Here is a 115343-nt window from a genome sequence, read left to right on the forward strand (position 1 = left end):
AGTATATATAATAAAATCTTTCTTTAATAAAATATTATTTGGATATGATATTTTAAATTTACAGTAGATATTTTATGAAATTGTTTGCGATAATTGTAATTTATAGTTCATTAAAAGTAAAAATAAATAAAGTAGGGAGCAAAAGTATGGATATATTAAGGTTAACGCCTATAGAATTTATATTTATAACAATTCCAGAAAGCTTTTTATTAGTTTTTTCACTCTATGTTTTGACTAAAGCTAAATTTGATTTTAAAAGATATTTTACATCAGCTGTTTTATTATCCTTGTCCGTTTACTTAATAAGATTACTTCCAATAAGTTATGGAATACATACTATTTTAAATATAATAATTTTAGTTGGATTAGGAATAGAAATAAATAAAATAGATATGATTGATACCGTTAGAGCAGCTATTATAGCAGCAGTAGTTCTTTTCTTAAGCGAGGGCTTAGATTTAGGAATAATGAAAGTGTTTGCAGAAAACATAAATTATATATTTAATAATGAAATTTTAAAAATAGTATGGGGATTCCCATCATTAATAATATTTATAATATTAATTTTATTAATAAAAAAATTAGGAGATAAATTTATAAATGCTAAGTGTAGAAAAAATATCGAATAAAATAGCTATAAAGTTAGCTAAAGAGACTAATGGAAATGATCAAAAGAGACAAGTTATACAATATGGAGTATTTGCAATAATTCAAATAGCTATATCTATAGGATTAGTTATTATATTTGGATTAATATTTAATGTACTAGTACCAGCTTTAATAATGTCTTTTACTATAAGTATACTTAGAAAATATTCAGGTGGAGTTCATGCAAGTACGCCAGGAATATGTTCATTTATTGGAACAATTATATGCATAATAGTACCAATAATATTAAAATATATAAACTTAAAATTTACAGCGGTATTAATAATAGGAATAATATTATTTATAATTTCTTATTATTTAATTTATAAATTAGCACCTAGAGATAGTGAAAAAAAGAGAATCAAAAAAGAAGAAAAAAGAAAAAGATTAAAGAGAAAATCTATATATATATTAACTGTATATCTATTAATAACAGTAATTCTATTACTGATTTATAGTAATTTTAATAGACAATATATTTTAGTATATATTATAAGTATATATGCGGGAATATGTTGGCAGGTTTTTTCTATTACTAAACTTGGGTATATAGTTCTTGGAAAAATAGATTTTCTTTTAAATAAATTATTTAGCTTAGGAGGAAATTAAAATGGTAAAAACTATTAATTCAAAAATTTTATTTGCGGCTGCTGCTGTAGCAACAGTTTTCGCTGGGCTAGTTGCTTCTTCAGCTTGCTTATGGAGCTTTTATCAACCAGAAGAACCAGAATGCTTAAGTGATAAATAGAAGTAAGGTTAATACGAAAGTTTGTCTTTTATAAAGGCAAACTTTCTTGTTAAATAGAGGAATATAATATGGAAAAGAAAACAACTAATATAATGGAAATAAATGATATTGTAGCATTAGTAAAATTAGCATCATTATTATTTGCTGGAACAATAATGTTACAATGTTTCTTTGCAAAAGCAAGCGTTCAAAACAATAAATTATATGAAGAATGTAGCATAATAGGTATTGGATTTTTTATATTTTTACTTTTATTTATATATGTGATTTGGTCTTTTTCAACTTCTAAAAGACATCTAACTAAAACAAAAAATAATATTCAGATAATAGAAAATATAATATTTATGTCTATATTTTTTATTGTGATATTAATATCAGGAGGAAACACTAGTCAATATAAAGTGTTATTTCTTTTTATAATAACTACTACAACAATTCAATCAGGAATGAAAAGAGGAATAATAACTGCATTAATATCTTCTTTGATAATACTTGGGATAGATATTGTAGCTATGCCTAGAGCAGAAGTTAACATTTATTTTGAAAACGACTTAATTCTTTGTGGTGTTTTCATATTAACAGCGTGGCCACTTGGATATTATGTAAAATTAGCAAATAAATCTATAAATAAACTTACTAGCTTAGCAAATGAAGATGGACTTACAGGACTATACAATCATAGATATTTTTATGACGCATTAATAAATTCAATAAAAGATGTTGATAAAAAGAAAGGTAAATTATCAGTAATATTTTTAGATATAGATTATTTTAAACAATATAATGACCTTTATGGACATCAAGAAGGAGATAATATATTAAGAGAAATAGGAAATATATTAAGTGAATATAAAAAATTAAACTTTATTCCTGCAAGATATGGAGGAGAAGAGTTTGCAGTTATAATGCCTTTTACAGATGAAAAAAAAGCAACAGATATAGCAGAGAGCATAAGAAAAAAAATTGAAAAAAAATATTTTAAAGGTCAAGAAAATCAACCTAATGGAAATTTAACAGCTTCTATTGGTATTTCTGTTTATCCTGATAGAGCAGCAAATGAAGTTGAACTTATAAAATCAGCAGATGATGCCTTATATAAAGCTAAATTTTTTAATAAAAATAGAGTAGAAACATATACATCAATATTAGATGAAATAAAAGGGGATATTGATGAAAAAGATATTGAATTAGTAACATCTATAAAAACACTTATAAGTGTTATAAATGCAAAAGATAGATACACTTATGGGCATTCAGAAAGAGTTGTTTTTTATAGTAAAATTTTAGGTGAAGCTCTGAATTTAACTGAAGATGAAAAAAGAGAATTAAAATATGGTGCTTATATGCATGACATAGGAAAAATAAATATTCCAAAAGAAATATTAATTAAAAAGATGCCTTTAAATGATAAAGAATGGAATATGTTAAAAGAGCATCCTCAAAATGGTGTTGATATAATAGAACCAGTTAAGTCATTAAGCAGAGTAAAACCTATAATTTTGTATCATCATGAAAAATTTGATGGAACTGGATATCCAGAAGGATTAAAAGGAAATAAGATTCCTTATTTAGCAAGAATTTTAACTGTAGTTGATAGTTTCGATGCAATGACATCAAATAGACCTTATAATAAGAGAAAGACTTATTCAGAAGGAATAGAAGAGCTGAGAAAATGGAGTGGAAAACAATTTGATCCTAAAATAGTAGATGCATTTATAAAGACATTAAAAGAAAATGTTAATGAATTAAATTCATTAAGGTAATTTATTTATCTCTATATTTTTTTTGAAATTAGTGATAAAATATGATTTTAAAGATAAAAATATGGAGGTAAAAAATATGGGATTTTTATCTATAGTTCTAATAGGTGTTGGGCTTGCAATGGATGCATTTGCAGTAGCACTAGCTAAAGGAATAACATTTAAAAAATTTAATGTTAGTGAAACAGTTAGTATGGCATTAACTTTTGGAATTTTCCAGGGGGCAATGATTTTAATAGGAAGATTTATTGGAGGATATTTTTATTCATTTATAGATAAATATAATAAAATAATAGTATTTTTAGTTTTTATTATATTAGGAATAAAAATGTTAATAGATTGCTTTAAGAATGATGAAAATGAAGAAGAAAAAGTACAACAATTAAATTTTAAAGAATTATTAGCCTTAGGATTAGCTACAAGTATTGATGCCTTAGCTGTAGGAATTACGTTTGCTACATATAAAGGTAATATTATTTCTCCCCCTTTAATAATAGGAGTAGTAACTTTTATATTATCAGTAATTGCATCTATATTAGGTTACATAATGGGCAAAAAAATAGATGGTCAATGGGCTGAAATAATAGGAGCTGTAATACTAATACTTTTAGGAATAAAAGTATTGTTTTAGTAAAAAGGAGATAGTAAAAACTATCTCCTTTTTATAATATTAATATATAAGTTTGTGAAAAATAAAAAAATATTTGTTATACAGATAGTTTTATTTTACACTTCTTCCAAGAGAACTTTCTAGGATATAATACCAATCTTCATGAGAAAGATTAATATTTAAAGCTGATGTAGCTTGTTTAACTCTTGAAATTTTAGAGCTTCCTACTATCGGCATTATTTTGGCAGGATGTTTTAAAATCCAAGCATAAGCTATTTGATCTATAGAAGAAGCAGAATATTTTTCTTTTAATTCATTTAGTGATGCACGAACTCTCATAGCTTGTTCACAATCATCTTTAAATAATTTTCCTCCAGATAATGGAGACCAAGCCATTAAAGAAGAGTGGTTAATCATAGCATTATCAATAGAACCATCTTCAAAAGCATTAACAGTTAGTGGAGAAATTTCTATTTGATTAGTAACAAGTTTTCCATCATAATAGGAAGCTAAAAGATTAAATTGAGAAGGAGTAAAATTTGAAACTCCAAATTCGCGAACTTTTCCAGCTTTTTTTATTTCATTAAAAGCCTCTGCAACTTCACTTGGATCCATTAAATAATCTGGTCTATGAATTAAAACTACATCAATATTATCAACACCAAGTCTAATTAAAGAATTATCTACAGAGTTTATTATATGATCTTTAGTTGAATTATAGTGGGGTGTTTTTACATCTTTAAATAAAGCTTCAATAGGAGGCTTTATACCACATTTAGTTACAATTTCTATTTTATTTCTAATAGTTTTATCTAATTTCATTGCTTCTCTTTGATAAGTTTCAGACATATATATGTCTGCTGTATCAAAAGTAGTTATTCCTAATTCTATACAATTATTCATAAATTTTAAAGTTTCAGAAGGGGTTTGTCCCCAATTACTAAGTCTCCAAAAACCTTGAATTATTCTTGAGAAGGATAAATCATCTGTTAGTTTTATTCTTTCCATTAGCAAAGCACCTCATTTCAAAATTTTACTAATTATAGTGTAACATTTTTATGTATACATTTTCAAATAGCTTTGAATTTTAAGTAGTTAAAAAAACTTATTTAATGTAAAATAAAAGATAAATAATAAAAGTATAATTAATAAAGGAATAAATAATGAATATTAGAGAATTAAAAGAAAATGAAGTAGAGTACATAATGAATTTATGGTATAAAGAAACTATAAATTGTCATTCTTTTATAAAAAAAGAATATTGGGATAAAGTATATGAAGTAGTTAAAAAAGAATATATAAGTACTGCAGAAACTTATGTTTATGAGCTAAATGGAGAAATAATAGGATTTATAAGTCTTATAGAAAAAGAATTTCTTGGAGCAATCTTTATTAAGTATGAATATCAAAATAAAGGATATGGAAAAGCTTTAATTAATTTTGTGAAAGAAAAGAGAAATAAAATTATTCTTAGAGTATATGAAAAAAATAAGAAAGCAGTAGAATTTTATAGTAGAAATAAATTTATAATTATAAATATGAAAGAAAATATTAAAATTAGTGAAAAAGAATATTTAATGCTTTGGAAGAACTAATTTTATAGAAAGTAGGAATTATGAAAGAATTTAAAAAGTATTTATACATAGTTAATTATCCAGTTTTTGAAGCAGAATTATGTATGATGGAAATGAGAGAATTATTTAATAAAGAACCAAATAATAAGATATTAATATCAGAAAGAAAATTTAATCCATCTAATAGTCCATTTATAAAAAATAGATTAGATGTAATATATGAAGAAGATTCGTTAGAGAAGATTTTAGAAAATATAAAAACTGATAATGTTTCTTTTGAAAAGTTTAAAGTTGAATATTTAAGATTAGAAGCTGGAAATGTGCCTTATGAAGAAAGATTAAGGAGTGTAAGAGAAATTGGGCTTGTAGTAAATGGATTTCCTGATATACATAATCCAGAAATATCACTTGGTATAACAAAATTTAATGAAAAATGGATGTTTGGAATAAATGTTAGAAATGATTATGAGTGGCATATACATGATAGAAAACCTTGCTCATATTCAAATTCATTAAGTACAAGAGTGGCCAAGGCTATTGTAAATATAGGAACTAAGGGATATAAAGATGTAAAAGTTATTGATCCTTGCTGTGGAGTAGGTACTACAATTATAGAAGGATTATCAATGGGACTTGATATATGTGGATGTGAAATAAATCCTCAAATTGCGGCTAATGCAAAAAGAAATTTAGAATTTTTTGGGTTAGAAAAAAGAGTTACTAAAGGAAGTATGCATGATTTAGAAAGTCATTATGATGTTTCTATAATAGATATTCCTTATGGACTTTTTACAAAAACAACCGAAAAAGAACAAAGAGATATAATAAATACTGCTAGAAGAATAAGTGATAAAATGATAATAATAACATTTGAAGATATGGATGATATGATAAAAGAAGCAGGATTTAAAATATTAGATGCTTGCAAAGTTTGCAAAGGTAAATTCACAAGATATGTTTCTATATGTAAATAGAAATATTAATATAATTAAATAAAAAGTGTCTACCTTAAATTTAAGAGTAGACACTTTTTATTAATTTTCCATTCCTTTAAAAGCTCTTTTTAGAGGTTTTAATAAGAATAATACTCCAAATAGTGTACATAATGTTGATCCTAAATCAGTTTCAAAGCCTAATACAAGCCTTACAACTAAAGCATGACCTCCAAGTCCAGTTGAAATTATAAAAGGTAAATCTATTAATGTTCCACAAATGAAAGTTAAAAAAGCACCTACAAAAGCTAAAACATATTCAGATTTACATCTTTTATATAAGGCTGAATATATAAGTATGTATTGAGGAAATAAAACAAAATACATTATAACCCACATTCCAAATCCATATAAAAGCATAACTAAAAAACAAAATACTACAATTGTAATATAAGCATTTTTTCTTTTAACATATACTCCATAAAGAAGCATTACAAAATTAGTTATACTAACATACATAAGCGTAGAACCCAAATAATACACTATAAAAAGTATTGCAGATAAAACTGCTATTCTAGTTATATCTTTAGCTGACAATTTAAATTACCCCGCATTATTAGTAAATACAAATTCTATTTTATCACCATTAGCAAGATTTATTTTATCAGCAGCTGGTGCTGCACCAACTTTTAAATTTAAGTTTTGTGATGGAGAGTCATATGAATACATCCACCAAGGACCTTTATCCATATTTGTACTGTCAACACCCATTAATCCAGTTATAAATGGACCCCATTTAGTTTGTTCAAAAGTAACTTTTAAGTCTTTTTGATTTGCCTTTAAGAAATCAGCAAGTGTTTTTGAATCTGTTTCAAATTTCTTATCTTTCATTAGATATTTATGATCTATTTGATTTTCTATAGTTATAGTTATAGTTTTTTCTCCTTTTTGACCTTTGATAAGGTTACGTGAAGCAAAAACTATACCGATAACTACTAATATAGCAATTATAGCTATAATTATCTTTGGTAAAATTGATTTTTTCATTATATAACTCCTTTAATATGATTTTGATATAAAAACTTTTTCTTGGATGTTGTTTAATCTATTAACTTCCAAAGAAAAAAGAAATAGCAAATTAGTCATTAAATTAGAAAAATCTAATAAAATTTCAGGAACTTCAGTTCCACTTTTTTTTAGTAAGTATAAATTTCTACAAACTCTTTTAGCAATTCCTCTTGCAACATGATATTCACAAGCTATAGGATGGCCAATTGGATAAACAAACCCAGAAATTCTATCTTTATTATAAGATTTTAATTTTGAAATTAAGTTTAATCCATATTGTATATCAGAATCAAATATAGCAAGTTTTCCTCTAATTGAGCCATTTAAATGAAGAACTTTATCCATAAGCCAAAATGTTTCTTCTTTTAAAGGTGTATCTAAAGAATAAATTCTTCCAAGTATAGAAGAGAGATAATCTGTTAAAACCTCATGGTCTACAGGACCAAAATCTTCATTAAGAAATGGATAAGAAATTAAATCTATATTCTTTTTCATAAATCCTCCTTTAATTATAACTGATATAATTTATTAATTGACAATAAGTCTTTTTTATTATAATAAAAATACAATAAAAAAGTAAAATAAAAAAATATTAATATTATAATAACAAACTAATTATCCTATACTATTATAATGAGAAAAGGAGGCGATATTATGAAGAATTTTCATTATTCAATTAAAACAGATATACATTTTGGTAAAGGAGCTATAGAAAACTTACCAAATGAAATAAAAAAATATGGTGAAAAAGTTCTATTAGTATATGGTGGAGGAAGTATACGAAAAATAGGGTTATATGATAAAGTCTTAGATTTATTAAATGAAAATAATATAAAATGTATAGAAATTTCAGGAGTAGAACCAAATCCAAGAATAGATACAGTAAGACGCGGAGTTAGATTTGTAAAAAGTGATAAAATAGATGTTATTCTTCCAATAGGTGGAGGAAGTACAATAGATTGTGCTAAAGCTATATCAGCAGGAAGCTTTTATGATGGAGATCCATGGGATTTAATAGTAGATCCTTCAAAAATAAAAAAAGTTCTTCCTATAATATCAGTTTTAACATTAGCAGCAACAGGATCAGAAATGGATGCAGGAGCAGTAATAAGTAATTTAGAAACACGAGAAAAATTAGGATTTGGTCATCCAGATTTGAGACCAAAAGCATCTATATTAGATCCAGAATATACTTATACAGTTCCTAAAAATCAAACAGCAGCTGGAACAGCAGATATAATGAGTCATATATTAGAAGTTTATTTTAGTAAAAATGAAGGAGCTTATTTACAAGATAGAATGTGCGAAGCACTTTTAAAAACTTGTATACATTATGGACCAATTGCTTATAGAGATGGAGAAAATTATGAAGCTAGAGCAAATTTAATGTGGGCATCTAGTCTTGCAATAAATGGGTTACTTTCAAATGGTAAATCAGGAGCTTGGAGTGTTCATCCAATAGAGCATGAATTAAGTGCCTATTATGATATAACTCATGGAGTTGGGCTTGCAATATTAACTCCAAATTGGATGGAATACGTATTAGATAATACAACTATAGAAAAATTTGTTCAGTATGGAATTAATGTATGGGATATAGATAAGAGTTTAGATAAAGAAGAGATAGCTAAAAAATCTATAGAAAAAACTAGAGAATTTTTTAAATCATTAGAAATACCAAGTTCTTTACAAGAAATAAATATAAATGATGAGCATTTTGAAGATATGGCAGAGCATTGTGTTAGAAAAGGAATAATAGATGGTTATAAACCATTAGATAAAGACTCAATAATACAAATATTTAAATCTTCTCTATAAATAAATTAAGAAAACAGTATCTTTTAGATAATTTGAAATATCTAGAAGATACTGTTTTTATTTTCTATAAATGCCTAAAAACCCTTAGAAATGAAAAAACATTTATGTGAACACTTAAGGTAAACGTTACATAACTACATAAAAAAATAAGTCTAACAATTAATAGAATGATTAAAAAAAATGGAAGAAAAAGTATTATTAAGCCTTATAATATTAATAAATAATTAAAAATATTTCTAATTAGTGTCCTAAATATAAAAATTACGAAATATGTAATAATTTATATATTAATAAATTTATACTAATATGAACAAATAATTAATAAAAAGTGTATGTTTTTTTGGAATTTGAACAAATTTATTTGACAAAAAAATTAAAAGGAATATTATAAGTGTATAAGGTTCGTCCAACAAATGAACTTAAAAAGTTTTAAAAATAATTGAATATTATCTACGGGCTATAGAGAATAAGAAATTATTTTTAATAAATAGTGAAGAAAATTAATTATTGAGTAAAAGAAAACTTTTGAAATTAAAACATTTAATTGAAAAAGAAAATTTATTTACTAGGAATTATTTAAAGATTTATTAATCTAAAATTTTTATTCTTATAAATTTGTTTTATAAGGACTATATAAGATAAATTTATAAGAATCAGGTTAACATTATGAAGTATTAATACAAGCTATAATTTGTAGTGAAGTTAAGCTTTGTATTAATACGAAATGTTAGCAAGCAAATCAGATAAAAATTAATTTGTAGCTAATGCTTAAATTAATTTATATATATAATATTTAAAATTGGATATATGGTAATTTAAAATGGAGTTTTGAAGTTGTTGTAGGCTTAATAAAAACTATTTTAAATGGTCATATTATAGAAGTTTAAGGAGATGTACTAACGATGAGTGAGAGAGATGTAAACTTAAAAGCCTTATTCTTAGGGCCAAAATCAGAAAATAAAGATGTTTATACAAAACACCTTAACAGATTATTTGAAGATCACAGTGAGTGGAGAAAGAACTATCACCCAGAAGATCAACCAATAATAAAAAGAGATGATTTCAAAGCAGAAGATTTTGCTATGACTTCAGAAAAAGTTGAGGATGTATTAACTCAATTATCAATAAAATTAAGATCAAAATCATTACCATGGCATTCACCAAGATTCTTAGGACACATGAACTCAGAAACTTTAATGCCAGCAATATTAGGATACTTTGCTGCAATGTTATACAATGGAAATAACGTTGCTTATGAATCATCACCAGGTACTTCAGAAATGGAAGAAGAAGTAGGAGCTGATTTTGCTCAATTAATGGGATACAAAAATGGTTGGGGACATATCTGTGCAGACGGATCAATTGCTAACTTAGAAGCTATTTGGTATGCTAGAAACATAAAATCATTACCACTTGCAATGCAAGAAGTTGCTCCAGAATTAGTTGAAGGAAAAACTGAATGGGAATTATTAAATATGTCAACAGAAGAAATCTTAGACTTAGCTGACAAAGCTAAAGATTTCGATTTAATAAAAGAAAAATCAGCAAGAGGATGCGGACAAAAAATTGCTAAATTAGGTAAATGGTTTGTACCAAGAACTAAACACTACTCATGGTTAAAAGCTGCTGATATAATCGGTTTAGGAACTGAAAATGTTGAAGAAGTAGATGTTAATGAATTATTCAGAATGGATGTTGAGCTTTTAGAAGCTAAAATCAGAGCTAATGCTGAACAAGGAATTCCTACTTTAGGGGTTGTTGGTGTTGTTGGATCAACTGAAGAAGGTGCTGTTGACGATATACACAAAATCATAGCTTTAAGAGATAAATTAGCTAAAGAAGGAATATACTTCTATGTACACATTGATGCTGCATACGGGGGATATGCTAGATCAATATTCTTAGATGAAAACTATGATTTCATACCTCAAGATAAATTACATGCTAAATACATGGAACATGGAGTATTCTTAAATGAAGAAACTCAATGGCCATCAGATGATACTTACCAAGCTTTCAAAGCTATAAGTGAAGCTGAAACTGTAACTATTGACCCACACAAAATGGGATACATCCCTTACTCAGCTGGTGGAATAGTTATAAAAGATACAAGAATGAGAGAAGTAATTTCATACTTCGCTACTTACGTATTTGAAAAAGGAATGGATATTCCTGCATTACTTGGAGCATTCATGCTTGAAGGATCAAAAGCTGGAGCTACTGCTGCATCAGTTTGGACAGCTCACAGAACAGTTCCACTAAACATTACTGGATACGGAAAATTAATAGGAGCTGGTATCGAAGGTGCTTGGAACTTACACAAACACTTCGAAAACAAAGAATTCATGGTTAATGGTAAGAAAGTTATACTTCACACATTAGTTCAACCAGACTTCAACATGTTAGACTTCTCATTCAATGAAGAAGGAAACACTGACTTAAAAGTTATGAATAAATTAAACCATGACTTCTATGAAGAAGCTTCATATGTAAATGGTGGATTATATGATAATGACTTCATAACTTCACACACTGACTTTGCAGTTCCTGAGTATGGAAATAGCCCATTCTCATATGTTGAAAGACTTGGATTCTCAAGAGCTGAATGGGATAAAGAACAAAAAGTTACTGTATTAAGAGCTTGTGTACTTTCACCATTCATAAACGATTTAGCTACATTTGATGAATACATGGAAAAAGTAGATGCAGCTATTCAAAGAAAATTAGAAAGAATATACAACAGAAAATAATTTCTGAATGATATAAATTGCTAGTACTTATGTACTAGCAATTTTTTTTATGCTTTTATTCCTTTATTGTAAAAATTAGTCTTGTATAAATAAGGTTTGAAAAGAGAATACTTTTAATGAAGTAAATCTACAATAATCGACAAAGTAGATTAATTTATTACTTAAGAAAGGAAGGATCTTTATGGGAAGTGAAGAAAAGAAGCTTAGCTTGGTTCAATTAGTAGGAATTACAATGGCTTTTTTTGGAACTGTAAGAAGTGTTCCTACCTTAGCAATAACAGGTTGGTCACAGATTTCTTATTTAATTGGAGCAGTTATTTTATTCGCCATCCCAATAGCTTTAATTGCAGCTGAACTTGCAACTGCATATCCAAAAGAGGGAGGACCTCAAGTTTGGGTTAAGGAAGCTTTTGGAGAAAAATTTGGATTTGTAACATCATGGCTTTTATGGGTTCAAATGTTTTTCGGAATGGTTATGATTTCATCAACAATAGGAGTTATGTTAGGATATGCTATAGGAATGCCATCACTTTCACAAAATAATTTATTTGTATTTATTTGTATTCTAATTGCATATTGGCTAGTTACTCTTCTTAACTTAAGATATGACATGGTTAAAGTTGTTGGTAATTGGGGAGCAATAATAGGAGTATATATTCCTTTTATTCTTCTTATAATTTTAGGGTTAGCTTATTTAGCTAAATTCGGAATAAACCCAAGAGGATACTTAGCTGGAGGATTTGAATTTAGAAAAATGTTCCCGGATTTTAATAGTGCAGGAACATTAACTTATTTCTCAGGAGTTATATTCATATTTGCAGGAATAGAAATTTCTTCAGTTCATGCAAATAATATTGATAATCCAAAGAGAAATTATCCTATAGCAGTTATATTTACATTAGTAATAATCATTATATTAAATTTAGTAACAGGTTTAACAATGTCAAATGCTGTTCCAAATGGAGAAATGCAATTATCTAACATATTACAACCTTTCGCAATTTATTTTGAGGGATTAGGTATGCCATCAATTTTTGTAAATATAATTGGATGGATGATAACAATAGGAATACTTGCACAATTAAGTGCTTGGGTACTTGGACCTTCAAAAGCAATGATTAAAGTTGCAGAAGAAGGATTATTACCACCAGTATTCCAAAAGAGGAATAGAAAAGGAGTTCCTATTACATTTGTAATTTTACAAGCAATAATAATTTCAATTATAGCTTTTGTATATGTAGTAGTACCAAATGTTAATAGCGCATTCCTAATAATCACAATCACAACAACAATACTTTATTGTTTGGCATATGTATTAATGATATTCTCAATAATAAAATTAAGATATAGTAAGCCTGAATTAGAAAGACCATTTAGATTAGGTGGAATGGGAACAATGTGGTTTGTAGCTATTCTTGCTTTAGTTGGTATTTTATTAACTATAATTGCAAGTTTAATACCACCATCAATATTAGGACCAGGTGAAGGTCCAGGATATATTGCATTCCAAGTAATTGCATCAGTTGTATTCTTTATAATACCATTTATAATTTATGCTGTTAAAAAAGAAAGCTGGAAAAAGAATGATCATCATAGACATTAAAAATTTGATTAATTTATTCTAAAAAAATATTAAATATAGAAGTTAATAAATTTTAGTTTTGAATTAAAGATAATTTGTTATAAATAAAGGAGTAAAAATATGAATGATAAAACAAATGAGGATTTAAATCTTAAAGCAGTCTTTTTAGGACCTAAATCTGAAAATAAAAATACATTTGAAAAATATCTTAAAATGATGTTTGAAGATCATAGTGAATGGAGAAAAAATTATCATCCAGAAGATAAAGAAATAATAAATAGAAGAGAAAAAAGAACAGAAGATTTCCAAGAATCTGTTGATAGAATGGAAGATGTTCTTAAAGAATTATCTATAAGACTTAGATCACAATCACTTCCATGGCATTCCCCAAGATTCTTAGGTCATATGAACTCAGAAACACTTATGCCAGCAATATTAGGATATTTTGGGGCTATGTTATATAATGGAAATAACGTTGCATATGAATCTTCACCAGGAACTTCACAAATGGAAGAAGAAGTTGGAGAAGATTTTGCAAAATTAATGGGATATCAAGATGATATTGGTTGGGGACATATTTGTGCAGATGGTTCAATTGCTAACCTTGAAGCGATTTGGTATGCAAGAAATATTAAATCATTACCACTTGCTATGAAAGAAGTTGCTCCTGAATTAGTAGAAGGAAAAGATGAATGGCAACTTTTAAATATGTCAGTTAAAGAAATATTAGATTTAGTTGAAAAAGTGCCTGATAAACTTGATGAATTAAAAGAACATTCAGCAAGAGAAGGTGTTGAAAAAATAGCTAAATTAGGTAAGTGGATAATTCCACAAACTAAACATTATTCATGGCTTAAAGCAGCTGATATTATTGGAGTTGGTCTTGAAAATGTAGAAGCTATAGAAGTAAATGAAAAATTCAGAATGGATACTGAGCTTCTAGAAAAGAAAATAAGAGAATTTGCAGCACAAAAAATTCCTGTATTTGGAGTTGTAGGAGTTGTTGGTTCAACAGAAGAAGGTGCTGTTGATGATATTCATAAAATAATTGAAGTTAGAGATAGACTTGCAAAAGAAGGAATTCATTTCTATGTACATATAGATGCTGCTTATGGAGGATATGCAAGATCAATATTCTTAGATGAAGACTTTAGTTTTATTCCAAAAGATAAACTTCAAGAAAAATATAAAGAGCATGGAGTTATTTTAGATCCAAATACAAAATGGCCTGAAGATGACACTTATGAAGCATTTAAAGCTATAAGTGAAGCGGATACAGTTACTATTGACCCTCATAAGATGGGATATATTCCATATTCAGCAGGTGGAATAGTAATTAAAGATAAGAGAATGAGAGATTCAATTTCTTATTTTGCAACATATGTATTTGAAAAAGGAATGGATATTCCAGCATTACTTGGAGCATTTATGCTTGAAGGATCAAAAGCTGGAGCAACTGCAGCTGGAGTTTGGGCAGCACATAGAACTTTACCACTTAATATTACAGGATATGGTAGACTTATAGGAGCTTCTATTGAAGGAGCAATGAATTTATATGAATATTTAAGTGATAAGAAGTTTGTTGTTGATGGCAAAGAAATAATATTACATACTCTTATAAGACCAGACTTTAATATGGTTGATTTTGCATTTAATGAAGTAGGAAACACAGACTTAGAAAAAATGAATGAATTAAATCATGATTTCTATGAAGAAGCATCATATGTTAGAGGTGGATTATACAGCAATGATTTTATTACTTCTCATACAGATTTTGCTGTTCCAGATTATGGTGATAGTCCATTTGGATATGTTAATAATATAGGAATTTCAAGAGAAGAGTGGGATAAAGTACAAAAAGTAACAGTGCTAAGAGCTTGTGTACTTTCACCTTTCTTAAATGATAAAAAAGTATTTGCAGAGTATATGGAAAAAATAGAAAAAGCAATTCAAGATAAATTACAAAAGATATATAATGACAAAAAAATAAATAAATAAAATAAAAAGGTATCAAGATTTTCTTGATACCTTTTTATACTATATTCATTATTATAGGTATTGTTATAATAGAAAAAATAGTTGTAATAAAAACACATTGAGCAGCAAATTCAGGTTTTACTTTAAAACTACTTGCAAAAACTGAACATACAACTGCAACAGGTAATGCTTCTAATAATACACATATACTTCTTATAAATGGTGTTGCACCTAAAATTGTAGTTAAAAAGAAAATTAGTATTGGTATTAATATAAGTTTTGTAAAACTTATATAATATAGAAGCTTTTCTTTAAACATTTCCTTTAAATTTATAGAACTTAACATAGCTCCAACAATTATCATTGATAGTGGAGTAGTCATATTTCCTATGTAACTAAGAGTTAATTGTATAGGTGAAGGAAGTTCTAAATTGAAAATGATAAGAATAATTCCTATTAAAGTAGCAATAATACCTGGACTAAAAACTATGTTTTTAATAATTTTTAATTTATTATTTTCTTCTTTATTAAATAATATTATTCCAATACTAAATAGGAATATACAATAAGGGATTCCATAAATCGCAGTATAAAAAACACCTAATTTTCCATAAAGTCCAGCCATTATAGGATATCCCATAAAACCAGAGTTTGAAAATAAATTGGAGAATACACAAATTGCTTTATTTTCTTTAGGTAATTTTAATGCTAAAAGTTTACTTAATATATAAAGGAAAATGTGTATTATAGTTGAGAAAATAAATATTAATATTGCATTATGAATAACTGAATGTGTTATTTTATAATTAAATGAAGATAGTATTAAAAAGGGAAGTGAAACTTTAATTAAAAAGTTTGACATAGATCCAATGCTTTCTTCAGAAATTATATTTTTTTTTCTAACAAAAATTCCTACAAGCATAATTAAAAATAATATAAAAACTTCTTTTATAATAGTAAAATTCAATATAAATCACCTCTTTTACTTATACAATTATATATGGAAGATATGAATTAACTTTAAATAAATAAAAAACCTATCTAATTTAATAGATAGGTTTTAATTCGTATATTTGTAGTAGTATAGATTATAATTTTAAAAGTCATTATATTAATTAACAAGATTTCTAATTTGGTTGATTAAATTTGTTTTGGTTGATTAATTTTAATTTGATTGATTAATTTTAATTTGGTTGATTAATTTTAATTTGGTTGATTAATTTTAATTTGGTTAATTAATTTTAATTTGGTTAATTAATTTATTTTAATTATTTTATAACAACTTTTGTAAATCCTTTTTTACCTTTTTTGATCATTGCAAATCCTTCTGCAAAATGTTCTTTATTTAAAGTAGCTGAAACATCAGTAACTTTTTCATTGTTTAATGATAAACCGTTTTGTTGTAGTAATCTTCTAGCTTCGGATTTTGAAGGAAGAACTTTAAATTCTACTAATAAATCTATTAAGCTAGTTCCAAGTTTATCTTCTGAAAGCTCAATAGTTGGAACATTTTCTAAATCAACTCCACCATTGAATAGAGCTTCAGCAGCTTTAGCAGCTTTTTGTGCTTCTTCTTCACCGTGAACTAATTTAGTAACTTCAAATGCTAATCTTTGTTTAGCTTTATTTATTTCTGCACCTTCAACATCACATAATGCTCTGATTTCATCCATTTCAACGAATGTTAATAATTTTAAGCATTTTTCAACGTCAGCATCATCAATGTTTCTCCAGTATTGGAAGAATTCAAAAGGAGATACTTTTTCAGGGTCAAGCCATAAAGCTCCACCAACTGTTTTACCCATTTTTTCACCTTCGCTGTTTGTTAAAAGACTACAAGTCATAGCGTATACACTCTTAGATTTTTTCTTTCTAACTAAGTCAACACCAGCAATCATATTTGACCATTGGTCGTCTCCACCTAATTCCATTTTACATCCGAACTTTTCATTTAAAACTAAGAAATCATAAGCTTGCATTAACATGTAGTTAAATTCTAAGAATGATAGACCTCTATCAGCTTCAAATCTTCTTTTAAAACATTCAGCAGCTAACATTTTATTTACTGTAAAATGTCCACCAACTTCTCTTAAGAAATCAATGTAGTTTAATCCTCTAAGCCAATCGGCATTATTTACTAATATTGCTTTATCATCTGAGAAATCAATAAATCTTGACATTTGTGATTTTATTGATTCAACATTGTGATGAATTTGTTCATCAGTAAGCATTTTTCTCATATCAGTTTTTCCACTTGGATCTCCAATAGTAACAGTACCACCACCTATTAATACAATAGGTCTATGACCAGCTTTTTGCATATGAGCCATAAACATTAATGCTATGAAATGACCAACATGTAAGCTATCAGCAGTTGGATCAAATCCAATGTAGAATGTTATTTTCTCTTTACCCAATAATTCTCTAGTTTCATTTTCATGTGTGAATTGTTTAATGTATCCACGTTCTTTTAGTGTGTCTAATACGTTTGTCATAATTTTTCCTCCATTATAATTTAAATAAAATTTTAATTTTAGTCCTATCTTACTTAATATAGTTGACCTTGTTTAAATAAAGAAATATAATAGAGTTATATAAAAATGTTATTAAATTTCTTCATTTAGAATTAGTATTTGCAATGTTGTAGGAATTCTTGCAAATATTTTTCTATACTAGGTTGGGTGATTTGATTTATATACAAATATTAAGGACTAATTTAAGCAAAATCTTAATGAAGAAAATATGTTCAACTAACCTGAGTGAGAAAGATGTTATTCACGAATAATTTCCGAGGTTATTCCTGAATGATTAGTTTTATTTGAAAGGTCTTCAAAAAGTTATTTTTGTAGGCTTTTTTTGCTTTACACCCAACCATGTATAAAATTTAATTAAATGAGTAAGATTTACAAAAAATAATTATAATAAGAGTTTTTGCGTATAAAAAAAACTCATCCTATAACAAAGGACGAGATTATATCACGCGGTACCACCTTAATTTATTACATAAAATTTATATGTAACCTTAATAGCTTTAACGAAGCTTATCCGATAACACCTACTAATTAAAAATTAACTTTCAATGCATGACTCCAAGACGTATTCAAAGTAAATGTCCTTGCGCCTCTCATCATCCGGCAACTTTCTGTTAAGCTTAGATACTTCTACTTGCTCTTATCATTGTCTTTATTAATTATCTTTTGCAACTGCAGTAATTGTACTGCATGTGCTTATTATATATCTGAAAAAAATAATAGTCAATACTAAAAATTTTGAATGTATATTAATAAATTTAAAATATTAAAAAAGAAAAATACTTCTAAAATATTACAAATACAGGGTTTCCAAAGAGTTTTTTAAAATTTATTATTTCTTAATAAAAAGGTTCACATAGAATAAAAATTAATAAAAAAAAGAATACTAAATAATATATTTTTAAATATATGAGCGTAAAAGTAAAAAAATTTTTAGTTAAAATAAATTAAAACTTAAAATATAATAAATAATTTATTTGCTTTAAAAATAAATATATTTTTATTCGATTATGGAAAAGAGGTATGATAATGAAATTTTTAAGAGTTCTATTAATATTTGTTCCAATAAGTATAATAGCTAAGTTTTTTAATTTTAATGAAACTGTAATATTTATTTTAGCAGCTTTGGCAATAATTCCATTAGCAGGACTTATGGGAGAGGCTACAGAAGCTATTTCAATTTATACAGGGCCAAAATTAGGAGGATTTATAAATGCAACTTTTGGAAATGCTACAGAGCTTATAATATCATTTTTTGCACTTAAAAAAGGATTATTTGAAGTTGTAAAATCTTCTATAGCAGGTTCAGTTATAGGAAATGTTTTGCTTGTATTAGGTCTTAGTATTCTCGCTGGTGGAATAAAACATAAAACTCAAAAGTTTAATAAAAATATTATTGAAGTTAGCTCCAGTATGTTGTTATTTTCTGTAATTGGATTAACAATTCCTGCAATATTCACACATACTATGGATATAAATCTTTTAAATACAAGGTATGAAGGATTAAGTATTTTAGTTGGAATAATAATGATTGTAATATACATATTAAGTTTGATTTTTTCATTTTTTACACATAAAGATATATATGCGATAGAAGAAATTGGAGGTAATTCTAATCATAAAGTAGAAAAAGGATGGAGTATGTGGAAATCTATTTTTGTTTTGCTTTTAGCCACAGTTGTTATTGCAGTAGAATCAGAAATTTTAGTAGGTGCTGTAGAACCTATGACGCATGCTTTAGGTCTTAGTGAATTCTTTGTAGGAATAATAATAATTCCTATAATAGGTAATGCAGCAGAACATAGTACAGCAGTTATTATGGCAATAAAAAATAAAATGGATGTTGCGGTAGAAATTGCAATAGGATCAAGTTTACAAATAGTACTTTTTGTTGCACCAATTTTAATATTTTTAAGTTTACTATTTTCTCCTATGAGTATAATATTTAATGAATTTGAATTAGTGGCACTTATAGCATCAGTTTTTATAGCTAATAGAGTGGCAAGTGATGGAGAATCAAATTGGCTTGAAGGAGTACAACTTTTAGCTGTATATATAATAGTTGCAGCAGCATTTTTTATAGTGTAATAAGAGAAATAAAGGAATTATATAAAAAGCTAATGCTTTTTTATATAATTCCTTTTTGTTATACTTTTTATAAAAGATTAAAGAAAGTGACGTGATTAAATGGAAAAATTATATTATATTGATGGCTATATAAAAGATTTCTTTGCAGAAGTGACTGGTATAGAAAAAAAAGAAGATAAATATCATATAACATTAGATAAGACAGCATTTTTCCCAGGTGGAGGAGGGCAACCACATGATATAGGAACTATAGAAGGTGTTGAAGTATTAGAAGTATATGAAAAAGATGGAGAGATATATCACGTAGTAGAAAAAGAAATATTAAAAAAACATAGACTAAAATGTGAAATTAATTGGGATAGAAGATTTGACTATATGCAGCAACACTTAGCTCAGCATCTTTTGTCAGGATGCTTTTTTAAGTTATTTAATCAAAATACTGCTGGTATACATTTAGGAAAAGAGATTAGTACTATAGATATAGTAGGAAAATTAACAGAAGAACAAATAAGAAAAGCAGAAGCTTATGCAAATGAAAATATTTTTAAGAATCTAAAAGTTGAATTTTTATTTCCAGAAAAAAGAGAATTAAAGAAGTTAGGACTTAGAAGAGATTTACCTAAAACAGATGAAAAAATAAGAGTTGTAAAAATAGAAGATTTGGATATAAATGCATGTTGTGGAGTTCATCCTAGTAGAACAATAGAGCTTCAATGTATAAAGCTAAAGAGAGCTGAAGGTCATAAAGGGAATACTAGAATTGAATATTTAGCAGGAAGAAGAGCTATAAATGATTATATAATCAAAGACAATTTTTCAAAAAAAGTTTGTAATTATTTAAGTTGCAGTGAGGACGAAGTTATAAAAGGAATTGAAAATTTAAAAGAAGATATAAAAAATCTAAATAATCAAAATAGAGAACTTTTAGAAAAAACAAGTGATTATGAAGTAAAAGAAATTTTAAGTAAATGTGAATTAATAAATGGGATAAAAGTATTTAAAAAAGTATATGAAAACGGAAATATTAAAAATATAAATAAAGTTATAGAAAAAATATGTTCTATAGAAAAAACAATATCATTAGTTGGGATAACTAATGGAGAGAAGGCAAATCTTATATTTGCATCCTCTAAAGATAATGATATTGATATGGGAAGTTTATTAAAAGATTCTATAACTCTAATTGATGGTAGAGGCGGAGGAAGTAAATTTCTAGCTCAAGGCGGAGGAAAGAACAATAATAATATAGAAAATGCCTTAGAATATGCAATTAAAAAAATAAAAAATAATTAAAAAGGTCTTTAGTTTTACTAAAGACCTTTTTAATTACATTAATATCATTTTTCTATTTTTAAAATAGACTGGTTTCAAAGAAAGTTTTTTGCAAATTTCTAAAGCAATATTAAAGTCTGCGCCAATAGCATCATCAGTATGAGCATCAGATCCTAATGTAACATATTTTCCACCACATTTAGCATAAAGCTCATAAATATCTAAAGTAGCTTTATAAACATCCTCTAAATGTAATCTTCTAGTGTTTATTTCTAAAGCTTGTCCGTTTTTAATTAAAATAGAAAAAATTTGTTTTAAATATTCTCCATGTTCAGATACACTTAAATTATTATTTTCATAATTACAATAACGACAAGGATAGTCAATATGGCCTAAAGAATCAAAATTATTAAACTCAGTAATATATTGAATAACTGCATTTAAATAATTTTTAAAATAATCTTCTCTATTTAATCCTTTTTTAGAATAAGTTAAATAGATATCTTCATCATCAACAGAATGAACAGAACCTATAATATAATCAAATGGATATTTATTTGTTTTTTCAGTATTTTCTTTTACAATACTTGAACTTAATCCAATTTCAACACCTAGAAGTAAATTATCATTTCTATAGCTTGAGTATTTTTCAAAGAATTTATCTAAATCAACTCTAAATTCATTTTTTATATGGTAGTTTAAGTCTAAATGATCAGTCAATATTACTCCAATTTTTAATTCTTTAGATTTTTCTATTATAGAAGAAAGTTTCATTTGGCTATCAGATGATAATTCAGTATGAATATGAGTATCAAAAATCATTGTTTGTCTCCTTAAATAAAAATTGTTTTTTATATTATAGCATAGTATTATATGAATATATTAAGTAAAGATAAAGTATACTTATACTGGAGGAAAGAATATGAAAGAACTTTTTAAAATTAAAGATCTTGTTTTTTATGAAGAAGATTTTATAGATAACATTGAAGATTATGAGGATATTATTTATATAATTCAAGATTTCGCAAGTTATTTAGAATACGAAAAAATAGTTACAGCAGATGATAATGAATGTTGTAATAAAAGCAGAAATAACTATTTTATACAAATTCATGGATATATAGATGAAAATGATGAGTTTGTGACTAAAGAAGAAGTTGATAAATATAAAAATGTATTAGCAGAAAATAAATTAGATCTATTTGTAATAAGAATATTTAAATGTGTAGACTGTGGAAAATGGCTAATTGACATATTAGAGTAATAAATTAATGGGTATGATTTTATCATACCCATTATTAAAATATATATAAATTCAAAGTTATTAAGAAAAGATTAAAAATATTGATTTTAAATTAATAATTAATATATTATATTAATAAAAGGTTGTGTATAAAATGAAAAAAAATGTGGATTTAGATAAATTGAGAGATAAAACTGCTGAATATACAAAACTTTTGAAATATCCTAATAAATTAAAATTATTAGAATTTGGAAGTAAATATAAGAAGATTTTAATTCCAATAGTATTGATTTTATGTTTATGTTTTGGATATTTTTTAGGAACACCTAAAAATAATAGTCAACAAGTTTTAAATAAACTTCAAGTAGGTTTAGAAGATGGAAATGTTAGAACTTTAAATAGCATAATAAAAGTTAATGGTAAAAAAGCAACAGGAAATGAATTAAAGCCACTAGCAAAATATTTTCAAAATAGAAGTGATAAAGTAAGTGAATTTGTAGACTTAGTAAAAAATAATGGTACATCAAAAATTATGGAGCTTAAAAAAGAAAAAGGATTTTTAGGAGATAACTACTATATAGATCTTAAGACTTTTGATTTAAAAGTAAATTCTAATTTAAGTAACACAAATATAACTTTAGATGGACAACAAATTGAACAAGGAAAAGTAGTTAAAAATTTAATTCCAGGTGAATATACTTTAGAAGGTACTGTTGATAGCAAATATGGCTTAATAAAGGAAACTGGAGAAATAGCAGTAGTAGACAATACAAATATAAATTTAGATTTAAGAGGAGATACAGTAACAGTAAAATCTCCATATAAAGACGCCACTGTATTAATAAATGGAGTTAGTTCAGGTAAAACTGTAGAACAATTTAAAGATATTGGACCTATGCCAGTAGATGGAAGTGTATCTTTAAGTATAGAAAAACAATTTCCTTGGGGAAAAGTTGAAGGACCTAAAGTCCAATTAGAAAATAATTCAGAGGTAAACTTAACTCTTAATATGGCAAATGATGCTCTGTGGTCTGAAGTAGATAGTGTTATACAAGGGTTTTATTCAAGTGTTTTTACAGCATTAAATAATGAAAGTAAAGATAGTATCACAGGGGCTTCAGATGATGCAAAAAATAAAATTTACTCTATATTAGAAAAAAATTATGTATTCTTAAAAAATGATTATAAATTAGATAATTTAACTATTGACAAAGAAAAAAGTAATTTTACTTATGAGAATGGTATGTATAAAGGAACTGTAGTATGTGATGTAAATTATACTATAAGTAAAAATATATTTGGAATAATAGGGATTTCAAATACAAAAGAAAATAAAAAGTTTTTTACAAATGTAATTTATAAAGATGGAAAATGGATTGTTAACAATGTAGAAAATTTTTCACTTTAGAAATTAATTTAAGGGGGATTTAAATTTATGAATAAAAAAAGGCTTTGTACTATGTTATTAGCTGTTGCTATTACTACACCACTTATAGGTGATGTAGTGGCATCTGCTGATACAAAATCACAAAACCAAATTAATGCTAATAAAGAAAAAATTAATGAGCTTGAAAAGGAAAAAGAAGATTTAAAGAATGAAAAAGATGAAGAAGTTCAAAAACTTTCAAAAGTTATGAAAGAAATTGAAGAAATGACTAAAAATCTTGACAAATATCAAAGTGTTGTAGATGAATATCAAAAAAAGATAGACTCAATAACAAGTGAAATAAATGCTTTAGAAAATAGAATGGCAGAAATGCAAAGACAAATAGATAAAACAGAAGCTGATATACAGCAGAATGAAGAAGAAAAAGCGAAAAGAGAACAAATTTTAGGAGAAAGATTAAGTAGTTATTATAAAATGGACTTCCAAGCACAATTTTTACATATGCTTTTCTCAAGTGAAAGTATTGGAGATTTCTTCTCAACATTGTTTAACATAGATAAAATATTAAAAACAGACAAACAACTTATAACAGAAATACAAGAATTAAATGTTCAATTAGAAAATGAAAAAAAGTCAATTATAGAAAATAGAACAAAGGTTGAAGAAGATAAAAATAGAGTTGAAGAAAGCAGAGCAGAAGAACAAAAGCTTCAAGATAAGGCTATAGTTGAAAGAAATAAATGGCAAGCGCAAGTAGAGGACTTAGAAAAGATAGAAAATGAAAAAAGAGATATTTTAAGTAAATTGGAAAATAAAGAAAAGTCAATTGAAAATCAAATAGGAGATTTAATGGACTTTAATAAAGAGCTTCAACAAAAAATTGATGGGATATTTGATAATATAGGAAATCAAGGCGGAATTGCTCCATCTTCTAGTGGATTTATTAGACCAAGTGGATATGATATATCAAGTAATTATGGTCCGAGAAAACATCCTGTTACAGGAAATCCAAATGGATTTCATACTGGAACTGATTTTGCAGCACCTTATGGAGCAACTACAATGGCAGCTAATAGTGGAACTGTAGTATATTCAGGATGGATGAGTGGTTATGGACAAACTATTGTAATTGATCATGGTGGAGGAGTTCAAACTCTTTATGCACATTCAAGTAGTTTACTTGTGTCAAATGGACAGAAAGTACAAAGAGGACAAGCTATTGCTAAAGTTGGAAGTACTGGTATGAGTACAGGGCCTCACTTACATTTTGAAGTTAGAATAAATGGAAGACATACTAATCCTATGAACTATATTAGTTAAAACATATAACATATAATTATATTGCTTGAATTGTGATATAGTTATATGTTAATTTTATTTATAAGAGAAAAACCTATACTTAAAAAGTACAGGTTTTAAAATTTATACAAATAATGTATAAAGGTTAGATTTTTGTTAAATTCTATTTAGTGGATAAAAAATAGAATTTTATATCTAATTAAAATTATACATTATGTAAATGAAGTTTAAAAGATTATAAATAAATATTAACTGCATGTTCAAAAATAAACAAAATTTATTTGAAAATAAAAATATGGTAAGATTAAAGGAGAAATTATTATGATACATTTAGAAAAAGATACACTTTTAAAAGATACAATGGAATATGAAGAATATACAAAAAATGAAGCTAAGTTAACAGATGAAGAAAAAAGAGCTTTAGGAATTAAAGTATGTTCTGGATGTTGCAAAAATAGAAAATAAATATTAATTGGGAGGGAACAAATTTGGCTAAGCCGAGTATATTTAGTAAAGACTACGAGAAAAAAATGAAAAAAAGAAGATTGAAAATTTTAATAAGCATAATAGTAGTCATATTTATTGCTTTAGGTCTATTTTATCAGTTTAAGCTAAAAGGTATGGATTTTAACCAAATTGTCAATAATCTTCAAGCATGGGCTAATAATGATTCTGTTTCAAATGAACATCAACCAGTTAAAAATAATCAAACTCAAAAAGAAGAAGCTAAAAACACTGTAGAAGAACAAAAACCGTCTGCTCCAGTAGATTCAAATTTAGAGTTTAAGCTTTTAGATAATGAGGTTGTTAAATTTAAAGTTCAAGAACAAGACGGAAATAAAACATTTTTAAATATAGAAACAAAAGGTTTTTATAGTAATATATCTCCAAATAAAAAAGAAGCTGTAGTAGAAGATGAAAATCAAAATATGTTTTTAGTAAATATAAATGGTGAAGTTAAGAATATAACTAAGGCAGAATATGTTTCAAGAAGAGGAGATAAATATCCAAAGGATGCTATGATACAAAAAGAAAAAAACTCTGGAGTTAATTATTTATGGGGAGTAAATCCAACTTTCATAGATGATGATACTATAGTATATATAAGCAATCTTCCTTATTTTGGTGCATCAGCGAAGAATAAATATTTATGGATATATAATATAAAAAATTCTACTTATAAAGCTATATGGAATTCAGCATCTAATGACTTAGAAATACTAGGTGCTAATGAAGGTAAAAATAATATTAATGTAAAAGTTGGAAATGTGGAATATATTTTAGATAATCAGGGAAAGCTTTTTAAAGAATAAAATAGGAAGTAAGTAACAATAAAGTTTGATAATAGGGTCTAAACTGTGTTATAATATCCTAGTTAATAAATGTGAATAAGAACTATTTTAGGAGGAATAAATAAGATGGAAGCTAAAATGGAAAAAATAGAAGCTAACGTTGTAAAATTTGAAGTAAGAGTAGAGGCAGAAAAATTTACTGCTGCTTTAAATAAAGCATTCAATAAAAACAGAAATAAATTTAACATACCAGGATTCAGAAAAGGAAAAGTATCTATGGCAATGGTTAAGAAATTCTACGGATTAGAAGTTCTTTTTGACGATGCTGTAAATACAGTAATAAGTGAAACATACCCATCAGTAATAGATGAAAATAATATAAGACCAGTTGACTTCCCATCAATAGATGTATTAGAAGTTGGTGAAGGAAAAGAATTAGTTTATACAGCTACAGTAACTGTATATCCTGAAATAGAATTAGGAGAATACAAGGGATTAGATATTAAAAAACCTGTATACGAAGTTTCAGAAGAAGAAATAGAAAACCAACTTAAAGGAATGCAAGAAAAGAGCGCTAGAGTAGAAGTTAAAGCAGAAGGATCTGTTGTTGAAAACGGAGATATAGCTGTTATAGACTTCAAAGGATTTATCGGAGATGTTGCATTTGAAGGTGGAGAAGGACATGATTATCCATTAGAAATTGGTTCAGGATCATTCATTGGAAACTTTGAAGAACAATTAGTTGGAATGAAAGTTAATGATAGCAAAGATGTTGTTGTTACTTTCCCAGAAAACTATGGAAAAGAAGAATTAAATGGAAAAGAAGCTAAATTCGAAGTAACTGTAAAAGAAATTAAAGTTAAAGAATTACCAGCTATAGATGATGAATTTGCATCAGAAGTTTCAGAATTTGAAACTTTAGAAGCTTTAAAAGCAGATATGAGAGAAAAATTAACTGCAGCTAATGAAGAAAAAGCAAAAAGAGAATTTGAAGATGCTTTAGTAACAGCTGTTATTGAAAATTCAAAAATGGATGTTCCAGCTGTAATGATAGAAAAAGAAATAGATGCTATGGTAGCAGATCTAGAAAATAGATTAAAATATCAAGGATTAACTCTTGATCAATATATGCAATTCACTGGAAATGATACAGAAAAAATGAGATCATACATGAAAGAAAATGCTGAAAAGAAAGTTAAAGGTGAATTAGTAATCGAAGCTTTAGCTAAAGCTGAAGATATAAAAGCAACAGAAGAAGAAGTTAATGAAAAAGCTTTAGAATTAGCTAAAATGTATACTTCAGAAGACAAAGTAGAAGATATGGCTAAAATGTTAGCTACAGCTCAAAAAGCTATGATTGAAAAAGAAGTTGTAGTTGTAAAAGTAATTAAATTATTAGAAGATAACTGCAAATAATTATAAAATATAAATAAATATGTAACTTATATAATTGCCAGAGAAATTTTATTTTCTGGCAATTATTTAAAATAAAAATTAATAAGATACTTAAGATTAATATTCAAATATTTTGTTAATACTAATAAATGTTACATTTTAAGGAGGGGAAAAATATGAGTTTAGTACCAATGGTCGTAGAACAAACTAATAGAGGTGAAAGAAGTTACGACATTTTTTCAAGATTATTAAAAGATAGAATAATAATGATAAATGGAGAAATAAATGATGTTACTTCAAATTTAGTAGTAGCACAACTTTTATTCTTAGAAAGTGAAGATCCAGATAAAGACATATATATATATATAAATAGTCCAGGTGGATCAATAACTTCAGGAATGGCTATATATGATACAATGAATTATATTAAGCCAGATGTTTGCACTATATGTATAGGGATGGCTGCTTCAATGGGAGCATTCTTACTTACTTCAGGAAAAAAAGGAAAGAGATTTGCTCTTCCAAATGCTGAAATAATGATTCATCAACCTTTAGGTGGATTCCAAGGGCAAGCAACAGATATAGATATACACGCTAAAAGAATATTAAAAATAAAAGATAAATTAAATAAGATTTTAAGCGAAAATACAAATCAACCTTTAGAAAAAATAAAGGCTGATGTTGAAAGAGATTACTTCCTAGAAGCTGATGAAGCTATGGAATATGGATTAATTGACAAGGTAATTCAAAACAATGAAATTGAAAAATAGTAGTATACTTTAGTGAGGTGAATTTATGGCTAAGTATGAAGATAAAAAACAACTAAAGTGTTCTTTCTGTGGTAAAAGTCAAGAGCAGGTTAAAAGACTAATTGCTGGGCCTGGAGTGTACATTTGTGATGAATGTATAGAGTTATGTTCAGAAATCATAGAAGAAGAAATAGTGGAAAAGAAATCAGGTGTAGTACTTGAAAAATTACCAAAACCTGCTGAAATAAAGAAATATTTAGATGATTATGTTGTAGGTCAAGATAGCGCAAAGAAATCTTTATCTGTAGCAGTTTATAATCATTATAAAAGAATAAATTCAAAACAAGGTATAGATAATGAGGTAGAACTTCAAAAAAGTAATGTTTTATTATTAGGTCCAACTGGTTCTGGTAAGACACTTTTAGCTCAAACCTTAGCAAAAATATTAAATGTACCTTTTGCTATGGCTGATGCTACTACATTAACAGAAGCAGGATATGTTGGAGAAGATGTTGAAAATATACTTTTAAAACTTATACAAAATGCAGATTATGATATTGAAAAAGCCGAAAGAGGTATAATATATATTGATGAGATTGATAAGATTACTAGAAAATCAGAAAATCCATCAATAACTAGAGATGTATCAGGTGAAGGAGTTCAACAAGCTTTATTAAAAATTCTTGAAGGAACAGTAGCTTCAGTTCCACCACAAGGTGGAAGAAAACATCCACATCAAGAGCTTTTACAAATTAATACAACAAATATCCTATTTATCTGTGGAGGAGCTTTTGATGGTATAGATAAGATCATCGAAAAAAGAACAGAGAAAAGTGGAATTGGGTTTGGAGCAACTATACAATCTAAACAAGAAAAAGATTTAGGTGTATTATTAAAAGATATAATGCCTGGAGATTTACTTAAATTCGGATTAATTCCTGAATTTGTAGGAAGACTTCCAATAGTAGTTACTCTTGAATCATTAGATGAAGAGGCATTAGTTAAAATATTATCTGAACCTAAAAATGCTCTCGTAAAACAATACAAAAAGTTATTTGATTTAGACAATATTAACTTAGTATTTAAAGATGAATCTTTAAGAGCTATTGCTAAAGAAGCAATTAAGAGAAAAACTGGAGCAAGAGGATTAAGAGCCATAATAGAAGAAGTTATGATGGAAATTATGTTTGAAGTTCCATCTGATGAAACTGTTAGTGAAGTTATAATAAATGAAGAATGTATAACTTCTAAAAAAGATCCAGAAATAATTAGAGGAAATTCTAACGAAAATTTATTAGAAAGTCCTAAAATAGAAGAATAATAAAAACTCATCTTTGTAATTCAAAGATGAGTTTTTTTAATATTTAAATATTGGATTTTTATAAAGATTGAAAAATAAGTTACTTATGTTATACTAAATAAGTATAAATATAATTTAGAAGAAGTTCGGAGGAAGATGAAAATGGAAAATAATAGAGTACTTCCTTTAATTCCTCTTAGAGGATTAACTATTTTTCCTAATATGGTTATTCATTTTGATGTGGGGAGAGAAAAATCAAAAGAAGCTATTGAAGTGGCAATGAAAGCAGATGGAGATATATTTTTAGCACCACAAAAAGATTTAGAAATAGATGAACCTAAGAAGAGCGATGTAAATAAAATAGGAACAATAGCAAATATAAAGCAAATTGTTAAATTACCAAATGATGTTTTTAGAGTTCTTATTGAGGGAAAAGAAAAAGGAAAAATATTAAAATTTAAGAATAAAAAAAGTTATTTAGAAGTAGAAGTAGAGAGAATTAAAGAAGAAGTAATAGATGATGTAGAAATAGATGCGTATTTAAGAAGCCTTAAAAAATCTTTTATATCATATATGAAAGTTATAGGTGATACAAACCCAGAAATGATTAAAGGAGTAGAAATGGACAATGATCCTTGGAGACTATCAGATATAATTTCTGGAATTGTTGCTACAAAAGAAGCAGATAGATTAAGTCTTTTAGAAATAACTGACTTAAAAAAGAAGATAAAAAAATTATTATTTATAATAGATGAAGAAATATCTATTATAAAACTTCAAAAGAAAATAGGAAAAACTGTTAAAGATAAAGCTGATAAAAGTCAAAAAGAGTATTTTTTAAGAGAGCAAATAAAAGCTATACAAGAAGAGCTTGGTGAAGATGATGAAGAATCAGAAATATCTAAATTAGAAGAGCAAATACAAAATAGAAATTTACCAAAAGAAGTTAAAGAAAAAGCTTTATATGAAGTTAAGAGATTAAAATCAATGAGCTCAAATTCTTCAGAAAGTAATGTAGCTAAAACATATATTGAATGGATTTTAGATATTCCTTGGGAAATATCTACAGAAGAGAATATAGACATTAATTTTGCAGAAGAAATTATTAATAGAGATCATTTTGGACTTAAAGATGTAAAAGATAGAATAATAGAATTTTTAGCAGTAAAACAAATAAGTGGAGATATGAAAGGACCTATATTATGTCTTGTAGGACCTCCTGGAGTTGGTAAGACATCTATTGTTAAGTCGATTGCAGAATCTATGAATAGAAAATATTCAAGAATTGCATTAGGTGGTATGAGAGATGAATCTGAAATAAGAGGTCATAGAAAGACTTATGTTGGAGCAATGCCAGGAAGAATAGCATATGCACTTAAAGGTGCTAAAAGCATGAATCCAGTAATACTTTTAGATGAAATAGATAAGATAAGTTCAAGTTATAAAGGTGAGCCATCTGATGCTTTACTAGAAGTTTTAGATTCAGAGCAAAATAATACATTTAGAGATAACTATTTAGAAGTTCCTATGGATCTTTCAAAAGTATTATTTATAGCTACAGCAAATAGCTTAGATACTATACCAAGACCACTACTAGATAGAATGGAGATAATAGAGGTATCTGGATATACTTATGAAGAAAAATTCAATATAGCTAAAAAGTATTTAGTTAATAAGCAATTAAAAGAACATAATGTAACAAATAAAATAGTTAAAATATCTGATGATGCTATAAGATTAGTTATAGAAGGATATACTAGAGAATCAGGTGTCAGAGGATTAAATAGAGCATTAGGTTCATTAATTAGAAAAGCATTAACAGAAATGCTTAAGAAAGGCAATAAGTCTATAACAGTAAATAGTAAAAAAGCAGAAGAACTTTTAGGAAAAAGATTTTATTCATTAGAAACAATGGATAAAGAGGATAAAGTTGGGGTAGTTACTGGAATGGCTTGGACTGCTTATGGTGGAGATACTTTACCTGTAGAAGCTATGGTTATGGAAGGTACAGGTAAGCTTCAGCTAACAGGAAAACTTGGAGATGTTATGCAAGAATCTGCAAAAGCTGCATTTACTTATGTTAGAGCAAATGCTAAAAAGTATGGAATAGATGTAGAATTCTATAAAAAGAAAGATGTTCATATTCATGTTCCAGAAGGAGCAGTGCCAAAAGATGGTCCTTCAGCTGGAGTAACAATGGTAACAGCATTAGTATCAGCACTTTCAGAAAAAAAAGTTAAACATAATATAGCTATGACAGGAGAAGTAACTTTAACAGGTAGAGTTTTACCAATAGGTGGACTTAAAGAGAAAGCTCTTGCAGCTTCTAGATTTGGAATAGACACTATAATAATTCCTAAAGAAAATGAAAAAGATATAGATAAGATACCTGATTCAGTTAAAGACAGCTTAAACATAATAACTGCAAGTCATGTTGATACTGTTTTAGAAAATTCGATAATTGGAGTGAATAAATAATGAGAATAAAACAATCAGAATTTATAATATCAGCTGTTAGGAAACCTCAATATCCTACTGATGAAAGAGTTGAAATTGCTTTTGTAGGTAGATCAAATGTTGGTAAAAGTTCTATAATAAATGCTCTTACTAATAGAAAAAAATTAGCAAAGGTTAGTCAGACACCAGGAAAAACAAAATTAATTAACTTCTTTTTAATTAATAATGATTTTTATCTTGTAGATTTACCTGGATATGGATACGCTAAAGTGTCTAAAGCTGAAAAAGAAAGTTGGGGAAAAACAATAGAGGATTATCTTGCAGGTAGAGAAGAGCTTAAGAGAGTTGTTCTTTTAGTAGATTCAAGACATAAGCCAACTGCTGATGATATAATGATGCATGAATGGATTCTTCATTATGGATATGATGTTATTGTTGTTGCAACTAAAAGCGATAAGCTTTCAAATAACCAATTAAGAAAAAGTGAAAAAGTTATAAGAGAAACCTTAAAGCTACAAAAAGAAGATAAATTATATTTCTTCTCATCTTTAAATAAAAAAGGAAAAGATGAATTAATAAATAATTTATTTGAAGATTTAGCAACGGATTTAGATTAAATTTATATTGGACTGAGAAATTAAAAATTTCTCAGTCCTTTTTATTTAGTTTTGTGTCAAAAATAATAGCAGTTCATACAATATAGTATAAACAACAAAAAAACAAAAAAAACTTAAAAATGTAGGAGGATTTTGTTTATGGAAATTAATGATATTTTAAATGGATTTAACGAATCAGATTGTGATGATTCAAATTCATGTGATTGCAATAATAATCATCATAATAATGATGGATGTAATGATGGTTGCAATAACGGATGTAATAACTTTGGTAATAATGGATGCAATAACAACTTTATTTGGTTTATATTGATAATATTATTATGGGGTTGTAACGGAAATAATAGAGGTGGACGTAGAAATAATTGTTGTTGTGATTGCTGCTGTTGCTGTGATTGTTGCTGCGAAAAACCTAAATTTAAAAAATGTAAAGAAACATTCTATGTTCCAGTAGATCCTTGCTTTGGAATGATGAATAATGGAATGATGAATAACAACTGGGGCTGGGGTGGCTTCGGAGATGGATTTGGCTGCGGAAATAGCTGGTTTGTATGGATAATATTAATATTAATATGTTGCTGTGGATCTGGTTTCAATGGAAATTCATGTAATTCATTTTGCTAATAAATAGTATGGAGGAATAAATTATGTCAAGAAGAAGAAGAAGAAGATGCTGCTGCTCAAGCGGAAGTACAGTTATAATGCCTAATTGGAATAATGGTGGAAGTTGTCAAAATGATAACTGGGGAATTTGGATAATATTAGTCTTAATAATTGCTTGCTGTGGATGCGGAAACAATGGATTTGGAAATAATTCAAATTGCTGTAATAATGGAAACAACAACTGGTTTTGCTGGTTATTTTTAATAATAATCGCTTGTGGTTGCGGAGGAAATGGATGGGGATGGTAATCTCTTAATTCCTTTATTTGATGAAATCTAAACAAATTAATCAATTTAATATATGAATTGATAGTTGTTGGAGGGCTTTTATAGCCCTCCAAAAAAAATGCATAAAAATAATAACAAAAATATATTTTATACATATAATGTAAAGAGAAATTATAATTGGAGGTTAATATGGGCAGTAAGAGAAAGCATAGAAATAGAAATGAAGATGATTATTTAGAAGATTCACAAGGGCAAATGAATAATCCTTTTGGCTTGGACATGAATAGTTTAATGGGAATGCTGGGAAATATAGATAAGAATAAATTTAATACTATGATGAATTCGTTTAATCAAAATGGTATAAACATGGATAACTTTAATGGAAATATTCATAATGGAATGGATAATAATATTAATAACCAAAATAATTTTGGAAATATGGATCCAATGAAATTATTAAATAATTTAATGAATAATAATATGAATAACACTGTAAATAATAATATGAATAATAACACTAACATTAATAATGAAGGATTTAGTGGAGCAAATAATGAAAATAATATTAAACATAATGAAAAGAAGGATTATAATGTAGATGAAGATGATCCTAATATCCAAATGTTATTATCATTAAGAAAGATAGTTAGTAAAGAGAGAATTAAATTTATAGATAAAGCTATTTATTTATATGTAAATGGGGCATTTGGGGATTTAAATTAAAATGAATAAAAATAATATTAATGGTAAATAATATTATTGTAAAAGAAAAAATCTTTTATAAACTATATTATTAAGTTAGTATAGTTATCCCCCATCCCCCTTTTAAGGCCGCAAAAGCGGCCTTTTTATTTTTTATTAAAAATGAAATTCATGTTTGAGATTCTTAGATTATTATAATAATCTTTATTTAAAGTAACTTCTACATTAAAAGGTTCTATAGTGTTATCTTTTAAATTTTTTCTATTAAAATATAGAGTATAATTACATTCTGTTATGTCTCCATTATCATCTATTTCAGTATCAAAGAAAAAGCAATCAATTAGTTTATAAGAAAAATTGCTTTTATCAAGCTTCCAAAGATTAGATAAATCCTTAGAAGAAATTGAATCAGTAAATACATCAGGGTGACTTTCTACTTCAACATCAAGGTTTATATAGTTTATAAGAGGAATAATACTATCAATTCCAGGGACTACTAATGAATCTCTAGTAGAATTAATTAATTCATTATTTATAATCATATTAGATCTTAGATTTTCTTTATTTTTATTATAATTTAGTGAAATAAATTGAGGTGTTTTATTTAAATTAGAATCAATAACACCGCAAACATTATTGGAGTTTTGTAATGTTAATTCAAAATTATTGTTATAAGAAAAAAGATAATTAATAGTTGAATTATTTTTGATACCTTGAATTAATATTTCAGGTTTATTATCTCTAGAGATATTTATAAATCTAAGTTTAAATATATTACCTTCTCCATTAGAGCAAAGGAAATTGTCATCTAAAAGAGAGCTTAGAAGAATTGTTGATTTTTGAGTTGTTATTTTAACGTCATAAGAATTATCAGCTTGGATTACTTCTATAGTTTCATTTACTCCATCACCAGTTAAATCAATTAAATGTTTTTTGTTAATATCTACTGAAGAATAAGTACTAATAGTTTTTTTTGAGTTAATAAAAAAAATAAAAAGAGTAAAACAAAGAATTACTACTAATAATATAAGTAAGTATTTAAAATATTTTAATTTATTAAATTTCATTAATATCCCTCCCATAATAAAGTATATGAAAAAGAATAGAATAAATGATTAGATATTATTTGTAAAAGGAGAAAAAGATGAGATACAGAAAAAGAAAAAGAATCTATTGTGCCTTATTATTAATTATTTCATTATTTAATTTTATATCATGTAGTCGTAATGAAGAAGAAAGCCATAATATTAAAATTTATTACAATAAAAATACAGTTAAAGAGATAAATGTAGTAGAAGAGATTATAAAAGAATATAAAAAGAAAGTTGGCAAAGAAGTTACTTTAGTTGGAGTTGAAAAAGAAGAGGATATGATAAAATTTATAGGAGAAGATAAAGAATCTAATATAGTAATTTTAGATGGTTATTCTTTTGTAGATTTTGCTAATAAAGATTATTTAAGGGATATAAGTTATCTTTATAAAGATAAGAAGACAAGAGAAAAATTTTCACTTATAAATAATGTTTATGGAAGGTTATTAGGAAGTTATTATGGAATAGGATTTATGCCATTTTCATTAGATTTAGTATGTAATGATAAATTATTGAAAAGTATGGGATTAGATATAAAAGAAGATAATTTATTTAAAGCTATATCAATTTTAACTAGCAAAGGAATAAAAATACCAACATACATAAAAAGTGAGTATACAAAAGAGTTGCTTTTAAGTGCTGTTGTTGCAAATGATACTATAATATATGATATGAATCAAGAATATGTAAAAGGAAAATTAGAAAATGATATATATACTATAAAAGATGGTCAAAAGATATTTAATGTAATAAATGATTATTATAAGCAAGGAATTTTAAAAGAAAGCAATTTCATAGAAGGTGGAGAGGAATTAATAGAAAAATTTAATAAAGGAGAAATTCCTGTTGTACTTACAACTACTCTTTCTTCAGATAAATTTGATAGCTCAATAAATGCAACTCTAATTAATAAGCAACCTATAGAGAATAAATATGTAAATGCTGCAACTGGAGTAGATATAATAATTTGTGCAACAGTTGGAAATCATCAAGAAAATGATGTAGAAAGCTTTCTAAGATTTTTGCTTCAAGGAGGAGCTATGGAAAATTTAAACAAAATGAAAGTAGTAACAGGAAATAAAATGGGAGATAGTTCTTTAATAGGAGTTCAAGGAGATATGGCAAGTAGTATTCAATCTATAGCAGAAGTAAATAGATTTTATTTTAATAGAATATCAAATAAAGATATATTAAGTATTAGTGATGAAGTTAAAAATGTAATGGAAGGAAAATATGATGGGAAAGAGTGGGAAAGAGTGTTAAATAAAAAAACAACGCAATAATTGCGTTGTTTTATTGACAATCTTTACAGATGCCATAGAAATATAGTTGATTTGAAAGAACCTTATAATCTGAAACTTTTTGTGCATCAGTGTTTATATTTTCAAATACTTCATTAGATAAATCATCAACTCTACTACATTTGATACATTGAATATGTGGATGAGTTTCGCATTTACCGTCATATCTAAAATTTCCTTCTCCAACATTTAATTCTTTTACTAAACCTACTTCTACTAGAGTTTTTAAAGCTTTATATACTGTAGCTAAACTCATAGTTGGGTATTCTGGTTGAATAGCTTTGTATATAACTTCTGCAGATGGATGTTCTTTTGTACTCATAAGATACTTGTAAACTGCAAGTCTTTGAGGAGTAAGCTTAAGTTTTTTTTCTTTAAAAATTGTTGTTATATTCTCCATATTAAATACTCCTTATCCTATATATAAGGTTATTATATATGCTAAACAAAAAAAAATCAATGATTATTCAATAAATATCTATCTTAATTAATAAATATTATTATCTAATATATGAAAAAATAATATAAAATATTATAAAATGGTTGAATTAGAAAAAGTTTTATGTTAAAATATAAACAAAGTTGTTAAAAAAATAACGATTCCGTGTTTATTTATTTTTATTTTTATAGAACAGTTCTCTGTTCTTTTTTTTTAAATAATTTATTAAATTTAAATCAAAATATACACAAATGGAAAAGATTAGTTGCAAGAAAAGATGCAAGGTGATAAAATCGAGATATAGAATAGGATAAATTTAGGAGGAAAGTCACATGGCTAAATACAAAGTTGGAGATAAATTAATAATAATAAACGACCCTACAAAAGAAAAAGAAAAATTAAAAGAACTTACAAAATTAGAAGTTGAAGACCAATATGCTCAAATTTCTTGGGGAATAAAAATTGTAAAGGTTGAATATGATAAGCCAAATGTTACATTAACATATAGAAATATAAAGGGTGAATTAAATAAAGTTTTTGCTGAATGCAGAGATATTGAAAATTTTGATCAAGAAAAAGTTTTAGAAAAAGCTTTATTAAAGGCATTCCAAAATGAAATAATAGACCTTTCAGTAGGAAAAAATATTGGATTCTTTAAATAAACATTATATTACCGTATGCTATTAATTTAGTATACGGTAATTATTCTAATGTTAGGGTTTATCAGGAGGAAGTTTGATGAATATATTTTTGGCAAAGCAAGGTATATATAATCGCCAAAATGAAATTGTTGCTTATGAACTATTATATAGAAATTCTTATAAAAATTATTATGATGAAAATGTAGATGGGAATTATGCAACTCTACAAGTAGTTTCAAATATTTTAAATATAGGAAAAGAAAACTTAATAGAAGATAAAAGAGCATTTATAAACTTTTCAAAGAAATGTTTAATAAATGGATTAGTTAATACTTTGTCAAAAGATAATATAGTAGTAGAAATATTAGAAAATATAGATCCTACAGAAGAAGTTAAAAGAAAAATTAAAGAACTAAAAGATGAAGGCTACATAATTGCATTAGATGATGTTACCTTAAATATAAAATATATTGAATTCGTAGAATTAGTAGATATATATAAAATAGACTTTATAGATACAACTAAAAAAGATAGAAATATAATTCTATCTAAAATTAGAAGTATAAACCCAAAAGCAAAATTTTTAGCAGAGAAAATAGAGTGTAAAGAAGATTATGAAGAAGCTTTTTGCGAAGGGTATGATTATTTTCAGGGGTATTATTTAAGCAAACCTATAGTTGTTCAAGAATAAAAAGAGAAAAATAGGAAAATTTACAAAATACTTTATTTTTTGAGGAAAGTATTATATAATATTTATAAAATGGTTTCGTTTACAAGATGGAGGAGAATTTATGAGAAAATGCCCGTTTTGGTCATCAGATGAAAATTATACTGAATGCTTTTCAGAATGTGTCATGAATAAAGATGTAGAAAATGGAGATGAATGCGTTTTTATAAGTTATTTAGATTTAGATGATGGCTTTGGAAAACTAAGAATTGAAGATGTATTAAAAGAGGTAGTATTAGATATTGCTGAATAAAAAATATTAAAAAGAGACGTTAAAACGTCTCTTTTTAATATGCATTATTAGCAGCATGAAGTAATGTGTGTTTTAATGACCAAAGTTTGTGAGAAAGGTCAATATAATAAGTATGTGGATTTTCAAATCTAAGGATTTCAGACCAAAATCTATTTAACTCATTTTTAGCTCTATCCTTTGCTTCTAAAACTGTAGGGCATTCATAAACAAGATTACCTTTATCAAAAATTTTAACTGCTAAATCTTCGTAGTAGAAATTAGTTATAGTCTTATTCTTCCATGTATCACTTGGGTGAAAAATAGTAAGAGGTTTATTAATATCTATTTCTTCATCATTAAGAAGAATTAAATCAGCAATAGCCTTTTGTGAATTATTATCAAATAATCTGACAGTTCTTTTAAATCCTGGATTAGTTATCTTTTCATTATTTTCACTTATTTTAATTTTAGGAATTATTTCATTATCATTTTCTACAGCAACTAATTTATAAACTCCACCAAATACAGGTTCAGATTTAGCTGTTATAAGTCTTTCACCAACACCAAATGAATCTATTTGAGCTCCTTGAGCTAAAACATCACGTATTATATGCTCATCAAGAGAGTTAGAAACTACTATCTTACAATCAGGATATCCAGCTTCATCTAACATTTGTCTACATTTAGTTGTAAGATAAGTTATATCTCCAGAATCAATTCTTATACCAGTTGGTCTTTTACCTAAAGGTTTTAAAATTTCATCAAAAACTTTTATTGCATTAGGAATACCAGATTTTAATACATTGTATGTGTCAACAAGTAAAAGACAATTATCTGGATAAACTTCTGCCCATGCTTTAAAAGCTTCATATTCTGTGTCAAAAAGTTGAACCCAACTATGAGCCATAGTACCAATTGCAGGAATATTAAATTTTTGGTCAGCTATTGTACAAGCAGTTGAATCACAACCACCTATAATTGAAGCTCTAGCTCCATAAATAGCACCATCATATCCTTGAGCTCTTCTAGAACCAAATTCCATTACAGTTCTTCCTTTAGCAGCACGACAAATTCTATTAGCTTTTGTTGCTATTAAAGTTTGATGATTAATTGTAAGTAGAATCATAGTTTCTACAAATTGTGCTTGAACTATTGGCCCTCTAACAGTTACAAGAGGTTCATTTGGAAATACTGGTGTTCCTTCAGGAACTGCCCAAACATCACATTCAAATTTGAAGTTTCTTAAATATTCTAAAAAATCTTTAGAAAATATATTTTTACTTTCTAAATATTCTATGTCATCATTAGTAAAATTTAAAGATTGTAAATATTCTACAAGCTGCTCAACTCCAGCCATTATACAATATCCACCACCATCAGGGACACGTCTAAAGTACATATCAAAATATGCTATTTTATTTTGAAGATTTTTTGAAAAATAGCCGTTTCCCATTGTAAGTTCATAAAAGTCAGTTAACATGGTTAAATTTCTTTCATCTTTAATGTCGAAAATTTTATTATTATTCATGTCTATCTCCTTATAAAAATATTTAAAACTATTGTACATCTTTAAAAGAATTATTACAATATAGTTATTTGAATGAAATAATGGATATAATTTTAAAAGGAAGGTGATATTTTGATATTAGATAAAAACCAAAAAGAAGCAGTCTACGGAAAAGAAAAAAATATACTTGTAGTTGCAGCTCCAGGTTCGGGAAAAACTACAGTTATAATAAATAGAATAAATTACTTAATAAATAACTTAAATGTAGAAAATAAAAACATAGTTGTTATCACATTTACAAAGTCTGCAGCCTTAAATATGAAGGAAAGATATAAAAAGGTTTTTATGCGAAATTCAGCACCATTCTTTGGAACATTTCATGGATTATTTTATAAAATTCTATTGAGAGAAGGAATGAAAATATCTATAGTAGAAGAATATAAAACAAACAAATTAATTCAAGGAATTTTAAAAAATTATTTTGATGAAATAAATGATGATAAAGTAAAAGAAGTAAAAAATAATATTTCTCTTTTCAAAACTTCTAGAGTAGATATAAAAGAGTTTAAGCCAACTATAACAAAAAATATATTTGAAGAATGTTTATATACATATGAAAATTTCAAAAAAGAAAATGGACTTTTAGATTTTGATGATTTAGCAATAAAGACATTAGAATTGTTAGAAAATAATAGCAAGCTTTTAAATGGATATAGAGGATTATTTAAATATATGTTAGTTGATGAATTTCAAGATTGCGATAATTTGCAAGTTGAATTTTTAAAACTTATAAATAGTGGGGAAAACAATAATCTTTTTTGTGTTGGAGATGAAGATCAATGTATATATTCTTTTAGAGGATCAAAACCAGAATATATGGTAATCTTTAACCAGATATTTAAAGAGGGGAAAAAATACTTTTTAGAAACTAATTATCGAAGTGTTAAAAATATAATTGAAGGATCTAAAAATTTAATCTCTTCTAATATAAGTAGAAATGAAAAGAAAATACAAGCTTTTAATAAAGAAGAGGGAGAAGTTGAAATTTTATTTCCTTCTGATGAAAAAGAACAAAGTGATTTAGTTGTAAAAAAGATAAAAGAAAATGTTTGGAATAAGGATTATAAATTCGAAGATAACATAATTTTATATAGAACTAATGCAGAGGGAATGAGTTTTGTAGATGCTCTTACAAGAAGTAAGATACCTTTTAATATATTAGATAAAGAATATAATTTTTATGATCATTTTATATGTAAGGATATAATTGCTTATTTAAATTTAGCTTTAAATAGTAATAGTAAAACAGATTTTTTAAGAATAATAAATAGACCTTTTAGATATGTAAGTAAGGCAAATGTTGAATATGTTAGAAGTTATAGAGAAGAGAAAAATCCTTTTGACGTTTTAATTGAAAAAAAAGATATTCATTCATTTCAAAAAGGAAAATTAGAAGATTTAAAAAAAGATATAAACTATCTTTCTAAATTATCTCTCGGAAGTGCAATACAATTTATAATAAGTGATTTAGAATATATAGAATATTTAAAAGAATATGCAGAAAAATTTAGCCAAAGCTTAGATGATTTAGAAGAGATATTAGAAGAGTTTAAAATATTAGCAAGTGATTTTACAAATATATTAGATTTTTTTAATCATATAGAAGAAGTTAAAGAAGAAATAAAAAGTTCTAAAAACAAAGAGGAAAATGAAGATAGGGTTATATTAAGTACTATTCATAGAGTAAAAGGAATGGAATTTAAAAACGTATTTATAGCTAACTGTGTAGAAGATTCAATTCCTCATAGTTCTGCAAAGGAAAATATAGAGGAAGAAAGAAGAATTTTTTATGTTGGTATGACTAGAGCTATAGATAATCTTTATATGTTTTCTCCTAAAACTAAAGGTGGAAAAGTTAGAGATAGATCTAGATTTTTAGATGAAACAAAATTTGCTTTAAAAGAATTAGAGAATAAGGGATATGTAGTAGGAGCAAAAGTCTTCCATAAAGGTCGTGGAGAAAAAGGAATAATAAGAAAAATAGATGGAGATAGAATAACTATTTTACTTATGGATAGTGGTGAAAAAACTTTCAAATTAAGTATTCTTTTAGAGAAAAATCTTTTAAGATTAGAATAATTCATAAGTTGAAGCCTTAGAAAATATACTATATAATTTAAAATAAAGACTTATATTCAATATGAATATAAGTCTTTATTTACATTTCTTTAATAAGAATGAACCAAAATAGCAAAAGAATTATATCTTACTAAAGAATAAATAAAATTTAGGAGAAAAATAATGATAGATTTTTTAAATGAAGCAAAAGCTTTTAAAGATGAATTAATAGATATACGTAGAGATTTTCATATGCATCCTGAGTTAGGATTTGAACTTCCTAGAACTTTAGGAAAAATAAAAGAATTCTTAGATAATGAAGGAATAGAATACAAAGAATTTGGAATAAGTGGACTTTGTGGAATAATAAAAGGAGAAAAAGACGATAATGGAAAGGTAATAGGAATAAGAGCAGATATGGATGCACTTCCTATAGAAGATAGAAAAGCTTGTCCATATTCTTCAAAAGAAAAAGGAAAAATGCATGCATGTGGACATGATGCACATTCAACTATACTTCTTGGAGTAGCTAGAATTCTTAACAAAAATAAAGACAAATTTGGAGGAACAGTTAAGCTTTTATTTGAACCTGCTGAAGAAACAACTGGAGGAGCACCTCACATGATAAAAGATGGTGTTTTAGAAAATCCAAGAGTTCAAAAAATAATAGGTCTTCACGTAGAAGAAAAATTAGAAGTAGGAAAAATAATGATAAAAAATGGAATGGTAAATGCAGCTTCTAATCCTTATAAAATAACAGTTAAAGGACATGGGGGTCATGGAGCTAGACCAAACACAACTGTTGACCCTATAGTTATAGGAGCTAATATTGTCAGTACATTACAAACAATAATAAGTAGAGAATTATCTCCATTAAATCCTGGAGTTATAACAGTTGGAAGCTTCCATTCTGGTACAGCTCAAAATATTATTCCAGAAGAAGCACAAATAGAAGGAATTATAAGAACTACTACTCCAGAAGATAGAAAATATGTAACTGAAAGAGTTGTTCAAATTGCAGAAGGAATAGCAAAAGCATCAAGAGGAGAAGTAGAAGTATTAATAGAAGAAAGTTATCCTTGTTTAATAAATGAAGATAGTGTAGTTTCTCTTATAAAAAATAGTGCTAAGGATATAATAGGAGAAAAAAATGTATTAGAACAACCAAATCCAAGTATGGGAGTAGAAAGTTTTGCATATTTTGCAATGGAAAGAGACTCAGCTTTTTATTTCTTAGGAACTGGAAGTGTAGCTAAAGATAGCTTTAAACCAGCACATAGTAGTCTTTTTGATATAGATGAAGAGGCTTTACCAATAGGTGTTGCAATTCAATGTAAAGCAGCATTTGATTATTTGACATTATAGTAAATAAATATTAATCTATTTAGATGAGGAAAATGTTCACTAAAGAAGTAAAATAGGAGTTGATTAAGTAGTGAGAATTGAAATTGGTGCTAATGAGGCAGGCCAAAGATTAGATAAGTTCTTAAGAAAATTATTAAAAGATGTACCTTTAAGTGCAATTTTTAAGGCATTAAGAAAAGGTGACATAAGAGTTAATGGGAAAAAACAAAAAGAAAAGTATTCACTAGAATTAAATGATGTAGTGGAAATAAGATATATTCAAAGTAAAAAGGCAAAAGAAACTAACGATAATTTTATAAAAGTTGATGCAAAAAGAATGAAAATTTCTTATGAAGATGAAAATATGTTAGTTGTTGAAAAATGGCCAGGAATATTAGTTCATCCTGATAGCAACAAAAAAATACCAACACTTACAGACTATGTACTTTCATATTTAAATGAAAAAGGTGCATATCTTCCAGAAAAAGAGATAACTTTTACTCCAGCACCATGTAATAGATTAGATAGAAATACTTCAGGTATGGTTGTGTTTGGTAAAAGTTTTGAAGGATTAAAGGAATTAAATGAAATAATAAGAGAAGGTAAAGTTAAAAAATACTATAATACTATAGTAAAAGGAAGAATAAAAGATGGTCTTTATAAAGGATATATTTTAAAGAATGAAGATACTAATATATCAAGAATATTTGATAAAAAAGTTCCAGATTCAAAAGAGATTTCTATGGAAGTTAAAACAATACAATCAAATGGAGCATTTTCATTTTTAGAAATTGATCTAATTACAGGAAGAAGTCATCAAATTAGGGCACATCTTTCACATTTAGGATGTCCAATAATAGGTGATGAAAAATATGGAGATAAAAAGACCAATTCATTCTTCAGAAGTAAGTTTGGATTAGAATTCCAATTCTTATATGCCTATAAATTAAATTTCAAAAAAATTGATGGTAAAATGAACTACTTAACAGATAAAATAATAGTAGAAACATTACCACCTATATTTAAGAAAATCAAAAAGGATGTATTTAAATTTAATATTTAAATCAGGAGAAAGAAAATGAAGGAACAATCATCGGTTACAAAAGGATTTATGATACTTTCTTTTGCAGGGATAATATCTAAAGTATTATCAGCATTTTATGTTCCATTATTAACCAGAATAATTGGTACAACTGGAATGGGGATATATGGAAAGGGTTATGATGTGTTCATGTTTGTTTATGCAGTAACAACTATGGGATGTCAACCTGCCGTTGCAAAAGTAATTTCAGAATTAAAAGCCACTGGAAATGAGAAAGATTCAGAAAGAGCTCTTAAGATTTCAAGAAAGATGTTTGGATTAATTGGGGGAATAGCAGCAGTTTTAGTTATTATATTAGCTTATCCTGTTGCTAAATTTACAAATACAGAGCCAGCGGTTTTTTCTATTATGTTTTTAGGGCCAAGTGTATTTTTAACAGCTGTATTAGCTGCATATAGAGGATATTTCCAAGGTAGAGATATGATGCATGGAATTGCAATATCTCAAGTGTTAGAGCAAATCTTAAATGTGATAATAAGTTTATTATGTGCATTTTTATTTATGAAAATAAGCTTACCTTTAGGGGCTGCAGGAGGTACTGTTGGTACTTCAGTAGGAGCTTTAATTGCAGTAATCTATTTAATCTCTATTTATGAAAGAAAAATAAAAAGAAAAAAATTAAATACAGATGAAAATATAGGTAAGGATATTAGTGATCATGCTATTAAAAGAAAAATATTTGCATATGCACTTCCAATAACACTTATAGCAGGTATTCAAAACTTTGGTGGAATGGTAGATATGTTCAATGTAAATGATAGACTTTTACATGCAGGATTTAACTTAGATCAAGCAAATGCTCTATATGGATTATTTGTACAGTATAGAGTTTTAATTGGACTACCATTAATAATAATAACTTCACTAACAACAATTATACTACCTAGTATTGCAAAAAATTATGCTTTAAGAAATAGAAAAGCAATAATAAAAGAGATTAATTTTGGATTTAGATTAACTTTTGCTATAACAATACCAGCAGCAGTTGGAATGTCTTTGTTAAGTAAAGAAATCTATATGCTTCTTTTCAATACAGATAAAGGGTCATATATAATGATGTTAGGTTCCTTTATATTAATATTTATGTCAATTGCTCAAGTTCAATCATCTATTCTTCAAGGGATGAGTAAGTTTAGACCTTTAATAACAGCATTCTTTATAGGTGTAATATTTAAAGTTCTTGGAAACTATATATTCGTTGGAATACCTAAATTAAATATTATAGGTGTTTTAATTGGTAATTTCTTTTATTTTGCAGTTCCATCATTCTTATGTTATAAAACATTAAGGAGAACAGTTAAATATAGAATTCCTGTACTTAGAGTATGTATAAAACCTATTATTGCATCAATTGTTATGGGAATAGTTATTTTTGGATTAAAATTCCCATTAGAAAGTATAACTCTTATGGTAAGTTCAAGAATGATAAAATGGATATTTATTCTAGTATATACAATAATTCTTACGGGAATAGGAGCATTTGTTTATTTTATTGTTATGATAAAAATAGGTGGTTTAAGAAAATCAGACTTAGAATCAATGTCACCTAAAATATATAGACTAATACCAGGATTTTTAAGAAATCAAATGAGATAAATAACTTAAAAAAGGAGTAAATCAGAAATGATTTACTCCTTTTTTATATTAATCAGAACCAAATCTTGATAAATAAGTATAAATTGCAAATACTATAGCTACTATAGAAAGTGTTGTAAAAGTATTTAGAGTTATTTTAGTTACATTAATAAAAAGATTTATTAATAAGTAAATCAAAATACTTATTAAAGCGAATATAATTACATCAACAATAGAAATATTTATTTTTAAACATTTATCTACTTCGTATAAATTGATAGTTAAGCAAACTATTGAACTTATAAATAAAGTTATACTAAAACCATATACATTTACTTGTGGAATTGAAGTAAAGATAAATAATGATATAAGTTCTATTGAAGCTACTATAAGCGAATTCCTAACAATTATTCCTTGTTTATTCAATCCGTTTAATATTCCAAACATAGTTACTGATGAAAAATAAATTGGTGCTGATAATGAAGCCATTTTTATATATCCACCTAAATCATTTCTAGAATAAAAAATTTCTCCTAGATTTTGTGGGACAAGATTACAGATAACTGTAGTAGCAAGTCCTAATAAAAATGCAATTTTTAAAACTTTTTTTATCCTCATAGCAGCATCATAATTTCTACCTTGACTTAAAGTTTGAGAAAGGTCAGGAATTAGTAATGTATTTATAGTTCCTACGACTATAAGAGGAATTCCTATTAATGTCATAGCCATTCCAGTATATTTACCTATCATTCCAAGAGCTTGATTATAATCAAATCCTGCTACCATAAGTCTACGAGGAACAACCCAAGTAGACAAAGTAGAAAATATACCATTTAAAAATCCGTTTACGCAAAGTGGAAATGATATAACTAATACATTAAATAATAATTGCATTCTACTTTCTGTTTTAATATTAGGTCTATAAGGAAGTTTGTTTGTACATTTTTTATAATAGAAAAATAAAAATATTAGACTTTGTAACTCTCCAATAGCAAGAGAAACATAAGCAAGAGTAACTAACATAGCTAAATTATTTGTTTTAAAAGTATATAAAAGCAAAAATATAGTTACTAATCTCATAGCTTTTTCAAAAATATCAATTAGAGCAGGAATTTTTATTTTTGATGTTCCTAAAAAGTATCCTTTTAATATATTTGATAAAGAAATGAAAACCATAGCCGGACAGGCAACTCTTATAGCATTTATTGTTCTAATATCATGAACTCCAAATTTTGCAATTATAGGTGCAAAGAAAAATACAAAAATTCCTATTATAATAGCCCAAATGATATTGAATACAGAAACAGTCTTAATTGTTTTTGTTAAATTTTCATGTTCACCAGAATTATGATATACTGCAGCAACTTTAGAAATAGCTGCAACAATTCCTGATGTCATAAGACAAATAACAAGATGGTATATTGGTAGGACAAGATTGTACAATCCCATTCCTTCAGCCCCTAATACTTTAGATAAATAAATTGAAAATATAAATCCAAGAATACCAGTGGCAATATTTGATGCTGTTAATAAGAAAGAATTTCTAAAAAAATTATCCTGTTTCAAATATAATCACTCCTTTAACTACAATACATACTATTCTTAAAAAGTAAGAATTATACTGTAAATTAGAAAAAGATTATCTAAATAATTAGAATTAAGTTAATTTAGGAATATTTATAAAGCTAATTTAAATATAAATTAAAGAGGAAATTATAGGAGAGATGTTATGAAGAAATTTTTTAAGTATTCTTTGGCGAGTATTTGCATTGTTTTAATAGCTTTTGGAATTTATATTTATACTAGTGGATATAGAATAGAAGTACAGCAAAAAGGAATAAATAGTGATGTATTTTTGAAGGGATTTGAAAATGCTATTGAATTAGAAACAGATGAAAATGGAAATTATTTTGTATGTTATGAAAAAGAGATAGTTAAAATTAATTCTGATAATAAAACAGAAAAAATTTACACTAATAATAGTTTGGAAATTGAAGATGTACTTTATATGAAAGAAAATCTTCTTATATTATCAAAAGGAGACTTATTGAAATTTGATTTATCTAATGGGCATGTAGAGAGAATACTTAAAGATATTCCGTATGGTGGTGAAAATATAAAAAGAAAATTACTTGAAAAAGACGGAAAATTACTGTTATCAATAGGAACATATACTAACACAGGGATAGCTGAAGAAGGAGATATATTTACTAAAAGCTTTTGGGATAAAAGTCCTATAAATTTAACTCTAAATGGAGAAAATTATGGAAATGATAAAACAGGCGCTTTTAGAGAATATGGAAAAGAGAGCAAAGAAAATGAAGAGGTTAAAGCAGCTGCATTAGGTAATGGAGCAGTATATGAAGTCGATATAAATAGTAAGAAATCAGTTCTTTATTCAAGTGGAATAAAAAATATAACTAGTTGGGATTTAAATAGTAAAAATGAAGTTGTGTGTGCAGTTGAAGGATTAGAAGCTGAAGGAGTGAGAGGAGCTTTAAGAGACTCAGATTATATTTATAAAATAAATAAAGGGTCTTGGTATGGATGGCCAGACTATAGTGGAGGAGATAAAATAAGTTCACCTAAATTTTCAGATTCTAAAGAAATAGCACCTTTAATAAAATATCCTCCAGAAAAAAATGTTAAAGGTCCGTATTATGAGCATAATAAACTGAAAAGTATATCAGAGCTTGCAATAGATAAAAAGGGAATTTTATTAGAAAAAGATACAATAGTTTTCTTTGATAATTTAGAAAAGAAATTATATTCTATAGATAATAATAAAGTTGTAAAAGAAATTTTAAGTTTTGATAAGAATAGTAAAATAGAAAAAATAATTTTTTTAGATACAAAGTGTTTGTTATTAGATAGTAATTCAGGATATATATATAGTATACAAAAGGATAAAATGGCATTTATTAATGAAATACCTAAAAGTATAATAGTAATAATAATAACATTAGGATTAGTTATTATGTTAATTCTTGTAAATAAGGCTTTAAAAAGAAAAAATATAAAATAATTTAATTAAAGTATCTTCCTTTATTTAAAGAGAAGGTACTTTTTCTTTTAAAAAATGTAAAATAATGGTAAAATTAAATTATTTAAAAGGGGGAGAGTTTATGAAAAAAACAATTTTATTAAATTTAAGCAATTTAAAAATAGAAGGAGATGTTATAGATTATTCATTAGAAGATTTTTCTCTAATACAAAATGAAAATAATTCAGCTATAGATGAATTAGCAATTACTACAGAAGCTTCTAAATTTATAAATCAATATGATTCAGGGATTTTATTTTTTAACCTTAATAATATTTGGACAAAAAGCAAAAGAGAAGAAATAATAGATGATATTACGGATTATATAAAGAAAGATGGATATATATATATATGGGATTTAAATAAAAGTTTTGGAGAAATTGTAGATGTAGAACTTAAAGTTTTATGTCCTGATGATAATTTTAAAAAAGTAAGTGTAAAAAATAACAACATATTTGCATGTTTAAATATAGAGGAAATAGAAAAAATTCTTGAAAAAAATTGTAAAATAGAAGAAACTAAAGTTTGGGAGGATATGTTTTTTATAAAAGCCCAAAAAATTTAAAACGAAAAGAGGAATTATTTTAATGAAAATATTATTTACAGCAGTTAATTCAAAATTTGTACACAGTAATTTAGCAGTGAGATATTTAAAAGCATTTACTAAAGATATGGATTATGAAGGAAAGATAAGAGAATTTTCAATAAATGATAGAGAAGAAAAGATATTAGAAGAAATAATTAAAGAAAAACCAGATGTTGTAGCTTTTTCTACTTATATATGGAATGTTGAAATGGTAGGGAGATTAGCAGATTTAATAAAAAGAGTTGATGAAAATATAGAAATATTATACGGAGGACCAGAAGTTTCATATGATAGTACTATATTTTTAAAAGAACATATTGGTGATTATGTAATAGTAGGGGAAGGAGAAAAGACATTAAGAGAGTTTATAGAATATAAGTTAGGTAAAAGAGAAATAACTTCTATAAGAGGATTAGTTTATAGAGAAGATAAAGAAGTTAATTTTAATGGGAATAGACCTCTTATGTCATTAGATGAAATTGTATTTCCTTATGAAGAAGATGAAGATCTAAGTAATAAGATTGTTTACTATGAAGCATCAAGAGGATGTCCTTTTAATTGTAAATATTGTCTTTCATCAACAGTTCATGGAGTTAGATTTCAAGATATAGATAGAGTTTTAAAAGAACTTAAGTATTTTGTAGATAAAAAAGTAAGATTAGTTAAATTTGTTGACAGAACTTTTAACTGTAATCATAAATTTGCAATGGCTATATGGGATTTTTTAATAAAGCAAGATACAGAAACTCAATTCCATTTTGAAATATCAGCAGACATATTAAAAAATGAAGAAATAGAACTTTTAAGAAATGCACCAGATGGAAGATTCCAATTTGAAGTTGGTGTACAAACAACAAATGATGAAATTCTTCATAATATAAATAGATTTGTTAATTTTAGTGACATAAAAGAAAAAGTAGTAGAGCTTCTTTCATTAAGAAATATAAAACAACATTTAGATCTTATAGCAGGATTACCAGGAGAAGATTTTCAATCATTTAAAAAATCATTTAATGATGTTCATTCAATAAAACCAGAGGAAATACAATTAGGATTTTTAAAACTTCTAAAAGGATCATCAATGAGAGAAGAAAGTGAAAAATGGGGAATGAGATTTTCACAATACCCTCCTTATGAAATATTAAGTACAAATAATATAAGTTATTTTGAGTTATTAGAACTTAAAAAAGTTGAACACATGGTAGATAAATATTATAACAGTGGAAAATTTAATTATACTTTAGAATACTTCTATCCAAAATTTGAAACTCCATTTGATTTCTTTTATTCATTAGGAAAATTCTATGAAAGTAAAGGGTATTTTGATAGAAGTATAGGAAATAATGAATATTATAAATTATTTTTAGATTTTACAAATGAGATATTAAAAGAAGATAACACAAGATTAAAAGAAATAATAAGATATGAATATTTACTTCATAATAAAAAAAGAGGAATACCTGAATTTTTAAAGGGTAACATAACTAAAGATGAAGAAAGAGAGATAAAAGAAAGATTAAGAGAAGAATATTCTTTTAGAGAATATTTCATAGAAAAATTTACAATAGATATTGAAAGCTATACAAAATGTGGCGAAATATACGATAAAGATACATATTCGTTACTAAATAATAATAATAAATTCATATTTTTATAATTAAATAATATAAATTCGTTAAAATTTTGGAATGTTAATCCTATATTAATAAAATTCTATAAAAATTAAGAAATTTATTGAAATTATTCTTAAAAAGTGTATAATGTAATTAAAGAGTAATTAATACTATATAAAGTATTAATTTATATATTTTTTTTAATTACTAGTAAAGGTGGTGAGATTTTGGCATTAGAGGCAATTAAAGAAGTTAAAAAAGCAGAAAGTACAGCAGAAGAGTTAATTAGAGATGCAAATACAAAAGCAAAAGAGATGATTCAAATAGCTGATAAAGAGGCTTTAAACGAATATAATGAAGTCTTAAATGAAGCAAAAAAGGAATGCGAAAATATTATTAATAATGCAATCCAAGAAGGCAATAAAGAGGCAGAGCCTATTATTGCTAAAGGGGAATCAGAGGCAAAAGAGATTTTAAATGTATCCAATGATAAAAAAAAGGATGCAATGAAATTAGTGATTGAGAGGATAGTGAAGACAAATGGCAATAGTTAAGATGAATAAATTCACCTTACTAACCTTTGAGTCTAAAAAAGATGCTCTATTAGAAAAATTACAAGGGTTTTCAGAAGTAGAATTTATAGATTTACAAAATGAAGATTACTTAGAAGAAAATAAAGAGTTAAGAGAGCTTTCTAAGGATACTGTTGATGAAGAGTTTAGTAATTGTGAAGAAGAATTATCCAAAGCAAAATTTGCTCTTGACTTCTTAAAGGGTTATGTGCCTCAAAAATCAGGATTGAAAGCAATGAAAGAAGGAAAAAAATCCTTAAGCCAAAAAGAGCTTCAAGATAAAGTTTTAAATAGTAACTGGCATGAAGTTTATGATAAGGTAAAGGAAAAAGAACTTCAATTAATAGAATTAGATAATGAAATTACAAAGTTAGAAACTGAATGTGCATTATTAAAGCCATGGGAAGGCTTAGATGCATCCTTTAGTGACATAAATAGTTTAAAAACTCCACATTTCATAGGAAGTGTAGCTAAAAATTATGAAGAAGCTTTAGTAAGTGAATTATCAAATTGCTACCTTGAAATAATATGCAGAAATAATCAAGACATTTTCTTTTTCGCATTATCTAATGAAGATAACAAAGAAAAAGTTGAAGAAGTTTTAAGAGGATTTGGATTTAGTCAATTCAAAATGGATACTGGCGAAATTCCAATGAATACAATACACACAGACATGGATAGAATTGAAAAAATCAAGTCTGAGAAGTTTTTTATAAAAGAAGAATTAGCAGCACTTGAAGAAGGGTTAAATAAGCTAGAGCTAGTTTATGAATACTATCATAATATTTACACAAGAAAGCTTGCTAAAAATAACTTCTTAAAAACTAACAATACTGTAGTAATACAGGGATGGATACCTGTAGAAAAAAATGAAGAATTATCTAATATAGGCAAAAAAGTACTTGGGGAAGATTATTACTTAACTTATGAAGAAGTTAAAGAAGAAGAAATACCAAATGTACCAATAAAACTTAAGAATAATTCTTTAAATAAATCATTTGAAAATATTACAGAGATGTATAGTTTACCAAGATATGATGATATTGACCCAACACCACTTTTAGCACCGTTCTTCTTATTATTCTTTGGAATGATGGTTGCGGATATTGGGTATGGATTATTAGTGCTTATAGGTTCTTTAATAGCATTAAAAGCTTTTAAATTAGAGGAAAAGCAAAGACAATTTGCTAAATTTTTCTTCTGGTTGAGTTTCCCAACAATTGCATTTGGAGCAATATATGGGGCATTCTTTGGTGATTTAATACCACTTCCAGCACTTATAAATACAAAAACAGATGTAACTACTATTTTGGTTATGTCAGTAGTATTTGGTGTAATTCAAATATTCTTTGGATTAGGAATTAAAGCTTATGTTTTAGTAAGATCAGGAAAACCACTAGATGCATTTTTTGATGTTGGTTCATGGGTAATAACTCTTGTATCAATAGGAGTTTTTGCTTTTGGAAAAATGAATGGAAATGGATTAGTTGGAAATATTGGAATGTGGTGTATGATCTTTGGTATGGTGCTTATCGTACTTACACAAGGAAGACAAATGAAATCAAAAGGTGGAAAGATAGGTCAAGGGTTATACGAATTATATGGAATAACAGGGTATATCGGAGACTTAGTTTCTTATACAAGACTTATGGCTTTAGGGCTAGCAGGTGGTTCAATAGCAGGAGCATTAAATCTTATTATAGGGATGTTCCCAGGAGTAGCATTAGTAATTTTTGGTCCTATTGTATTTATTTTAGGACATGTATTTAACTTAGGTTTATCATTACTAGGTGCTTATGTTCACACATGTAGATTAGAGTATGTTGAATACTTCTCAAAATTCTATGATGGTGGAGGAAGACCATTCAAGCCATTTAAGACATTAGACAAGTTTATAGACATTAAAAAAGAAAGTTAGTTTTTATTAATTAGGAGGATTTAAAATGGAAAATACATTTACAACATGGATTGAGTTTTTTGGAGCAAATGGAGGAATTATATTTGCTGCATTAGGAGTAGCATTAGCAGTAGGATTATCAGGAATAGGTTCAGCTAAAGGAGTTGGTCTAGTAGGGGAAGCAGCTTCAGGATTAATGACAGAAGAACCAGAGAAATTTGGTAAAGCGTTAGTTCTTCAATTATTACCAGGTACTCAAGGGTTATATGGATTCGTTATCGGATTATTAGTTTACTTAAAAATCGGTGCTGGTATGGACTTTAAAACTGGTTTATTCTTATTCTTCGCTTGTTTACCAATAGCAATTGCTGGTTTATTCTCAGGTATAGCTCAAGGTAAAGTTGCAGCATCAGGTATTCAAATATTAGCTAAAAAGCCAGAGCAAACTACAAAAGGAATCATATTTGCGGCAATGGTTGAAACTTACGCATTATTAGGATTCGTTGTATCAATCTTATTAGTATTCAGCGTTAAATAGTTAGGGATGTGAAGATATGTCAAATGTTAATAATCTAACTTCTAAAATCTTAAAGGATGCAGAAGAAAGAAAAAGTAGCATATTAGCTAAGGCAGAAGAAGAAAAAAATAAGATAATTACTAAAAAAAGAGATGAAGCTAATAGGCTAAAAACTTCAATGATAGAAAAAGCAAAATTAGAAAGCGCTACAAGAAAAGAAAGAATACTTTCAAGTGCTGAATTAAAGGTTAGAAATGAAAAGTTACTTTCAAAGGGGAAGGTTATTGACGAAGTATTTAATATGAGCGTGGAAAACCTATGCCAAATGAATGAAAATGACTTTAGAAATTTCGTTAAAAGTTCTATATTAAGTTTAAATATAGAAGGAGACGAAAATATAATTTTAAATGTAAATGGAAAGAAAGCAATAAATGAAGCTTTCGTTAAAGAAATAAATAATGAGCTTAAAGATAAAGGAAATCTTAAATTAAGTCAAAGTGAAGGAAAATTTAGAGGTGGCTTTATCTTAGAAAAAAATGGAATAGAGATAAATTATACATTTGAAGCTCTAGTTCAATCACTAAGAGAAGAGCTTGAATTTGAAGTAGCAAACATACTTTTTAATTAAGGAGGATTAATATGGATTCAATGAAATTTACTCAAGTTATACCAAGACTTAGAGTATTAGAAACAAGACTCCTTGATAAATCAAAACTTGATAGAATGATAGATGGTAATTCAGCAAATGAAGCTCTAAAAGTTCTACAAGAATCAGAATATGCCAACGTAATGACAGGTATAAAAAGAGCAGAAGACTATGAAGAAATATTAAGCAGTGAGCTTAAGAGAGTGTATGCACTAATGTATAGTGCATCACCTTCAAAATCTTTAATAGATATAATGAGTTTAAAATATGACTACCATAATATAAAAGTTATTTTAAAAGGAATAATCTTAAGAAAAGATTTTAGCAATATGTTAATTCCAGTTGGAAAAATGGAATTAAGCAAGCTTAAATACATGGTAGAGAATAATAACTTAAGAGATTTACCTATTAGAATGAAGGAAGCTGTAATAAAAGCTAATGAGGATTTTGAAGTAAATAAAGATCCTCAAAGAATAGATATTATATTAGATAGATTTATGTTCTTAGAACTTCATGATATAGCTAAAGAGATAAATGATAAATTTGTAGATAAATACCTTAGAGTATTAGTGGATTCTACTAATTTAAAAACGCTTTTAAGAGTTAAGAAACAAAATAAAGGAAGAGATTTCTTAGAAGAAGTTATTATAAAAGGCGGTTCAATAGACAAAGAGGTTTTAAAAGGGCTTCTTACAGATTCAATTGAAAATATAGTTTCAAAATTATCACATACTGATTATGCAGAAATGTTAAGAGAAGGAATTGATGAATTTACAAAAACGAATTCAGCAAGTCTATTAGAAAAACTTGTAGATAACTATATAATGAAACTTATGAAAGAAGCAAAATTTATACCATTTGGACCAGAACCAGTACTTGCTTATATCTATGCAAAGGAAACAGAAATAAAAGTTGTTAGAATAATAATGGTTGGTAAATTAAATAATATTGCATCTGAAGTAATAAGAGAAAGGTTGCGTGATATTTATGTCTAAGAAAATCGGAGTTGTTGGAGATAAAGATTCAGTTTTAGCATTTAAAGCTTTAGGAATAGATGTATTTCCAGTAGTTGAAGATGATGAAGCTAGAAAAACAATAGATAAATTAGCAATGAGTGATTACGCAATAATATTTGTAACTGAACAAGTTGCACAAAATATAGAAGAGACTATTGAAAGATACAATAGAGTAACTCTTCCAGCTGTAATATTAATTCCAAGCAATCAAGGATCATTAAATATAGGAATGCAAAGAATTAGCGACAATGTGGAAAAAGCCGTTGGTGTTAATATCTTATAGGAAGGTAGGTCGGTAAGGTGAAAATCGGAAAGATAATTAAAGTTTCAGGACCATTAGTAGTTGCTGAAGGTATGGATGAAGCTAATATATATGATGTATGTAAAGTAGGAGAAAAAGGTCTTATCGGTGAAATCATCGAAATGAGAGGAGATAAGGCTTCAATACAGGTTTATGAAGAAACTTCAGGTATAGGTCCTGGAGATCCAGTTCAAACTACTGGAGAACCATTGAGTGTTGAACTTGGACCAGGTCTTATTGAATCAATGTTTGATGGAATACAAAGACCACTAGATGCATTTATGGAGGCTGCTCAGTCGCCATTTTTAACAAAAGGTGTCTCAGTTAAATCATTAAATAGATCAAGAATATGGAAGTTTGTTCCTACAGTAAAAGAGGGGGACGAAGTTGAAGCTGGAGATATAATTGGAACAGTTCAAGAAACAGCAGTTGTTCTTCATAAGATTATGGTGCCATTTGGTGTTAAAGGTACTATTAAAAGTATAAAAGCTGGAGAGTTCAATGTTGAAGAAACTGTATGTATAGTAAACACAGAAAAAGGTGATAAAGAACTGTCAATGATGCAAAAATGGCCAGTAAGAAAAGGTAGACCATATGCAAGTAAAATGAATCCAGTAGCTCCAATGGTTACAGGACAAAGAGTTATAGATACTTTCTTCCCAGTTGCTAAAGGTGGAGCAGCAGCAGTTCCAGGTCCTTTCGGAGCAGGAAAAACAGTTGTTCAGCACCAAGTTGCTAAATGGGGAGATACTGAAATAGTTGTTTATGTTGGATGTGGAGAGCGTGGAAATGAGATGACAGACGTTCTTAATGAGTTCCCAGAACTTAAAGATCCAAAGACTGGTGAAAGCTTAATGAAGAGAACAGTTCTTATAGCTAACACTTCAAATATGCCAGTTGCTGCCAGAGAAGCTTCAATTTATACTGGTATAACAATAGCAGAATATTTTAGAGATATGGGTTATTCAGTTTCAATAATGGCTGACTCTACATCAAGATGGGCAGAAGCATTAAGAGAAATGTCAGGAAGACTTGAAGAAATGCCTGGAGATGAAGGATATCCAGCATATCTTGGTTCAAGACTTGCAGATTATTATGAAAGAGCTGGAAAAGTTATTTGTCTTGGAAAAGATGGAAGGGAAGGAGCTGTTACAGCAATTGGAGCAGTTTCACCTCCTGGAGGAGATATTTCAGAGCCAGTAACGCAATCAACTTTAAGAATAGTTAAAGTATTCTGGGGATTAGATGCAAATCTTGCATATCAAAGACACTTCCCATCAATTAACTGGTTAAACTCATATTCATTATATGCAGATAACATAGATGCTTGGATGGATGAAGAAGTTGCAAGCGATTGGTCATCACTTAGAACAAAAGCTATGTCATTACTTCAAGAAGAATCAAACCTTCAAGAAATTGTTAGACTTGTTGGTATAGATGCTCTTTCAGAAGGAGATAGATTAAAATTAGAGGTTGCTAAGTCATTAAGAGAGGATTATTTACAACAAAATGCTTTCCATGAAATTGACACATATGCTTCTTTAAATAAGCAACACAAAATGTTAAAACTTATACTTCAATTCCAAGTTGAAGCTGAAAGAGCTTTAAAAGCAGGAGTTTATTTAGATAAAATCCTTAAAATGGATGAAATAAGAGATAAGATTGCGAGATCTAAATATATATCAGAAGAAAACATTAATAAGATAGATGAAATAGGCGTTGAATTAACTGCTGAAATGGATAAATTAATCAGTGAGGGAGGGGTTCTAGATGCTTAAAGAATATAGAACAGTAACAGAAGTTGTAGGACCTTTAATGGCGGTTGAAGGCGTTGAAGGAGTTAAATACGACGAGTTAGTTGAAATAGAATTACAAAATGGAGAAATGAGAAAAGGTAAAGTACTTGAAGTTAATGGTTCAAAAGCTATGGTACAGATTTTCGAAGGTTCTTCAGGAATTAACTTAAAAGGAACTAAGGCAAGATTTTTAGGAAGACCTCTTGAATTAGGTGTTTCAGAAGATATGCTTGGAAGAGTCTTTGATGGAATGGGAAGACCTAATGATAATGGGCCAAAAATAATTCCAGAAAAAAGACTTGATATAAATGGAGAAGCTATAAATCCAGTTGCTAGAGATTATCCATCAGAATTTATTCAAACTGGTATATCAGCAATTGATGGATTAAATACTCTAGTAAGAGGACAAAAATTACCAGTTTTCTCAGCTGCGGGACTTCCACATGCTCAACTTGCAGCTCAAATTGCAAGACAAGCAAAGGTTTTAAATTCAGATTCTAAATTTGCTGTTGTATTTGGTGCAATTGGAATAACTTTCGAAGAAGCACAATTTTTCGTAGATGAATTTAAAAAGACTGGAGCTATAGATAGATCAGTTTTATTTATGAACTTAGCTTCTGATCCAGCTATTGAAAGAATAGCTACTCCAAGAATGGCATTAACAACTGCTGAATTCCTTGCTTATGAAAAAGGAATGCACGTACTTGTTATCTTAACTGATATAACTAACTATGCTGAAGCATTAAGAGAAGTATCAGCTGCAAGAAAAGAAGTTCCAGGAAGAAGAGGATATCCAGGATACTTATACACTGACCTTTCAACATTATATGAAAGAGCAGGAAGACTTAGAGGTAAAGAAGGATCAATCACTCAAATTCCAATTCTTACAATGCCAGAAGAAGATAAAACTCACCCAATTCCAGACCTAACTGGATATATTACAGAAGGACAAATAATTCTTTCAAGAGAATTATATAAGAGAGGAATTATGCCTCCAATAGATGTTTTACCATCACTTTCAAGACTTAAAGATAAAGGAATTGGAAAAGGTAAGACAAGAGAAGATCATGCTGATACAATGAACCAATTATTCTCAGCTTATGCACAAGGTAAGCAAGCGAAAGAATTATCAGCTATCTTAGGTGAATCTGCATTATCAGATACAGATAAAGCATTTGCTAAATTTGCAGAGGCTTTTGAAAATGAATATGTTTCACAAGGATTTACTGCAAACAGAACTATAGAAGAAACATTAAATACAGGTTGGAAATTACTTAAGCTTCTTCCAAAAACTGAGCTTAAGAGAATTAGAGATGAATATTTAGAAAAATATATGCCAAGAGAGGAAGAATAATCTATGGCAAGATTAAATGTTAATCCTACAAGAATGGAGCTTTCTAAGCTGAAGAAAAGATTAACTACAGCTACAAGAGGGCATAAGCTTCTAAAGGATAAGCAAGATGAGTTAATGAGACAATTCATCAATCTAGTTAAATATAACAATACAATAAGACAAGAAGTTGAAAAAGAACTTCAAGGTTCTTTAAAAGATTTTGTTATGGCTAGAGCTGTTATGAGTTCAGAGTTTCTAGAGGAAGCAATTGCTTACCCAAAAGAAAATATCACAGTAGATGTTGGAAGTAAAAACATAATGAGTGTTAATGTACCTGTTATGAATTTTAAAAGACAACTAGAAGGTGATGAAGGAAGCATATTCCCTTATGGATTTGCCAATACATCATCAGAATTAGATGATGCGTTAACAAAACTTTATGGAATAGTTCCAAAACTTTTAGAATTAGCAGAAGTAGAAAAGTCATGTCAGTTAATGGCTGATGAAATTGAGAAAACAAGGAGAAGAGTTAACGCCCTTGAATATATGACAATACCTCAATTACAAGAAACTATCAAGTATATTAGAATGAAGCTTGATGAAAATGAAAGAAGTGCTTTAACAAGACTTATGAAAGTTAAGAGCATGATAGAGCAAAGAGGTTAATGTTTTTAATTAAAAGAAAAATATTCATATTTTTTAAAATACTCTAGATTTTTCTAGAGTATTTTTAATTAAAAGAAAAATATTCATTATAATATTACAAGTAAATTAAAATTATGATAAATAATTGCGAATAAAAGATAATAATAGTATAATCGAGGGTAGTAGTTAATAATCTATATACAATACATGAATGTTAAGGAGAAAATTATGGATTATTTAATAGAGTTTGTATGTGCTTTAATTATAACAGTAATAGCCATACCTATACTTATGAAATTATCATATAAATTTAAATTTACAGATAAACCAACAAAAAGAAAGCAGCATAAAAAAATAACACCTCTTTGTGGTGGAGTTGCAATGTACATAGGATTTTTTTCAGTGTACTTTTTTACTGGAGATGTAGATAAAAGGAAGATTTTTATATTCATAGGGTCTACAATGATACTTTTAATAGGTCTTGTAGACGATTTTTATAAATCAAAGGGAAAAGAATTTAAGATAGCTCCAAGATTAATTGTACAAATACTGTCAGCAGTATTAGTATATAATGCAGGAGTAGCTTTTAGAGGTTTTACAAATCCTTTTAGTGGAGAGTATATTGTGTTAAATCACACACTTCAATTTATATTAAGTATAACTTGGATTTTTGGAGTTACAACAGTTATAAATTGGTCTGATGGGATGGATGGACTAGCGGGAGGAATATCTCTTGTTTCATCAATAACATTTTTTATTGCAGCAATTATATTAGGTCAAGTTGACTCTGCAAATGTTTCAATAGTAATAGCTGGAACATTAATTGGATTTTTAATATTCAATGTACATCCTGCTAAAATATTTATGGGAGATTCTGGAGCAAACTTTTTAGGATTCATTTTGAGTATAATAGCTTTAGATGGAGCTTTCAAACAAGCTACTGTTTTAAGTATACTACTACCAATATTAGCTTTAGCTGTACCTATATTTGATAATATTTTTGTTATAATAAAAAGATATAGTGAAGGAAAAGCAGTTTATGAAGCAGATAGAAGTCAAATACACTTTAGATTAGAAGCTAAAGGTTTTACTCCAAAACAAACTGTGAGTTGTATAGTTGGAATAAGTATAATGTGTAGTATTATATCAATATTATTATTATTTTATAATCATTTTTAAGCAAAATTTTTGAGAAGGCAATAGCCTTCTTTTTAATTTATATAAAAAGATATATTTACAAAAAAAGGAATATAATATATAATAATAAAAAATAAACTTATCAAGAGTGGTGGAGGGACTGGCCCTATGAAACCCGGCAACCTACATTTAATTTATGTGTGGTGCTAAATCCAAGAAGATAAGGAATTTTATTTAAGATTATAAAAAGTCTTAGGGAAATATCCTTAAGACTTTTTTTATATAAAAAGGGGGTAAAATATTGAGAATTAGAGATTTATTTAATGAAAAAAAGTTGGTTTTTTCTTTTGAGGTCTTTCCACCTAAAAATACGTCTCCAGTAAAAAGTATATATAATGCTTTAAATGAGTTAAGTGAATTAAATCCAGATTTTATAAGTGTAACATATGGTGCAGGAGGGACAAGTGTAAATAATAAAACTACAGAAATATCATCACTTATAAAAAATGTTTATAAAATAGAAGCTTTAGCACATCTTACTAGCATGGGAGCAAAAAAAGAAAATATAGATTTTATAAAGGAAAGATTGGCTCTTGAAGGAGTAGAAAATATACTTGCACTTAGAGGGGATAAAAAAGAAGAATGTAATAGTGGAGATTTTTTATATGCAAGTAATCTGATGAATCATTTAAGAGAAGATTTTAATATAATAGGTGCTTGTTATCCAGAAGGTCATATAGAAAATAAATCTATAGATTTAGAGATAGATAATATGAAGAGAAAAGAAGAAAATGGATGTAGCAGTTTTATAAGTCAATTATTTTTTTCAAATGAAACATATTATGAATTCTTAGAAAAAGCTAGAAATAGTGGTGTTAAAGCCCCTATTCAAGCAGGTATAATGCCAGTTATAAATAAAAAGCAAATTCAAAGGATAGGAAATCTTTGTGGAGCCTATATTCCATTAAAATTTAAAAAAATAATGAATAGATATGAGTATAATCCAGAAGCGTTAAGAGAAGCTGGGATAGCATATGCTGTAGAACAAATAATTGATCTTTCATCAAGTTCAGTAGATGGAATTCATCTTTATACAATGAATAATCCATATGTAGCGAAAAAAATAAAAGAAAATATAAAAACAGTATTAAAAGCAGTTAATGAGTAAAGGGGATAGAATTATGAATAAAGTAGAAAGTTTTGAATTAGATCACAGAAAAGTAAAAGCACCATATATAAGAAAGTGTTGTGCTCTTGTTGGAGAAAAAGGAGATACAGTAAGTAAATTTGATATAAGATTTCTTCAACCAAATAAAGAAAGTTTTGGAACAGCAGCAATGCATGGGTTAGAACATTTATTAGCTCATTTTTTAAGAGAAAATTTAGAAGGTATAATTGATTTTTCACCTATGGGATGTAGAACAGGATTTTATTTGAGTATTTGGGGAAATCGAGAGTGTGAAGAAATAAAGAAAGCTTTAGAAATTGGATTACAAAAAGTATTAAAAGCTACGGTTATTCCTGCTAATAATGAGATTCAATGTGGAAATTATAAGGATTTATCTTTATTTGGAGCACAAGAATATGCAAAAGAAGCTTTAAACAAAGGATTTTCATTAAATATATATGGATAAGTTGAAAATTCCAAAAGAAGAAGTTTTAAGATATTTAGGGTATAGAAATCAAGATATAGATGAAGAGTTAATAATAAAAATAGATAAAATAAGAAGAGAAAGTATTTTAGTATTTAGACCTAAAAATGTTTTTTCACTTCATAAGATAGAAATAAAAGATAAAAAGATATTTGTAGATAAAACAAATCTTGTAATACAAAGTAATGATATGTTTAATTTACTTAAGGATTCAGATAGAATATATTTATTAGCGGTAACACTTGGAAATGATATAGAGCGTTTAACAAGAAAATATGAAAAAATTAGTATGATGGATGCAATTATTTTAGATGCTTGTGCAACGACTGCAATTGAAGAATATTGTGATAACTTAGAAAAATACTTAGAGAAAGAGTTAAAAGAAGGGGAGAGTTTTACCTTTAGATATAGTCCTGGTTATGGAGATTTATCTTTAGATATTCAAAATGATTTAGTAAATATATTAAATTGTGAAAGAACTATAGGTCTTAAAGTATCAGAGCATAAACTATTATTTCCTAGGAAATCAGTAACAGCAATATTGGGAATTACTAAAGGCGAGAAAAAGAGAAAATCCTGTTTAAATTGCTCAAATTATGATAATTGTATTTACAAAAGGGAAGGTGATATTTGTGGATGTTATTAAATATATAGAAGAAAATATATTAGTATTTGATGGTGCTATGGGAACAATACTTCAAAAGAAAGGTTTAAAGCTTGGAGAAAATCCAGAAACTTTAAATATAGAAAATAGAGAAATAATTCTAGACATACACAAAGAGTATATTAAAAATGGAGCAAATGTTATAACAACAAATACATTTGGAAGTAATGAATTAAAGTTAAAAAGGACAAATTATTCTGTTGAAGATATAATTTATGCTGGTGTTGATATAGCAAAAGAAGCAGTAAAGGGAACTGATACTTTAATTGCATTAGATATAGGACCTATAGGAGAACTTTTAGCTCCTATGGGAACTCTTAAATTTGAAAGAGCCATTGAAATATTTAAGAGGGAAATTGAGGCAGGAGTAAAATCAGGAGTAGATTTAATATTAATTGAAACAATGACAGATCTTTATGAAGTAAAAGCTGCTATAATTGCTGCCAAAGAAACTTGCAATTTACCTATTTTTTGTACTATGACTTTTGAAGAGGATGGAAGAACTTTTACTGGCTGTTTACCAGAAAGTATGTGCATAACTTTAGAGTCTTTGGGAGTTAATGCTGTTGGAATAAATTGTTCTTTAGGACCAAAAGAATTAAAAGATATAGTTGAAAGAGTTATAAATACTACTAATTTACCAGTAATAATACAACCAAATGCGGGACTTCCTAAAATAATAAATGGACAAACAGTTTTTACTATAGATGAAAAAGAATTTAGTAGATATGTAGAAGAATATGTAAAGTTAGGAGTATCAATAATAGGTGGATGTTGTGGAACAAATCCTAAGTTTATAAAAGAATTAGCTTCTATAAGAGAAAAATATAAAAGAGTAAAAAGAGATTATATAAAGCAATATGCTGTATGTTCACCATCAAAAGTTGTTTTTATAGATGAGCCGAAGATTATAGGAGAAAGAATAAATCCTACTGGGAAAAAGAAATTTAAAGAGGCTTTAATAAAAGGTGATATAGATTATATTTTAAATCAAGGATTAGAACAAGTTGAAGGTGGAGCAGACATTCTTGATGTAAATGTAGGACTTCCTGAAATAAATGAAAAGGAAGTTATGAAAAAAGCAATTGAAGAATTACAATGTATTATAGATTTACCTTTGCAAATAGATTCAAATAAAAAAGATGTAATAGAAGCTGGACTTAGAACTTATAATGGAAAACCAATAGTAAATTCTGTTAATGGAGATATGGAGTGTTTAGAAGAGATACTTCCTTTAGTTAAAAAATATGGAGGAGCAGTAGTTGGTTTAACCTTAGATAAGGAAGGAATAAAAAATAAGGCAGAAGAGAGATTAGAAATCGCAGATAGAATAATAAAAAAAGCTTTAGAATTTGGAATAAAAATAGAAGATATTTATATAGACTGTCTTTGTTTAACAGCTTCAGCACAACAAGAAGAAGTTATGGAAACTCTTAAAGGAATAAAATTAGTAAAAGAAAAATATGGAGTTAAAACTCTTTTAGGAGTATCTAATATATCTTTTGGATTGCCAAATAGACAACTTATAAATGAAACTTTTTTAGCATTGGCATTAGGAGCAGGATTAGATTTACCTATTATGAATCCAAATTCACAGGGAATGATGGATGTAATAAATTCTTTTAAGGTTTTAAATAATAATGATAAAAAAGCTCAAAATTATATAGAGAAATATGGGAACTTAAAAATAGAAAGAAAAATATCTAGTGGAAATGAAACAAAAAAGAAAATTGAAGAAGAAATTTCTTTAGAAAATGCTATTTTAAAAGGACTTAAGGGAAAAACTAAAACAATAACAGAAGACCTTTTAAAAGAAAAAACAGAATTAGATATTGTAAATGAATATCTAATTCCTTCATTAGATAAAGTGGGAGAAAAATTTGAAAAAGGAATAATATTTCTTCCACAACTTATTCAAGCTGCTGAAACAGTTAAAATATCTTTTGATATTATAAAGGATAGATTATCTGTAAATAACCATAAAAATGTTTCAAAAGGAAAAATAATTCTTGCTACAGTTAAAGGAGATATTCATGATATAGGAAAAAATATAGTTAAAGTTATTTTAGAAAACTATGGATATGAAATATTAGATTTAGGAAAAGATGTTCCAATTGAAATTATAGTAGAAAAAGCTTTAAATGAAAAAGTTAAATTAGTAGGATTAAGTGCATTAATGACTACTACAGTAAAATCAATGGAGGATACAATAATAGCATTAAAAGAAAATGGCTATAAAGGAAGTATAATGGTTGGAGGAGCAGTTCTTACGAAAGATTATGCAGAAAAAATAGGGGCAACATATTATGCTAAAGATGCAAAAGAATCAGTAAATATAGCAAAGAAAGTTTTTGAATAAAATAAAGATATTAAATATTACTAATAATTAATAAAAATCCCTCAGCTTAAAGCTGGGGGATTAATTTTTTATTTTTAAGTAATTTTCTAAAAAATAAATATATATTAAGATTAAAATAAAGAGGATATCTAATATTAGATATCCTCTTTATTTTAATCTTAATATATATTTATTTTTTAGAAAATTACTTAAAAATAAAAAATTAATCCCCCAGCTTTAAGCTGAGGGATTTTTATTAATTATTAGTAATATTTAATATCTTTATTTTATTCAAAAACTTTCTTTGCTATATTTACTGATTCTTTTGCATCTTTAGCATAATATGTTGCCCCTATTTTTTCTGCATAATCTTTCGTAAGAACTGCTCCTCCAACCATTATACTTCCTTTATAGCCATTTTCTTTTAATGCTATTATTGTATCCTCCATTGATTTTACTGTAGTAGTCATTAATGCACTTAATCCTACTAATTTAACTTTTTCATTTAAAGCTTTTTCTACTATAATTTCAATTGGAACATCTTTTCCTAAATCTAATATTTCATATCCATAGTTTTCTAAAATAACTTTAACTATATTTTTTCCTATATCATGAATATCTCCTTTAACTGTAGCAAGAATTATTTTTCCTTTTGAAACATTTTTATGGTTATTTACAGATAATCTATCCTTTATAATATCAAAAGATATTTTAACTGTTTCAGCAGCTTGAATAAGTTGTGGAAGAAATATTATTCCTTTTTCAAATTTTTCTCCCACTTTATCTAATGAAGGAATTAGATATTCATTTACAATATCTAATTCTGTTTTTTCTTTTAAAAGGTCTTCTGTTATTGTTTTAGTTTTTCCCTTAAGTCCTTTTAAAATAGCATTTTCTAAAGAAATTTCTTCTTCAATTTTCTTTTTTGTTTCATTTCCACTAGATATTTTTCTTTCTATTTTTAAGTTCCCATATTTCTCTATATAATTTTGAGCTTTTTTATCATTATTATTTAAAACCTTAAAAGAATTTATTACATCCATCATTCCCTGTGAATTTGGATTCATAATAGGTAAATCTAATCCTGCTCCTAATGCCAATGCTAAAAAAGTTTCATTTATAAGTTGTCTATTTGGCAATCCAAAAGATATATTAGATACTCCTAAAAGAGTTTTAACTCCATATTTTTCTTTTACTAATTTTATTCCTTTAAGAGTTTCCATAACTTCTTCTTGTTGTGCTGAAGCTGTTAAACAAAGACAGTCTATATAAATATCTTCTATTTTTATTCCAAATTCTAAAGCTTTTTTTATTATTCTATCTGCGATTTCTAATCTCTCTTCTGCCTTATTTTTTATTCCTTCCTTATCTAAGGTTAAACCAACTACTGCTCCTCCATATTTTTTAACTAAAGGAAGTATCTCTTCTAAACACTCCATATCTCCATTAACAGAATTTACTATTGGTTTTCCATTATAAGTTCTAAGTCCAGCTTCTATTACATCTTTTTTATTTGAATCTATTTGCAAAGGTAAATCTATAATACATTGTAATTCTTCAATTGCTTTTTTCATAACTTCCTTTTCATTTATTTCAGGAAGTCCTACATTTACATCAAGAATGTCTGCTCCACCTTCAACTTGTTCTAATCCTTGATTTAAAATATAATCTATATCACCTTTTATTAAAGCCTCTTTAAATTTCTTTTTCCCAGTAGGATTTATTCTTTCTCCTATAATCTTCGGCTCATCTATAAAAACAACTTTTGATGGTGAACATACAGCATATTGCTTTATATAATCTCTTTTTACTCTTTTATATTTTTCTCTTATAGAAGCTAATTCTTTTATAAACTTAGGATTTGTTCCACAACATCCACCTATTATTGATACTCCTAACTTTACATATTCTTCTACATATCTACTAAATTCTTTTTCATCTATAGTAAAAACTGTTTGTCCATTTATTATTTTAGGAAGTCCCGCATTTGGTTGTATTATTACTGGTAAATTAGTAGTATTTATAACTCTTTCAACTATATCTTTTAATTCTTTTGGTCCTAAAGAACAATTTATTCCAACAGCATTAACTCCCAAAGACTCTAAAGTTATGCACATACTTTCTGGTAAACAGCCAGTAAAAGTTCTTCCATCCTCTTCAAAAGTCATAGTACAAAAAATAGGTAAATTGCAAGTTTCTTTGGCAGCAATTATAGCAGCTTTTACTTCATAAAGATCTGTCATTGTTTCAATTAATATTAAATCTACTCCTGATTTTACTCCTGCCTCAATTTCCCTCTTAAATATTTCAATGGCTCTTTCAAATTTAAGAGTTCCCATAGGAGCTAAAAGTTCTCCTATAGGTCCTATATCTAATGCAATTAAAGTATCAGTTCCCTTTACTGCTTCTTTTGCTATATCAACACCAGCATAAATTATATCTTCAACAGAATAATTTGTCCTTTTTAACTTTAATTCATTACTTCCAAATGTATTTGTTGTTATAACATTTGCTCCATTTTTAATATACTCTTTGTGTATGTCTAGAATTATTTCTCTATTTTCTATATTTAAAGTTTCTGGATTTTCTCCAAGCTTTAAACCTTTCTTTTGAAGTATTGTTCCCATAGCACCATCAAATACTAATATATTTTCTTCTATATATTTAATAACATCCACAAATATCACCTTCCCTTTTGTAAATACAATTATCATAATTTGAGCAATTTAAACAGGATTTTCTCTTTTTCTCGCCTTTAGTAATTCCCAATATTGCTGTTACTGATTTCCTAGGAAATAATAGTTTATGCTCTGATACTTTAAGACCTATAGTTCTTTCACAATTTAATATATTTACTAAATCATTTTGAATATCTAAAGATAAATCTCCATAACCAGGACTATATCTAAAGGTAAAACTCTCCCCTTCTTTTAACTCTTTCTCTAAGTATTTTTCTAAGTTATCACAATATTCTTCAATTGCAGTCGTTGCACAAGCATCTAAAATAATTGCATCCATCATACTAATTTTTTCATATTTTCTTGTTAAACGCTCTATATCATTTCCAAGTGTTACCGCTAATAAATATATTCTATCTGAATCCTTAAGTAAATTAAACATATCATTACTTTGTATTACAAGATTTGTTTTATCTACAAATATCTTTTTATCTTTTATTTCTATCTTATGAAGTGAAAAAACATTTTTAGGTCTAAATACTAAAATACTTTCTCTTCTTATTTTATCTATTTTTATTATTAACTCTTCATCTATATCTTGATTTCTATACCCTAAATATCTTAAAACTTCTTCTTTTGGAATTTTCAACTTATCCATATATATTTAATGAAAATCCTTTGTTTAAAGCTTCTTTTGCATATTCTTGTGCTCCAAATAAAGATAAATCCTTATAATTTCCACATTGAATCTCATTATTAGCAGGAATAACCGTAGCTTTTAATACTTTTTGTAATCCAATTTCTAAAGCTTTCTTTATTTCTTCACACTCTCGATTTCCCCAAATACTCAAATAAAATCCTGTTCTACATCCCATAGGTGAAAAATCAATTATACCTTCTAAATTTTCTCTTAAAAAATGAGCTAATAAATGTTCTAACCCATGCATTGCTGCTGTTCCAAAACTTTCTTTATTTGGTTGAAGAAATCTTATATCAAATTTACTTACTGTATCTCCTTTTTCTCCAACAAGAGCACAACACTTTCTTATATATGGTGCTTTTACTTTTCTGTGATCTAATTCAAAACTTTCTACTTTATTCATAATTCTATCCCCTTTACTCATTAACTGCTTTTAATACTGTTTTTATATTTTCTTTTATTTTTTTCGCTACATATGGATTATTCATTGTATAAAGATGAATTCCATCTACTGAACTTGATGAAAGATCAATTATTTGTTCTACAGCATATGCTATCCCAGCTTCTCTTAACGCTTCTGGATTATACTCATATCTATTCATTATTTTTTTAAATTTTAATGGAATATAGGCTCCACAAAGATTTCCTATCCTTTGAATTTGCTTTTTATTTATAACTGGCATTATACCTGCTTGAATAGGGGCTTTAACACCACTATTTCTAGCTTTTTCTAAGAATTCATAATATGTTTCATTTGAAAAAAATAATTGACTTATAAAACTGCTACATCCATTTTCTTCTTTTCTCTTCATATTATCTATCTCTAAATCTATAGATTTATTTTCTATATGACCTTCTGGATAACAAGCACCTATTATATTAAAATCTTCTCTTAAATGATTCATCAGATTACTTGCATATAAAAAATCTCCACTATTACATTCTTCTTTTTTATCCCCTCTAAGTGCAAGTATATTTTCTACTCCTTCAAGAGCCAATCTTTCCTTTATAAAATCTATATTTTCTTTTTTTGCTCCCATGCTAGTAAGATGTGCTAAAGCTTCTATTTTATAAACATTTTTTATAAGTGATGATATTTCTGTAGTTTTATTATTTACACTTGTCCCTCCTGCACCATATGTTACACTTATAAAATCTGGATTTAATTCACTTAACTCATTTAAAGCATTATATATACTTTTTACTGGAGACGTATTTTTAGGTGGAAAGACCTCAAAAGAAAAAACCAACTTTTTTTCATTAAATAAATCTCTAATTCTCAATATTTTACCCCCTTTTTATATAAAAAAAGTCTTAAGGATATTTCCCTAAGACTTTTTATAATCTTAAATAAAATTCCTTATCTTCTTGGATTTAGCACCACACATAAATTAAATGTAGGTTGCCGGGTTTCATAGGGCCAGTCCCTCCACCACTCTTGATAAGTTTATTTTTTATTATTATATATTATATTCCTTTTTTTGTAAATATATCTTTTTATATAAATTAAAAAGAAGGCTATTGCCTTCTCAAAAATTTTGCTTAAAAATGATTATAAAATAATAATAATATTGATATAATACTACACATTATACTTATTCCAACTATACAACTCACAGTTTGTTTTGGAGTAAAACCTTTAGCTTCTAATCTAAAGTGTATTTGACTTCTATCTGCTTCATAAACTGCTTTTCCTTCACTATATCTTTTTATTATAACAAAAATATTATCAAATATAGGTACAGCTAAAGCTAATATTGGTAGTAGTATACTTAAAACAGTAGCTTGTTTGAAAGCTCCATCTAAAGCTATTATACTCAAAATGAATCCTAAAAAGTTTGCTCCAGAATCTCCCATAAATATTTTAGCAGGATGTACATTGAATATTAAAAATCCAATTAATGTTCCAGCTATTACTATTGAAACATTTGCAGAGTCAACTTGACCTAATATAATTGCTGCAATAAAAAATGTTATTGATGAAACAAGAGATATTCCTCCCGCTAGTCCATCCATCCCATCAGACCAATTTATAACTGTTGTAACTCCAAAAATCCAAGTTATACTTAATATAAATTGAAGTGTGTGATTTAACACAATATACTCTCCACTAAAAGGATTTGTAAAACCTCTAAAAGCTACTCCTGCATTATATACTAATACTGCTGACAGTATTTGTACAATTAATCTTGGAGCTATCTTAAATTCTTTTCCCTTTGATTTATAAAAATCGTCTACAAGACCTATTAAAAGTATCATTGTAGACCCTATGAATATAAAAATCTTCCTTTTATCTACATCTCCAGTAAAAAAGTACACTGAAAAAAATCCTATGTACATTGCAACTCCACCACAAAGAGGTGTTATTTTTTTATGCTGCTTTCTTTTTGTTGGTTTATCTGTAAATTTAAATTTATATGATAATTTCATAAGTATAGGTATGGCTATTACTGTTATAATTAAAGCACATACAAACTCTATTAAATAATCCATAATTTTCTCCTTAACATTCATGTATTGTATATAGATTATTAACTACTACCCTCGATTATACTATTATTATCTTTTATTCGCAATTATTTATCATAATTTTAATTTACTTGTAATATTATAATGAATATTTTTCTTTTAATTAAAAATACTCTAGAAAAATCTAGAGTATTTTAAAAAATATGAATATTTTTCTTTTAATTAAAAACATTAACCTCTTTGCTCTATCATGCTCTTAACTTTCATAAGTCTTGTTAAAGCACTTCTTTCATTTTCATCAAGCTTCATTCTAATATACTTGATAGTTTCTTGTAATTGAGGTATTGTCATATATTCAAGGGCGTTAACTCTTCTCCTTGTTTTCTCAATTTCATCAGCCATTAACTGACATGACTTTTCTACTTCTGCTAATTCTAAAAGTTTTGGAACTATTCCATAAAGTTTTGTTAACGCATCATCTAATTCTGATGATGTATTGGCAAATCCATAAGGGAATATGCTTCCTTCATCACCTTCTAGTTGTCTTTTAAAATTCATAACAGGTACATTAACACTCATTATGTTTTTACTTCCAACATCTACTGTGATATTTTCTTTTGGGTAAGCAATTGCTTCCTCTAGAAACTCTGAACTCATAACAGCTCTAGCCATAACAAAATCTTTTAAAGAACCTTGAAGTTCTTTTTCAACTTCTTGTCTTATTGTATTGTTATATTTAACTAGATTGATGAATTGTCTCATTAACTCATCTTGCTTATCCTTTAGAAGCTTATGCCCTCTTGTAGCTGTAGTTAATCTTTTCTTCAGCTTAGAAAGCTCCATTCTTGTAGGATTAACATTTAATCTTGCCATAGATTATTCTTCCTCTCTTGGCATATATTTTTCTAAATATTCATCTCTAATTCTCTTAAGCTCAGTTTTTGGAAGAAGCTTAAGTAATTTCCAACCTGTATTTAATGTTTCTTCTATAGTTCTGTTTGCAGTAAATCCTTGTGAAACATATTCATTTTCAAAAGCCTCTGCAAATTTAGCAAATGCTTTATCTGTATCTGATAATGCAGATTCACCTAAGATAGCTGATAATTCTTTCGCTTGCTTACCTTGTGCATAAGCTGAGAATAATTGGTTCATTGTATCAGCATGATCTTCTCTTGTCTTACCTTTTCCAATTCCTTTATCTTTAAGTCTTGAAAGTGATGGTAAAACATCTATTGGAGGCATAATTCCTCTCTTATATAATTCTCTTGAAAGAATTATTTGTCCTTCTGTAATATATCCAGTTAGGTCTGGAATTGGGTGAGTTTTATCTTCTTCTGGCATTGTAAGAATTGGAATTTGAGTGATTGATCCTTCTTTACCTCTAAGTCTTCCTGCTCTTTCATATAATGTTGAAAGGTCAGTGTATAAGTATCCTGGATATCCTCTTCTTCCTGGAACTTCTTTTCTTGCAGCTGATACTTCTCTTAATGCTTCAGCATAGTTAGTTATATCAGTTAAGATAACAAGTACGTGCATTCCTTTTTCATAAGCAAGGAATTCAGCAGTTGTTAATGCCATTCTTGGAGTAGCTATTCTTTCAATAGCTGGATCAGAAGCTAAGTTCATAAATAAAACTGATCTATCTATAGCTCCAGTCTTTTTAAATTCATCTACGAAAAATTGTGCTTCTTCGAAAGTTATTCCAATTGCACCAAATACAACAGCAAATTTAGAATCTGAATTTAAAACCTTTGCTTGTCTTGCAATTTGAGCTGCAAGTTGAGCATGTGGAAGTCCCGCAGCTGAGAAAACTGGTAATTTTTGTCCTCTTACTAGAGTATTTAATCCATCAATTGCTGATATACCAGTTTGAATAAATTCTGATGGATAATCTCTAGCAACTGGATTTATAGCTTCTCCATTTATATCAAGTCTTTTTTCTGGAATTATTTTTGGCCCATTATCATTAGGTCTTCCCATTCCATCAAAGACTCTTCCAAGCATATCTTCTGAAACACCTAATTCAAGAGGTCTTCCTAAAAATCTTGCCTTAGTTCCTTTTAAGTTAATTCCTGAAGAACCTTCGAAAATCTGTACCATAGCTTTTGAACCATTAACTTCAAGTACTTTACCTTTTCTCATTTCTCCATTTTGTAATTCTATTTCAACTAACTCGTCGTATTTAACTCCTTCAACGCCTTCAACCGCCATTAAAGGTCCTACAACTTCTGTTACTGTTCTATATTCTTTAAGCATCTAGAACCCCTCCCTCACTGATTAATTTATCCATTTCAGCAGTTAATTCAACGCCTATTTCATCTATCTTATTAATGTTTTCTTCTGATATATATTTAGATCTCGCAATCTTATCTCTTATTTCATCCATTTTAAGGATTTTATCTAAATAAACTCCTGCTTTTAAAGCTCTTTCAGCTTCAACTTGGAATTGAAGTATAAGTTTTAACATTTTGTGTTGCTTATTTAAAGAAGCATATGTGTCAATTTCATGGAAAGCATTTTGTTGTAAATAATCCTCTCTTAATGACTTAGCAACCTCTAATTTTAATCTATCTCCTTCTGAAAGAGCATCTATACCAACAAGTCTAACAATTTCTTGAAGGTTTGATTCTTCTTGAAGTAATGACATAGCTTTTGTTCTAAGTGATGACCAATCGCTTGCAACTTCTTCATCCATCCAAGCATCTATGTTATCTGCATATAATGAATATGAGTTTAACCAGTTAATTGATGGGAAGTGTCTTTGATATGCAAGATTTGCATCTAATCCCCAGAATACTTTAACTATTCTTAAAGTTGATTGCGTTACTGGCTCTGAAATATCTCCTCCAGGAGGTGAAACTGCTCCAATTGCTGTAACAGCTCCTTCCCTTCCATCTTTTCCAAGACAAATAACTTTTCCAGCTCTTTCATAATAATCTGCAAGTCTTGAACCAAGATATGCTGGATATCCTTCATCTCCAGGCATTTCTTCAAGTCTTCCTGACATTTCTCTTAATGCTTCTGCCCATCTTGATGTAGAGTCAGCCATTATTGAAACTGAATAACCCATATCTCTAAAATATTCTGCTATTGTTATACCAGTATAAATTGAAGCTTCTCTGGCAGCAACTGGCATATTTGAAGTGTTAGCTATAAGAACTGTTCTCTTCATTAAGCTTTCACCAGTCTTTGGATCTTTAAGTTCTGGGAACTCATTAAGAACGTCTGTCATCTCATTTCCACGCTCTCCACATCCAACATAAACAACTATTTCAGTATCTCCCCATTTAGCAACTTGGTGCTGAACAACTGTTTTTCCTGCTCCGAAAGGACCTGGAACTGCTGCTGCTCCACCTTTAGCAACTGGGAAGAAAGTATCTATAACTCTTTGTCCTGTAACCATTGGAGCTACTGGATTCATTTTACTTGCATATGGTCTACCTTTTCTTACTGGCCATTTTTGCATCATTGACAGTTCTTTATCACCTTTTTCTGTGTTTACTATACATACAGTTTCTTCAACATTGAACTCTCCAGCTTTTATACTTTTAATAGTACCTTTAACACCAAATGGCACCATAATCTTATGAAGAACAACTGCTGTTTCTTGAACTGTTCCAATTATATCTCCAGCTTCAACTTCGTCCCCCTCTTTTACTGTAGGAACAAACTTCCATATTCTTGATCTATTTAATGATTTAACTGAGACACCTTTTGTTAAAAATGGCGACTGAGCAGCCTCCATAAATGCATCTAGTGGTCTTTGTATTCCATCAAACATTGATTCAATAAGACCTGGTCCAAGTTCAACACTCAATGGTTCTCCAGTAGTTTGAACTGGATCTCCAGGACCTATACCTGAAGTTTCTTCATAAACCTGTATTGAAGCCTTATCTCCTCTCATTTCGATGATTTCACCGATAAGACCTTTTTCTCCTACTTTACATACATCATATATATTAGCTTCATCCATACCTTCAGCAACTACTAATGGTCCTGAAACTTTAATTATCTTTCCGATTTTCACCTTACCGACCTACCTTCCTATAAGATATTAACACCAACGGCTTTTTCCACATTGTCGCTAATTCTTTGCATTCCTATATTTAATGATCCTTGATTGCTTGGAATTAATATTACAGCTGGAAGAGTTACTCTATTGTATCTTTCAATAGTCTCTTCTATATTTTGTGCAACTTGTTCAGTTACAAATATTATTGCGTAATCACTCATTGCTAATTTATCTATTGTTTTTCTAGCTTCATCATCTTCAACTACTGGAAATACATCTATTCCTAAAGCTTTAAATGCTAAAACTGAATCTTTATCTCCAACAACTCCGATTTTCTTAGACATAAATATCACGCAACCTTTCTCTTATTACTTCAGATGCAATATTATTTAATTTACCAACCATTATTATTCTAACAACTTTTATTTCTGTTTCCTTTGCATAGATATAAGCAAGTACTGGTTCTGGTCCAAATGGTATAAATTTTGCTTCTTTCATAAGTTTCATTATATAGTTATCTACAAGTTTTTCTAATAGACTTGCTGAATTCGTTTTTGTAAATTCATCAATTCCTTCTCTTAACATTTCTGCATAATCAGTATGTGATAATTTTGAAACTATATTTTCAATTGAATCTGTAAGAAGCCCTTTTAAAACCTCTTTGTCTATTGAACCGCCTTTTATAATAACTTCTTCTAAGAAATCTCTTCCTTTATTTTGTTTCTTAACTCTTAAAAGCGTTTTTAAATTAGTAGAATCCACTAATACTCTAAGGTATTTATCTACAAATTTATCATTTATCTCTTTAGCTATATCATGAAGTTCTAAGAACATAAATCTATCTAATATAATATCTATTCTTTGAGGATCTTTATTTACTTCAAAATCCTCATTAGCTTTTATTACAGCTTCCTTCATTCTAATAGGTAAATCTCTTAAGTTATTATTCTCTACCATGTATTTAAGCTTGCTTAATTCCATTTTTCCAACTGGAATTAACATATTGCTAAAATCTTTTCTTAAGATTATTCCTTTTAAAATAACTTTTATATTATGGTAGTCATATTTTAAACTCATTATATCTATTAAAGATTTTGAAGGTGATGCACTATACATTAGTGCATACACTCTCTTAAGCTCACTGCTTAATATTTCTTCATAGTCTTCTGCTCTTTTTATACCTGTCATTACGTTGGCATATTCTGATTCTTGTAGAACTTTTAGAGCTTCATTTGCTGAATTACCATCTATCATTCTATCAAGTTTTGATTTATCAAGGAGTCTTGTTTCTAATACTCTAAGTCTTGGTATAACTTGAGTAAATTTCATTGAATCCATATTAATCCTCCTTAATTAAAAAGTATGTTTGCTACTTCAAATTCAAGCTCTTCTCTTAGTGATTGAACTAGAGCTTCAAATGTATAATTTATCTCTATTCCATTTTTTTCTAAGATAAAGCCACCTCTAAATTTTCCTTCACTTTGACTTAATTTAAGATTTCCTTTATCTTTAAGCTCATTATTTATTTCTTTAACGAAAGCTTCATTTATTGCTTTCTTTCCATTTACATTTAAAATTATATTTTCGTCTCCTTCTATATTTAAACTTAATATAGAACTTTTAACGAAATTTCTAAAGTCATTTTCATTCATTTGGCATAGGTTTTCCACGCTCATATTAAATACTTCGTCAATAACCTTCCCCTTTGAAAGTAACTTTTCATTTCTAACCTTTAATTCAGCACTTGAAAGTATTCTTTCTTTTCTTGTAGCGCTTTCTAATTTTGCTTTTTCTATCATTGAAGTTTTTAGCCTATTAGCTTCATCTCTTTTTTTAGTAATTATCTTATTTTTTTCTTCTTCTGCCTTAGCTAATATGCTACTTTTTCTTTCTTCTGCATCCTTTAAGATTTTAGAAGTTAGATTATTAACATTTGACATATCTTCACATCCCTAACTATTTAACGCTGAATACTAATAAGATTGATACAACGAATCCTAATAATGCGTAAGTTTCAACCATTGCCGCAAATATGATTCCTTTTGTAGTTTGCTCTGGCTTTTTAGCTAATATTTGAATACCTGATGCTGCAACTTTACCTTGAGCTATACCTGAGAATAAACCAGCAATTGCTATTGGTAAACAAGCGAAGAATAAGAATAAACCAGTTTTAAAGTCCATACCAGCACCGATTTTTAAGTAAACTAATAATCCGATAACGAATCCATATAACCCTTGAGTACCTGGTAATAATTGAAGAACTAACGCTTTACCAAATTTCTCTGGTTCTTCTGTCATTAATCCTGAAGCTGCTTCCCCTACTAGACCAACTCCTTTAGCTGAACCTATTCCTGATAATCCTACTGCTAATGCTACTCCTAATGCAGCAAATATAATTCCTCCATTTGCTCCAAAAAACTCAATCCATGTTGTAAATGTATTTTCCATTTTAAATCCTCCTAATTAATAAAAACTAACTTTCTTTTTTAATGTCTATAAACTTGTCTAATGTCTTAAATGGCTTGAATGGTCTTCCTCCACCATCATAGAATTTTGAGAAGTATTCAACATACTCTAATCTACATGTGTGAACATAAGCACCTAGTAATGATAAACCTAAGTTAAATACATGTCCTAAAATAAATACAATAGGACCAAAAATTACTAATGCTACTCCTGGGAACATCCCTATAATAAGATTTAATGCTCCTGCTATTGAACCACCTGCTAGCCCTAAAGCCATAAGTCTTGTATAAGAAACTAAGTCTCCGATATACCCTGTTATTCCATATAATTCGTATAACCCTTGACCTATCTTTCCACCTTTTGATTTCATTTGTCTTCCTTGTGTAAGTACGATAAGCACCATACCAAAGATCATACACCACATTCCAATATTTCCAACTAATCCATTTCCATTCATTTTTCCAAAAGCAAAAACTCCTATTGATACAAGAGTTATTACCCATGAACCAACATCAAAAAATGCATCTAGTGGTTTTCCTGATCTTACTAAAACATAAGCTTTAATTCCTAATCCAAAGAATATTTGAATTACACCAAATACTACTGACATAACCAAAATAGTAGTTACATCTGTTTTTGTATTTATAAGTGCTGGAAGTGGTATTAAATCACCAAAGAATGCCCCATATATTGCTCCAAATGCAATTGTTGGGAAACTCAACCAGAAGAAAAATTTAGCAAATTGTCTTTGCTTTTCCTCTAATTTAAAAGCTTTTAATGCTATTAAAGAACCTATAAGCACTAATAATCCATACCCAATATCCGCAACCATCATTCCAAAGAATAATAAGAAGAACGGTGCTAAAAGTGGTGTTGGGTCAATATCATCATATCTTGGTAAACTATACATCTCTGTAATATTTTCAAATGATTTATTTAAAGAATTATTCTTAAGTTTTATTGGTACATTTGGTATTTCTTCTTCTTTAACTTCTTCATAAGTTAAGTAATAATCTTCCCCAAGTACTTTTTTGCCTATATTAGATAATTCTTCATTTTTTTCTACAGGTATCCATCCCTGTATTACTACAGTATTGTTAGTTTTTAAGAAGTTATTTTTAGCAAGCTTTCTTGTGTAAATATTATGATAGTATTCATAAACTAGCTCTAGCTTATTTAACCCTTCTTCAAGTGCTGCTAATTCTTCTTTTATAAAAAACTTCTCAGACTTGATTTTTTCAATTCTATCCATGTCTGTGTGTATTGTATTCATTGGAATTTCGCCAGTATCCATTTTGAATTGACTAAATCCAAATCCTCTTAAAACTTCTTCAACTTTTTCTTTGTTATCTTCATTAGATAATGCGAAAAAGAAAATGTCTTGATTATTTCTGCATATTATTTCAAGGTAGCAATTTGATAATTCACTTACTAAAGCTTCTTCATAATTTTTAGCTACACTTCCTATGAAATGTGGAGTTTTTAAACTATTTATGTCACTAAAGGATGCATCTAAGCCTTCCCATGGCTTTAATAATGCACATTCAGTTTCTAACTTTGTAATTTCATTATCTAATTCTATTAATTGAAGTTCTTTTTCCTTTACCTTATCATAAACTTCATGCCAGTTACTATTTAAAACTTTATCTTGAAGCTCTTTTTGGCTTAAGGATTTTTTTCCTTCTTTCATTGCTTTCAATCCTGATTTTTGAGGCACATAACCCTTTAAGAAGTCAAGAGCAAATTTTGCTTTGGATAATTCTTCTTCACAATTACTAAACTCTTCATCAACAGTATCCTTAGAAAGCTCTCTTAACTCTTTATTTTCTTCTAAGTAATCTTCATTTTGTAAATCTATAAATTCTACTTCTGAAAACCCTTGTAATTTTTCTAATAGAGCATCTTTTTTAGACTCAAAGGTTAGTAAGGTGAATTTATTCATCTTAACTATTGCCATTTGTCTTCACTATCCTCTCAATCACTAATTTCATTGCATCCTTTTTTTTATCATTGGATACATTTAAAATCTCTTTTGCCTCTGATTCCCCTTTAGCAATAATAGGCTCTGCCTCTTTATTGCCTTCTTGGATTGCATTATTAATAATATTTTCGCATTCCTTTTTTGCTTCATTTAAGACTTCATTATATTCGTTTAAAGCCTCTTTATCAGCTATTTGAATCATCTCTTTTGCTTTTGTATTTGCATCTCTAATTAACTCTTCTGCTGTACTTTCTGCTTTTTTAACTTCTTTAATTGCCTCTAATGCCAAAATCTCACCACCTTTACTAGTAATTAAAAAAAATATATAAATTAATACTTTATATAGTATTAATTACTCTTTAATTACATTATACACTTTTTAAGAATAATTTCAATAAATTTCTTAATTTTTATAGAATTTTATTAATATAGGATTAACATTCCAAAATTTTAACGAATTTATATTATTTAATTATAAAAATATGAATTTATTATTATTATTTAGTAACGAATATGTATCTTTATCGTATATTTCGCCACATTTTGTATAGCTTTCAATATCTATTGTAAATTTTTCTATGAAATATTCTCTAAAAGAATATTCTTCTCTTAATCTTTCTTTTATCTCTCTTTCTTCATCTTTAGTTATGTTACCCTTTAAAAATTCAGGTATTCCTCTTTTTTTATTATGAAGTAAATATTCATATCTTATTATTTCTTTTAATCTTGTGTTATCTTCTTTTAATATCTCATTTGTAAAATCTAAAAATAATTTATAATATTCATTATTTCCTATACTTCTATCAAAATACCCTTTACTTTCATAGAATTTTCCTAATGAATAAAAGAAATCAAATGGAGTTTCAAATTTTGGATAGAAGTATTCTAAAGTATAATTAAATTTTCCACTGTTATAATATTTATCTACCATGTGTTCAACTTTTTTAAGTTCTAATAACTCAAAATAACTTATATTATTTGTACTTAATATTTCATAAGGAGGGTATTGTGAAAATCTCATTCCCCATTTTTCACTTTCTTCTCTCATTGATGATCCTTTTAGAAGTTTTAAAAATCCTAATTGTATTTCCTCTGGTTTTATTGAATGAACATCATTAAATGATTTTTTAAATGATTGAAAATCTTCTCCTGGTAATCCTGCTATAAGATCTAAATGTTGTTTTATATTTCTTAATGAAAGAAGCTCTACTACTTTTTCTTTTATGTCACTAAAATTAACAAATCTATTTATATTATGAAGAATTTCATCATTTGTTGTTTGTACACCAACTTCAAATTGGAATCTTCCATCTGGTGCATTTCTTAAAAGTTCTATTTCTTCATTTTTTAATATGTCTGCTGATATTTCAAAATGGAATTGAGTTTCTGTATCTTGCTTTATTAAAAAATCCCATATAGCCATTGCAAATTTATGATTACAGTTAAAAGTTCTGTCAACAAATTTAACTAATCTTACTTTTTTATCTACAAAATACTTAAGTTCTTTTAAAACTCTATCTATATCTTGAAATCTAACTCCATGAACTGTTGATGAAAGACAATATTTACAATTAAAAGGACATCCTCTTGATGCTTCATAGTAAACAATCTTATTACTTAGATCTTCATCTTCTTCATAAGGAAATACAATTTCATCTAATGACATAAGAGGTCTATTCCCATTAAAATTAACTTCTTTATCTTCTCTATAAACTAATCCTCTTATAGAAGTTATTTCTCTTTTACCTAACTTATATTCTATAAACTCTCTTAATGTCTTTTCTCCTTCCCCTACTATTACATAATCACCAATATGTTCTTTTAAAAATATAGTACTATCATATGAAACTTCTGGTCCTCCGTATAATATTTCTATATTTTCATCAACTCTTTTTATTAAATCTGCTAATCTCCCTACCATTTCAACATTCCATATATAAGTAGAAAAAGCTACAACATCTGGTTTTTCTTTAATTATTTCTTCTAATATCTTTTCTTCTCTATCATTTATTGAAAATTCTCTTATCTTTCCTTCATAATCCATATCTTTAGTAAATGCTTTTAAATATCTCACTGCTAAATTACTGTGTACAAATTTTGAATTAACTGCTGTAAATAATATTTTCATTAAAATAATTCCTCTTTTCGTTTTAAATTTTTTGGGCTTTTATAAAAAACATATCCTCCCAAACTTTAGTTTCTTCTATTTTACAATTTTTTTCAAGAATTTTTTCTATTTCCTCTATATTTAAACATGCAAATATGTTGTTATTTTTTACACTTACTTTTTTAAAATTATCATCAGGACATAAAACTTTAAGTTCTACATCTACAATTTCTCCAAAACTTTTATTTAAATCCCATATATATATATATCCATCTTTCTTTATATAATCCGTAATATCATCTATTATTTCTTCTCTTTTGCTTTTTGTCCAAATATTATTAAGGTTAAAAAATAAAATCCCTGAATCATATTGATTTATAAATTTAGAAGCTTCTGTAGTAATTGCTAATTCATCTATAGCTGAATTATTTTCATTTTGTATTAGAGAAAAATCTTCTAATGAATAATCTATAACATCTCCTTCTATTTTTAAATTGCTTAAATTTAATAAAATTGTTTTTTTCATAAACTCTCCCCCTTTTAAATAATTTAATTTTACCATTATTTTACATTTTTTAAAAGAAAAAGTACCTTCTCTTTAAATAAAGGAAGATACTTTAATTAAATTATTTTATATTTTTTCTTTTTAAAGCCTTATTTACAAGAATTAACATAATAACTAATCCTAATGTTATTATTATTACTATTATACTTTTAGGTATTTCATTAATAAATGCCATTTTATCCTTTTGTATACTATATATATATCCTGAATTACTATCTAATAACAAACACTTTGTATCTAAAAAAATTATTTTTTCTATTTTACTATTCTTATCAAAACTTAAAATTTCTTTTACAACTTTATTATTATCTATAGAATATAATTTCTTTTCTAAATTATCAAAGAAAACTATTGTATCTTTTTCTAATAAAATTCCCTTTTTATCTATTGCAAGCTCTGATATACTTTTCAGTTTATTATGCTCATAATACGGACCTTTAACATTTTTTTCTGGAGGATATTTTATTAAAGGTGCTATTTCTTTAGAATCTGAAAATTTAGGTGAACTTATTTTATCTCCTCCACTATAGTCTGGCCATCCATACCAAGACCCTTTATTTATTTTATAAATATAATCTGAGTCTCTTAAAGCTCCTCTCACTCCTTCAGCTTCTAATCCTTCAACTGCACACACAACTTCATTTTTACTATTTAAATCCCAACTAGTTATATTTTTTATTCCACTTGAATAAAGAACTGATTTCTTACTATTTATATCGACTTCATATACTGCTCCATTACCTAATGCAGCTGCTTTAACCTCTTCATTTTCTTTGCTCTCTTTTCCATATTCTCTAAAAGCGCCTGTTTTATCATTTCCATAATTTTCTCCATTTAGAGTTAAATTTATAGGACTTTTATCCCAAAAGCTTTTAGTAAATATATCTCCTTCTTCAGCTATCCCTGTGTTAGTATATGTTCCTATTGATAACAGTAATTTTCCGTCTTTTTCAAGTAATTTTCTTTTTATATTTTCACCACCATACGGAATATCTTTAAGTATTCTCTCTACATGCCCATTAGATAAATCAAATTTCAATAAGTCTCCTTTTGATAATATAAGAAGATTTTCTTTCATATAAAGTACATCTTCAATTTCCAAACTATTATTAGTGTAAATTTTTTCTGTTTTATTATCAGAATTAATTTTAACTATCTCTTTTTCATAACATACAAAATAATTTCCATTTTCATCTGTTTCTAATTCAATAGCATTTTCAAATCCCTTCAAAAATACATCACTATTTATTCCTTTTTGCTGTACTTCTATTCTATATCCACTAGTATAAATATAAATTCCAAAAGCTATTAAAACAATGCAAATACTCGCCAAAGAATACTTAAAAAATTTCTTCATAACATCTCTCCTATAATTTCCTCTTTAATTTATATTTAAATTAGCTTTATAAATATTCCTAAATTAACTTAATTCTAATTATTTAGATAATCTTTTTCTAATTTACAGTATAATTCTTACTTTTTAAGAATAGTATGTATTGTAGTTAAAGGAGTGATTATATTTGAAACAGGATAATTTTTTTAGAAATTCTTTCTTATTAACAGCATCAAATATTGCCACTGGTATTCTTGGATTTATATTTTCAATTTATTTATCTAAAGTATTAGGGGCTGAAGGAATGGGATTGTACAATCTTGTCCTACCAATATACCATCTTGTTATTTGTCTTATGACATCAGGAATTGTTGCAGCTATTTCTAAAGTTGCTGCAGTATATCATAATTCTGGTGAACATGAAAATTTAACAAAAACAATTAAGACTGTTTCTGTATTCAATATCATTTGGGCTATTATAATAGGAATTTTTGTATTTTTCTTTGCACCTATAATTGCAAAATTTGGAGTTCATGATATTAGAACAATAAATGCTATAAGAGTTGCCTGTCCGGCTATGGTTTTCATTTCTTTATCAAATATATTAAAAGGATACTTTTTAGGAACATCAAAAATAAAAATTCCTGCTCTAATTGATATTTTTGAAAAAGCTATGAGATTAGTAACTATATTTTTGCTTTTATATACTTTTAAAACAAATAATTTAGCTATGTTAGTTACTCTTGCTTATGTTTCTCTTGCTATTGGAGAGTTACAAAGTCTAATATTTTTATTTTTCTATTATAAAAAATGTACAAACAAACTTCCTTATAGACCTAATATTAAAACAGAAAGTAGAATGCAATTATTATTTAATGTATTAGTTATATCATTTCCACTTTGCGTAAACGGATTTTTAAATGGTATATTTTCTACTTTGTCTACTTGGGTTGTTCCTCGTAGACTTATGGTAGCAGGATTTGATTATAATCAAGCTCTTGGAATGATAGGTAAATATACTGGAATGGCTATGACATTAATAGGAATTCCTCTTATAGTCGTAGGAACTATAAATACATTACTAATTCCTGACCTTTCTCAAACTTTAAGTCAAGGTAGAAATTATGATGCTGCTATGAGGATAAAAAAAGTTTTAAAAATTGCATTTTTATTAGGACTTGCTACTACAGTTATCTGTAATCTTGTCCCACAAAATCTAGGAGAAATTTTTTATTCTAGAAATGATTTAGGTGGATATATAAAAATGGCTTCATTATCAGCACCAATTTATTTTTCATCAGTAACTATGTTTGGAATATTAAACGGATTGAATAAACAAGGAATAATTGTTAGGAATTCGCTTATAGTAGCTTCAATAGAACTTATATCATTATTTATCTTTACTTCAATTCCACAAGTAAATGTATATGGTTTTAGTATAACTTTATTTATAAGTTCAATAGTTTGCTTAACTATCAATTTATACGAAGTAGATAAATGTTTAAAAATAAATATTTCTATTGTTGATGTAATTATATTCGCTTTAATAAGTATTTTGATTTACTTATTAATAAATCTTTTTATTAATGTAACTAAAATAACTCTAAATACTTTTACAACACTTTCTATAGTAGCTATAGTATTTGCAATTTATACTTATTTATCAAGATTTGGTTCTGATTAATATAAAAAAGGAGTAAATCATTTCTGATTTACTCCTTTTTTAAGTTATTTATCTCATTTGATTTCTTAAAAATCCTGGTATTAGTCTATATATTTTAGGTGACATTGATTCTAAGTCTGATTTTCTTAAACCACCTATTTTTATCATAACAATAAAATAAACAAATGCTCCTATTCCCGTAAGAATTATTGTATATACTAGAATAAATATCCATTTTATCATTCTTGAACTTACCATAAGAGTTATACTTTCTAATGGGAATTTTAATCCAAAAATAACTATTCCCATAACAATTGATGCAATAATAGGTTTTATACATACTCTAAGTACAGGAATTCTATATTTAACTGTTCTCCTTAATGTTTTATAACATAAGAATGATGGAACTGCAAAATAAAAGAAATTACCAATTAAAACACCTATAATATTTAATTTAGGTATTCCAACGAATATATAGTTTCCAAGAACTTTAAATATTACACCTATAAAGAATGCTGTTATTAAAGGTCTAAACTTACTCATCCCTTGAAGAATAGATGATTGAACTTGAGCAATTGACATAAATATTAATATAAAGGAACCTAACATCATTATATATGACCCTTTATCTGTATTGAAAAGAAGCATATAGATTTCTTTACTTAACAAAGACATTCCAACTGCTGCTGGTATTGTTATAGCAAAAGTTAATCTAAATCCAAAATTAATCTCTTTTATTATTGCTTTTCTATTTCTTAAAGCATAATTTTTTGCAATACTAGGTAGTATAATTGTTGTTAGTGAAGTTATTATTATTAATGGTAGTCCAATTAAAACTCTATACTGTACAAATAATCCATATAGAGCATTTGCTTGATCTAAGTTAAATCCTGCATGTAAAAGTCTATCATTTACATTGAACATATCTACCATTCCACCAAAGTTTTGAATACCTGCTATAAGTGTTATTGGAAGTGCATATGCAAATATTTTTCTTTTAATAGCATGATCACTAATATCCTTACCTATATTTTCATCTGTATTTAATTTTTTTCTTTTTATTTTTCTTTCATAAATAGAGATTAAATAGATTACTGCAATTAAAGCTCCTACTGAAGTACCAACAGTACCTCCTGCAGCCCCTAAAGGTAAGCTTATTTTCATAAATAAAAATGCACATAATAAACTTATTATCACATTTAAGATTTGCTCTAACACTTGAGATATTGCAATTCCATGCATCATATCTCTACCTTGGAAATATCCTCTATATGCAGCTAATACAGCTGTTAAAAATACACTTGGCCCTAAAAACATAATAGAAAAAACCGCTGGCTCTGTATTTGTAAATTTAGCAACAGGATAAGCTAATATAATAACTAAAACTGCTGCTATTCCCCCAATTAATCCAAACATCTTTCTTGAAATCTTAAGAGCTCTTTCTGAATCTTTCTCATTTCCAGTGGCTTTTAATTCTGAAATTACTTTTGCAACGGCAGGTTGACATCCCATAGTTGTTACTGCATAAACAAACATGAACACATCATAACCCTTTCCATATATCCCCATTCCAGTTGTACCAATTATTCTGGTTAATAATGGAACATAAAATGCTGATAATACTTTAGATATTATCCCTGCAAAAGAAAGTATCATAAATCCTTTTGTAACCGATGATTGTTCCTTCATTTTCTTTCTCCTGATTTAAATATTAAATTTAAATACATCCTTTTTGATTTTCTTAAATATAGGTGGTAATGTTTCTACTATTATTTTATCTGTTAAGTAGTTCATTTTACCATCAATTTTTTTGAAATTTAATTTATAGGCATATAAGAATTGGAATTCTAATCCAAACTTACTTCTGAAGAATGAATTGGTCTTTTTATCTCCATATTTTTCATCACCTATTATTGGACATCCTAAATGTGAAAGATGTGCCCTAATTTGATGACTTCTTCCTGTAATTAGATCAATTTCTAAAAATGAAAATGCTCCATTTGATTGTATTGTTTTAACTTCCATAGAAATCTCTTTTGAATCTGGAACTTTTTTATCAAATATTCTTGATATATTAGTATCTTCATTCTTTAAAATATATCCTTTATAAAGACCATCTTTTATTCTTCCTTTTACTATAGTATTATAGTATTTTTTAACTTTACCTTCTCTTATTATTTCATTTAATTCCTTTAATCCTTCAAAACTTTTACCAAACACAACCATACCTGAAGTATTTCTATCTAATCTATTACATGGTGCTGGAGTAAAAGTTATCTCTTTTTCTGGAAGATATGCACCTTTTTCATTTAAATATGAAAGTACATAGTCTGTAAGTGTTGGTATTTTTTTGTTGCTATCAGGATGAACTAATATTCCTGGCCATTTTTCAACAACTAACATATTTTCATCTTCATAAGAAATTTTCATTCTTTTTGCATCAACTTTTATAAAATTATCGTTAGTTTCTTTTGCCTTTTTACTTTGAATATATCTTATTTCCACTACATCATTTAATTCTAGTGAATACTTTTCTTTTTGTTTTTTCCCATTAACTCTTATGTCACCTTTTCTTAATGCCTTAAAAATTGCACTTAAAGGTACATCTTTTAATAATTTTCTTAAGAACTTATCTAATCTTTGGCCTGCCTCATTAGCACCAATTTCAATTCTCACTACTTAATCAACTCCTATTTTACTTCTTTAGTGAACATTTTCCTCATCTAAATAGATTAATATTTATTTACTATAATGTCAAATAATCAAATGCTGCTTTACATTGAATTGCAACACCTATTGGTAAAGCCTCTTCATCTATATCAAAAAGACTACTATGTGCTGGTTTAAAGCTATCTTTAGCTACACTTCCAGTTCCTAAGAAATAAAAAGCTGAGTCTCTTTCCATTGCAAAATATGCAAAACTTTCTACTCCCATACTTGGATTTGGTTGTTCTAATACATTTTTTTCTCCTATTATATCCTTAGCACTATTTTTTATAAGAGAAACTACACTATCTTCATTTATTAAACAAGGATAACTTTCTTCTATTAATACTTCTACTTCTCCTCTTGATGCTTTTGCTATTCCTTCTGCAATTTGAACAACTCTTTCAGTTACATATTTTCTATCTTCTGGAGTAGTAGTTCTTATAATTCCTTCTATTTGTGCTTCTTCTGGAATAATATTTTGAGCTGTACCAGAATGGAAGCTTCCAACTGTTATAACTCCAGGATTTAATGGAGATAATTCTCTACTTATTATTGTTTGTAATGTACTGACAATATTAGCTCCTATAACTATAGGGTCAACAGTTGTGTTTGGTCTAGCTCCATGACCCCCATGTCCTTTAACTGTTATTTTATAAGGATTAGAAGCTGCATTTACCATTCCATTTTTTATCATTATTTTTCCTACTTCTAATTTTTCTTCTACGTGAAGACCTATTATTTTTTGAACTCTTGGATTTTCTAAAACACCATCTTTTATCATGTGAGGTGCTCCTCCAGTTGTTTCTTCAGCAGGTTCAAATAAAAGCTTAACTGTTCCTCCAAATTTGTCTTTATTTTTGTTAAGAATTCTAGCTACTCCAAGAAGTATAGTTGAATGTGCATCATGTCCACATGCATGCATTTTTCCTTTTTCTTTTGAAGAATATGGACAAGCTTTTCTATCTTCTATAGGAAGTGCATCCATATCTGCTCTTATTCCTATTACCTTTCCATTATCGTCTTTTTCTCCTTTTATTATTCCACAAAGTCCACTTATTCCAAATTCTTTGTATTCTATTCCTTCATTATCTAAGAATTCTTTTATTTTTCCTAAAGTTCTAGGAAGTTCAAATCCTAACTCAGGATGCATATGAAAATCTCTACGTATATCTATTAATTCATCTTTAAAAGCTTTTGCTTCATTTAAAAAATCTATCATTATTTTTCTCCTAAATTTTATTTATTCTTTAGTAAGATATAATTCTTTTGCTATTTTGGTTCATTCTTATTAAAGAAATGTAAATAAAGACTTATATTCATATTGAATATAAGTCTTTATTTTAAATTATATAGTATATTTTCTAAGGCTTCAACTTATGAATTATTCTAATCTTAAAAGATTTTTCTCTAAAAGAATACTTAATTTGAAAGTTTTTTCACCACTATCCATAAGTAAAATAGTTATTCTATCTCCATCTATTTTTCTTATTATTCCTTTTTCTCCACGACCTTTATGGAAGACTTTTGCTCCTACTACATATCCCTTATTCTCTAATTCTTTTAAAGCAAATTTTGTTTCATCTAAAAATCTAGATCTATCTCTAACTTTTCCACCTTTAGTTTTAGGAGAAAACATATAAAGATTATCTATAGCTCTAGTCATACCAACATAAAAAATTCTTCTTTCTTCCTCTATATTTTCCTTTGCAGAACTATGAGGAATTGAATCTTCTACACAGTTAGCTATAAATACGTTTTTAAATTCCATTCCTTTTACTCTATGAATAGTACTTAATATAACCCTATCTTCATTTTCCTCTTTGTTTTTAGAACTTTTTATTTCTTCTTTAACTTCTTCTATATGATTAAAAAAATCTAATATATTTGTAAAATCACTTGCTAATATTTTAAACTCTTCTAATATCTCTTCTAAATCATCTAAGCTTTGGCTAAATTTTTCTGCATATTCTTTTAAATATTCTATATATTCTAAATCACTTATTATAAATTGTATTGCACTTCCGAGAGATAATTTAGAAAGATAGTTTATATCTTTTTTTAAATCTTCTAATTTTCCTTTTTGAAATGAATGAATATCTTTTTTTTCAATTAAAACGTCAAAAGGATTTTTCTCTTCTCTATAACTTCTAACATATTCAACATTTGCCTTACTTACATATCTAAAAGGTCTATTTATTATTCTTAAAAAATCTGTTTTACTATTACTATTTAAAGCTAAATTTAAATAAGCAATTATATCCTTACATATAAAATGATCATAAAAATTATATTCTTTATCTAATATATTAAAAGGTATCTTACTTCTTGTAAGAGCATCTACAAAACTCATTCCCTCTGCATTAGTTCTATATAAAATTATGTTATCTTCGAATTTATAATCCTTATTCCAAACATTTTCTTTTATCTTTTTTACAACTAAATCACTTTGTTCTTTTTCATCAGAAGGAAATAAAATTTCAACTTCTCCCTCTTCTTTATTAAAAGCTTGTATTTTCTTTTCATTTCTACTTATATTAGAAGAGATTAAATTTTTAGATCCTTCAATTATATTTTTAACACTTCGATAATTAGTTTCTAAAAAGTATTTTTTCCCCTCTTTAAATATCTGGTTAAAGATTACCATATATTCTGGTTTTGATCCTCTAAAAGAATATATACATTGATCTTCATCTCCAACACAAAAAAGATTATTGTTTTCCCCACTATTTATAAGTTTTAAAAATTCAACTTGCAAATTATCGCAATCTTGAAATTCATCAACTAACATATATTTAAATAATCCTCTATATCCATTTAAAAGCTTGCTATTATTTTCTAACAATTCTAATGTCTTTATTGCTAAATCATCAAAATCTAAAAGTCCATTTTCTTTTTTGAAATTTTCATATGTATATAAACATTCTTCAAATATATTTTTTGTTATAGTTGGCTTAAACTCTTTTATATCTACTCTAGAAGTTTTGAAAAGAGAAATATTATTTTTTACTTCTTTTACTTTATCATCATTTATTTCATCAAAATAATTTTTTAAAATTCCTTGAATTAATTTGTTTGTTTTATATTCTTCTACTATAGATATTTTCATTCCTTCTCTCAATAGAATTTTATAAAATAATCCATGAAATGTTCCAAAGAATGGTGCTGAATTTCGCATAAAAACCTTTTTATATCTTTCCTTCATATTTAAGGCTGCAGACTTTGTAAATGTGATAACAACTATGTTTTTATTTTCTACATTTAAGTTATTTATTAAGTAATTTATTCTATTTATTATAACTGTAGTTTTTCCCGAACCTGGAGCTGCAACTACAAGTATATTTTTTTCTTTTCCGTAGACTGCTTCTTTTTGGTTTTTATCTAATATCAAAATATCACCTTCCTTTTAAAATTATATCCATTATTTCATTCAAATAACTATATTGTAATAATTCTTTTAAAGATGTACAATAGTTTTAAATATTTTTATAAGGAGATAGACATGAATAATAATAAAATTTTCGACATTAAAGATGAAAGAAATTTAACCATGTTAACTGACTTTTATGAACTTACAATGGGAAACGGCTATTTTTCAAAAAATCTTCAAAATAAAATAGCATATTTTGATATGTACTTTAGACGTGTCCCTGATGGTGGTGGATATTGTATAATGGCTGGAGTTGAGCAGCTTGTAGAATATTTACAATCTTTAAATTTTACTAATGATGACATAGAATATTTAGAAAGTAAAAATATATTTTCTAAAGATTTTTTAGAATATTTAAGAAACTTCAAATTTGAATGTGATGTTTGGGCAGTTCCTGAAGGAACACCAGTATTTCCAAATGAACCTCTTGTAACTGTTAGAGGGCCAATAGTTCAAGCACAATTTGTAGAAACTATGATTCTACTTACAATTAATCATCAAACTTTAATAGCAACAAAAGCTAATAGAATTTGTCGTGCTGCTAAAGGAAGAACTGTAATGGAATTTGGTTCTAGAAGAGCTCAAGGATATGATGGTGCTATTTATGGAGCTAGAGCTTCAATTATAGGTGGTTGTGATTCAACTGCTTGTACAATAGCTGACCAAAAATTTAATATTCCTGCAATTGGTACTATGGCTCATAGTTGGGTTCAACTTTTTGACACAGAATATGAAGCTTTTAAAGCATGGGCAGAAGTTTATCCAGATAATTGTCTTTTACTTGTTGACACATACAATGTATTAAAATCTGGTATTCCTAATGCAATAAAAGTTTTTGATGAAATTTTAAAACCTTTAGGTAAAAGACCAACTGGTATAAGAATTGATTCTGGAGATATAACTTATCTTACAACTAAATGTAGACAAATGTTAGATGAAGCTGGATATCCTGATTGTAAGATAGTAGTTTCTAACTCTCTTGATGAGCATATAATACGTGATGTTTTAGCTCAAGGAGCTCAAATAGATTCATTTGGTGTTGGTGAAAGACTTATAACAGCTAAATCTGAACCTGTATTTGGTGGAGTTTATAAATTAGTTGCTGTAGAAAATGATAATGAAATAATTCCTAAAATTAAAATAAGTGAAAATAATGAAAAGATAACTAATCCAGGATTTAAAAGAACTGTCAGATTATTTGATAATAATTCACAAAAGGCTATTGCTGATTTAATTCTTCTTAATGATGAAGAAATAGATATTAATAAACCTCTTACTATTTTTCACCCAAGTGATACATGGAAGAATAAGACTATAACTAATTTCTACTACGAAGATTTAGCAGTTAAAATTTTTGATAAAGGTAATCTTGTTTATGAATGCCCTACAGTTTTAGAAGCAAAGGATAGAGCTAAAAATGAGTTAAATAGATTTTGGTCTGAAATCCTTAGATTTGAAAATCCACATACTTATTATATTGACCTTTCTCACAAACTTTGGTCATTAAAACACACATTACTTCATGCTGCTAATAATGCATATTAAAAAGAGACGTTTTAACGTCTCTTTTTAATATTTTTTATTCAGCAATATCTAATACTACCTCTTTTAATACATCTTCAATTCTTAGTTTTCCAAAGCCATCATCTAAATCTAAATAACTTATAAAAACGCATTCATCTCCATTTTCTACATCTTTATTCATGACACATTCTGAAAAGCATTCAGTATAATTTTCATCTGATGACCAAAACGGGCATTTTCTCATAAATTCTCCTCCATCTTGTAAACGAAACCATTTTATAAATATTATATAATACTTTCCTCAAAAAATAAAGTATTTTGTAAATTTTCCTATTTTTCTCTTTTTATTCTTGAACAACTATAGGTTTGCTTAAATAATACCCCTGAAAATAATCATACCCTTCGCAAAAAGCTTCTTCATAATCTTCTTTACACTCTATTTTCTCTGCTAAAAATTTTGCTTTTGGGTTTATACTTCTAATTTTAGATAGAATTATATTTCTATCTTTTTTAGTTGTATCTATAAAGTCTATTTTATATATATCTACTAATTCTACGAATTCAATATATTTTATATTTAAGGTAACATCATCTAATGCAATTATGTAGCCTTCATCTTTTAGTTCTTTAATTTTTCTTTTAACTTCTTCTGTAGGATCTATATTTTCTAATATTTCTACTACTATATTATCTTTTGACAAAGTATTAACTAATCCATTTATTAAACATTTCTTTGAAAAGTTTATAAATGCTCTTTTATCTTCTATTAAGTTTTCTTTTCCTATATTTAAAATATTTGAAACTACTTGTAGAGTTGCATAATTCCCATCTACATTTTCATCATAATAATTTTTATAAGAATTTCTATATAATAGTTCATAAGCAACAATTTCATTTTGGCGATTATATATACCTTGCTTTGCCAAAAATATATTCATCAAACTTCCTCCTGATAAACCCTAACATTAGAATAATTACCGTATACTAAATTAATAGCATACGGTAATATAATGTTTATTTAAAGAATCCAATATTTTTTCCTACTGAAAGGTCTATTATTTCATTTTGGAATGCCTTTAATAAAGCTTTTTCTAAAACTTTTTCTTGATCAAAATTTTCAATATCTCTGCATTCAGCAAAAACTTTATTTAATTCACCCTTTATATTTCTATATGTTAATGTAACATTTGGCTTATCATATTCAACCTTTACAATTTTTATTCCCCAAGAAATTTGAGCATATTGGTCTTCAACTTCTAATTTTGTAAGTTCTTTTAATTTTTCTTTTTCTTTTGTAGGGTCGTTTATTATTATTAATTTATCTCCAACTTTGTATTTAGCCATGTGACTTTCCTCCTAAATTTATCCTATTCTATATCTCGATTTTATCACCTTGCATCTTTTCTTGCAACTAATCTTTTCCATTTGTGTATATTTTGATTTAAATTTAATAAATTATTTAAAAAAAAAGAACAGAGAACTGTTCTATAAAAATAAAAATAAATAAACACGGAATCGTTATTTTTTTAACAACTTTGTTTATATTTTAACATAAAACTTTTTCTAATTCAACCATTTTATAATATTTTATATTATTTTTTCATATATTAGATAATAATATTTATTAATTAAGATAGATATTTATTGAATAATCATTGATTTTTTTTTGTTTAGCATATATAATAACCTTATATATAGGATAAGGAGTATTTAATATGGAGAATATAACAACAATTTTTAAAGAAAAAAAACTTAAGCTTACTCCTCAAAGACTTGCAGTTTACAAGTATCTTATGAGTACAAAAGAACATCCATCTGCAGAAGTTATATACAAAGCTATTCAACCAGAATACCCAACTATGAGTTTAGCTACAGTATATAAAGCTTTAAAAACTCTAGTAGAAGTAGGTTTAGTAAAAGAATTAAATGTTGGAGAAGGAAATTTTAGATATGACGGTAAATGCGAAACTCATCCACATATTCAATGTATCAAATGTAGTAGAGTTGATGATTTATCTAATGAAGTATTTGAAAATATAAACACTGATGCACAAAAAGTTTCAGATTATAAGGTTCTTTCAAATCAACTATATTTCTATGGCATCTGTAAAGATTGTCAATAAAACAACGCAATTATTGCGTTGTTTTTTTATTTAACACTCTTTCCCACTCTTTCCCATCATATTTTCCTTCCATTACATTTTTAACTTCATCACTAATACTTAATATATCTTTATTTGATATTCTATTAAAATAAAATCTATTTACTTCTGCTATAGATTGAATACTACTTGCCATATCTCCTTGAACTCCTATTAAAGAACTATCTCCCATTTTATTTCCTGTTACTACTTTCATTTTGTTTAAATTTTCCATAGCTCCTCCTTGAAGCAAAAATCTTAGAAAGCTTTCTACATCATTTTCTTGATGATTTCCAACTGTTGCACAAATTATTATATCTACTCCAGTTGCAGCATTTACATATTTATTCTCTATAGGTTGCTTATTAATTAGAGTTGCATTTATTGAGCTATCAAATTTATCTGAAGAAAGAGTAGTTGTAAGTACAACAGGAATTTCTCCTTTATTAAATTTTTCTATTAATTCCTCTCCACCTTCTATGAAATTGCTTTCTTTTAAAATTCCTTGCTTATAATAATCATTTATTACATTAAATATCTTTTGACCATCTTTTATAGTATATATATCATTTTCTAATTTTCCTTTTACATATTCTTGATTCATATCATATATTATAGTATCATTTGCAACAACAGCACTTAAAAGCAACTCTTTTGTATACTCACTTTTTATGTATGTTGGTATTTTTATTCCTTTGCTAGTTAAAATTGATATAGCTTTAAATAAATTATCTTCTTTTATATCTAATCCCATACTTTTCAATAATTTATCATTACATACTAAATCTAATGAAAATGGCATAAATCCTATTCCATAATAACTTCCTAATAACCTTCCATAAACATTATTTATAAGTGAAAATTTTTCTCTTGTCTTCTTATCTTTATAAAGATAACTTATATCCCTTAAATAATCTTTATTAGCAAAATCTACAAAAGAATAACCATCTAAAATTACTATATTAGATTCTTTATCTTCTCCTATAAATTTTATCATATCCTCTTCTTTTTCAACTCCAACTAAAGTAACTTCTTTGCCAACTTTCTTTTTATATTCTTTTATAATCTCTTCTACTACATTTATCTCTTTAACTGTATTTTTATTGTAATAAATTTTAATATTATGGCTTTCTTCTTCATTACGACTACATGATATAAAATTAAATAATGAAATAATTAATAATAAGGCACAATAGATTCTTTTTCTTTTTCTGTATCTCATCTTTTTCTCCTTTTACAAATAATATCTAATCATTTATTCTATTCTTTTTCATATACTTTATTATGGGAGGGATATTAATGAAATTTAATAAATTAAAATATTTTAAATACTTACTTATATTATTAGTAGTAATTCTTTGTTTTACTCTTTTTATTTTTTTTATTAACTCAAAAAAAACTATTAGTACTTATTCTTCAGTAGATATTAACAAAAAACATTTAATTGATTTAACTGGTGATGGAGTAAATGAAACTATAGAAGTAATCCAAGCTGATAATTCTTATGACGTTAAAATAACAACTCAAAAATCAACAATTCTTCTAAGCTCTCTTTTAGATGACAATTTCCTTTGCTCTAATGGAGAAGGTAATATATTTAAACTTAGATTTATAAATATCTCTAGAGATAATAAACCTGAAATATTAATTCAAGGTATCAAAAATAATTCAACTATTAATTATCTTTTTTCTTATAACAATAATTTTGAATTAACATTACAAAACTCCAATAATGTTTGCGGTGTTATTGATTCTAATTTAAATAAAACACCTCAATTTATTTCACTAAATTATAATAAAAATAAAGAAAATCTAAGATCTAATATGATTATAAATAATGAATTAATTAATTCTACTAGAGATTCATTAGTAGTCCCTGGAATTGATAGTATTATTCCTCTTATAAACTATATAAACCTTGATGTTGAAGTAGAAAGTCACCCTGATGTATTTACTGATTCAATTTCTTCTAAGGATTTATCTAATCTTTGGAAGCTTGATAAAAGCAATTTTTCTTATAAACTAATTGATTGCTTTTTCTTTGATACTGAAATAGATGATAATGGAGACATAACAGAATGTAATTATACTCTATATTTTAATAGAAAAAATTTAAAAGATAACACTATAGAACCTTTTAATGTAGAAGTTACTTTAAATAAAGATTATTATAATAATCTAAGAATCTCAAACATGAATTTCATTTTTAATAAAAAATAAAAAGGCCGCTTTTGCGGCCTTAAAAGGGGGATGGGGGATAACTATACTAACTTAATAATATAGTTTATAAAAGATTTTTTCTTTTACAATAATATTATTTACCATTAATATTATTTTTATTCATTTTAATTTAAATCCCCAAATGCCCCATTTACATATAAATAAATAGCTTTATCTATAAATTTAATTCTCTCTTTACTAACTATCTTTCTTAATGATAATAACATTTGGATATTAGGATCATCTTCATCTACATTATAATCCTTCTTTTCATTATGTTTAATATTATTTTCATTATTTGCTCCACTAAATCCTTCATTATTAATGTTAGTGTTATTATTCATATTATTATTTACAGTGTTATTCATATTATTATTCATTAAATTATTTAATAATTTCATTGGATCCATATTTCCAAAATTATTTTGGTTATTAATATTATTATCCATTCCATTATGAATATTTCCATTAAAGTTATCCATGTTTATACCATTTTGATTAAACGAATTCATCATAGTATTAAATTTATTCTTATCTATATTTCCCAGCATTCCCATTAAACTATTCATGTCCAAGCCAAAAGGATTATTCATTTGCCCTTGTGAATCTTCTAAATAATCATCTTCATTTCTATTTCTATGCTTTCTCTTACTGCCCATATTAACCTCCAATTATAATTTCTCTTTACATTATATGTATAAAATATATTTTTGTTATTATTTTTATGCATTTTTTTTGGAGGGCTATAAAAGCCCTCCAACAACTATCAATTCATATATTAAATTGATTAATTTGTTTAGATTTCATCAAATAAAGGAATTAAGAGATTACCATCCCCATCCATTTCCTCCGCAACCACAAGCGATTATTATTAAAAATAACCAGCAAAACCAGTTGTTGTTTCCATTATTACAGCAATTTGAATTATTTCCAAATCCATTGTTTCCGCATCCACAGCAAGCAATTATTAAGACTAATATTATCCAAATTCCCCAGTTATCATTTTGACAACTTCCACCATTATTCCAATTAGGCATTATAACTGTACTTCCGCTTGAGCAGCAGCATCTTCTTCTTCTTCTTCTTGACATAATTTATTCCTCCATACTATTTATTAGCAAAATGAATTACATGAATTTCCATTGAAACCAGATCCACAGCAACATATTAATATTAATATTATCCATACAAACCAGCTATTTCCGCAGCCAAATCCATCTCCGAAGCCACCCCAGCCCCAGTTGTTATTCATCATTCCATTATTCATCATTCCAAAGCAAGGATCTACTGGAACATAGAATGTTTCTTTACATTTTTTAAATTTAGGTTTTTCGCAGCAACAATCACAGCAACAGCAGCAATCACAACAACAATTATTTCTACGTCCACCTCTATTATTTCCGTTACAACCCCATAATAATATTATCAATATAAACCAAATAAAGTTGTTATTGCATCCATTATTACCAAAGTTATTACATCCGTTATTGCAACCATCATTACATCCATCATTATTATGATGATTATTATTGCAATCACATGAATTTGAATCATCACAATCTGATTCGTTAAATCCATTTAAAATATCATTAATTTCCATAAACAAAATCCTCCTACATTTTTAAGTTTTTTTTGTTTTTTTGTTGTTTATACTATATTGTATGAACTGCTATTATTTTTGACACAAAACTAAATAAAAAGGACTGAGAAATTTTTAATTTCTCAGTCCAATATAAATTTAATCTAAATCCGTTGCTAAATCTTCAAATAAATTATTTATTAATTCATCTTTTCCTTTTTTATTTAAAGATGAGAAGAAATATAATTTATCTTCTTTTTGTAGCTTTAAGGTTTCTCTTATAACTTTTTCACTTTTTCTTAATTGGTTATTTGAAAGCTTATCGCTTTTAGTTGCAACAACAATAACATCATATCCATAATGAAGAATCCATTCATGCATCATTATATCATCAGCAGTTGGCTTATGTCTTGAATCTACTAAAAGAACAACTCTCTTAAGCTCTTCTCTACCTGCAAGATAATCCTCTATTGTTTTTCCCCAACTTTCTTTTTCAGCTTTAGACACTTTAGCGTATCCATATCCAGGTAAATCTACAAGATAAAAATCATTATTAATTAAAAAGAAGTTAATTAATTTTGTTTTTCCTGGTGTCTGACTAACCTTTGCTAATTTTTTTCTATTAGTAAGAGCATTTATTATAGAACTTTTACCAACATTTGATCTACCTACAAAAGCAATTTCAACTCTTTCATCAGTAGGATATTGAGGTTTCCTAACAGCTGATATTATAAATTCTGATTGTTTTATTCTCATTATTTATTCACTCCAATTATCGAATTTTCTAAAACAGTATCAACATGACTTGCAGTTATTATGTTTAAGCTGTCTTTAACTGAATCAGGTATCTTATCTATATCTTTTTCATTTTCTTTAGGAATTATTATAGTGTCTATTCCAAATCTAGAAGCTGCAAGAGCTTTCTCTTTAAGTCCACCTATTGGTAAAACTCTACCTGTTAAAGTTACTTCTCCTGTCATAGCTATATTATGTTTAACTTTTTTTTCTGAAAGTGCTGATACTAATGCTGTTACCATTGTTACTCCAGCTGAAGGACCATCTTTTGGCACTGCTCCTTCTGGAACATGAATATGAACATCTTTCTTTTTATAGAATTCTACATCTATTCCATACTTTTTAGCATTTGCTCTAACATAAGTAAATGCAGCTTTTGCAGATTCTTGCATAACATCTCCAAGTTTTCCTGTTAGCTGAAGCTTACCTGTACCTTCCATAACCATAGCTTCTACAGGTAAAGTATCTCCACCATAAGCAGTCCAAGCCATTCCAGTAACTACCCCAACTTTATCCTCTTTATCCATTGTTTCTAATGAATAAAATCTTTTTCCTAAAAGTTCTTCTGCTTTTTTACTATTTACTGTTATAGACTTATTGCCTTTCTTAAGCATTTCTGTTAATGCTTTTCTAATTAATGAACCTAATGCTCTATTTAATCCTCTGACACCTGATTCTCTAGTATATCCTTCTATAACTAATCTTATAGCATCATCAGATATTTTAACTATTTTATTTGTTACATTATGTTCTTTTAATTGCTTATTAACTAAATACTTTTTAGCTATATTGAATTTTTCTTCATAAGTATATCCAGATACCTCTATTATCTCCATTCTATCTAGTAGTGGTCTTGGTATAGTATCTAAGCTATTTGCTGTAGCTATAAATAATACTTTTGAAAGATCCATAGGAACTTCTAAATAGTTATCTCTAAATGTATTATTTTGCTCTGAATCTAAAACTTCTAGTAAAGCATCAGATGGCTCACCTTTATAACTTGAACTTATCTTATCTATTTCATCTAAAAGTATTACTGGATTCATGCTTTTAGCACCTTTAAGTGCATATGCTATTCTTCCTGGCATTGCTCCAACATAAGTCTTTCTATGACCTCTTATTTCAGATTCATCTCTCATACCACCTAATGCAATTCTTGAATATTTTCTATTCATAGATTCTGCAATCGACTTAACAATAGATGTCTTACCAACTCCAGGAGGTCCTACAAGACATAATATAGGTCCTTTCATATCTCCACTTATTTGTTTTACTGCTAAAAATTCTATTATTCTATCTTTTACATCTTTAAGTCCAAAATGATCTCTATTAATAATTTCTTCTGCAAAATTAATGTCTATATTCTCTTCTGTAGATATTTCCCAAGGAATATCTAAAATCCATTCAATATATGTTTTAGCTACATTACTTTCTGAAGAATTTGAGCTCATTGATTTTAATCTCTTAACTTCATATAAAGCTTTTTCTTTAACTTCTTTTGGTAAATTTCTATTTTGTATTTGCTCTTCTAATTTAGATATTTCTGATTCTTCATCATCTTCACCAAGCTCTTCTTGTATAGCTTTTATTTGCTCTCTTAAAAAATACTCTTTTTGACTTTTATCAGCTTTATCTTTAACAGTTTTTCCTATTTTCTTTTGAAGTTTTATAATAGATATTTCTTCATCTATTATAAATAATAATTTTTTTATCTTCTTTTTTAAGTCAGTTATTTCTAAAAGACTTAATCTATCTGCTTCTTTTGTAGCAACAATTCCAGAAATTATATCTGATAGTCTCCAAGGATCATTGTCCATTTCTACTCCTTTAATCATTTCTGGGTTTGTATCACCTATAACTTTCATATATGATATAAAAGATTTTTTAAGGCTTCTTAAATACGCATCTATTTCTACATCATCTATTACTTCTTCTTTAATTCTCTCTACTTCTACTTCTAAATAACTTTTTTTATTCTTAAATTTTAATATTTTTCCTTTTTCTTTTCCCTCAATAAGAACTCTAAAAACATCATTTGGTAATTTAACAATTTGCTTTATATTTGCTATTGTTCCTATTTTATTTACATCGCTCTTCTTAGGTTCATCTATTTCTAAATCTTTTTGTGGTGCTAAAAATATATCTCCATCTGCTTTCATTGCCACTTCAATAGCTTCTTTTGATTTTTCTCTCCCCACATCAAAATGAATAACCATATTAGGAAAAATAGTTAATCCTCTAAGAGGAATTAAAGGAAGTACTCTATTATTTTCCATTTTCATCTTCCTCCGAACTTCTTCTAAATTATATTTATACTTATTTAGTATAACATAAGTAACTTATTTTTCAATCTTTATAAAAATCCAATATTTAAATATTAAAAAAACTCATCTTTGAATTACAAAGATGAGTTTTTATTATTCTTCTATTTTAGGACTTTCTAATAAATTTTCGTTAGAATTTCCTCTAATTATTTCTGGATCTTTTTTAGAAGTTATACATTCTTCATTTATTATAACTTCACTAACAGTTTCATCAGATGGAACTTCAAACATAATTTCCATCATAACTTCTTCTATTATGGCTCTTAATCCTCTTGCTCCAGTTTTTCTCTTAATTGCTTCTTTAGCAATAGCTCTTAAAGATTCATCTTTAAATACTAAGTTAATATTGTCTAAATCAAATAACTTTTTGTATTGTTTTACGAGAGCATTTTTAGGTTCAGATAATATTTTAACTAATGCCTCTTCATCTAATGATTCAAGAGTAACTACTATTGGAAGTCTTCCTACAAATTCAGGAATTAATCCGAATTTAAGTAAATCTCCAGGCATTATATCTTTTAATAATACACCTAAATCTTTTTCTTGTTTAGATTGTATAGTTGCTCCAAACCCAATTCCACTTTTCTCTGTTCTTTTTTCGATGATCTTATCTATACCATCAAAAGCTCCTCCACAGATAAATAGGATATTTGTTGTATTAATTTGTAAAAGCTCTTGATGTGGATGTTTTCTTCCACCTTGTGGTGGAACTGAAGCTACTGTTCCTTCAAGAATTTTTAATAAAGCTTGTTGAACTCCTTCACCTGATACATCTCTAGTTATTGATGGATTTTCTGATTTTCTAGTAATCTTATCAATCTCATCAATATATATTATACCTCTTTCGGCTTTTTCAATATCATAATCTGCATTTTGTATAAGTTTTAAAAGTATATTTTCAACATCTTCTCCAACATATCCTGCTTCTGTTAATGTAGTAGCATCAGCCATAGCAAAAGGTACATTTAATATTTTTGCTAAGGTTTGAGCTAAAAGTGTCTTACCAGAACCAGTTGGACCTAATAATAAAACATTACTTTTTTGAAGTTCTACCTCATTATCTATACCTTGTTTTGAATTTATTCTTTTATAATGATTATAAACTGCTACAGATAAAGATTTCTTTGCGCTATCTTGACCTACAACATAATCATCTAAATATTTCTTTATTTCAGCAGGTTTTGGTAATTTTTCAAGTACTACACCTGATTTCTTTTCCACTATTTCTTCTTCTATGATTTCTGAACATAACTCTATACATTCATCACAAATGTACACTCCAGGCCCAGCAATTAGTCTTTTAACCTGCTCTTGACTTTTACCACAGAAAGAACACTTTAGTTGTTTTTTATCTTCATACTTAGCCATAAATTCACCTCACTAAAGTATACTACTATTTTTCAATTTCATTGTTTTGAATTACCTTGTCAATTAATCCATATTCCATAGCTTCATCAGCTTCTAGGAAGTAATCTCTTTCAACATCAGCCTTTATTTTTTCTAAAGGTTGATTTGTATTTTCGCTTAAAATCTTATTTAATTTATCTTTTATTTTTAATATTCTTTTAGCGTGTATATCTATATCTGTTGCTTGCCCTTGGAATCCACCTAAAGGTTGATGAATCATTATTTCAGCATTTGGAAGAGCAAATCTCTTTCCTTTTTTTCCTGAAGTAAGTAAGAATGCTCCCATTGAAGCAGCCATCCCTATACATATAGTGCAAACATCTGGCTTAATATAATTCATTGTATCATATATAGCCATTCCTGAAGTTATTGATCCACCTGGACTATTTATATATATATATATGTCTTTATCTGGATCTTCACTTTCTAAGAATAAAAGTTGTGCTACTACTAAATTTGAAGTAACATCATTTATTTCTCCATTTATCATTATTATTCTATCTTTTAATAATCTTGAAAAAATGTCGTAACTTCTTTCACCTCTATTAGTTTGTTCTACGACCATTGGTACTAAACTCATATTTTTCCCCTCCTTAAAATGTAACATTTATTAGTATTAACAAAATATTTGAATATTAATCTTAAGTATCTTATTAATTTTTATTTTAAATAATTGCCAGAAAATAAAATTTCTCTGGCAATTATATAAGTTACATATTTATTTATATTTTATAATTATTTGCAGTTATCTTCTAATAATTTAATTACTTTTACAACTACAACTTCTTTTTCAATCATAGCTTTTTGAGCTGTAGCTAACATTTTAGCCATATCTTCTACTTTGTCTTCTGAAGTATACATTTTAGCTAATTCTAAAGCTTTTTCATTAACTTCTTCTTCTGTTGCTTTTATATCTTCAGCTTTAGCTAAAGCTTCGATTACTAATTCACCTTTAACTTTCTTTTCAGCATTTTCTTTCATGTATGATCTCATTTTTTCTGTATCATTTCCAGTGAATTGCATATATTGATCAAGAGTTAATCCTTGATATTTTAATCTATTTTCTAGATCTGCTACCATAGCATCTATTTCTTTTTCTATCATTACAGCTGGAACATCCATTTTTGAATTTTCAATAACAGCTGTTACTAAAGCATCTTCAAATTCTCTTTTTGCTTTTTCTTCATTAGCTGCAGTTAATTTTTCTCTCATATCTGCTTTTAAAGCTTCTAAAGTTTCAAATTCTGAAACTTCTGATGCAAATTCATCATCTATAGCTGGTAATTCTTTAACTTTAATTTCTTTTACAGTTACTTCGAATTTAGCTTCTTTTCCATTTAATTCTTCTTTTCCATAGTTTTCTGGGAAAGTAACAACAACATCTTTGCTATCATTAACTTTCATTCCAACTAATTGTTCTTCAAAGTTTCCAATGAATGATCCTGAACCAATTTCTAATGGATAATCATGTCCTTCTCCACCTTCAAATGCAACATCTCCGATAAATCCTTTGAAGTCTATAACAGCTATATCTCCGTTTTCAACAACAGATCCTTCTGCTTTAACTTCTACTCTAGCGCTCTTTTCTTGCATTCCTTTAAGTTGGTTTTCTATTTCTTCTTCTGAAACTTCGTATACAGGTTTTTTAATATCTAATCCCTTGTATTCTCCTAATTCTATTTCAGGATATACAGTTACTGTAGCTGTATAAACTAATTCTTTTCCTTCACCAACTTCTAATACATCTATTGATGGGAAGTCAACTGGTCTTATATTATTTTCATCTATTACTGATGGGTATGTTTCACTTATTACTGTATTTACAGCATCGTCAAAAAGAACTTCTAATCCGTAGAATTTCTTAACCATTGCCATAGATACTTTTCCTTTTCTGAATCCTGGTATGTTAAATTTATTTCTGTTTTTATTGAATGCTTTATTTAAAGCAGCAGTAAATTTTTCTGCCTCTACTCTTACTTCAAATTTTACAACGTTAGCTTCTATTTTTTCCATTTTAGCTTCCATCTTATTTATTCCTCCTAAAATAGTTCTTATTCACATTTATTAACTAGGATATTATAACACAGTTTAGACCCTATTATCAAACTTTATTGTTACTTACTTCCTATTTTATTCTTTAAAAAGCTTTCCCTGATTATCTAAAATATATTCCACATTTCCAACTTTTACATTAATATTATTTTTACCTTCATTAGCACCTAGTATTTCTAAGTCATTAGATGCTGAATTCCATATAGCTTTATAAGTAGAATTTTTTATATTATATATCCATAAATATTTATTCTTCGCTGATGCACCAAAATAAGGAAGATTGCTTATATATACTATAGTATCATCATCTATGAAAGTTGGATTTACTCCCCATAAATAATTAACTCCAGAGTTTTTTTCTTTTTGTATCATAGCATCCTTTGGATATTTATCTCCTCTTCTTGAAACATATTCTGCCTTAGTTATATTCTTAACTTCACCATTTATATTTACTAAAAACATATTTTGATTTTCATCTTCTACTACAGCTTCTTTTTTATTTGGAGATATATTACTATAAAAACCTTTTGTTTCTATATTTAAAAATGTTTTATTTCCGTCTTGTTCTTGAACTTTAAATTTAACAACCTCATTATCTAAAAGCTTAAACTCTAAATTTGAATCTACTGGAGCAGACGGTTTTTGTTCTTCTACAGTGTTTTTAGCTTCTTCTTTTTGAGTTTGATTATTTTTAACTGGTTGATGTTCATTTGAAACAGAATCATTATTAGCCCATGCTTGAAGATTATTGACAATTTGGTTAAAATCCATACCTTTTAGCTTAAACTGATAAAATAGACCTAAAGCAATAAATATGACTACTATTATGCTTATTAAAATTTTCAATCTTCTTTTTTTCATTTTTTTCTCGTAGTCTTTACTAAATATACTCGGCTTAGCCAAATTTGTTCCCTCCCAATTAATATTTATTTTCTATTTTTGCAACATCCAGAACATACTTTAATTCCTAAAGCTCTTTTTTCTTCATCTGTTAACTTAGCTTCATTTTTTGTATATTCTTCATATTCCATTGTATCTTTTAAAAGTGTATCTTTTTCTAAATGTATCATAATAATTTCTCCTTTAATCTTACCATATTTTTATTTTCAAATAAATTTTGTTTATTTTTGAACATGCAGTTAATATTTATTTATAATCTTTTAAACTTCATTTACATAATGTATAATTTTAATTAGATATAAAATTCTATTTTTTATCCACTAAATAGAATTTAACAAAAATCTAACCTTTATACATTATTTGTATAAATTTTAAAACCTGTACTTTTTAAGTATAGGTTTTTCTCTTATAAATAAAATTAACATATAACTATATCACAATTCAAGCAATATAATTATATGTTATATGTTTTAACTAATATAGTTCATAGGATTAGTATGTCTTCCATTTATTCTAACTTCAAAATGTAAGTGAGGCCCTGTACTCATACCAGTACTTCCAACTTTAGCAATAGCTTGTCCTCTTTGTACTTTCTGTCCATTTGACACAAGTAAACTACTTGAATGTGCATAAAGAGTTTGAACTCCTCCACCATGATCAATTACAATAGTTTGTCCATAACCACTCATCCATCCTGAATATACTACAGTTCCACTATTAGCTGCCATTGTAGTTGCTCCATAAGGTGCTGCAAAATCAGTTCCAGTATGAAATCCATTTGGATTTCCTGTAACAGGATGTTTTCTCGGACCATAATTACTTGATATATCATATCCACTTGGTCTAATAAATCCACTAGAAGATGGAGCAATTCCGCCTTGATTTCCTATATTATCAAATATCCCATCAATTTTTTGTTGAAGCTCTTTATTAAAGTCCATTAAATCTCCTATTTGATTTTCAATTGACTTTTCTTTATTTTCCAATTTACTTAAAATATCTCTTTTTTCATTTTCTATCTTTTCTAAGTCCTCTACTTGCGCTTGCCATTTATTTCTTTCAACTATAGCCTTATCTTGAAGCTTTTGTTCTTCTGCTCTGCTTTCTTCAACTCTATTTTTATCTTCTTCAACCTTTGTTCTATTTTCTATAATTGACTTTTTTTCATTTTCTAATTGAACATTTAATTCTTGTATTTCTGTTATAAGTTGTTTGTCTGTTTTTAATATTTTATCTATGTTAAACAATGTTGAGAAGAAATCTCCAATACTTTCACTTGAGAAAAGCATATGTAAAAATTGTGCTTGGAAGTCCATTTTATAATAACTACTTAATCTTTCTCCTAAAATTTGTTCTCTTTTCGCTTTTTCTTCTTCATTCTGCTGTATATCAGCTTCTGTTTTATCTATTTGTCTTTGCATTTCTGCCATTCTATTTTCTAAAGCATTTATTTCACTTGTTATTGAGTCTATCTTTTTTTGATATTCATCTACAACACTTTGATATTTGTCAAGATTTTTAGTCATTTCTTCAATTTCTTTCATAACTTTTGAAAGTTTTTGAACTTCTTCATCTTTTTCATTCTTTAAATCTTCTTTTTCCTTTTCAAGCTCATTAATTTTTTCTTTATTAGCATTAATTTGGTTTTGTGATTTTGTATCAGCAGATGCCACTACATCACCTATAAGTGGTGTAGTAATAGCAACAGCTAATAACATAGTACAAAGCCTTTTTTTATTCATAAATTTAAATCCCCCTTAAATTAATTTCTAAAGTGAAAAATTTTCTACATTGTTAACAATCCATTTTCCATCTTTATAAATTACATTTGTAAAAAACTTTTTATTTTCTTTTGTATTTGAAATCCCTATTATTCCAAATATATTTTTACTTATAGTATAATTTACATCACATACTACAGTTCCTTTATACATACCATTCTCATAAGTAAAATTACTTTTTTCTTTGTCAATAGTTAAATTATCTAATTTATAATCATTTTTTAAGAATACATAATTTTTTTCTAATATAGAGTAAATTTTATTTTTTGCATCATCTGAAGCCCCTGTGATACTATCTTTACTTTCATTATTTAATGCTGTAAAAACACTTGAATAAAACCCTTGTATAACACTATCTACTTCAGACCACAGAGCATCATTTGCCATATTAAGAGTTAAGTTTACCTCTGAATTATTTTCTAATTGGACTTTAGGTCCTTCAACTTTTCCCCAAGGAAATTGTTTTTCTATACTTAAAGATACACTTCCATCTACTGGCATAGGTCCAATATCTTTAAATTGTTCTACAGTTTTACCTGAACTAACTCCATTTATTAATACAGTGGCGTCTTTATATGGAGATTTTACTGTTACTGTATCTCCTCTTAAATCTAAATTTATATTTGTATTGTCTACTACTGCTATTTCTCCAGTTTCCTTTATTAAGCCATATTTGCTATCAACAGTACCTTCTAAAGTATATTCACCTGGAATTAAATTTTTAACTACTTTTCCTTGTTCAATTTGTTGTCCATCTAAAGTTATATTTGTGTTACTTAAATTAGAATTTACTTTTAAATCAAAAGTCTTAAGATCTATATAGTAGTTATCTCCTAAAAATCCTTTTTCTTTTTTAAGCTCCATAATTTTTGATGTACCATTATTTTTTACTAAGTCTACAAATTCACTTACTTTATCACTTCTATTTTGAAAATATTTTGCTAGTGGCTTTAATTCATTTCCTGTTGCTTTTTTACCATTAACTTTTATTATGCTATTTAAAGTTCTAACATTTCCATCTTCTAAACCTACTTGAAGTTTATTTAAAACTTGTTGACTATTATTTTTAGGTGTTCCTAAAAAATATCCAAAACATAAACATAAAATCAATACTATTGGAATTAAAATCTTCTTATATTTACTTCCAAATTCTAATAATTTTAATTTATTAGGATATTTCAAAAGTTTTGTATATTCAGCAGTTTTATCTCTCAATTTATCTAAATCCACATTTTTTTTCATTTTATACACAACCTTTTATTAATATAATATATTAATTATTAATTTAAAATCAATATTTTTAATCTTTTCTTAATAACTTTGAATTTATATATATTTTAATAATGGGTATGATAAAATCATACCCATTAATTTATTACTCTAATATGTCAATTAGCCATTTTCCACAGTCTACACATTTAAATATTCTTATTACAAATAGATCTAATTTATTTTCTGCTAATACATTTTTATATTTATCAACTTCTTCTTTAGTCACAAACTCATCATTTTCATCTATATATCCATGAATTTGTATAAAATAGTTATTTCTGCTTTTATTACAACATTCATTATCATCTGCTGTAACTATTTTTTCGTATTCTAAATAACTTGCGAAATCTTGAATTATATAAATAATATCCTCATAATCTTCAATGTTATCTATAAAATCTTCTTCATAAAAAACAAGATCTTTAATTTTAAAAAGTTCTTTCATATTCTTTCCTCCAGTATAAGTATACTTTATCTTTACTTAATATATTCATATAATACTATGCTATAATATAAAAAACAATTTTTATTTAAGGAGACAAACAATGATTTTTGATACTCATATTCATACTGAATTATCATCTGATAGCCAAATGAAACTTTCTTCTATAATAGAAAAATCTAAAGAATTAAAAATTGGAGTAATATTGACTGATCATTTAGACTTAAACTACCATATAAAAAATGAATTTAGAGTTGATTTAGATAAATTCTTTGAAAAATACTCAAGCTATAGAAATGATAATTTACTTCTAGGTGTTGAAATTGGATTAAGTTCAAGTATTGTAAAAGAAAATACTGAAAAAACAAATAAATATCCATTTGATTATATTATAGGTTCTGTTCATTCTGTTGATGATGAAGATATCTATTTAACTTATTCTAAAAAAGGATTAAATAGAGAAGATTATTTTAAAAATTATTTAAATGCAGTTATTCAATATATTACTGAGTTTAATAATTTTGATTCTTTAGGCCATATTGACTATCCTTGTCGTTATTGTAATTATGAAAATAATAATTTAAGTGTATCTGAACATGGAGAATATTTAAAACAAATTTTTTCTATTTTAATTAAAAACGGACAAGCTTTAGAAATAAACACTAGAAGATTACATTTAGAGGATGTTTATAAAGCTACTTTAGATATTTATGAGCTTTATGCTAAATGTGGTGGAAAATATGTTACATTAGGATCTGATGCTCATACTGATGATGCTATTGGCGCAGACTTTAATATTGCTTTAGAAATTTGCAAAAAACTTTCTTTGAAACCAGTCTATTTTAAAAATAGAAAAATGATATTAATGTAATTAAAAAGGTCTTTAGTAAAACTAAAGACCTTTTTAATTATTTTTTATTTTTTTAATTGCATATTCTAAGGCATTTTCTATATTATTATTGTTCTTTCCTCCGCCTTGAGCTAGAAATTTACTTCCTCCGCCTCTACCATCAATTAGAGTTATAGAATCTTTTAATAAACTTCCCATATCAATATCATTATCTTTAGAGGATGCAAATATAAGATTTGCCTTCTCTCCATTAGTTATCCCAACTAATGATATTGTTTTTTCTATAGAACATATTTTTTCTATAACTTTATTTATATTTTTAATATTTCCGTTTTCATATACTTTTTTAAATACTTTTATCCCATTTATTAATTCACATTTACTTAAAATTTCTTTTACTTCATAATCACTTGTTTTTTCTAAAAGTTCTCTATTTTGATTATTTAGATTTTTTATATCTTCTTTTAAATTTTCAATTCCTTTTATAACTTCGTCCTCACTGCAACTTAAATAATTACAAACTTTTTTTGAAAAATTGTCTTTGATTATATAATCATTTATAGCTCTTCTTCCTGCTAAATATTCAATTCTAGTATTCCCTTTATGACCTTCAGCTCTCTTTAGCTTTATACATTGAAGCTCTATTGTTCTACTAGGATGAACTCCACAACATGCATTTATATCCAAATCTTCTATTTTTACAACTCTTATTTTTTCATCTGTTTTAGGTAAATCTCTTCTAAGTCCTAACTTCTTTAATTCTCTTTTTTCTGGAAATAAAAATTCAACTTTTAGATTCTTAAAAATATTTTCATTTGCATAAGCTTCTGCTTTTCTTATTTGTTCTTCTGTTAATTTTCCTACTATATCTATAGTACTAATCTCTTTTCCTAAATGTATACCAGCAGTATTTTGATTAAATAACTTAAAAAAGCATCCTGACAAAAGATGCTGAGCTAAGTGTTGCTGCATATAGTCAAATCTTCTATCCCAATTAATTTCACATTTTAGTCTATGTTTTTTTAATATTTCTTTTTCTACTACGTGATATATCTCTCCATCTTTTTCATATACTTCTAATACTTCAACACCTTCTATAGTTCCTATATCATGTGGTTGCCCTCCTCCACCTGGGAAAAATGCTGTCTTATCTAATGTTATATGATATTTATCTTCTTTTTTTTCTATACCAGTCACTTCTGCAAAGAAATCTTTTATATAGCCATCAATATAATATAATTTTTCCATTTAATCACGTCACTTTCTTTAATCTTTTATAAAAAGTATAACAAAAAGGAATTATATAAAAAAGCATTAGCTTTTTATATAATTCCTTTATTTCTCTTATTACACTATAAAAAATGCTGCTGCAACTATTATATATACAGCTAAAAGTTGTACTCCTTCAAGCCAATTTGATTCTCCATCACTTGCCACTCTATTAGCTATAAAAACTGATGCTATAAGTGCCACTAATTCAAATTCATTAAATATTATACTCATAGGAGAAAATAGTAAACTTAAAAATATTAAAATTGGTGCAACAAAAAGTACTATTTGTAAACTTGATCCTATTGCAATTTCTACCGCAACATCCATTTTATTTTTTATTGCCATAATAACTGCTGTACTATGTTCTGCTGCATTACCTATTATAGGAATTATTATTATTCCTACAAAGAATTCACTAAGACCTAAAGCATGCGTCATAGGTTCTACAGCACCTACTAAAATTTCTGATTCTACTGCAATAACAACTGTGGCTAAAAGCAAAACAAAAATAGATTTCCACATACTCCATCCTTTTTCTACTTTATGATTAGAATTACCTCCAATTTCTTCTATCGCATATATATCTTTATGTGTAAAAAATGAAAAAATCAAACTTAATATGTATATTACAATCATTATTATTCCAACTAAAATACTTAATCCTTCATACCTTGTATTTAAAAGATTTATATCCATAGTATGTGTGAATATTGCAGGAATTGTTAATCCAATTACAGAAAATAACAACATACTGGAGCTAACTTCAATAATATTTTTATTAAACTTTTGAGTTTTATGTTTTATTCCACCAGCGAGAATACTAAGACCTAATACAAGCAAAACATTTCCTATAACTGAACCTGCTATAGAAGATTTTACAACTTCAAATAATCCTTTTTTAAGTGCAAAAAATGATATTATAAGCTCTGTAGCATTTCCAAAAGTTGCATTTATAAATCCTCCTAATTTTGGCCCTGTATAAATTGAAATAGCTTCTGTAGCCTCTCCCATAAGTCCTGCTAATGGAATTATTGCCAAAGCTGCTAAAATAAATATTACAGTTTCATTAAAATTAAAAAACTTAGCTATTATACTTATTGGAACAAATATTAATAGAACTCTTAAAAATTTCATTATCATACCTCTTTTCCATAATCGAATAAAAATATATTTATTTTTAAAGCAAATAAATTATTTATTATATTTTAAGTTTTAATTTATTTTAACTAAAAATTTTTTTACTTTTACGCTCATATATTTAAAAATATATTATTTAGTATTCTTTTTTTTATTAATTTTTATTCTATGTGAACCTTTTTATTAAGAAATAATAAATTTTAAAAAACTCTTTGGAAACCCTGTATTTGTAATATTTTAGAAGTATTTTTCTTTTTTAATATTTTAAATTTATTAATATACATTCAAAATTTTTAGTATTGACTATTATTTTTTTCAGATATATAATAAGCACATGCAGTACAATTACTGCAGTTGCAAAAGATAATTAATAAAGACAATGATAAGAGCAAGTAGAAGTATCTAAGCTTAACAGAAAGTTGCCGGATGATGAGAGGCGCAAGGACATTTACTTTGAATACGTCTTGGAGTCATGCATTGAAAGTTAATTTTTAATTAGTAGGTGTTATCGGATAAGCTTCGTTAAAGCTATTAAGGTTACATATAAATTTTATGTAATAAATTAAGGTGGTACCGCGTGATATAATCTCGTCCTTTGTTATAGGATGAGTTTTTTTTATACGCAAAAACTCTTATTATAATTATTTTTTGTAAATCTTACTCATTTAATTAAATTTTATACATGGTTGGGTGTAAAGCAAAAAAAGCCTACAAAAATAACTTTTTGAAGACCTTTCAAATAAAACTAATCATTCAGGAATAACCTCGGAAATTATTCGTGAATAACATCTTTCTCACTCAGGTTAGTTGAACATATTTTCTTCATTAAGATTTTGCTTAAATTAGTCCTTAATATTTGTATATAAATCAAATCACCCAACCTAGTATAGAAAAATATTTGCAAGAATTCCTACAACATTGCAAATACTAATTCTAAATGAAGAAATTTAATAACATTTTTATATAACTCTATTATATTTCTTTATTTAAACAAGGTCAACTATATTAAGTAAGA

General features: G+C 27.1%; 107 protein-coding genes, 2 riboswitches and 2 other annotated features. Of the genes, 56 read left to right on the forward strand and 51 right to left on the reverse strand.

Features of this window, described 5'->3' with window-relative positions:
• The first annotated feature begins 74 nt into the window (after nucleotides 1–74).
• The 5 genes from CLTHE_RS14955 (at nucleotide 75) to CLTHE_RS14935 (ending at nucleotide 3787) form a co-directional block, all read left to right on the forward strand.
• Nucleotides 75–629, forward strand: a complete 555-nt coding sequence (locus CLTHE_RS14955) for a hypothetical protein (protein WP_158082750.1) — start codon at nucleotides 75–77, stop codon at nucleotides 627–629.
• Nucleotides 601–1257 carry an accessory gene regulator ArgB-like protein gene (locus CLTHE_RS14950; protein WP_080024054.1) on the forward strand — a complete coding sequence of 219 codons (657 nt, stop codon included), beginning with the start codon at nucleotides 601–603 and terminating at the stop codon, nucleotides 1255–1257. The genes CLTHE_RS14955 and CLTHE_RS14950 overlap by 29 nt, the downstream gene beginning before the upstream one ends.
• A gap of 1 nt (nucleotide 1258) precedes the next feature.
• Nucleotides 1259–1396, forward strand: a complete 138-nt coding sequence (locus tag CLTHE_RS14945) for a cyclic lactone autoinducer peptide (RefSeq protein ID WP_002596976.1) — start codon at nucleotides 1259–1261, stop codon at nucleotides 1394–1396.
• A gap of 68 nt (nucleotides 1397–1464) precedes the next feature.
• Nucleotides 1465–3159 carry a bifunctional diguanylate cyclase/phosphohydrolase gene (locus CLTHE_RS14940; RefSeq protein ID WP_080024055.1) on the forward strand — a complete coding sequence of 565 codons (1695 nt, stop codon included), beginning with the start codon at nucleotides 1465–1467 and terminating at the stop codon, nucleotides 3157–3159.
• A 76-nt stretch (nucleotides 3160–3235) separates the two neighbouring features.
• On the forward strand, nucleotides 3236–3787 hold the full coding sequence (locus CLTHE_RS14935) for a manganese efflux pump MntP (RefSeq protein ID WP_158082751.1): 552 nt from the start codon (nucleotides 3236–3238) through the stop codon (nucleotides 3785–3787).
• Nucleotides 3788–3877: 90 nt separating this feature from the next.
• Here the strand turns inward: CLTHE_RS14935 and CLTHE_RS14930 are convergent, their stop codons facing one another.
• Nucleotides 3878–4774: an aldo/keto reductase gene (locus CLTHE_RS14930; RefSeq protein ID WP_080024057.1), complete on the reverse strand. Its 897-nt coding sequence runs from the start codon at nucleotides 4772–4774 to the stop codon at nucleotides 3878–3880.
• A gap of 155 nt (nucleotides 4775–4929) precedes the next feature.
• Between CLTHE_RS14930 and CLTHE_RS14925 the strand changes: the two genes are divergently transcribed.
• Both CLTHE_RS14925 and CLTHE_RS14920 read left to right on the forward strand, forming a co-directional pair.
• Nucleotides 4930–5361: an N-acetyltransferase gene (locus tag CLTHE_RS14925; protein WP_080024058.1), complete on the forward strand. Its 432-nt coding sequence runs from the start codon at nucleotides 4930–4932 to the stop codon at nucleotides 5359–5361.
• Nucleotides 5362–5381: 20 nt separating this feature from the next.
• Nucleotides 5382–6314 carry a TRM11 family SAM-dependent methyltransferase gene (locus tag CLTHE_RS14920; RefSeq protein WP_080024059.1) on the forward strand — a complete coding sequence of 311 codons (933 nt, stop codon included), beginning with the start codon at nucleotides 5382–5384 and terminating at the stop codon, nucleotides 6312–6314.
• Nucleotides 6315–6374: 60 nt separating this feature from the next.
• Here the strand turns inward: CLTHE_RS14920 and CLTHE_RS14915 are convergent, their stop codons facing one another.
• Genes CLTHE_RS14915 through CLTHE_RS14905 form a run of 3 tightly spaced genes read right to left on the reverse strand, consistent with a single transcriptional unit; the run spans nucleotide 6375 to nucleotide 7835 of the window.
• Complete coding sequence (locus CLTHE_RS14915; protein WP_080024060.1) at nucleotides 6375–6869, reverse strand: hypothetical protein; 495 nt, start codon at nucleotides 6867–6869, stop codon at nucleotides 6375–6377.
• A gap of 6 nt (nucleotides 6870–6875) precedes the next feature.
• A complete protein-coding gene (locus tag CLTHE_RS14910; protein WP_080024061.1) occupies nucleotides 6876–7319 on the reverse strand; it encodes a DUF4430 domain-containing protein in 444 nt (147 codons plus the stop codon).
• A 12-nt stretch (nucleotides 7320–7331) separates the two neighbouring features.
• Nucleotides 7332–7835 carry an ATP:cob(I)alamin adenosyltransferase gene (locus tag CLTHE_RS14905; RefSeq protein ID WP_080024062.1) on the reverse strand — a complete coding sequence of 168 codons (504 nt, stop codon included), beginning with the start codon at nucleotides 7833–7835 and terminating at the stop codon, nucleotides 7332–7334.
• Nucleotides 7836–7994: 159 nt separating this feature from the next.
• Between CLTHE_RS14905 and CLTHE_RS14900 the strand changes: the two genes are divergently transcribed.
• From CLTHE_RS14900 to tdc (CLTHE_RS14885), 4 genes are all read left to right on the forward strand, one after another.
• Nucleotides 7995–9158 carry an iron-containing alcohol dehydrogenase gene (locus CLTHE_RS14900; protein WP_080024063.1) on the forward strand — a complete coding sequence of 388 codons (1164 nt, stop codon included), beginning with the start codon at nucleotides 7995–7997 and terminating at the stop codon, nucleotides 9156–9158.
• Between the two features lie 902 nt (nucleotides 9159–10060).
• On the forward strand, nucleotides 10061–11908 hold the full coding sequence (gene tdc, locus CLTHE_RS14895) for a tyrosine decarboxylase (RefSeq protein WP_080024064.1): 1848 nt from the start codon (nucleotides 10061–10063) through the stop codon (nucleotides 11906–11908).
• A gap of 181 nt (nucleotides 11909–12089) precedes the next feature.
• Nucleotides 12090–13511: a tyrosine-tyramine antiporter gene (tyrP, locus tag CLTHE_RS14890; RefSeq protein ID WP_080024065.1), complete on the forward strand. Its 1422-nt coding sequence runs from the start codon at nucleotides 12090–12092 to the stop codon at nucleotides 13509–13511.
• A gap of 99 nt (nucleotides 13512–13610) precedes the next feature.
• Nucleotides 13611–15488, forward strand: a complete 1878-nt coding sequence (gene tdc, locus CLTHE_RS14885; protein ID WP_080024066.1) for a tyrosine decarboxylase — start codon at nucleotides 13611–13613, stop codon at nucleotides 15486–15488.
• A 34-nt stretch (nucleotides 15489–15522) separates the two neighbouring features.
• Here tdc (CLTHE_RS14885) and CLTHE_RS14880 read toward each other — a convergent pair whose 3' ends face one another.
• Complete coding sequence (locus tag CLTHE_RS14880) at nucleotides 15523–16434, reverse strand: AEC family transporter (protein ID WP_080024067.1); 912 nt, start codon at nucleotides 16432–16434, stop codon at nucleotides 15523–15525.
• Nucleotides 16435–16735: 301 nt separating this feature from the next.
• Nucleotides 16736–17962: a tyrosine--tRNA ligase gene (gene tyrS, locus CLTHE_RS14875; RefSeq protein ID WP_080024068.1), complete on the reverse strand. Its 1227-nt coding sequence runs from the start codon at nucleotides 17960–17962 to the stop codon at nucleotides 16736–16738.
• A gap of 463 nt (nucleotides 17963–18425) precedes the next feature.
• Nucleotides 18426–18654: a binding site (T-box leader), on the reverse strand.
• A 373-nt stretch (nucleotides 18655–19027) separates the two neighbouring features.
• Here tyrS and cax (CLTHE_RS14870) point away from each other — a divergent pair.
• On the forward strand, nucleotides 19028–20086 hold the full coding sequence (gene cax, locus CLTHE_RS14870; RefSeq protein ID WP_080024069.1) for a calcium/proton exchanger: 1059 nt from the start codon (nucleotides 19028–19030) through the stop codon (nucleotides 20084–20086).
• Between the two features lie 99 nt (nucleotides 20087–20185).
• A complete protein-coding gene (locus CLTHE_RS14865) occupies nucleotides 20186–21379 on the forward strand; it encodes an alanyl-tRNA editing protein (RefSeq protein WP_080024070.1) in 1194 nt (397 codons plus the stop codon).
• 33 nt (nucleotides 21380–21412) lie between these two features.
• Here CLTHE_RS14865 and CLTHE_RS14860 read toward each other — a convergent pair whose 3' ends face one another.
• Nucleotides 21413–22180: a histidinol-phosphatase HisJ family protein gene (locus tag CLTHE_RS14860; RefSeq protein ID WP_080024071.1), complete on the reverse strand. Its 768-nt coding sequence runs from the start codon at nucleotides 22178–22180 to the stop codon at nucleotides 21413–21415.
• Nucleotides 22181–22280: 100 nt separating this feature from the next.
• On the opposite strand from CLTHE_RS14860, the gene CLTHE_RS14855 reads away from it, so the two are divergent.
• The 13 genes from CLTHE_RS14855 (at nucleotide 22281) to CLTHE_RS14800 (ending at nucleotide 34710) form a co-directional block, all read left to right on the forward strand.
• Nucleotides 22281–22622: a hypothetical protein gene (locus CLTHE_RS14855; protein ID WP_080024072.1), complete on the forward strand. Its 342-nt coding sequence runs from the start codon at nucleotides 22281–22283 to the stop codon at nucleotides 22620–22622.
• 133 nt (nucleotides 22623–22755) lie between these two features.
• A complete protein-coding gene (locus CLTHE_RS14850; protein WP_080024073.1) occupies nucleotides 22756–24009 on the forward strand; it encodes a TcaA 3rd/4th domain-containing protein in 1254 nt (417 codons plus the stop codon).
• Nucleotides 24010–24036: 27 nt separating this feature from the next.
• Nucleotides 24037–25308 (forward strand): murein hydrolase activator EnvC family protein, encoded by a 1272-nt coding sequence (locus CLTHE_RS14845; RefSeq protein ID WP_080024074.1) that lies wholly within the window; start codon nucleotides 24037–24039, stop codon nucleotides 25306–25308.
• A gap of 300 nt (nucleotides 25309–25608) precedes the next feature.
• Nucleotides 25609–25752: a hypothetical protein gene (locus tag CLTHE_RS16930; RefSeq protein WP_002596997.1), complete on the forward strand. Its 144-nt coding sequence runs from the start codon at nucleotides 25609–25611 to the stop codon at nucleotides 25750–25752.
• A 23-nt stretch (nucleotides 25753–25775) separates the two neighbouring features.
• Nucleotides 25776–26600: a hypothetical protein gene (locus CLTHE_RS14840; protein WP_080024075.1), complete on the forward strand. Its 825-nt coding sequence runs from the start codon at nucleotides 25776–25778 to the stop codon at nucleotides 26598–26600.
• Between the two features lie 105 nt (nucleotides 26601–26705).
• Complete coding sequence (gene tig / locus CLTHE_RS14835; RefSeq protein ID WP_080024076.1) at nucleotides 26706–27995, forward strand: trigger factor; 1290 nt, start codon at nucleotides 26706–26708, stop codon at nucleotides 27993–27995.
• Nucleotides 27996–28150: 155 nt separating this feature from the next.
• Nucleotides 28151–28744: an ATP-dependent Clp endopeptidase proteolytic subunit ClpP gene (clpP, locus tag CLTHE_RS14830; RefSeq protein ID WP_002597000.1), complete on the forward strand. Its 594-nt coding sequence runs from the start codon at nucleotides 28151–28153 to the stop codon at nucleotides 28742–28744.
• Nucleotides 28745–28769: 25 nt separating this feature from the next.
• Nucleotides 28770–30044, forward strand: coding sequence for an ATP-dependent Clp protease ATP-binding subunit ClpX (gene clpX / locus CLTHE_RS14825; RefSeq protein ID WP_080024077.1), 1275 nt, complete (start codon nucleotides 28770–28772; stop codon nucleotides 30042–30044).
• A 141-nt stretch (nucleotides 30045–30185) separates the two neighbouring features.
• Complete coding sequence (gene lon, locus CLTHE_RS14820) at nucleotides 30186–32501, forward strand: endopeptidase La (RefSeq protein WP_080024078.1); 2316 nt, start codon at nucleotides 30186–30188, stop codon at nucleotides 32499–32501.
• Nucleotides 32501–33097 carry a ribosome biogenesis GTP-binding protein YihA/YsxC gene (yihA, locus tag CLTHE_RS14815; RefSeq protein ID WP_080024079.1) on the forward strand — a complete coding sequence of 199 codons (597 nt, stop codon included), beginning with the start codon at nucleotides 32501–32503 and terminating at the stop codon, nucleotides 33095–33097. The genes lon (CLTHE_RS14820) and yihA (CLTHE_RS14815) overlap by 1 nt, the downstream gene beginning before the upstream one ends.
• A gap of 138 nt (nucleotides 33098–33235) precedes the next feature.
• On the forward strand, nucleotides 33236–33721 hold the full coding sequence (locus CLTHE_RS14810) for a hypothetical protein (RefSeq protein ID WP_080024080.1): 486 nt from the start codon (nucleotides 33236–33238) through the stop codon (nucleotides 33719–33721).
• Between the two features lie 23 nt (nucleotides 33722–33744).
• A complete protein-coding gene (locus tag CLTHE_RS14805) occupies nucleotides 33745–34008 on the forward strand; it encodes a hypothetical protein (RefSeq protein WP_242945659.1) in 264 nt (87 codons plus the stop codon).
• A gap of 168 nt (nucleotides 34009–34176) precedes the next feature.
• On the forward strand, nucleotides 34177–34710 hold the full coding sequence (locus tag CLTHE_RS14800) for a hypothetical protein (protein ID WP_080024081.1): 534 nt from the start codon (nucleotides 34177–34179) through the stop codon (nucleotides 34708–34710).
• Nucleotides 34711–34835: 125 nt separating this feature from the next.
• On the opposite strand, the gene CLTHE_RS14795 is transcribed toward CLTHE_RS14800, so the two are convergent.
• Entirely contained in the window at nucleotides 34836–35756 is a 921-nt protein-coding gene (locus tag CLTHE_RS14795) for a hypothetical protein (RefSeq protein WP_080024082.1), read from the reverse strand.
• 77 nt (nucleotides 35757–35833) lie between these two features.
• Between CLTHE_RS14795 and CLTHE_RS14790 the strand changes: the two genes are divergently transcribed.
• A complete protein-coding gene (locus CLTHE_RS14790; protein ID WP_080024083.1) occupies nucleotides 35834–37063 on the forward strand; it encodes a type 2 periplasmic-binding domain-containing protein in 1230 nt (409 codons plus the stop codon).
• 10 nt (nucleotides 37064–37073) lie between these two features.
• Here the strand turns inward: CLTHE_RS14790 and perR (CLTHE_RS14785) are convergent, their stop codons facing one another.
• Nucleotides 37074–37481, reverse strand: coding sequence for a transcriptional regulator PerR (perR, locus tag CLTHE_RS14785; RefSeq protein WP_080024084.1), 408 nt, complete (start codon nucleotides 37479–37481; stop codon nucleotides 37074–37076).
• 371 nt (nucleotides 37482–37852) lie between these two features.
• Here perR (CLTHE_RS14785) and CLTHE_RS14780 point away from each other — a divergent pair, with 371 nt between their 5' ends.
• The 3 genes from CLTHE_RS14780 (at nucleotide 37853) to CLTHE_RS14770 (ending at nucleotide 39141) form a co-directional block, all read left to right on the forward strand.
• Nucleotides 37853–38182, forward strand: coding sequence for a hypothetical protein (locus CLTHE_RS14780; RefSeq protein ID WP_002597010.1), 330 nt, complete (start codon nucleotides 37853–37855; stop codon nucleotides 38180–38182).
• A gap of 76 nt (nucleotides 38183–38258) precedes the next feature.
• Nucleotides 38259–38852 carry an EAL and HDOD domain-containing protein gene (locus CLTHE_RS14775; protein ID WP_080024085.1) on the forward strand — a complete coding sequence of 198 codons (594 nt, stop codon included), beginning with the start codon at nucleotides 38259–38261 and terminating at the stop codon, nucleotides 38850–38852.
• Nucleotides 38853–38952: 100 nt separating this feature from the next.
• On the forward strand, nucleotides 38953–39141 hold the full coding sequence (locus CLTHE_RS14770) for a hypothetical protein (RefSeq protein ID WP_002597012.1): 189 nt from the start codon (nucleotides 38953–38955) through the stop codon (nucleotides 39139–39141).
• Between the two features lie 34 nt (nucleotides 39142–39175).
• On the opposite strand, the gene CLTHE_RS14765 is transcribed toward CLTHE_RS14770, so the two are convergent.
• Nucleotides 39176–40648, reverse strand: a complete 1473-nt coding sequence (locus tag CLTHE_RS14765) for a nicotinate phosphoribosyltransferase (protein WP_080024086.1) — start codon at nucleotides 40646–40648, stop codon at nucleotides 39176–39178.
• Nucleotides 40649–40756: 108 nt separating this feature from the next.
• Here CLTHE_RS14765 and CLTHE_RS14760 point away from each other — a divergent pair, with 108 nt between their 5' ends.
• The 4 genes from CLTHE_RS14760 (at nucleotide 40757) to CLTHE_RS14745 (ending at nucleotide 46787) form a co-directional block, all read left to right on the forward strand.
• Nucleotides 40757–42766 (forward strand): ATP-dependent helicase, encoded by a 2010-nt coding sequence (locus CLTHE_RS14760; protein WP_143324093.1) that lies wholly within the window; start codon nucleotides 40757–40759, stop codon nucleotides 42764–42766.
• A 162-nt stretch (nucleotides 42767–42928) separates the two neighbouring features.
• A complete protein-coding gene (locus CLTHE_RS14755) occupies nucleotides 42929–44110 on the forward strand; it encodes a M20 metallopeptidase family protein (RefSeq protein ID WP_080024088.1) in 1182 nt (393 codons plus the stop codon).
• Between the two features lie 70 nt (nucleotides 44111–44180).
• Entirely contained in the window at nucleotides 44181–45152 is a 972-nt protein-coding gene (locus tag CLTHE_RS14750) for an RluA family pseudouridine synthase (RefSeq protein ID WP_080024089.1), read from the forward strand.
• A gap of 15 nt (nucleotides 45153–45167) precedes the next feature.
• A complete protein-coding gene (locus tag CLTHE_RS14745) occupies nucleotides 45168–46787 on the forward strand; it encodes a putative polysaccharide biosynthesis protein (RefSeq protein ID WP_080024090.1) in 1620 nt (539 codons plus the stop codon).
• Nucleotides 46788–46835: 48 nt separating this feature from the next.
• On the opposite strand, the gene spoVB (CLTHE_RS14740) is transcribed toward CLTHE_RS14745, so the two are convergent.
• A complete protein-coding gene (gene spoVB / locus CLTHE_RS14740; protein WP_080024091.1) occupies nucleotides 46836–48332 on the reverse strand; it encodes a stage V sporulation protein B in 1497 nt (498 codons plus the stop codon).
• Between the two features lie 163 nt (nucleotides 48333–48495).
• Between spoVB (CLTHE_RS14740) and CLTHE_RS14735 the strand changes: the two genes are divergently transcribed.
• From CLTHE_RS14735 to CLTHE_RS14655, 17 genes are all read left to right on the forward strand, one after another.
• Complete coding sequence (locus CLTHE_RS14735) at nucleotides 48496–49791, forward strand: PQQ-dependent sugar dehydrogenase family protein (RefSeq protein ID WP_080024092.1); 1296 nt, start codon at nucleotides 48496–48498, stop codon at nucleotides 49789–49791.
• A 100-nt stretch (nucleotides 49792–49891) separates the two neighbouring features.
• Nucleotides 49892–50374, forward strand: coding sequence for a hypothetical protein (locus CLTHE_RS14730; protein ID WP_080024093.1), 483 nt, complete (start codon nucleotides 49892–49894; stop codon nucleotides 50372–50374).
• A 22-nt stretch (nucleotides 50375–50396) separates the two neighbouring features.
• Nucleotides 50397–52052: a B12-binding domain-containing radical SAM protein gene (locus CLTHE_RS14725; protein WP_080024094.1), complete on the forward strand. Its 1656-nt coding sequence runs from the start codon at nucleotides 50397–50399 to the stop codon at nucleotides 52050–52052.
• A 183-nt stretch (nucleotides 52053–52235) separates the two neighbouring features.
• Nucleotides 52236–52562 carry an ATPase gene (locus CLTHE_RS14720; RefSeq protein ID WP_080024095.1) on the forward strand — a complete coding sequence of 109 codons (327 nt, stop codon included), beginning with the start codon at nucleotides 52236–52238 and terminating at the stop codon, nucleotides 52560–52562.
• The gene (locus tag CLTHE_RS14715; protein ID WP_080024096.1) at nucleotides 52549–54498 is read left to right on the forward strand and encodes a V-type ATP synthase subunit I; all 1950 of its coding nucleotides are present in this window, start codon (nucleotides 52549–52551) and stop codon (nucleotides 54496–54498) included. The genes CLTHE_RS14720 and CLTHE_RS14715 overlap by 14 nt, the downstream gene beginning before the upstream one ends.
• 25 nt (nucleotides 54499–54523) lie before the next feature.
• On the forward strand, nucleotides 54524–55015 hold the full coding sequence (locus CLTHE_RS14710) for a V-type ATP synthase subunit K (RefSeq protein WP_002597024.1): 492 nt from the start codon (nucleotides 54524–54526) through the stop codon (nucleotides 55013–55015).
• A gap of 16 nt (nucleotides 55016–55031) precedes the next feature.
• On the forward strand, nucleotides 55032–55622 hold the full coding sequence (locus CLTHE_RS14705; protein WP_080024097.1) for a V-type ATP synthase subunit E: 591 nt from the start codon (nucleotides 55032–55034) through the stop codon (nucleotides 55620–55622).
• 11 nt (nucleotides 55623–55633) lie between these two features.
• Nucleotides 55634–56635: a V-type ATP synthase subunit C gene (locus CLTHE_RS14700; RefSeq protein ID WP_080024098.1), complete on the forward strand. Its 1002-nt coding sequence runs from the start codon at nucleotides 55634–55636 to the stop codon at nucleotides 56633–56635.
• A complete protein-coding gene (locus CLTHE_RS14695; protein ID WP_040413892.1) occupies nucleotides 56628–56939 on the forward strand; it encodes a V-type ATP synthase subunit F in 312 nt (103 codons plus the stop codon). Before CLTHE_RS14700 ends, CLTHE_RS14695 begins: the two co-directional genes overlap by 8 nt.
• Before the next feature lie 17 nt (nucleotides 56940–56956).
• A complete protein-coding gene (locus CLTHE_RS14690; protein ID WP_080024099.1) occupies nucleotides 56957–58735 on the forward strand; it encodes a V-type ATP synthase subunit A in 1779 nt (592 codons plus the stop codon).
• On the forward strand, nucleotides 58728–60107 hold the full coding sequence (locus CLTHE_RS14685) for a V-type ATP synthase subunit B (protein ID WP_002597029.1): 1380 nt from the start codon (nucleotides 58728–58730) through the stop codon (nucleotides 60105–60107). Before CLTHE_RS14690 ends, CLTHE_RS14685 begins: the two co-directional genes overlap by 8 nt.
• 3 nt (nucleotides 60108–60110) lie before the next feature.
• Nucleotides 60111–60752, forward strand: a complete 642-nt coding sequence (locus CLTHE_RS14680) for a V-type ATP synthase subunit D (protein ID WP_002597030.1) — start codon at nucleotides 60111–60113, stop codon at nucleotides 60750–60752.
• A 207-nt stretch (nucleotides 60753–60959) separates the two neighbouring features.
• Entirely contained in the window at nucleotides 60960–61910 is a 951-nt protein-coding gene (locus CLTHE_RS14675; RefSeq protein ID WP_002597031.1) for an MraY family glycosyltransferase, read from the forward strand.
• A 94-nt stretch (nucleotides 61911–62004) separates the two neighbouring features.
• Nucleotides 62005–62095: riboswitch (SAM riboswitch) on the forward strand.
• Nucleotides 62096–62169: 74 nt separating this feature from the next.
• Nucleotides 62170–63036 (forward strand): methylenetetrahydrofolate reductase, encoded by an 867-nt coding sequence (locus CLTHE_RS14670; protein WP_080024100.1) that lies wholly within the window; start codon nucleotides 62170–62172, stop codon nucleotides 63034–63036.
• 13 nt (nucleotides 63037–63049) lie between these two features.
• Complete coding sequence (locus CLTHE_RS14665; protein WP_080024101.1) at nucleotides 63050–63502, forward strand: S-ribosylhomocysteine lyase; 453 nt, start codon at nucleotides 63050–63052, stop codon at nucleotides 63500–63502.
• Complete coding sequence (locus CLTHE_RS14660) at nucleotides 63495–64166, forward strand: vitamin B12 dependent-methionine synthase activation domain-containing protein (protein ID WP_080024102.1); 672 nt, start codon at nucleotides 63495–63497, stop codon at nucleotides 64164–64166. The genes CLTHE_RS14665 and CLTHE_RS14660 overlap by 8 nt, the downstream gene beginning before the upstream one ends.
• A complete protein-coding gene (locus CLTHE_RS14655) occupies nucleotides 64153–66543 on the forward strand; it encodes a homocysteine S-methyltransferase family protein (protein WP_080024103.1) in 2391 nt (796 codons plus the stop codon). The genes CLTHE_RS14660 and CLTHE_RS14655 overlap by 14 nt, the downstream gene beginning before the upstream one ends.
• Before the next feature lie 266 nt (nucleotides 66544–66809).
• Here the strand turns inward: CLTHE_RS14655 and CLTHE_RS14650 are convergent, their stop codons facing one another.
• The 17 genes from CLTHE_RS14650 to CLTHE_RS14570 form a co-directional block, all read right to left on the reverse strand.
• Nucleotides 66810–69200: a homocysteine S-methyltransferase family protein gene (locus CLTHE_RS14650; protein ID WP_080024103.1), complete on the reverse strand. Its 2391-nt coding sequence runs from the start codon at nucleotides 69198–69200 to the stop codon at nucleotides 66810–66812.
• Nucleotides 69187–69858, reverse strand: a complete 672-nt coding sequence (locus tag CLTHE_RS14645) for a vitamin B12 dependent-methionine synthase activation domain-containing protein (RefSeq protein ID WP_080024102.1) — start codon at nucleotides 69856–69858, stop codon at nucleotides 69187–69189. The genes CLTHE_RS14650 and CLTHE_RS14645 overlap by 14 nt, the downstream gene beginning before the upstream one ends.
• Nucleotides 69851–70303, reverse strand: a complete 453-nt coding sequence (locus CLTHE_RS14640) for an S-ribosylhomocysteine lyase (RefSeq protein WP_080024101.1) — start codon at nucleotides 70301–70303, stop codon at nucleotides 69851–69853. Before CLTHE_RS14640 ends, CLTHE_RS14645 begins: the two co-directional genes overlap by 8 nt.
• Before the next feature lie 13 nt (nucleotides 70304–70316).
• A complete protein-coding gene (locus CLTHE_RS14635; protein ID WP_080024100.1) occupies nucleotides 70317–71183 on the reverse strand; it encodes a methylenetetrahydrofolate reductase in 867 nt (288 codons plus the stop codon).
• A gap of 74 nt (nucleotides 71184–71257) precedes the next feature.
• A riboswitch (SAM riboswitch) is annotated at nucleotides 71258–71348 on the reverse strand.
• 94 nt (nucleotides 71349–71442) lie between these two features.
• Complete coding sequence (locus CLTHE_RS14630; protein WP_002597031.1) at nucleotides 71443–72393, reverse strand: MraY family glycosyltransferase; 951 nt, start codon at nucleotides 72391–72393, stop codon at nucleotides 71443–71445.
• 207 nt (nucleotides 72394–72600) lie between these two features.
• Nucleotides 72601–73242, reverse strand: coding sequence for a V-type ATP synthase subunit D (locus CLTHE_RS14625; protein ID WP_002597030.1), 642 nt, complete (start codon nucleotides 73240–73242; stop codon nucleotides 72601–72603).
• A 3-nt stretch (nucleotides 73243–73245) separates the two neighbouring features.
• Nucleotides 73246–74625 (reverse strand): V-type ATP synthase subunit B, encoded by a 1380-nt coding sequence (locus CLTHE_RS14620; RefSeq protein WP_002597029.1) that lies wholly within the window; start codon nucleotides 74623–74625, stop codon nucleotides 73246–73248.
• Nucleotides 74618–76396, reverse strand: a complete 1779-nt coding sequence (locus tag CLTHE_RS14615) for a V-type ATP synthase subunit A (protein WP_080024099.1) — start codon at nucleotides 76394–76396, stop codon at nucleotides 74618–74620. Before CLTHE_RS14615 ends, CLTHE_RS14620 begins: the two co-directional genes overlap by 8 nt.
• A gap of 17 nt (nucleotides 76397–76413) precedes the next feature.
• Nucleotides 76414–76725 carry a V-type ATP synthase subunit F gene (locus CLTHE_RS14610; RefSeq protein ID WP_040413892.1) on the reverse strand — a complete coding sequence of 104 codons (312 nt, stop codon included), beginning with the start codon at nucleotides 76723–76725 and terminating at the stop codon, nucleotides 76414–76416.
• The gene (locus tag CLTHE_RS14605) at nucleotides 76718–77719 is read right to left on the reverse strand and encodes a V-type ATP synthase subunit C (protein WP_080024098.1); all 1002 of its coding nucleotides are present in this window, start codon (nucleotides 77717–77719) and stop codon (nucleotides 76718–76720) included. Before CLTHE_RS14605 ends, CLTHE_RS14610 begins: the two co-directional genes overlap by 8 nt.
• Nucleotides 77720–77730: 11 nt before the next feature.
• Nucleotides 77731–78321: a V-type ATP synthase subunit E gene (locus tag CLTHE_RS14600; RefSeq protein WP_080024097.1), complete on the reverse strand. Its 591-nt coding sequence runs from the start codon at nucleotides 78319–78321 to the stop codon at nucleotides 77731–77733.
• A gap of 16 nt (nucleotides 78322–78337) precedes the next feature.
• Nucleotides 78338–78829, reverse strand: a complete 492-nt coding sequence (locus tag CLTHE_RS14595; RefSeq protein ID WP_002597024.1) for a V-type ATP synthase subunit K — start codon at nucleotides 78827–78829, stop codon at nucleotides 78338–78340.
• 25 nt (nucleotides 78830–78854) lie between these two features.
• Nucleotides 78855–80804: a V-type ATP synthase subunit I gene (locus CLTHE_RS14590; RefSeq protein ID WP_080024096.1), complete on the reverse strand. Its 1950-nt coding sequence runs from the start codon at nucleotides 80802–80804 to the stop codon at nucleotides 78855–78857.
• Nucleotides 80791–81117: an ATPase gene (locus CLTHE_RS14585; protein ID WP_080024095.1), complete on the reverse strand. Its 327-nt coding sequence runs from the start codon at nucleotides 81115–81117 to the stop codon at nucleotides 80791–80793. The genes CLTHE_RS14590 and CLTHE_RS14585 overlap by 14 nt, the downstream gene beginning before the upstream one ends.
• A 183-nt stretch (nucleotides 81118–81300) precedes the next feature.
• Entirely contained in the window at nucleotides 81301–82956 is a 1656-nt protein-coding gene (locus tag CLTHE_RS14580) for a B12-binding domain-containing radical SAM protein (protein WP_080024094.1), read from the reverse strand.
• Between the two features lie 22 nt (nucleotides 82957–82978).
• Nucleotides 82979–83461: a hypothetical protein gene (locus tag CLTHE_RS14575; RefSeq protein ID WP_080024093.1), complete on the reverse strand. Its 483-nt coding sequence runs from the start codon at nucleotides 83459–83461 to the stop codon at nucleotides 82979–82981.
• A 100-nt stretch (nucleotides 83462–83561) separates the two neighbouring features.
• Nucleotides 83562–84857 (reverse strand): PQQ-dependent sugar dehydrogenase family protein, encoded by a 1296-nt coding sequence (locus CLTHE_RS14570; RefSeq protein WP_080024092.1) that lies wholly within the window; start codon nucleotides 84855–84857, stop codon nucleotides 83562–83564.
• A gap of 163 nt (nucleotides 84858–85020) precedes the next feature.
• Here CLTHE_RS14570 and spoVB (CLTHE_RS14565) point away from each other — a divergent pair, with 163 nt between their 5' ends.
• Nucleotides 85021–86517, forward strand: a complete 1497-nt coding sequence (gene spoVB, locus CLTHE_RS14565; protein ID WP_080024091.1) for a stage V sporulation protein B — start codon at nucleotides 85021–85023, stop codon at nucleotides 86515–86517.
• Between the two features lie 48 nt (nucleotides 86518–86565).
• On the opposite strand, the gene CLTHE_RS14560 is transcribed toward spoVB (CLTHE_RS14565), so the two are convergent.
• From CLTHE_RS14560 to CLTHE_RS14545, 4 genes are all read right to left on the reverse strand, one after another.
• Entirely contained in the window at nucleotides 86566–88185 is a 1620-nt protein-coding gene (locus CLTHE_RS14560) for a putative polysaccharide biosynthesis protein (protein ID WP_080024090.1), read from the reverse strand.
• Nucleotides 88186–88200: 15 nt separating this feature from the next.
• Nucleotides 88201–89172: an RluA family pseudouridine synthase gene (locus CLTHE_RS14555; protein WP_080024089.1), complete on the reverse strand. Its 972-nt coding sequence runs from the start codon at nucleotides 89170–89172 to the stop codon at nucleotides 88201–88203.
• A 70-nt stretch (nucleotides 89173–89242) separates the two neighbouring features.
• The gene (locus CLTHE_RS14550; RefSeq protein WP_080024088.1) at nucleotides 89243–90424 is read right to left on the reverse strand and encodes a M20 metallopeptidase family protein; all 1182 of its coding nucleotides are present in this window, start codon (nucleotides 90422–90424) and stop codon (nucleotides 89243–89245) included.
• A 162-nt stretch (nucleotides 90425–90586) separates the two neighbouring features.
• Nucleotides 90587–92596, reverse strand: a complete 2010-nt coding sequence (locus tag CLTHE_RS14545; protein ID WP_143324093.1) for an ATP-dependent helicase — start codon at nucleotides 92594–92596, stop codon at nucleotides 90587–90589.
• A 108-nt stretch (nucleotides 92597–92704) separates the two neighbouring features.
• On the opposite strand from CLTHE_RS14545, the gene CLTHE_RS14540 reads away from it, so the two are divergent.
• The gene (locus CLTHE_RS14540) at nucleotides 92705–94177 is read left to right on the forward strand and encodes a nicotinate phosphoribosyltransferase (RefSeq protein ID WP_080024086.1); all 1473 of its coding nucleotides are present in this window, start codon (nucleotides 92705–92707) and stop codon (nucleotides 94175–94177) included.
• Between the two features lie 34 nt (nucleotides 94178–94211).
• Here CLTHE_RS14540 and CLTHE_RS14535 read toward each other — a convergent pair whose 3' ends face one another.
• The 3 genes from CLTHE_RS14535 to CLTHE_RS14525 form a co-directional block, all read right to left on the reverse strand.
• The gene (locus CLTHE_RS14535; protein WP_002597012.1) at nucleotides 94212–94400 is read right to left on the reverse strand and encodes a hypothetical protein; all 189 of its coding nucleotides are present in this window, start codon (nucleotides 94398–94400) and stop codon (nucleotides 94212–94214) included.
• A 100-nt stretch (nucleotides 94401–94500) separates the two neighbouring features.
• The gene (locus CLTHE_RS14530) at nucleotides 94501–95094 is read right to left on the reverse strand and encodes an EAL and HDOD domain-containing protein (RefSeq protein WP_080024085.1); all 594 of its coding nucleotides are present in this window, start codon (nucleotides 95092–95094) and stop codon (nucleotides 94501–94503) included.
• 76 nt (nucleotides 95095–95170) lie between these two features.
• Complete coding sequence (locus CLTHE_RS14525) at nucleotides 95171–95500, reverse strand: hypothetical protein (RefSeq protein ID WP_002597010.1); 330 nt, start codon at nucleotides 95498–95500, stop codon at nucleotides 95171–95173.
• A gap of 371 nt (nucleotides 95501–95871) precedes the next feature.
• On the opposite strand from CLTHE_RS14525, the gene perR (CLTHE_RS14520) reads away from it, so the two are divergent.
• Complete coding sequence (gene perR, locus CLTHE_RS14520) at nucleotides 95872–96279, forward strand: transcriptional regulator PerR (RefSeq protein WP_080024084.1); 408 nt, start codon at nucleotides 95872–95874, stop codon at nucleotides 96277–96279.
• 10 nt (nucleotides 96280–96289) lie between these two features.
• On the opposite strand, the gene CLTHE_RS14515 is transcribed toward perR (CLTHE_RS14520), so the two are convergent.
• Nucleotides 96290–97519, reverse strand: coding sequence for a type 2 periplasmic-binding domain-containing protein (locus tag CLTHE_RS14515; RefSeq protein WP_080024083.1), 1230 nt, complete (start codon nucleotides 97517–97519; stop codon nucleotides 96290–96292).
• A 77-nt stretch (nucleotides 97520–97596) separates the two neighbouring features.
• Between CLTHE_RS14515 and CLTHE_RS14510 the strand changes: the two genes are divergently transcribed.
• The gene (locus CLTHE_RS14510; protein WP_080024082.1) at nucleotides 97597–98517 is read left to right on the forward strand and encodes a hypothetical protein; all 921 of its coding nucleotides are present in this window, start codon (nucleotides 97597–97599) and stop codon (nucleotides 98515–98517) included.
• Between the two features lie 125 nt (nucleotides 98518–98642).
• Here the strand turns inward: CLTHE_RS14510 and CLTHE_RS14505 are convergent, their stop codons facing one another.
• The 13 genes from CLTHE_RS14505 to CLTHE_RS14450 form a co-directional block, all read right to left on the reverse strand.
• The gene (locus CLTHE_RS14505; RefSeq protein ID WP_080024081.1) at nucleotides 98643–99176 is read right to left on the reverse strand and encodes a hypothetical protein; all 534 of its coding nucleotides are present in this window, start codon (nucleotides 99174–99176) and stop codon (nucleotides 98643–98645) included.
• Nucleotides 99177–99344: 168 nt separating this feature from the next.
• A complete protein-coding gene (locus tag CLTHE_RS14500) occupies nucleotides 99345–99608 on the reverse strand; it encodes a hypothetical protein (protein ID WP_242945659.1) in 264 nt (87 codons plus the stop codon).
• A gap of 23 nt (nucleotides 99609–99631) precedes the next feature.
• Nucleotides 99632–100117 (reverse strand): hypothetical protein, encoded by a 486-nt coding sequence (locus tag CLTHE_RS14495; RefSeq protein ID WP_080024080.1) that lies wholly within the window; start codon nucleotides 100115–100117, stop codon nucleotides 99632–99634.
• 138 nt (nucleotides 100118–100255) lie between these two features.
• The gene (gene yihA / locus CLTHE_RS14490) at nucleotides 100256–100852 is read right to left on the reverse strand and encodes a ribosome biogenesis GTP-binding protein YihA/YsxC (protein WP_080024079.1); all 597 of its coding nucleotides are present in this window, start codon (nucleotides 100850–100852) and stop codon (nucleotides 100256–100258) included.
• Nucleotides 100852–103167: an endopeptidase La gene (gene lon, locus CLTHE_RS14485; protein WP_080024078.1), complete on the reverse strand. Its 2316-nt coding sequence runs from the start codon at nucleotides 103165–103167 to the stop codon at nucleotides 100852–100854. The genes yihA (CLTHE_RS14490) and lon (CLTHE_RS14485) overlap by 1 nt, the downstream gene beginning before the upstream one ends.
• 141 nt (nucleotides 103168–103308) lie before the next feature.
• Nucleotides 103309–104583: an ATP-dependent Clp protease ATP-binding subunit ClpX gene (gene clpX, locus CLTHE_RS14480; protein WP_080024077.1), complete on the reverse strand. Its 1275-nt coding sequence runs from the start codon at nucleotides 104581–104583 to the stop codon at nucleotides 103309–103311.
• A gap of 25 nt (nucleotides 104584–104608) precedes the next feature.
• The gene (gene clpP / locus CLTHE_RS14475; protein ID WP_002597000.1) at nucleotides 104609–105202 is read right to left on the reverse strand and encodes an ATP-dependent Clp endopeptidase proteolytic subunit ClpP; all 594 of its coding nucleotides are present in this window, start codon (nucleotides 105200–105202) and stop codon (nucleotides 104609–104611) included.
• A gap of 155 nt (nucleotides 105203–105357) precedes the next feature.
• On the reverse strand, nucleotides 105358–106647 hold the full coding sequence (gene tig, locus CLTHE_RS14470) for a trigger factor (protein WP_080024076.1): 1290 nt from the start codon (nucleotides 106645–106647) through the stop codon (nucleotides 105358–105360).
• Nucleotides 106648–106752: 105 nt separating this feature from the next.
• Nucleotides 106753–107577, reverse strand: a complete 825-nt coding sequence (locus tag CLTHE_RS14465; RefSeq protein ID WP_080024075.1) for a hypothetical protein — start codon at nucleotides 107575–107577, stop codon at nucleotides 106753–106755.
• A gap of 23 nt (nucleotides 107578–107600) precedes the next feature.
• Complete coding sequence (locus CLTHE_RS16925) at nucleotides 107601–107744, reverse strand: hypothetical protein (RefSeq protein ID WP_002596997.1); 144 nt, start codon at nucleotides 107742–107744, stop codon at nucleotides 107601–107603.
• 300 nt (nucleotides 107745–108044) lie between these two features.
• Entirely contained in the window at nucleotides 108045–109316 is a 1272-nt protein-coding gene (locus CLTHE_RS14460) for a murein hydrolase activator EnvC family protein (RefSeq protein ID WP_080024074.1), read from the reverse strand.
• Between the two features lie 27 nt (nucleotides 109317–109343).
• A complete protein-coding gene (locus CLTHE_RS14455) occupies nucleotides 109344–110597 on the reverse strand; it encodes a TcaA 3rd/4th domain-containing protein (RefSeq protein ID WP_080024073.1) in 1254 nt (417 codons plus the stop codon).
• 133 nt (nucleotides 110598–110730) lie between these two features.
• Complete coding sequence (locus CLTHE_RS14450) at nucleotides 110731–111072, reverse strand: hypothetical protein (RefSeq protein ID WP_080024072.1); 342 nt, start codon at nucleotides 111070–111072, stop codon at nucleotides 110731–110733.
• Between the two features lie 100 nt (nucleotides 111073–111172).
• Here CLTHE_RS14450 and CLTHE_RS14445 point away from each other — a divergent pair, with 100 nt between their 5' ends.
• Nucleotides 111173–111940: a histidinol-phosphatase HisJ family protein gene (locus CLTHE_RS14445; protein ID WP_080024071.1), complete on the forward strand. Its 768-nt coding sequence runs from the start codon at nucleotides 111173–111175 to the stop codon at nucleotides 111938–111940.
• A 33-nt stretch (nucleotides 111941–111973) separates the two neighbouring features.
• Here the strand turns inward: CLTHE_RS14445 and CLTHE_RS14440 are convergent, their stop codons facing one another.
• Together CLTHE_RS14440 and cax (CLTHE_RS14435) are read right to left on the reverse strand one after the other, a co-directional pair.
• Nucleotides 111974–113167: an alanyl-tRNA editing protein gene (locus CLTHE_RS14440; RefSeq protein WP_080024070.1), complete on the reverse strand. Its 1194-nt coding sequence runs from the start codon at nucleotides 113165–113167 to the stop codon at nucleotides 111974–111976.
• 99 nt (nucleotides 113168–113266) lie between these two features.
• Nucleotides 113267–114325, reverse strand: coding sequence for a calcium/proton exchanger (cax, locus tag CLTHE_RS14435; protein ID WP_080024069.1), 1059 nt, complete (start codon nucleotides 114323–114325; stop codon nucleotides 113267–113269).
• Between the two features lie 373 nt (nucleotides 114326–114698).
• Nucleotides 114699–114927 (forward strand) — a binding site (T-box leader).
• Nucleotides 114928–115343: the final 416 nt, after the last annotated feature.

It is taken from the genome of Clostridium thermobutyricum DSM 4928 (assembly GCF_002050515.1).
GTDB lineage: Bacteria > Bacillota > Clostridia > Clostridiales > Clostridiaceae > Clostridium > Clostridium thermobutyricum.

Excerpts from the sequence above, each read along its gene's own strand:
- tig (WP_080024076.1), bottom strand. The coding sequence starts at position 106,647 with ATGGAAGCTAAAATGGAAAAAATAGAAGCTAACGTTGTAAAATTTGAA.
- clpP (WP_002597000.1), bottom strand. The coding sequence starts at position 105,202 with ATGAGTTTAGTACCAATGGTCGTAGAACAAACTAATAGAGGTGAAAGA.
- CLTHE_RS14780 (WP_002597010.1), top strand. The coding sequence starts at position 37,853 with ATGGCTAAATACAAAGTTGGAGATAAATTAATAATAATAAACGACCCT.
- CLTHE_RS14845 (WP_080024074.1), top strand. The coding sequence starts at position 24,037 with ATGAATAAAAAAAGGCTTTGTACTATGTTATTAGCTGTTGCTATTACT.
- perR (WP_080024084.1), top strand. The coding sequence starts at position 95,872 with ATGGAGAATATAACAACAATTTTTAAAGAAAAAAAACTTAAGCTTACT.
- CLTHE_RS14910 (WP_080024061.1), bottom strand. The coding sequence starts at position 7,319 with ATGAAAAAATCAATTTTACCAAAGATAATTATAGCTATAATTGCTATA.
- CLTHE_RS14900 (WP_080024063.1), top strand. The coding sequence starts at position 7,995 with ATGAAGAATTTTCATTATTCAATTAAAACAGATATACATTTTGGTAAA.
- CLTHE_RS14855 (WP_080024072.1), top strand. The coding sequence starts at position 22,281 with ATGAAAGAACTTTTTAAAATTAAAGATCTTGTTTTTTATGAAGAAGAT.
- CLTHE_RS14620 (WP_002597029.1), bottom strand. The coding sequence starts at position 74,625 with ATGCTTAAAGAATATAGAACAGTAACAGAAGTTGTAGGACCTTTAATG.
- CLTHE_RS16925 (WP_002596997.1), bottom strand. The coding sequence starts at position 107,744 with ATGATACATTTAGAAAAAGATACACTTTTAAAAGATACAATGGAATAT.
- CLTHE_RS14445 (WP_080024071.1), top strand. The coding sequence starts at position 111,173 with ATGATTTTTGATACTCATATTCATACTGAATTATCATCTGATAGCCAA.
- tdc (WP_080024064.1), top strand. The coding sequence starts at position 10,061 with ATGAGTGAGAGAGATGTAAACTTAAAAGCCTTATTCTTAGGGCCAAAA.
- CLTHE_RS14700 (WP_080024098.1), top strand. The coding sequence starts at position 55,634 with ATGGATTCAATGAAATTTACTCAAGTTATACCAAGACTTAGAGTATTA.
- CLTHE_RS14590 (WP_080024096.1), bottom strand. The coding sequence starts at position 80,804 with ATGGCAATAGTTAAGATGAATAAATTCACCTTACTAACCTTTGAGTCT.
- CLTHE_RS14955 (WP_158082750.1), top strand. The coding sequence starts at position 75 with ATGAAATTGTTTGCGATAATTGTAATTTATAGTTCATTAAAAGTAAAA.
- CLTHE_RS14790 (WP_080024083.1), top strand. The coding sequence starts at position 35,834 with ATGAGATACAGAAAAAGAAAAAGAATCTATTGTGCCTTATTATTAATT.
- CLTHE_RS14940 (WP_080024055.1), top strand. The coding sequence starts at position 1,465 with ATGGAAAAGAAAACAACTAATATAATGGAAATAAATGATATTGTAGCA.
- CLTHE_RS14495 (WP_080024080.1), bottom strand. The coding sequence starts at position 100,117 with ATGGAAATTAATGATATTTTAAATGGATTTAACGAATCAGATTGTGAT.
- CLTHE_RS14865 (WP_080024070.1), top strand. The coding sequence starts at position 20,186 with ATGGAAAAATTATATTATATTGATGGCTATATAAAAGATTTCTTTGCA.
- CLTHE_RS14525 (WP_002597010.1), bottom strand. The coding sequence starts at position 95,500 with ATGGCTAAATACAAAGTTGGAGATAAATTAATAATAATAAACGACCCT.
- clpX (WP_080024077.1), top strand. The coding sequence starts at position 28,770 with ATGGCTAAGTATGAAGATAAAAAACAACTAAAGTGTTCTTTCTGTGGT.
- CLTHE_RS14930 (WP_080024057.1), bottom strand. The coding sequence starts at position 4,774 with ATGGAAAGAATAAAACTAACAGATGATTTATCCTTCTCAAGAATAATT.
- CLTHE_RS14925 (WP_080024058.1), top strand. The coding sequence starts at position 4,930 with ATGAATATTAGAGAATTAAAAGAAAATGAAGTAGAGTACATAATGAAT.
- CLTHE_RS14935 (WP_158082751.1), top strand. The coding sequence starts at position 3,236 with ATGGGATTTTTATCTATAGTTCTAATAGGTGTTGGGCTTGCAATGGAT.
- CLTHE_RS14575 (WP_080024093.1), bottom strand. The coding sequence starts at position 83,461 with ATGAAAAAAACAATTTTATTAAATTTAAGCAATTTAAAAATAGAAGGA.
- CLTHE_RS14550 (WP_080024088.1), bottom strand. The coding sequence starts at position 90,424 with ATGATAGATTTTTTAAATGAAGCAAAAGCTTTTAAAGATGAATTAATA.
- lon (WP_080024078.1), top strand. The coding sequence starts at position 30,186 with ATGGAAAATAATAGAGTACTTCCTTTAATTCCTCTTAGAGGATTAACT.
- CLTHE_RS14860 (WP_080024071.1), bottom strand. The coding sequence starts at position 22,180 with ATGATTTTTGATACTCATATTCATACTGAATTATCATCTGATAGCCAA.
- CLTHE_RS14850 (WP_080024073.1), top strand. The coding sequence starts at position 22,756 with ATGAAAAAAAATGTGGATTTAGATAAATTGAGAGATAAAACTGCTGAA.
- CLTHE_RS14765 (WP_080024086.1), bottom strand. The coding sequence starts at position 40,648 with ATGAATAATAATAAAATTTTCGACATTAAAGATGAAAGAAATTTAACC.
- tdc (WP_080024066.1), top strand. The coding sequence starts at position 13,611 with ATGAATGATAAAACAAATGAGGATTTAAATCTTAAAGCAGTCTTTTTA.
- CLTHE_RS14775 (WP_080024085.1), top strand. The coding sequence starts at position 38,259 with ATGAATATATTTTTGGCAAAGCAAGGTATATATAATCGCCAAAATGAA.
- CLTHE_RS14705 (WP_080024097.1), top strand. The coding sequence starts at position 55,032 with ATGTCAAATGTTAATAATCTAACTTCTAAAATCTTAAAGGATGCAGAA.
- CLTHE_RS14530 (WP_080024085.1), bottom strand. The coding sequence starts at position 95,094 with ATGAATATATTTTTGGCAAAGCAAGGTATATATAATCGCCAAAATGAA.
- CLTHE_RS14570 (WP_080024092.1), bottom strand. The coding sequence starts at position 84,857 with ATGAAGAAATTTTTTAAGTATTCTTTGGCGAGTATTTGCATTGTTTTA.
- CLTHE_RS14695 (WP_040413892.1), top strand. The coding sequence starts at position 56,628 with ATGTCTAAGAAAATCGGAGTTGTTGGAGATAAAGATTCAGTTTTAGCA.
- CLTHE_RS14905 (WP_080024062.1), bottom strand. The coding sequence starts at position 7,835 with ATGAAAAAGAATATAGATTTAATTTCTTATCCATTTCTTAATGAAGAT.
- CLTHE_RS14560 (WP_080024090.1), bottom strand. The coding sequence starts at position 88,185 with ATGAAGGAACAATCATCGGTTACAAAAGGATTTATGATACTTTCTTTT.
- CLTHE_RS14660 (WP_080024102.1), top strand. The coding sequence starts at position 63,495 with ATGGATAAGTTGAAAATTCCAAAAGAAGAAGTTTTAAGATATTTAGGG.
- CLTHE_RS14725 (WP_080024094.1), top strand. The coding sequence starts at position 50,397 with ATGAAAATATTATTTACAGCAGTTAATTCAAAATTTGTACACAGTAAT.
- CLTHE_RS14770 (WP_002597012.1), top strand. The coding sequence starts at position 38,953 with ATGAGAAAATGCCCGTTTTGGTCATCAGATGAAAATTATACTGAATGC.
- yihA (WP_080024079.1), top strand. The coding sequence starts at position 32,501 with ATGAGAATAAAACAATCAGAATTTATAATATCAGCTGTTAGGAAACCT.
- CLTHE_RS14630 (WP_002597031.1), bottom strand. The coding sequence starts at position 72,393 with ATGGATTATTTAATAGAGTTTGTATGTGCTTTAATTATAACAGTAATA.
- CLTHE_RS14500 (WP_242945659.1), bottom strand. The coding sequence starts at position 99,608 with ATGTCAAGAAGAAGAAGAAGAAGATGCTGCTGCTCAAGCGGAAGTACA.
- CLTHE_RS14600 (WP_080024097.1), bottom strand. The coding sequence starts at position 78,321 with ATGTCAAATGTTAATAATCTAACTTCTAAAATCTTAAAGGATGCAGAA.
- CLTHE_RS14455 (WP_080024073.1), bottom strand. The coding sequence starts at position 110,597 with ATGAAAAAAAATGTGGATTTAGATAAATTGAGAGATAAAACTGCTGAA.
- CLTHE_RS14715 (WP_080024096.1), top strand. The coding sequence starts at position 52,549 with ATGGCAATAGTTAAGATGAATAAATTCACCTTACTAACCTTTGAGTCT.
- CLTHE_RS14515 (WP_080024083.1), bottom strand. The coding sequence starts at position 97,519 with ATGAGATACAGAAAAAGAAAAAGAATCTATTGTGCCTTATTATTAATT.
- CLTHE_RS14610 (WP_040413892.1), bottom strand. The coding sequence starts at position 76,725 with ATGTCTAAGAAAATCGGAGTTGTTGGAGATAAAGATTCAGTTTTAGCA.
- CLTHE_RS14505 (WP_080024081.1), bottom strand. The coding sequence starts at position 99,176 with ATGGGCAGTAAGAGAAAGCATAGAAATAGAAATGAAGATGATTATTTA.
- CLTHE_RS14920 (WP_080024059.1), top strand. The coding sequence starts at position 5,382 with ATGAAAGAATTTAAAAAGTATTTATACATAGTTAATTATCCAGTTTTT.
- tyrP (WP_080024065.1), top strand. The coding sequence starts at position 12,090 with ATGGGAAGTGAAGAAAAGAAGCTTAGCTTGGTTCAATTAGTAGGAATT.
- CLTHE_RS14800 (WP_080024081.1), top strand. The coding sequence starts at position 34,177 with ATGGGCAGTAAGAGAAAGCATAGAAATAGAAATGAAGATGATTATTTA.
- CLTHE_RS14685 (WP_002597029.1), top strand. The coding sequence starts at position 58,728 with ATGCTTAAAGAATATAGAACAGTAACAGAAGTTGTAGGACCTTTAATG.
- cax (WP_080024069.1), top strand. The coding sequence starts at position 19,028 with ATGAAATTTTTAAGAGTTCTATTAATATTTGTTCCAATAAGTATAATA.
- CLTHE_RS14595 (WP_002597024.1), bottom strand. The coding sequence starts at position 78,829 with ATGGAAAATACATTTACAACATGGATTGAGTTTTTTGGAGCAAATGGA.
- CLTHE_RS14450 (WP_080024072.1), bottom strand. The coding sequence starts at position 111,072 with ATGAAAGAACTTTTTAAAATTAAAGATCTTGTTTTTTATGAAGAAGAT.
- CLTHE_RS14540 (WP_080024086.1), top strand. The coding sequence starts at position 92,705 with ATGAATAATAATAAAATTTTCGACATTAAAGATGAAAGAAATTTAACC.
- CLTHE_RS14440 (WP_080024070.1), bottom strand. The coding sequence starts at position 113,167 with ATGGAAAAATTATATTATATTGATGGCTATATAAAAGATTTCTTTGCA.
- CLTHE_RS14675 (WP_002597031.1), top strand. The coding sequence starts at position 60,960 with ATGGATTATTTAATAGAGTTTGTATGTGCTTTAATTATAACAGTAATA.
- lon (WP_080024078.1), bottom strand. The coding sequence starts at position 103,167 with ATGGAAAATAATAGAGTACTTCCTTTAATTCCTCTTAGAGGATTAACT.
- clpP (WP_002597000.1), top strand. The coding sequence starts at position 28,151 with ATGAGTTTAGTACCAATGGTCGTAGAACAAACTAATAGAGGTGAAAGA.
- CLTHE_RS16930 (WP_002596997.1), top strand. The coding sequence starts at position 25,609 with ATGATACATTTAGAAAAAGATACACTTTTAAAAGATACAATGGAATAT.
- CLTHE_RS14580 (WP_080024094.1), bottom strand. The coding sequence starts at position 82,956 with ATGAAAATATTATTTACAGCAGTTAATTCAAAATTTGTACACAGTAAT.
- CLTHE_RS14805 (WP_242945659.1), top strand. The coding sequence starts at position 33,745 with ATGTCAAGAAGAAGAAGAAGAAGATGCTGCTGCTCAAGCGGAAGTACA.
- cax (WP_080024069.1), bottom strand. The coding sequence starts at position 114,325 with ATGAAATTTTTAAGAGTTCTATTAATATTTGTTCCAATAAGTATAATA.
- perR (WP_080024084.1), bottom strand. The coding sequence starts at position 37,481 with ATGGAGAATATAACAACAATTTTTAAAGAAAAAAAACTTAAGCTTACT.
- CLTHE_RS14680 (WP_002597030.1), top strand. The coding sequence starts at position 60,111 with ATGGCAAGATTAAATGTTAATCCTACAAGAATGGAGCTTTCTAAGCTG.
- CLTHE_RS14810 (WP_080024080.1), top strand. The coding sequence starts at position 33,236 with ATGGAAATTAATGATATTTTAAATGGATTTAACGAATCAGATTGTGAT.
- tyrS (WP_080024068.1), bottom strand. The coding sequence starts at position 17,962 with ATGACAAACGTATTAGACACACTAAAAGAACGTGGATACATTAAACAA.
- CLTHE_RS14945 (WP_002596976.1), top strand. The coding sequence starts at position 1,259 with ATGGTAAAAACTATTAATTCAAAAATTTTATTTGCGGCTGCTGCTGTA.
- CLTHE_RS14640 (WP_080024101.1), bottom strand. The coding sequence starts at position 70,303 with ATGAATAAAGTAGAAAGTTTTGAATTAGATCACAGAAAAGTAAAAGCA.
- CLTHE_RS14665 (WP_080024101.1), top strand. The coding sequence starts at position 63,050 with ATGAATAAAGTAGAAAGTTTTGAATTAGATCACAGAAAAGTAAAAGCA.
- CLTHE_RS14535 (WP_002597012.1), bottom strand. The coding sequence starts at position 94,400 with ATGAGAAAATGCCCGTTTTGGTCATCAGATGAAAATTATACTGAATGC.
- CLTHE_RS14645 (WP_080024102.1), bottom strand. The coding sequence starts at position 69,858 with ATGGATAAGTTGAAAATTCCAAAAGAAGAAGTTTTAAGATATTTAGGG.
- CLTHE_RS14605 (WP_080024098.1), bottom strand. The coding sequence starts at position 77,719 with ATGGATTCAATGAAATTTACTCAAGTTATACCAAGACTTAGAGTATTA.
- CLTHE_RS14710 (WP_002597024.1), top strand. The coding sequence starts at position 54,524 with ATGGAAAATACATTTACAACATGGATTGAGTTTTTTGGAGCAAATGGA.
- CLTHE_RS14510 (WP_080024082.1), top strand. The coding sequence starts at position 97,597 with ATGAAATTTAATAAATTAAAATATTTTAAATACTTACTTATATTATTA.
- CLTHE_RS14755 (WP_080024088.1), top strand. The coding sequence starts at position 42,929 with ATGATAGATTTTTTAAATGAAGCAAAAGCTTTTAAAGATGAATTAATA.
- tig (WP_080024076.1), top strand. The coding sequence starts at position 26,706 with ATGGAAGCTAAAATGGAAAAAATAGAAGCTAACGTTGTAAAATTTGAA.
- clpX (WP_080024077.1), bottom strand. The coding sequence starts at position 104,583 with ATGGCTAAGTATGAAGATAAAAAACAACTAAAGTGTTCTTTCTGTGGT.
- CLTHE_RS14735 (WP_080024092.1), top strand. The coding sequence starts at position 48,496 with ATGAAGAAATTTTTTAAGTATTCTTTGGCGAGTATTTGCATTGTTTTA.
- CLTHE_RS14730 (WP_080024093.1), top strand. The coding sequence starts at position 49,892 with ATGAAAAAAACAATTTTATTAAATTTAAGCAATTTAAAAATAGAAGGA.
- CLTHE_RS14950 (WP_080024054.1), top strand. The coding sequence starts at position 601 with ATGCTAAGTGTAGAAAAAATATCGAATAAAATAGCTATAAAGTTAGCT.
- yihA (WP_080024079.1), bottom strand. The coding sequence starts at position 100,852 with ATGAGAATAAAACAATCAGAATTTATAATATCAGCTGTTAGGAAACCT.
- CLTHE_RS14625 (WP_002597030.1), bottom strand. The coding sequence starts at position 73,242 with ATGGCAAGATTAAATGTTAATCCTACAAGAATGGAGCTTTCTAAGCTG.
- CLTHE_RS14745 (WP_080024090.1), top strand. The coding sequence starts at position 45,168 with ATGAAGGAACAATCATCGGTTACAAAAGGATTTATGATACTTTCTTTT.
- CLTHE_RS14460 (WP_080024074.1), bottom strand. The coding sequence starts at position 109,316 with ATGAATAAAAAAAGGCTTTGTACTATGTTATTAGCTGTTGCTATTACT.
- CLTHE_RS14795 (WP_080024082.1), bottom strand. The coding sequence starts at position 35,756 with ATGAAATTTAATAAATTAAAATATTTTAAATACTTACTTATATTATTA.